Below are 114659 nucleotides of genomic sequence, written 5' to 3' on the forward strand. Positions count from 1 at the left end.
GTCTCCAGCAGCATGATGTCCATACTATTATCGACCCCTGTAATGACAGTAGGCTCGTAATACAGACCCGGAAGATCGGGATTACGGCGCCCCCCCATCAGAATATTGGCACCTTTCGTTCGGGCGTCTTCCACATGGGCTTCGATGATGGTCATCTGTCTGTCCCAGAATACGGCGCCGATATCTTCATCCCAGCCGTGTTGTGCACCCTGGCGCAGGCCCTTACCTTTTTCGAGTACCAGACGCATGAATTCGTCGTAGACATCCTTCACCACGTAGATGCGCTCTGTGCCGCAGCAGTAATGGCCAGTGTTCATGCACGAGCCTACCCAAGCGCCATCTGCGGCACGGTCTAAGTCGGCATCAGCGCATACGATCATAGCGTCGTTGCCGCCCAGTTCCAGTGTGCAAGGGATCAATTGACTGGCGGAGGCTTCGGCGACCTTGCGGCCGGTGGCGACTGAGCCAGTAAAGGACACTTTGTCTACGCCACCACGCACGATGGCGGCACCGGTTTCGCCATCACCCAGGAGCACTTGTAGCACGCCTTCAGGCAGACCCGCTTGGAGAAAAATTTCCTCTGCCAATTTTGCCGAATAAGGGGTGACCTCAGAGCCTTTTGCAACCACGGCATTACCCGCCAGTATGGCCTGAGCTACCTGGTTCATGACCAGTACAAAAGGGCCATTCCAGGGTGTAATGAGTCCCACGACACCCAGCGGCTTATAAAGAATGCGTAGTTGTTTCATCAAGCCCAAAATGCCGTGTACCTTACGCTTGCGCGGCTTGAGGAACTTCTCGGCATTTTTAGCGTAGTAGCAGAGCTGATCTGCGACCGAAAAGACCTCCATGCTCATGGCATCAGTGCGGGCTTTACCTGTTTCCTTGACCACGACGTCGATGATGTCGTCTTGGCGTTCGAGCACAATTTTCAATGCACGTTCGACCACGGCGGCGCGCTCTTTCATGCTAGTGGCAGCCCAAGCGGGCTGTGCCGCTCTGGCTTTAGCAATGGCATTAGCGACATCCTCTGCATTGGCGCAAATCATTTCACCTGTGAGTTCCATCGTGGCGGGACTGCGCAGCTGTAGATGACGTCGAGAATCTGTGGATTCGATGGGTTCGTAGATAGACATGGTGGCCTCCTCCTTTGGATTGGATAAACTAATGGTCATTAGTTTGGGTGTCAATGTCTTTTGCGCGCACGCTGACTGACCAATAAAGTCAGTCGTCGGACCGGTGGGTTCTGACCTATCAATCCGGAACATACTGGTATGGCACTTACAAGTGGTGTCGAATGTGGAATAATGCGCGACTTCTCACTAAACCTCTTACAGCGAGTCTGCCGGTGTCCCCAACTCAGTTACTCATCGTCTATTGCCTGGGCATCGCCGGATTTTCTTTGATAGGCGGCCTGTTGCCCGGCTGGATCAAAATGACTCACACTCGCACCCAGCTGGTGATGAGTCTGGTCTCAGGTTTGATGCTTGGTGTGGCGTTTTACCATCTGTTACCCCATAGCGCGGCAATGGTCGGAGGCTCGCATGGTATTGATACAGCGGTCTGGTGGTTAATGGTTGGCCTTGTCGTTATGCTGCTGCTGCTGCGCGTATTTCATTTTCACCAACACGACTTCACCGATGAAGATCTAGCGCAGCATGATCGCCATCAGCACGGTGAGCATGAGAGCCCCGTCCACGGTTTAAGCTGGGTCGGTCTTGGTCTTGGACTGGCAGTGCACACCCTTATCGATGGTGTGGCACTCGGCGCGGTGATGCTTGCTAGCAGCTCGGCAGGTGGATTAATCGGGATTGGTGTCTTTCTCGCCATACTGCTGCATAAGCCTCTCGATGCTATGTCTATTGTCACGATGATGGCAGCGGGAGGGTGGAGCCGCAAAGCACAAACCAGCGCGAATCTGGTGTTTGCCCTTATGTGCCCGTTGGGAGCGCTGCTGTTTTTCTTCGGCGTGAATGTTGTGGCGGATAGCCGCAATTATTTAGTGGCGGCAGCGCTGGCGTTTTCCGCCGGTGCGTTCATTTGCATTGCGTTGAGTGACTTATTGCCTGAGGTGCACTTTCACAGTCACGACAGGGCCAAGCTGACGTTGGCTTTTCTTTTAGGGCTGGCCCTTGCGTATGCGATTGGCAGCGTGGAGCCTGCCGGCATTCACATCTCCACGCATTAATCTTGAGGAAGATCGATATGGTCAAACGGACTATTTATCCGCCGGTTTGGTTGCTTTTGGGACTTACGACGATCTTTGCTTGTAATGAATATTTTGCGGGGCCACGCTTCACGAGTATTGCAGGGCAGGTGTTGGGCGGAGTATTCCTTATTATTGGGCTGTGGTTGTTGGTGACCGCGGGAGGTTTGTTTAGCCGCGCCAAAACAGGTGTCATACCCTTTCGTAATGTGTCTACACTAGTGACTGGAGGAATTTATCGTTACACGCGCAATCCCATGTATCTGGGTATGTCTTTAGTCTTATTGGGGTGCGCAGTTACGGTCGGCGCCAGCGTGGCTTTGTTGGTGCCCCCGGTGTTCGCTGTGATCATCGAGCTGCGTTTTATTCGGCAGGAAGAGGCGATGCTGCGGGACATTTTCCCCGAACAGTTTGCCGCTTATTGTGGGCGCGTCAGGCGCTGGATTTAGTCAGCAACGTTTTTTGCTATAGTGTACTCATGTCCCCATTGTGGAGAAAAATATGACCTTTAAATGTATATCGATCGACGAAGCCAAGGCGCTGATAGACAAGGGCGGTATCACTATTGCGGATGTAAGAGATGCGGACACCTATCTTGCGAGCAATATTGAAAACGCGATCAATATCCAGCAAGAGAGTATGGATACGTTTTTAGCAGCAGCGGATAGAGACCAGCCGCTGTTAGTCTATTGTTACCATGGAAACTCTAGCCAAGGCGCGGCGGATTATTTTTTTAATCAGGGCTTTGAGGACGTTTACAGTATGGACGGTGGCTATGAAGCCTGGCGGTTAAAGTATTAAAGCCCTATTTTTATGAGTGCTTTCAGAATGCGCCGAGGTTGTAAGGCGTAATCGAAATCAGCCCAGCGAAGCGGTGTGTCACCTATGCCCAAATCAATGGCGCAGTAGCGCATGCACTTAGTGGCTCACTCTACTACTATTGAAGCGTCTAAAATCTTAATTCATTGCGAGTGCAACTTATGTCACTAGACTTCGATGGTGCCCGTCTGCCGAATCCTAACCTGCGCGAAGAACACCATGAGTGGCGCAGACAACTGCGCAAGTTTATCGATAGTGAGATTATGCCTTATGCCGAGGATTGGGACGAGGCCTCTCATATCCCTATTGAGCTCTGGCCGAAGGCGGCGGCTGTGGGCCTCCTCGGTTTGGGGTATCCGGAAGAGTTTGGCGGCGTCAAGGAAGGTATTGACTCATGGCATCTGTGGATTGCCAATGAGGAGTTGGCACGTATTGGGGTTGGCGGTATTCCCGCTAGTTTGATGGTGCACGGTATTGGTCTGCCTCCCGTCATCAATTGGGGTTCACAAGCATTGAAGGAGATGGTCGCCCCCCCAGTGCTGGCGGGTGAGAAGCATATTGCCTTAGGCATCACTGAGCCCGGCGGCGGCTCCGATGTGGCGCAGTTAGCAACGACTGCTGTGCGTGACGGGGACCACTACATCGTGAATGGTTCCAAGACCTATATCACCGGCGGCATGCGCGCAAATTGGGTATCCACTGCGGTGCGCACGGGTGGAGAGGGATCAAGGGGTGTCTCGATGTTGTTGATACCGACCGATGCGGAAGGTTTCAGTCGCACGCAGCTCGATAAAAAGCAGGGGTGGTGGGCATCTGATACCGCCACGCTTTACTTTGATAACGTGCGTGTGCCGGTAGAGAATCTTATTGGCGAGGAAAATCAGGGCTTTCTTGTCATCATGACCAATTTTAATGGCGAACGCATGGCGATGGCGGCTGCGATGGAAGCGTTTGGCCGCGTGTGTCTTGAAGAAGCCGCAGAGTGGGCGCGCGAGCGTAAGACTTTCGGTAAGCGACTGGCGGATCATCAGGTGATTCGGCATAAAATCGTTCAGATGAAACAAAAACTGAACGCAACTCAGGCCTATATCCGGATATGCTTCGAGTCGCTCGAGGCGGGCAACGCGAACCCTGGTGATATTGCGTTGCTTAAGGTGCAGGCCAGTGAAACTATGGAGTTCTGTGCCCGCGAAGCGATGCAGATTCTGGGGGGTATTGGGTATATGCGTGGCAGTCGAGTGGAGCGCATTTACCGCGAGGTTCGGGTTAACGCCATCGGCGGTGGTTCCGAGGAAATCATGCGCGATTTGGCCGCGCGCCAATACGGGTTATAGAGATGAAATTATGGCATTGCAGCGGTGCGCGCTCACTACGTCCTTTGTGGGCATTGGAGGAGATGGCGCTGGAGTATGAGGTGGAAATACTGCCTTTTCCTCCGCGCATGTTCGAGCGGGAATATCTGAAGGTCAATAGCCTTGGGACAGTACCTTACTTCGTAGACGGTGACACCGAGATGACCGAATCCACCGGTATTTGCCAGTATCTGGTGGATCGTTATCAGCGCTATGATTTTGGGCTGCAGCCCTCTCACCCTGAATATGGCGCTTACTTGAATTGGCTGCATCATTCTGACGCCACCCTGACGTTTCCCCAGACGATTGCTATGCGTTACTATTTCTTGGAGCCTACGCCTGAGAAGCAGGCAGTGGCTGATGATTACAGCAAGTGGTATATCTCGCGGCTGCGGCGTCTGGATCGTCACCTTGAGTCCCATGAATATTTGGTGGACAACCGCTTTACCATCGCCGATATAGCGATTGGATATGCCCTGTATCTTGGTCGGGCGCTGAAGCTTGATGGACAATACAAGCCGCAGACGGCTGCCTACCTGCAACGACTAATGGATCGCCCGGGCTTTAAGCGGGCTGATGAACAGGGTGAGCCTTTATCGCTGCCCGGTGCGGAGTAAAAATAAATGAGCGCTAGTGAGCAGGAACTGAAGGAGTTTCGGGTTGAAGTGGCAGCCTGGATGAAAGACAACAAGCCCGCTGACCCCGGCTTTCTGTTGCCCCAGACCTTTATGGAGGTGGGGGACGAGAGACAACTGGAATTTCTGCGGAACTGGCAGCATAAGATTTGGTCTGCGGGTTATCTCGGCATGGCTTGGCCTAAAGAATACGGTGGTTGCGGCGTGGACGCCATTTACCAGAGCATTGCTGACAAGGAAATGCGGCGTCTTGCCGTTCCGATTTGTTTTAATGTGATCGGGTTGGGGTGGGCCGGGCCTCTCATCAATCACATCGGTAGCGAGCAGCAAAAATCGAAGTATTTAAAAGGCATTCTCAATGCGGAAGATGTCTGGTGCCAGGGTTTTTCTGAGCCTGATCACGGGTCAGATCTTGGTAACGCTCAGACCCGCGCTGTGCGCGATGGTGATGAGTATATCCTCAATGGCCAAAAGATCTGGACCACCATGGGTAACTTCGCCAAGTATATGATTTTGCTGGCGCGCACCAACCCAGATGCACCCCGTAAATATGACGGGCTGTCCTTCTTCCTCTCGCCCATGCATGTGTCGGGCATTGACACGCGTCCCATCCGCAAGCTCACCGGTGAGTTTGGCTTCACAGAAACCTTTTTTACGGATGCGCGCATTCCCGCCGAAAGCATAATGGGTGAGGAGGGGCAGGGCTGGAAGATTGCGATGCAGACGTTGCAGTATGAACGCGGGGCTGAGGCCGGTGCCGCTGGTGGGCAGTCTATGGTGCGGATTACGGTCGATGACATGATTAGCCAGCTGGACGGTGTCAGACGAGACGGAGCACCGGTACTCGAAGATCCCGTGGTGCGTGATCAGGTAGTACAAGCCATTATGGAGGAAAAGGCGCTGTTTTTAGGGGATCGACGTTCTCATATCGGACACTTGACGACCGATTATCCGGGCTCGTTACCACTGTCGCACAAATTACGGGGTACCGAAATGACTCGGCGCATGCGCCAACTGGCGATCAACTTGCAGGGCGCTGAGGGCGCTCTGTATGTTGGCGATGATGATGCACGTCAGGGAGGATTTTGGCAGCGTGCCTATTTGAACAGCTTCTCTGCCACCATTGGTGGCGGTACCAGCCAGGTGCAGGCGAATATTATTGCGGAACATGTACTCGGCTTGCCGAAGTAGGGAATGACTATGTCGCTTATTGGAAATACGACCCTGAGCTTCACTGAAGAGCAGGCTATGTTGTTGGATGTGGCAAGAGAATTTTGTCGCGATAAATCGCCTATTACGGCGGTGCGAGCCCAGTTGGACTCTGATTGCGGTTTTGACCAGGCACTCTGGGATGAAATGGTGTCGCTGGGCTGGGCTGGGATTGCTTTGCCTCAATCCTGCGGTGGCTCCGGATTGGGCGTGGGTGCTTTGGTTCCGGTGGTCGAGGCTATGGGGCGTGCGATGTTGGGTACTCCTTTGATCAGTAGCGCATTAGCCGGACAGTTGTTGCTGCGCGCTGGTAATGCGCAGCAGACTGAACGGCTGTTACCCAATATTGCTAGCGGTGTCTCGGCAACGTTGGCGCTGTTGGATAATGGTGACTGGGGTGACGATGGCATAGGACTGATACTGGATGATGAGCGTGTACTGCGTGGTATGAAAAAATGTGTGCCAGACGCGTCCGTTGCCAGCATTTTTGTTGTGTCAGTGTCCTTTAAGGGCAGTGCGGCCTTGGCGATTGTGCGCGCGGATCAACTGGTTGCAGCGTCACTCAGCGCCAATACACTGATCGATCAGACTAAGCGTGCGGCCAATGTCGATTTCAGTGGTATAACCGTCGATGAGAACAATATTATTGTGGGCCCTGCCGTCGCTGCTGCGCTGCGAGATGTCCGCCTGTTGGGTGCTCTATTGGTCGCAGCCGAAGCGACCGGCAGTGCAGCCGCTTGTCTGGACACCACGGTGGACTATCTTAAGACGCGCAAACAGTTTGGCAAGCTGATTGGTTCTTATCAGGCGTTGAAGCATCCGACTGTGGACATACTCACTCAGGTCGACTCAGCACGCTCATTTATTTACCATGCCGCCACGCTGGTCAGTGATGACGCCATTGATGCCGATGCAGAAATTGCCTGTCGCATGGCGAAGGCTCAAGCCTGCCAGACGCTCCTATACGCGGGAGACCGAGCTGTACAGTTTCACGGCGGCATGGGTTTCACTTACGAGTGCGACGCCCAACTCTATATTCGCCGCGCCCAGTGGAGTCAGCAGCAGTTCGGAGATGTTCAGCATCATCGTAAGCATCTTGCTACGCTTTTGTTGGGTTAATATCGCGGCGCTTACGGCTTTGAATAATGACTGTTCTCGCTGCTGTAGGGTCGTACAATCGTATATACTTGTGCATCCCACCGACATTTTGACTTAGTTTCTCTTATGGTAAAAAAGCAGCGCGGCTTTAAGGCCACTATTTTGCCTCGCACCCTGTCTGCGTCATTCGCAGGAATTAGGGCGGGCAGCGCACTGGCCGCAGACAGTGTTGTGCAGCGGGTGCTGGGTCGCGGTCCAGACGATGCTGATTCCGAGTTTGCCCGCCGCGAGGCGCACAAGTTTGTGCGCGACTTAGGTAAACTCAAGGGCACCTATATAAAAATTGGTCAGATGCTGGCGCTGTTCGGAGAGCAGTTTCTTCCCAGGGTGCTGGTGAACGCGCTGCGTGATCTTTCTGACCAGACTGAGCCTCTGCATTGGGATGCACTTGAGTCATCCGTACGAGACAGTCTGGGTGAGCGCTACCAGGAATTAGATATTGATCCTGAGGCGATTGCAGCGGCCTCATTGGCACAGGTGCATTTGGCAAGAGTGCGTTCTAGTGGTGACTGGATTTGCCTGAAATTACAGTATCCTGGACTGGCACAGGTGATCGATGCTGACTTCGACGTGGTCGTGCGTATGTTGCTACTGGCCCGTTGGGTGAAATCGGGCCGCGAGTTGGATGACTGGCTCGAATCCATGCGCGAACACCTACACAGTGAGATTGATTACCGCCGTGAGGCCGCCTCAACAATAAAAATGAGCGAGTTAGTTGCAAGCGTGCGCGGTTCTAATGTCAGTTACCACGTGCCTCAGCTCCATCCTAATTACTGCACTGATGCGGTGCTGGCCATGGAGTATATCGAGGGTGTCTCGGTAGTTGATCCCGATGTGGCTGGGCTGTCGCTTCCGCGGCGTAATGCATTGGCCAAGGGGATGCTCGAACTGTTTTTTTACGAGCTCTACGAGTGGGGGATGCTGCAAACAGACCCCAATTTTGGTAACTATCTCCTGCGACTGGATGATCGCCGTAAGAAGATAGCGGACGATGAGCTGGTGCTGCTCGATTTTGGTTCTGTTCTGCATTGCTCTGAACATTTTCTGCGCAACCTTCGCCAGACGATTGAAGCCGGTCAGCAGCAAGACGTCCCTCGCTTAGTTGAAGGGCTGATTGGCTTAGGTTGTTTACAGAAAGAGACGACTGAGGATGGGTGCAAAATTTTTGCCGATTTCTGCATGCACTTACTAGAGCCGTTGCGCCCGCCGGAGCAATTGCCCGCTGAGTATCTTAATGCCAACGGAGAGTATTGTTGGGGGAAATCTCAATTGATGCGTCGAGCCGCCAAAAAAGCTGCCATGGCGACGACCAGTCGCCAGTTCGTCACGCCTTCGCGAGATTTTGCTTTGATCGCGCGCAAATTGACTGGATTATTTAATTTCATTGCGGCACTGGATGCCGAGTTTAACGCTCACGAGATGGTGCAATTACACATTCATCGTTGGCAGATAAAGGAGAAAAATGCCGCAAAAAAAGAAAGGTAAGGACGACAACTCGCGGGCTATACCCACGTCAAGAGTCAGCCGCTTTACGCGCATGGCCCGCATGGTAGGCGGCGTTGCTGGGGGAATGTTAGCCGAGGGCGGCCGCCAGTTGAGTGCCGGCAAGCGACCGAAAGCCAAAGATATGTTGCTGACACCGGCCAATGCACGCCGTGTTGCAGACCAGCTGTCTACCATGCGCGGTGCTGCGATGAAGGTAGGGCAAATCCTGTCTATGGATACGGGTGAGTTCCTACCGCGGGAACTCGCTGATATTCTGGCACGTCTGCGTGATGATGCACGACACATGCCACCGCAGCAGTTGCAGCGCGCGATGTGTGATGCCTATGGGCCCGATTGGGAATTGCTGTTCTATGGTTTTGAAATGAAGCCGCTGGCAGCGGCCTCGATTGGGCAGGTGCATAGAACCCTTTCTCCAGAAGGTCGAGACATCGTATTGAAAGTGCAGTATCCGGGCGTTGCAGATAGTATCGACAGTGACGTTGATAACATCGCCAGCCTGTTAAAGCTGTCGGGCCTGTTGCCTGCTGATATCGACATACAGCCTCTTTTAGACGACGCCAAGGTGCAACTCAAGGACGAGACAGATTATCTCAAGGAAGCTGAGTTCCTCGCGGCCTTTGGTCAATTGCTGCAGGCAGATGAGCGTTTTTTGGTGCCTGAGGTGTTGCCGGAGTTGACGCACCGTAATGTGTTGGCCATGACCTATGTGAGCGGCAGTCCGATCGAGAGTGTTATCGACCTGCCGCAGGCGGAGCGCGACCGAGTAATGACTGCCCTGATCGAGTTAATGTTGCTGGAGTTTTTTGAATTGAGGATGGTACAGACTGACCCCAATTTTTCCAATTACCAGTATAAACCGGATACGGGTGAAATCGTGTTGCTTGATTTCGGTGCGACTCGACGCTTCAAAGCGAGCTTCGTCAAGGACTATAAGAGGCTGGCACGTGCTGCCATAGCAGGTGATAAAGTCAAATTAGTGGCTGCGTCTGAACGCCTTGGATATTCGATGGGAGAAGAAGGTAGTGACTATCAGAATATGGTTTTGCAGTTTCTTACGCTGGCCTTGGAGCCTTTGCGGCTCGATATAGATTACGATTTTGCTCACTCTGATATGGCGAACAATATATCAAAATTGGGGGGGGAGGTCGCTAGCTTTAAAGATTCATGGCAGGTTCCGCCCTCCGCTGCGGTTTATTTTCATCGTAAAGTCGGTGGTATGTTTATGCTGGCCAGCCGGTTAAAAGCCCGAGTCAACGTGTACCAGCTGATGCAGCGTTGGCTTGTCTGAGATTTACACGCATATTATTTTCCAGTAGATTTCTTGCGTTTCGTTTTACTTTGAAGTGCGCTTTTGCGTAAATCCTCGAACGAGGATTTCAAGCAGCTCGCGTAAAAAGCCGGATCCGGCAACATGTCGCGACACGCGGTGAACGAGATACTGATGATTCCCTTTTTGTCCTGCACGGAACTGTAAACGATGTGAAACAGGCCTACGTTGGGCAGCAGAGGGCCCAAGCTGATTGAATCGATCAGCGCCGCACCACACATGTAGAGCTGCAGTGGTGGTCCTGGCACGTTGGTTACGATGGTATTGAACACAGTGCTGGCCTCGGCCAAACCGGTTGCACTGGCGGTGCGGATGGCCAGCGACAGTACATTCCCAGGCATGACGTCCGTCAGATCGACAGCGAAGCGTGGCCCAAGTGCTTCGGCATAGGCCTTCGCAGATAGCGCCTCATCGTGCACTGCAGCTAGTCGAGCGATGGGATCGACAATGTCCGTGCGCAGAGCTACATTCATAAACCCCACCATGTTGCCGCCGGCAGCGCGCTCCTCTGCAGAGCGTACATCGATCGGACAGCCTGTAACCAGGGTTTGTGTGGGCAGTTCGTCCTTACTCTCGAGATATTGACGCATGCCGCCGGCGACGATCGTTAACATGACGTCATTAATGGTGGCGCCCGGGTGCGTATTCTTGATGGCGCGCACCACTTCGAAATCAAACTTGCTTGCCCCTACCACGCGGTGTCGCGAAATCCTGCCTTGGAAACGGGTCTTTGGCTTGTCCTCAAGATTGTGAAAATGTTTCTCTTGTCTGCCCACACGCAAACGTCGCATCGTGGGTACAGTCTCTTTTAGCATGTCCAACACCTGGCCGGGCTTGCGCCAAGCGTCCATGTAAGCGCGCCCTAGCATTTTTGGAGTGGGGAGTCTTTCCACAATCCATGGAGGCGCTTCACCCACGTCTCTGGTCTCAGGTGTAATATCGTGCACAATATTCATAAACTGGGTGCCAGTGGCGCCATCCATAGCACAGTGATGCACTTTCATCAGGAGCGCAAAACACCCCGGAGGATAGCCCTTGATGTTATTGAGCCCCTCGATGACATAGATTTCCCACATGGGTTTGTCGCGCCGCAGAGGCTGGGAGTGGATGCGGGCAGTCAATATACACAGCTGGCGCCAGTCTCCCGGTTTAGGTAACGCGATATGGCGCACATGGTATTCCATGTCAAAGTCTGGGTCTTCTACCCAGTAAGGCCTGCCAAGGTTATACGGCACAAAGGCCAGTTTACGACGAAAAATAGGCGATAGATGCGCACGGCCTTCTAGCATATTCAATATCTGTTTAAATCGAACTTTGCTACTAGGCGCTGTGGATTGGTCGTAGATATTGACTAAGCCAATATGTTGCGGAAGACCGTCCAGTTCGGCGTGCAGGAACATGGCGTCCTGTCCGGATAACTGCTGCATTTTCTAACCTCTTTAGATTCGTGGAGCCAATGTGCAGCATACTGGCATTACAACTTCCGTCAATACGGGCTGATGCGTATCAGAAATAAAGCTGCTGCAATAATAAGGCGTGAAAAGGGCAGGTGGTTGCGCGCTGCTCGCAACGGCATCCTGCTGGCTAATCGCTCGCCGGGTGTTGCGCTAAGCTGACCACGCGCGATGGCCAATAATGTGAGTGGAGCGCTGTAGTTAATGATACCCATAGGCGGGCTTCATACCTTTACCGCTACTAATTGCTTGCCAATGTTGCCGCCGCTAAACAGGTTTATCAATGCCTGCGGCAACTGTTCAAAGCCCTGTAGGACAGTCTCCCGATGGCGCAATTCACCGCTGTCAAGATGCTGGAGTAGTACCTCGATAGCCTCGGGGAACCGCTTCGCATAGTCCAGTACAATAAACCCTTCCATGCGGGCGCGGCGATACACTAGGTTAAAATAATTCACCGGCCCGGCAACAGGTCCTGTGACATTGTAGCGAGAGATGCCGCCACACAGCACCACGCGGGCGCTTTCCGCAAGATTGTTGAGCGCGATATCGAGAATGTCGCCGCCCACATTATCAAAGTAAACATCCAGCCCATTGGGACATAACTCGGACACTCTCTGCGCTGTATCTTCAGATTTGTAGTCGATCGCGGCATCAAAGCCTAGGTCAGAAACCAGCCAGTCGCATTTTTCTCTGCCTCCAGCGATCCCTACGACGCGTGCGCCGGCAATTCTAGCCAGTTGCCCGGCAATTGAACCGGTTGCGCCGCCAGCGCCTGACACCAGTACCGTGTTACCTGCTTGCGGCTTGCCGATATCCAGCATGCCAAAATATGCGGTTAGGCCAGTGATGCCGAGTACGTTCAGTGCTGCCGGAAGAGATACAGTCTGGGGTATTGCTCGCAGAGGTGTTGAGCGGCCATCACTGGCAAGGTAGCGCCGCCAGCCTAGAGGCCCGGACACCCTTGTTCCTATAGGGAACTTAGGGTTGTCCGATTGCAGAACAACACCCGCACCCTGACCACGCATCACATCGCCGATCTGCAACGGCGCGATGTAGTCTGCCCTCGCCTCCATCCAGCCCTTCATCGCGGGTTCTACCGCAAGATAGTGGACTTCCACCAACACGTCGCCGGCATTTAGGGTTGGCATGGGCAGATCTACCAGGTCAAAATTTGCTGGCTCGATGTCACCCTGGGGGCGTGCCGAAAATAGAATATGTTGGTTATGGCGCTCGGTACTCATGCAGTTCCTTTTTAGTGAGTTACAGGGGGGGCACCAGCAATTCATAGCCCCAGGCCTTCAGTGTTTCCGGATGTTGCGAGAAAACGTCGTTCATTGATGCGATGGTGGCAGCGGATAAGGACGCTGTTTTCACTGTGTTCAGGTCTGTAATCGGACGGCTGAGGGTGCCATCGATGGAGTGGATTTCAAAGCTGGCTTCAGTATCCATATCACTCAATTCCGGCATAAATTGGGCGATTTTCTGGCATGCCTTCGTTGGGTTCAGAACCAGAGATTCGTAGGTCAGCGCCAGTGCGCCATTCAGTTCGCGGGTGTTCTCGAGTTGAGTGCGCAGGCACATAATGGAAAAGTTCGCTGCACGCTTCACGCTCCAGTTGTTGCGCCGCATCAATCCCTCGCTGTGTGCATAGGGGTTCCTCACCATAATAATGAATTTTACCGGCTTAAAGTTCGCCAGAATTGCTTGTGTGCGGATAATGTTGGGTGGACTTTTTTCCAACAGAACAGGCTTTTTTGTGTCCCAATAGGTCTCCCAAACGGCCTTAATCTGAGGCCAGGGCAAAACGTGATCGCGATTCCACGGTTTTTCGCGCATCACAGTTACTAGCTCGGGCAGGGATTGCCCTTCGAGCGGCAGTGAAGATACGTTAATGGAAGTAGAGATTAGCTTCCACAGTAGTGTCGAGCCAGAATAGGGGGGGCAGAGAACAAAAAGGTAGCAGGGCATGAAGGGTTCGCGGCGTCACCGATGATGTGTCAACAGGTCGTTATTACATTAACACTAGCAGAGCAGGCGAGGTTGATCTATATTTGATACGATAAAATACTGGCATCTGTTAACCCATGTGAATCGCAGGGATTACATCATGACAAGTTTGTTATTTTCTCTATTTTTGATCGCCATGATATCCACTATTGTCAACAAACGGATATTTTCACTGGCTACTTTTAGTGTCGCGTTGATTTTGACGATCTATTGGTTCAATTATCAACTGACTAATACTTTGGATATATTGCTCTAGCTGAGGCGATCTTTATGCATATTGATAATTTCCGGCTACTCAACGCCATCGGGCTCATCCTCGTCAGTGCGGTATTGTGTAACGCTTTTTATGGGCAATTCGTCGACGGTGACCTCCCGTGCCCACTTTGCCTGCTGCAGCGGGTCGCGTTTGTCGCTGTGCTGTATGGTTTGTTACTCAATGTTGTTTATGGGGCAAAGCCGCTCCACTATTCCATTATTCTCATTAGCGCTTTTCTGGGCGCTGCCATTGCTATGCGGCAAGTATTGCTGCATATCATTCCTGGCACCCCGCCGTATGGCCCCCCCTTTCTGGGTTATCACTACTACACATGGGCATTTCTTGTCTTTTCGTTGGTGATATTCGGTACGGCCGTTATCAGCGCGTTTAGTGTCCAGTACTCAAAGGGCTCGTATGTGTCCTTCAAGCATCAACAGTGGTTCTGCAAGTTAGCGATTGGCATCACGCTTCTGATGACCTTGGGTAATGCCATCTCTGCATTGATAGAATGTGGTCCTGGTCAGTGCCCCGAAAATCCGACTTCTTACAAGTTGCTAAATGGGCAGCAATGACAATGCGCTTTAGTCAATAAGGCTATCAGTTGCGGCATTGTATTCGAGCTGTTTCCCAGTGCTGATTTAGCACTCGTCAGAGCATGCCCCTATAACTGGCGGAAGAGCCAACGATAAACACTAGAAGGGCGGTTTGCGTGAAGCTTGTGTACACTCATCCCAATATTGCGGTTCTCGTGCAGGCCCATAGTCTTATAGAGCAGGCCGAGATTGAGTGCGTATTGCGTAACGAATATGCCTCTGGCGCTATGGGTGAATTAGCGCCTATCAATGCTTGGCCGGAGGTCTGGGTTGTAGATGATAAAGACTTCGAGAGGGCGTCCTCAATCGTTGAGGCGTCACAGCGAGCCATTGAAGGCCCAGACTGGCAGTGTGCTCAATGCCCCAATTACAGTCCGGCAACGTTTGATACGTGCTGGCAATGCGGAGGCGAAAGGCCTTAGAGGGTACTGACAAGTAAACTCGCCAAAACTGCTAGACTCGGTAGATGAATACATACAAGCGCCACCGTTTTCCTCCGGACATCATTTCCTATGCGGTCTGGCTCTACTTCAGATTCAACCTCAGCCATCGAGATATAGAAGACCTGCTCGCCGAACGGGGCATCACCGTATCCAGAGAAGCAATCCGCCTCTGGTGCATCAAGTTTGGAACCATTTACACCCGGCGATTGAAACGAAAACACCGAGGCTATGGCGACGCCTTCTACATCGATGAAGTCTTCGTCAAGATAAATGGTAAACAGCATTATCTGTGGAGAGCCGTCGATCAGGATGGTGAAGTGGTCGATGTTTATCTTCAGGGCAAGCGGGATGGCGCTGCAGCTAAGCGCTTCTTCAAAAGGTTATTGTGGAGCCATGGCGCCGAGCCTAGGAAGATCGTGACTGACAAGCTGCGCAGCTATGGTGTTGCACATCGTGAATTGATTCCCGAGACGATCCACAGCACTGAGCAGTATGAGAATAATCGGGCAGAGCAATCCCATGAGGCGACGAGGGTGCGAGAGCGAGGGATGAGGAAGTTTAAGTCAGTTAGACAGGCGCAGCGGTTTTTGGGTGCGCATGCTGCGGTTCAGAATCTATTCAACCTGGGCCGGCATCTGGTTAGAGCTAAACATTATCGAGATCTGAGGATAAGTGCGTTCGCTGAATGGAGTAGGGTAGTTACTTGAATCTAGAGATCAGGTTTTCAAGGTCTGGATAAGTTAAGTTGCCAATACCGGTTTGTATGTTAGGGTTTGCGTTTTCAACAAGCTTCTAAAGTGGTTCCAGGCTATAAATGTAATGATGTTGAATATGAATGTAGGTATAGGCAGTCGGAGTTTTTGGCTTTTCCCACTGCTAGTGGCAGCTGTACTACTTATCTATTTTGCAAGCCGCCCTTGGCCTGATTCGAGTATCGTCGCCGGCGTAACGAACGCTGACAAACCTCCTAATATTTTGTTCATTATTATTGATGATATGGGTTACAACGATCTGGGTGCTAACGGAAATGCTTCGGTGAGAACGCCCAACCTGAATCAGCTGGCTTCAGAGGGTGTAAGGTTTACCCGTAACTACGTTAACTCATCCTGTACGGTAACGCGGGCGGGTATATTGCTGGGAGTACAGCCAGAATCTCACGGATTCCGACCGGATGCGATCGGGATTTCTCCTGAGGCCATCACGTTACCGGAAACGTTGAGAGAAGCAGGATATAGCACCCACCTTATTGGTAAATGGCATGTTGGCTTCCTGTCAAAGTTGGCCTGGCCAACCCGGCAGGGATTTGATACTTTTTTTGGTTTTTTGGCGCAGAACCTGTTGCGGGGAACTCGGGACGGAAAATGGTTGATCCGTCATCCCACCTACCGTGATCCCTGGCTTCAGCACAATGAAGATGAGCCCAGCAAGCACCCGGGTCATTTGTCAGATATACTAACGGAACGCGCCGTTAGCACCATTCAAACATTGGCGAAGGAAGAGCAACCATGGTTCCTCAGTTTGTGGACATATGCTCCTCATGCTCCTATCGATCCTGCAGAGCGATTTTCCAAAACATACCCGGACACGCCAGCAGGGAAATATCTAGCGCTTGTCGAACAGGTCGATCATTCAGTCGGTAGAGTTCTCGATACTTTACGTCAATCCGGCCTAGATGATAATACCGTCGTTATGGTGGTTAGTGATAACGGTGGCACCAATAAGGAAGTAGATAATAACCTGCCTTTTTGGGGTTCAAAGGCCACTTTTTATGAAGGGGGTATACGCACCCCACTCATTATTCGCTGGCCGGGAAAAGTTCAGCCGGGAGCGGTTGCAGATGAAGTTGTAACTTATTTGGACTATTTTCCTACCTTTGCCGATATTGCACAGATCGAACCACCAGCGGATGTGCGCGGAATTAGTATTTTTGATATTTTGAACAAAACAGTAGAAAGGTCCAGTAACGTCTACTGGGAAGCCAGCAATTCCATTCATCATTCGTGGTCAATTCTGTCCAGTGATGGACAGTGGCGCCTGGGTCAATACTTCATAGGAGAACCACAACTCAATGACCTGTTCGAGCATCCTAATGGAGATACGGATGTGGTTGAGCGCTACCCGTTGATTACTAACGGCCTTAGAGAGGATTTCATGCAATGGCGTATCAAAGCACGACAGGTTGATTTTACGTATCACCAATTGACAAGCACGGGTGCAGCGAAGATAGGGGGGCATTCACTGCAGCGTGCACCGGGTTACGGTGGGCATACGTTTGCTATTGCTCTGGTGCCGGAAACTCCAGCAGCGAAAGGTGTTTCGGTATCTGGGGTAGGTCGACAGTTCATAGCGTTTCAGCGTGATATGTGGGAGTTGAGTTTGTATGATTCGAAATTGCACCTCGACATAAATGGTATCCGGTTAGAGGCGCCTGGGCCGCCTTCTGGGATTTGTACTTCAGTCATCGTCACATCACAATTCAATCCAGGGCATGTCATGCCGAAGACAAAGTCCTCCCTGGTAGAGCTTTATGTGAATGGCGAGAAGGCCGCTGAATTCTCCGCCAAGTCGTTTAAGGACCCTGTAGACGCCCATATCAATTCGACTTTTGTAGGTCAGAGTGATGAGGGTGCTGGTCGTTATGTAGGAACTCTTGGTAAGCCGCTAATTATCAATGAAAGATTGGTTGCGGACGAGCAAGACGATTTAAAAAGTGACAACTCGATCTCCTCCATCGAAAAAACATTATGCGCGCAGTTGGAGGCGGTTGAAACCTAAGAGATTGCAACGAGCGCCAGCGCAGAAAAGGGTACTGAAAAATTAACTTCTGTGAAATCAGGAATGTCGGCATTTTCATTTAGGCAACTGCCCTGCTCCATTCTGCGAACGCACTGTCCCTGACATTCCGATAGGTATCGCCAAGTTAACCGGCCGAATTCGCTAGAATCAGGCCATGAATACATATAAACGCCACCGATTCCCACCGGACATTATCAGCTACGCAGTCTGGCTCTACTATCGCTGTAATCTCAGCCATCGCGATATCGAAGACCTTCTCGCCGAACGAGGCACTATCGTCACACGGGAATCAATCCGTCTCTGGTGCATCAAGTTCGGCGCTCTATATGCCAGACGGTTGAAGCGGAAACATCGTGGCTATGGAGACACCTTCTACATCGACGAGGTCTTCATCAAGATCAACGGCAAGCAACATTATCTCTGGAGGGCAGTCGACCAGGATGGCGAGGTAGTGGATGTTTATCTCCAGGCCAGGCGTGATGGCGCAGCAGCCAAGCGTTTCTTCAAACGGTTGTTACGAAACAATGGCAGCGAGCCCAGAAAGATCGTTACGGATAAACTGCGAAGCTATGGTGTGGCTCACCGGGAATTGATCTCAGAGACGATCCACAGCACTGGGCAGTATGAAAATAATCGCGCTGAGCAATCGCATGAGGCGACCAGGGTGAGAGAGCGAGGGATGAGGAAGTTCAAGTCGGTCCGGCAGGCACAGAGATTCTTGGGTGTTCATACTGCCGTATCTAATCTTTTCAACTTGGGTAGGCACCTCGTTCGCGCTCAAAATTACCGTGATCTCAGGGTAAGTGCGTTTTCAGAATGGGGAAGGGCGGTTGCCTGAAGGGTCGATGTTAGGTTTCTGCGGTCTGGATGATTTAACTTGTCAGTACCTCCACCACACATCAGTCCAACCCCGCAGCCCCGCGCTAGCCGTCTAGTTGAACAGCAGCAAATGGTCTATGCTAGCCGAATGACAAGTATATCTATGAAGATCATTTTGCTGCTCGCTGTATTGGCTGGGGGCGTTAGTGCATCTGATTTGCCAGACTGTGTTGGGGATTACGACGTTAGCTGGAACAATTGCTTTGGCACCTACACCGACTCAAATGGCAACAAGTACGTTGGTGAGTGGAAGGATGGCAACAGCAGCGGACAAGGCACCGTCACATGGGCAAATGGCAACAAGTACGTTGGTGAGTGGAAGGATAATAGTAGGAACGGACAAGGCACCTTAACTTACGCAGATGGCCGCGAGTACGTTGGTGAGTTTAAGGATGGTGACTTCAATGGAAAAGGCACCTACACGTCAAAAGACCGAACGATAAGGGAAGGCATCTGGGAGGACGATGAATTTCTCGGAACAGTAGCCGAAGTTGAAAGAGCAGAGCGGACGCGTATTGCCGCAGAGGAAAAGGCCGAAAGAATCTACAACGCTTGTCTGCTAGACAAAGGCGCTGATGTAGACATGAGTGTGAGCAGTTTAGAAAAGGCTTTGAAGGCAACTTGCGCTTCCATCGCAGAAGCCCCGTCGTTCCTAGAAGGTCTCAGATACGACTAAGACCTGAACTGTTGCATCGCTCATCCTTGCAACGACGGATCAAATGCTGTCTAAGGTTGCCCCATGGTTGCCCAAATTAGTTTATGAAGTATTTCAGGTGGCAGGGGGTGCGCTAAGTTATTGATCTATATGGTAGCTACGGGTGGACTTGAATAAAGGCTGTAAGCCCTTGTTTACAAAGCCTTCATCCTGCTTGTAGAGCTTGTTGTACCGTCAAAAATACCGTCAAAAATTGTCAATTACCAACTAGATCGCACCAATCTTTAGCCTAATTGTTGGCTAACCAATGTTCAAGGGCAATGACAGCATTTCAGTGTGCTTTTTCAAACATCTGCAAGGATGTTCCCGAAGTAATTTGGTCACATATATTCTAAAATGTAAGGGGCGCTGTATCGCGATGATTGATGTTTCGCAGAGACTCGGTGTACAAAGACTTTCATCCGTTAACCTGTATTATTGTGACTGGATCTAACCGCTTCTAGGAACACAATGTCTGACTGTCTTTTCTGCCATATCGAACAATCGAGGGTTATAGCCACCAACGATCTTGCGTATGCTATCCGTGATGGTTTCCCTGTCACTGCGGGACATATGCTGATTATCCCCAATCGCCATGTTGAGGACTACTTCGGCCTGTCGCAAGATGAATTGCTGGCTTGTGATGCGCTGCTGAAGTCACTAAAAGAACAAATCCAACGTGATGACTCTAGTGTCACTGGGTTCAATATAGGGATGAATGCTGGTGAAGCTGCAGGGCAGACGATCTTCCACTGCCATATCCACCTTATTCCCCGGCGTATTGGGGACGTGGAGGTGCCCAGAGGCGGTGTTCGCCACGTAATTCCAGGAAAGGGTAGTTACTAGTTTATGGATCCCTTTGATGGAATCCGCGCGCCCACCATCGAGGATAACTGGCGGGGTATCGTTCTTTATGGACGCAATGTTCAGAGTTACAAGTTCGCACTAGCGAAATCTCTTCTGGAATTAGAGCCTGCTGAAGGTGACTTGATCCTACTGGAAGAGCTTGCCCCAGTTTACGCCAAGCACCTTACTGACCACTTGAAATTAGCAGACAAGCAAGGAACGTCGGGCAGCAGCAAGTTCCTCGATGCTTGTCGTGGATTCAATCTTGGCACTGTATCTCAGGCCGAGTTAGTTGATGCTGCGGTGAGTAAGGGCTTCGCCAACGTCATCGATGCCTTTCATAGGGTTCACCATAAAGATGTGCCGGCAAGGTTCTTCCTCGATGAGCGTAAGACCAATGGCGGTATACGAGTGACGAATAACTTCTCTATATTGGCTGAACAGCCACAGTTTGCAGATTTATCACGTGAGGCTGAAGCGAGGTGGCGTCTGGTAGAGACAGCTTGGGAGTTGAAGGTATCCCGTGCTCTAGTAGCGGTCGATCATGACCCGGATACCGAACTGCTGTTCACTGTGGACAATAAGCGGCGACGGAAAAATGTTACCAGTAGTCGGGACGCACTAAATGGCTATCAGTTAGGGTACTGCTTTTACTGCTTCGATAATATTCATCTGGATCGTGGCAATGAATCGTTTCCAGAAGTCGATCACTTTTTCCCTCATTCTCTCAAGCAACAAGGTTTCGGTCCGAGTATTGATGGAGTGTGGAACCTCGTGCTGGCTTGCAAAGAGTGCAATCGGGGAGAAGGTGGTAAGTTTGCTTCCGTACCGACAGATAAGCTATTGCGTCGACTGTGGACCCGAAATGAATTCTTGATTGGCAGTAATCACCCCCTGAAAGAGACTCTGGTCAGGCAGACAGGAAGCCAGAGAGAAGAGAGATGGTCGTTTCTCCGTGACTTCTGTAGTAGGGCATGGGCCAGCTTGCTGCATCGATGGGAACCGAAAGAAAAGGCAGAGCCTAAGTTCTAGTGATCGTTTGGCCGTGATAGCTACTGGCAATATATAGAAGCGAATCTACTCACTGACGACTATAAATCGCAGTGCGAGTTACGCAGCGAGTGCGGGTGCAGACAGCACCCGTAAACAGCTAAGCAGATTTACACATAAAATAGATTATGCGGCGACAGCGCACAGTACGTGTACTGCGCATAATCCCATTTTATGTTCAGTCTGCGACCTCATCAGTTGCATTCGTCTTAATAAAAAAAAGAAGCACCGATGTCGGTGCTAAGCCATTACAGTAAGCCAGACTCTGCCATGGAGCTGGTGCCGTCTGTTCCTGCAATGATGTGATCTAGAACCCTAACGTCAATGAGGCCCAGTGCATCCTTCAATCGCTTCGTGATATTGATGTCAGCCGCACTGGGTTCTGGTACGCCAGATGGATGGTTGTGGGTGAAGATCACCGCCGCAGCATTGAGCTCCAGGGCCCTTCTGACAACCACCCTAGGATAGACGCTCGCTCCATCGATAGTGCCCCTGAAGAGCCTCTCAAAGGCTATCAGGCGGTGCTGGCTGTCCAGGAACATAGAGCAGAAGTATTCATCTTTTTCCTGTGCGATCTGCAGCTGACAGAATTGCTTCACATCGGAGGGGCTGGTGAAAGCTTTGGTGGTTCGTAGTCTGGTTTCAAGGATGCCTATGGCCTCCCTGATGGTAGCCTGCTGTGCGTCAACCGTCCCTGAGGGTGAAGGCAAGCCAGGAGGTGCAACTCGTTTCCAGGCAGGCTCTGAGCGGACGTCATAGCCCTTCCTCTCAAAGTGCTGGGTCATTGGCCGAATCTCGGTCTCCTCGATGACATCGCTGGAGATGAGTTCGCCCTGGTCATAAATCTGAACATTCCACAGTGACATGATGAGCTCCTTTTATGGCGGTATGCCAATACAACCGCGTAGCGGTGACGTCTCGAAAAGAGCGAAGCCTGATGGCGCTTAGTGATCTTTCTAGTGACTATCTGACCGTATAGTTGTGTGAGAGCTAAGTGTGTAAGGGGAATAGAAAAAGAGATGGACACCCGTGACAGGGTGTCCAGTGGCACTAGGGCTTGTTAGCTGTATTGATACGAGCTTTAATCGCCTCAATCTTGCGTGTGATGTTGTCTTCCACCTGAAGCGTCTCGATAGTCTCAAAGCCTCTGGCATGGATGCCGCCAACGTCGAGCATAGGCTCGACCACATCGAGGGTCTTGCCATAGAGCCCTAAGGTGCGGACAAATTGTAGCCATACTGCATTCCATGTATCCATCATAAATATATATCTCCGCAGATATACGGTAGACACGGTGTGCCTATACCGTCACAACGGCGTAGCCGATGTACGGGGGGGGGTAGGTTGGTTGTGGCTGTGAGAGACTGGCAGTCCTGGAGTCGCAGGCAGATGGGCAACATTTCAAAAACCTGCGAGCCAAATATACCATTCAAACTTCCCGTCTCATGGGAGTGACAAGGCTGCGGGCGCCAGCCAAAGCAGCCGAAGGCACGACCAAGGTTAAGTCATATTATTATTTTCTTATTGGCTTACTAGGCATCGGCTACGGCCTTAGGCTGCGCCCGTCCTTGCCTCGCCTGGAAGGAATTCAGTGGGTTCAGTGTCTTAGTATTATGAGAAATAACGGCCCCCGAAGGAGCCGCTGTGTATCGCATTGGCCGGAGTGGATCTACTCAGGACGCAGGCTTCCTGACAGTCACTAGCGACAGCAAGATAGCCATGATGCCCAGTGACGCCAGTTGGCTTACAGTAACTGGTGTGGCTGTCGCTGGAGGAGCTGCTGCTTCCGCGGTGACACTTCCTGTTGGGCCAGTGCTAGGCGTAAAGGTTACGTCATTCCGTCCCGCAGCGCCTTGAGCATAGGTGATGCTCGCTAGCTTGGGAGTGACGGTAAACGTTGCGGGGCTGAATATTCCGAAATCTCTCAAAGACACGGGGCTGGTGAGGACGCTGTTGTCGAAGAAAGCAGCATTCTCAATGAGCGTCATGCTGTCTGGAAAGGTCTCGCTGGGGTGGTCTAGTGCCTGCCTCTTGGCATAGAGGTAGGCATCGTCAGGGCTGCTTACGGTGCCAAAAACATAGGCATCACCCGAGTAGCCCCTGTGCGCATGCAGATCGCCGAAGTAACCATTATGGTCGGGGTTGACGTAATAGGTGATGCCACGGAAATCAAATGTTTCCGCCAATGCCTGAGCCGACAGCATCGAAATGAGCAAGAGTGCGAATGATGCGAGCACGCCACGCTGTGGTGCTGTTGTAGTTCGGGTCATTGGGAAGGTCATCCTTGATCGATAGATATGTATAAATAGAATGCAGCTTTCTGCAAGAGTAGAGTTGGTTACAGCCTCATCGAACTGATCTGAGTCGATGCGAAACTGATAATAAATCTCCTCGTCCCAGAAAGTCAACAGATTTTGTTATTAGTAAAAATTGTTGCAAAGTTAAAGTTGTTGGTCAGTTAAATCTGCAACATGGACTGTCATCAAAAAAATCGCATAAAAACGATACAAAATCGCATAAAAACGACTAGAAACTATAAAAAACAGGTCGACGTGGTTCAAAGAGTGCCGATCAATGTTTTTATCCATCGACCAAACAGCTATTCGCCGTGAAAATAGAATGGTCATTACCTGGTGGGTGGTATGTTGGGCGTCACGACTGTGTTGCTGCGTTTTGGGACACGCACTGCCGCGGAGGTTGCCGCAGCGAACAACCGTGGTTATCAAAAATTACCGACTAAGATTTGGGCCAATATGGCTGACAGAAAAAATCTATTAACGCCCGAAGAGCTCAATGCATTAAGCTAAACCGACTCTTGCTCTTACTAGTGATGACTGAATCCCACCGTTCTAAAGTCTGTCTGAAGCTAGGTCCATTCAATCTTGTAAAGTTATGATTGAATCGATAAAAACAATGGCCACGTTTGACTATGCTGCCCGAGAGAGGAATGCCCATGAGAGCAGTAGCACCTGAAACTACCGTGTCACCCAATTTCACCACCCGAGCTCTGTAAAATAGTGCGCTTAAAACTGATGCCGGAACTTATGGCAACTTGTTTTGAGATAGGGTTTCATTACAATACTAGGAGTAAGCGAGCTATAACTCAGACCCCATATATTAGAGTCATTTACGCCTTTAAAACAATGAATGGATCGGCTGAGTTTACATAGTTGTATTCAGTATTACAGACTCTCGCATATTACACTTAGGAACCTGCTTCGAATTTTTAATGCGAAATTTTCAAACTTATTCCAATGACGTCTCAAGTATTAGCTTGCATAACCGTCTGCTGTATAGCTCGGGCATTGTCAGTCACGCACTCAAAGAGGCGGCAATGGGGGTCTTTGTCCTGCTTTACTACAAGCAGGTGCTGGGCCTGTCGGGGACGCTGACCGGTCTTGCCATCGGCATTTCAATTATCTGGGATGGTATCAGCGACCCACTGATTGGCGCCTGGTCAGACCGTTTGCGCTCGCGCATTGGCCGCCGCCACCCGTTAATGATTGCCGCTGTTATTCCAATGGCTGCGGGTTTTGTCATGCTGTACGGGCCACCCGGCAGTGTGCTGAGCGACCAAGGCCAGCTGTTTACCTGGCTGCTGATCAGCATACTGCTGGTACGCACAGCTCTGACCTTTTTTATGGTGCCCTACCTAGCCCTGGGTGCAGAGATTTCCGAGGACTATCACGAACGCACACAGCTGGCTGCGGTGCGCACCAATATGGCCTGGTTTATCGGCACTCTTGTCTCGGCCACCGCCATGATTTTTTTATTTAAGGAAGAAAATGGCCTCGACGGCCGCTTCCTCATCGACAATTACCATTTTTTTGGCTGGGTCAACGGCCTACTCGTCATACTGTTTAGCGTCATCTGCATTGCCGGCACTTGGCAATACATTCCCAAACTCGCCAGCGGCACAGGGGATGCCGACAGCAATATGCTGCGCGATATATTCATCACATTTCGCAACAAGAACTTTTTATACATGGTGATGTTGGATATGGCCGTGGGCGGTATCGGCAGCATTACCGCTACATTGCTGATGGTGACTTACATCTATTTCTGGCAACTGGATGCGATCCAGACGTCCTTACTGTTTGCCGGTCCCATTATTCTCGCGGTACTGTTGTCGGCCGTGTTTTCCAAATCACTGAATCGGCTGTTTGAAAAACAACAGATACTGCGCCTGACCTGTGCCCTGACCAGCATTAACCTGCTCTGGCTGACGCCGTTGAAATTGTTTGACCTACTGCCAGATAACAGCACGGTGGTATTCGCCTTGATCTACTTCAACTGGGCAATACATATGACCATGAATATTCTGCGCGTGATCACCGTTCACTCGATGCTGGCTGATATCGTGGATGAGCAAGAGTTGGCCACTGGCAAACGAAAGGCGGGCGTTGTTTTTGCTGCGGCTTTCTTTTCCTCCAAATTCGTGGGCGCCTTTGGCTACCTGATAGCCGGCCCGTTTCTGGACGTGATAGGCCTGCAGGCTGGAGCGCAACCAGGCGAAGTATCCAGCACGGTAACGTGGGGTCTGGGCCTGATTATGGGCCCGGGGCTGGCGATTATTATGCTGTTACCGGTGTGGATGTCATTCAAAGTGAATATGAGTCACGCCAGTCAGTTGGAAGTTCGCCAGGCCCTGTCACAGCGACAACAGGCAGCCGGAAGAGGCGACAGCGCCTCCGTCAGCACACCAAGATCACACTGAGAGTCGAGTTTACCGAGTTCAATCAGCAAAGATGCCACTGAAACACCGTCTGGCAGGAGTGTTTAGGCACCTCAGTGCGGGAATGACCGGAATAGATCTACGATGGGAGCGATACGAGCATAATGTCCGGTGGAAATTGGTGGAGTTTGTAGGTATGCATCGCCTGATGTTACCCATTATGGCGACTTAATTTGGCAACACCGGCGAGCTTTTCACTTAGCCCTCATTGCAACGCCACAGACTAATGGCTAATAACTAACTTGATAGTGCCATAAACTAGAGGCTGATAAGTCCATTGATTTCTTCACTCAGCCTAACATGAAGCTCGGGGCTGGCATCGGACGCGTACACCAAAAGTATGCCCTCTAAAACCTGATGGCGAAATTGATTCAAATCAATGTAGCCACTAACCCAGTCAATTCGCCCAAGCCGGTTGCTATTGTGAACTCTTTTCATAATCGTGCTGGGTTCGATATTTCCTAAAAACAACCCACTCTCATACCACTCTTTTCTCGGTGCTGCCAGTTGCTGTGCCCGCTGGAAAAGTCCATCTGGAATTCTAGGATCAAACAATTTTACTTGCTCTGCCGACATAAATGCGGCGCGATAAAAATCCGTATCCTGCTCAAATAGAGCAACCACGTTATCGACGAAAAACTTTGCATTTTCAATAGGGTCGATAGGCGGGTTGAGGACATTACCCTGCATTTGTTCAATTAAATTCGAAACCAACTCTCTAATGATGTCACTTTTTTTCCCGAATAGGTTGTGAATCGTTGGCGTAGTAACCCCAGCCTCATCGGCAAGTTCACTTATAGTAAATTCTTCTAAACCTTTTGCAGCTATTAGACGCTTTGCTATATTAAATATGCGTTCACGCCGCAATTTTTTATTTGCCTGACGAGTTACATTTCCTAATGCTTCTCCGGATTCTTTCATACTAGGTAGATTAACACGTGATAGATGATCTAACTAGCACTTTTTCCTGTGAGTGAAATCTGTAGTCCCAAGCGGTCTAGTTTTTTTAAGGAGGGTATATACATATTGGAAAGAGACTGTGTCGGAAGAAGAGTCATTGTTAAGCGTAAAAGTACTTTGCGCCAAACGGGGTTGTACCCATTATTGTGCCTATACGGCTATACATATAACGGCCATAAAAAACCTGTAAAAACAGAGGTTTAATTAATATCTAGCCGTGAGATAGACTCATAAACTATGCAGCTAAACTATACTCTGAAATACTATAATAACCGCCGCAGATACCTTAAAACCTAACAATTACCCCTCCGACCAATAGAGGTGGCGGTTGCGATGCCGGCTCCAGGCAACAAAAAAAAGGCCACAAGGAGTATAGGAAGGATTAATACCCCCTGATTTTGCTCAATCTACTACAAGGTCCCGACTGCCGGCAATCGACAGGCTGTTATTAGGCCCTCAACTATGCATAATCGGGATCTCAGGATGAGTGCGTTTGGAGAGTGGAGTAGGGCAGTAGCCTGATCGCCAGAAGCTGAATATTTGTGGGTCCAGCGACTTAACTTGTCAGAACCCTCTGATACTATTGATGAATTACGAATTCGCCATGCACAGGTTGGTCTAAAAGTTAGTGTTAATCCCGCCTATACTCCAAGGTTTTTCTCAAGCCGACACTTTCGCTAGTCTAAAATAGAGAGTGGTGCTGACCACCGTCGATCACAATATTTTGACCCACGATAAAACGCGACAATGGGCTGCACAGTAATGCCGCCATAGGAGCCATGTCATCGGCAACGGCTTGAAAGCCCGCCGGAATTTTATTGTGCTCCATGAAGTGAGCGATTATCACTTCCTCACTCTTTTCCAAACCGAAGGCTTCCGCGTAAGTCTCCATGAGTTCTTCGGCCCCCTCCGTGGCAAACATGCCGGGAAGTATATTATTGATATTGACACCGTGTTGAGCAATTTCACGAGACACACTAGCCGTATAATTGATCAGCGCAGACCGTGCAGGCCCTGACATCAGACGCCAGATCATCGGGTTTTTAGCTGAAAAAGTGGCAATGTTGACTATGCGACCCCAGCCTTTTTTCTTCATGACAGGGATATAGTTACGCATTATTTCAATAGGACCAATGAGCGCTGTATCAATTGAGTCACGCCACATCTCGGGTGTCACTTCTAAAAAATCACCATTTGGCGCAGGCGGCTTGATGGTGATCGCTAGGATATCCGGGTCTGGGCAAGCGGAAAAAAGGGCTTTACGACCTTCTTCAGTGGATGAGTCCGCTACGATTGGCGTTACCGTCGTGCCGTATTTGTCCGACATCTCCTTCGCGGCATTGCGTAAGCGCTCCTCTCGCCTGGCGCTGATGTAGAGCTCCACTCCCGCTTCAGCCAGTCGCTCAGCCGTTGCCCTACCCATGCCTGCGCTACCGCCTGCCATGAGTGCTTTTTTGCCGCGAATCTGAAGATCCATTTCCTTTTTCCTGTATTGAGTATGGTCACCGAACGCCTACTAAGTGCCCACAACTGTTGTAGTAGATTCAGTCGACCCTATCTACGACATAAGCATTAGTCAACGCCGCCCCGTCTCGCAGTGTTAAGGATAAGTGGAGTGAATGTCTCGAAAAGTTAGTGTTAATATCGCCTATACTTAAGAATTTTTATCCTCTTATGACTAAGTAGGTTTCTATGAAAAATTCCAAAAAAGAGATAATGAAAAGTTTGTTCAACACCTATCCAGCATGGACGGTTGAACCTTATGTGCACTGGGCTGTAAACGTCTCTCTATATAGCGCCAAAACACGTTCGTATATGATCAAAAAGGGTATCCACTTTACGGAAGCGTCTCCTGCGGCAGGGGTGGCCGGAGCAAAAGACCGGTGGGCAGAGGTTATTGTGCCGGCGTTGGGTTATTCGACATTTCCGGTATTGGATTTACCCGATGGCACATTTATTTCAGATACAACAGCAATTATCCGATATTTGGAAGAACAGCACCCCGAACCACCCATGCTGCCTTCAGACCCCATGATGAGGGCGCTTGCTTGGCTGATATTCAATTACGGAACAGAAGGGCTGCTCCTCAATGCGCAGCACTATCGCTGGAGTTTTAGCGAAAGCGCCGATTTCGCAGCGGCCGATATTGGACGCGCCATAGCGGGGCCAACGAATTTTGAGGTCATCAAAATGATTGGGGAGAACTTTCAGGCCATGAAACTGGAGAGGTTTCCTACTGAAGTTGGCATTACAGCGGAGACAATTCCGGCAATCGAAAAATCGAATCAGCTATTATTCGATACTCTTGACGCGCATTTCCGGCATTATCCTTACATTCTTGGTGGTCGACCTTCTATCGCCGATGCTGCGATGATGGAGACACTGCACGCGCATTTGGGGCGCGATATCTACCCCGCAAACATCATGAAGAAAACGGCTCCGGCTCTTTTCCGATGGACCGAAACCATGAACCGGCCCGGTATCGTGGACGCGGAATTCAGTCAGGTCCCGCAGGAATATCTGGACTCCGATAATCTCCCCGGCACCTTGTTGGATTTCCTCAAGCTGGTGAGCGATGATTTTGGGCCCCAGCTTGAAGCATCGGTAAATGTCTATGAAAACTGGCTGGCGACGGACCCGGAGCGCCCCGAAGGTGCGATTATTACGATTGATGGCACGGCCATGAACCGCCAGAAGATAGGGGAAATGGCATACAGTCACCAGAGCATAACGATCAAAAGAGATGCCTGGCCGGATATTCCCAATATGCATCAGTATGTTTTGGAAGTTGTTGACATGATGGATGCCAAGGAGAAATCCGATTGGTCTCAACTGATGCAATCTGTCGGCGGAGAGATTTTTGTGACCACGCGACTGTCGCGTCCGATTAATATCCATAAGCATCAGCCACCCTATGCCTATGTTCTCGGCGCAAAGTCTGTTTAGCCCGCCCAGAGCAGTCGAAGTATAAGCAATTTATCAGCGTCCTGTTTGATGTGATTGGCACCGACGGGCTGTTGCGACCAGCCACCACCAATAGAGTCCTCGGTGATTTTATTGCTTCTTTTCCTCAATACGTTGCCTCATATGTAAACAATATTACCGTATATAAAAACTATTGCGCCTCCATCTGTTTAAAATTGCCTCCGAATTGTGCATCGGGTGGATCCCGCGAACAGCTTCTGAAAGAACGCAATCAATAAACGGAAGGGAAGTCACAATGAATAAAATACTCAGTGTGCTGGTGTGCGTCGTCAGACCATTTGGGACCAATCAGCCCGTTTTCTAAGAGACACTTTTCTGCCAGTGACTTCTCCAGTCTAGCCTGCTAATCGCAGGTTGTGTACTTTTCGCTTCGTCATCGTCCTGGCCTTCACCACAGCGCGTTGATCTAGGATCTCGTTTCTCCGTCCGTCATAAACATCTGCGGGCGTCACGTTGTCCAACGACTCATGGTATCGCTCGTGGTTGTAATGTTCGACCCACTCAGCAATAGCCTTTTCCAGTTCCCACGGATAGTAGTAATGTTCCAGCTTGACCACGTTCTTCATTGAACGGTGATAGCGTTCAATCTTGCCCTGGGTCTGCGGGTGATACGGCGCACCACGCGTATGCTCCATGTCCTGCTTTTCTTAGCCAATCCTTGAGCTCACCACTGATGTAACAGGGGCCGTTATCCGACAGTAGTCTTGGCTTGTGTTTTACTCGGGCCTCGGACAAACCAGTCGCCTTCAGTGCATCTTCTAGGGTGCCAGTGACATCAGCAGCGGCCATGGTTGTTGTCAAGCGCCAGGTGATGATGTAGCGAGAGTAATCATCCAGGATCGTCGACAAGAAGTACCAACCCCAGCCAATCACCCTGAAATAGGTGAAGTCCGTTTGCCATAGCTCATGCACCCGACCGGTCGGGTGCTGGAACTTGTCTGATGCACGCATCACCGTGAACTGTGGGCTGGTGATCAGGTCGTGGGCCTTCAGGATGCGATAGACGCTGGATTCTGAGACAAAGTAGTCGTGGGTATCGGTAATGTGCCACGCCAGTTCTCTGGGTGTCAGATCGGGCCGTTCCAGCGCTACTTCCACGATCATGCTGCGAACCGAGCCTGGTATCTGGTTCCAGTGACGCCTCGAGGCTCGGCCCTGATTCGCAAGGCCATCCAGCCCGTCTTGCTCGTAGGCACTGTACCAACGATAGAAGCTGGTGCGACTGATCTTGATCTCATCCAGAGTCCGGCGCACAGACAGCTCGGATTCCTCGACCAGACAGATGATGGCCAGCTTTTCCGATGCGGTGCGCATCATTCGTCGTCCAAGATCACACCCTGCCCAGTCAGACTTTTTTTAAGCCAGTCATTACGTAGGTACAGTTCGGCCACGGCCTGCTTCAGATCGCCATTCTCGCGCTTGAGGCCCGTTACTTCATCCGTATTGGCGTCTCGCACGGTATCGCCTGACAGCCGCTTCCTGCCGGCTTCCAGGAAGTCTTTGCTCCATCGGTAATACTAATTGGGATTGATTCCCTCGCGACGACAGAGTTCGGCAACTGAACTCTCTCCCTTGAGGCCATCCAGCACAATACGGATCTTCTCCTCGGTGGAGAACTTGCGTCGAGTGTTGCGACGGATATCCTTAACTTTCTTTTCGGTGTTTGACATGCTCATAGTAATACTCCTTTGCTTCCGTTTAAAAGTAGCAGAAGTATCTCTTAGTGAATCAGGTCATTTGGTACCATGGTGGCTGACGCCACACACTCGGGACCAATGTCGCCTGCTTCCACGACCATCGCCGGAACCGTTTCCGACACCGATTTGCTCCACGAGGCGCCGCCCGAAGCCCCTGCTTGCGGGCCTGTTCCGGAGACGGTCTATATGCGTTGATTTATATATATTTTTTTAAATATGGGTAATAGTTTGGTAGCAAGTCGAGCGGAAAGTGGCTCTGTGCAATAGGGCTAATAAACAACAAAAAACCCGCACTAGGCGGGCTTGAGAAGGCTCAGGGTTTGCGTAGCTTCCTGACCGCCACTAGCGACAACAAGCCTGCCATGATGCCCAGTAGCCACAGTGGGCTGGTTGGAACGGGTGGGTTCACTGGCATCGCAGCGGATTGCGAGGTTTGATTGATCAACGCAACCGCTTTCAACGGTTTTGGCTGTACGTCATAAACACACTCAACATAACGGATAATAAAGCCCGCCCACTATAAGAGCGGACGTGAGTCTTTTTTCAAGTGCTAGCTTGAGGTTAAGGTGCGCCTGATTCCGCGGGGTTAAACCTAACAACACGTCGCGACTCATACACTGGCGATCCAAATCGCACCGCAAGCGAAAGCACCGACCAGTAATATCCAGTTGATATCAACGAGGGCAACCCAAAATCGCCGACTGAAGCTAGAACGTACCAATTACTATCTAGTCCCAATGTTTCAATCACCTCGTTAAAGTCCTCGACACTAGAGACGGTCTTACACACTGCAGTCGCAGAGCACACTTGGACGCCCGATGCTGCAGCACCACCACCTGAATCCACAAAGAGCGATACGGACGACATCTGTGCATCAGGCATTTGCCCAGCTTCAAGTGTTACTTCATATACAAGAGATTCCTGCGCGCCATCAGCATAGGCTGTGGCATTTTTGATAATCACCTCAGCTTCACGCTGCTCTTCACCCACTAGCCATGTCAAAACGGCATTGGGTGCGTCTGCAGAGAAACTATTGGCCCCTTCCGCAGTCCAGAGTGACGCAAACTCAAAGGCCGTGAGGTAAGCCTGCTTCCGGTCAGGTCTGTCGGTGAAGCCGAAGACATCTCGAGTGAACGGGATCTCTAATACGGTATCGGACGTCATTTTTGCTGTTGCTGCCGTTTGAACATACAGCCATCCTGGCTGGCCAGCATTGGCAGGCTGGATTGGGGTGGGCTCTGGCACAGCGGGTAATAGACCAAATCCATCGTCATTATTACTGTCGCTGCAGCCGTAGGCGAATACTAGAAAAAAGCAGATGATGACCTTGCGATACATCATGATGGGGTTCCTTTTCATTATGTGGAGGTGTTGCATTTAGGTCCGCTAACCTACTCAGTAGAAGCTGACATGCATCGGTTGTTTATTACCGTTTCGTATCTTCCTACCGATACAGGATATATCCGGCTTTGTCAAAAGACTCAACCGCTACCATTCGCTCTTGAGACACAGGCTCTGGCGCAAAGTTCCACAGCGTATTGCCTTCGTCGTCAACGGGTGTTGAGCGGCCTGGCTAGGTGTGTCATGACGGTTTTGACAAATTAACTTCTTGGGGTCACAGAAATCTGGCCTCTGCCATCAAGCAACCGCTCTACTCCAATCAGCGAACGCACTTTCCCTAAGATTCCGATAATGCTCCGCACGTACTAAGTGTCTACCCAGGTTGAATAGCTTACTTATCGCAGCATGGGCCCCCAGACATCGCTGAGCCTGGCTTGTCGATTTGAACCGCCTCATACCTCTTTCTCTCACCCGAGTCACCTCATGCGATTGCTCAGCGCGATTATTCTCATACTGCCTAGTGCTGTGGATCGTCTCTGGGATCAATTCGCGCTGAGCAACGCCATGGCTGCGCAGTTTGTCGGTAACGATCTTTCTAGGCTCGCCGCCATGGCTTCGCAATAACCTTTTGAAGAAACGTTTCGCCGCGGCTCCATCCCGCTTGGCCTGTAGGTAAACATCAACCACTTCACCGTCTTGATCTACAGCACGCCACAGGTAATGCTGCTTACCGTTGATCTTGATGGAAACTTCATCGATGTAGAACGTGTCGCCGTAGCCTCGGTGTTTTCGTTTCAGTCTTCGAGTGTATATAGCGCCGAATTTTATACACCACAGTCGGATCGATTCATGGCTGACGGTTATGCCTCGTTCGGCAAGTAGATCTTCGATGTCTCTGTGGCTGAGATTGAAGCGATAGTAGAGCCAGACGGCGTAAGAAATAATTTCTGGAGGGAAGCGATGGCGTTTATATGTATTCATTGGTCGATTCTACCAATTTCAGCAAGTTAAGTTGTCAGTACCTTCACCTCCACTCGGAGGGGCCTCCTTCCGGCGATTCGCAGCCCCTTACTGATTTGGGTTGCGCAAGGAGAACCTCGCCTTGGAGACCTGGTTGGAGATTCCTGCCTCGGCAAATAAATCGGCCATACCGGAAGGTCCGGCAATAGACACCCTCAGTTTGTGTCGCCACCCGCTGGCCGTAGCGCACTCTCCCCTTGATTTTGAGTTTGCCGCGCCAATTGACCCGGCCCGTCTTGATCACCTTCGGTTCGGGCTAAGGTGAGGAAACAACAATGTCAACAATCGGATTGGGGTTCCTGCGTCCGATAAAGACCGTGTTGTGTGTTGTGATGAATTGATCCATAGGTAGTTCGATCGCAGGGGTATAAGGGCCGACGACTGATGAAAACGAAAGAGATGAACCAGGGAATGCATATCTTCCGTCATGATCAATCGTGACCAGGATTTCTTCTGTTTGCAGGGAAAGAGTCCAGCTCTCGAGTGTATAGGTGCGGTTTTGATCAGGGTTCATGACCTCTAATTGCCACAATCCATTGGCGGGCAGGCCCTTAAATACATCCAGATTACCGAGGGCTTTTCTTTCATCCATTGTGGCGCCCATTGAGACTGTGCGGGTATACGTTTCCGTGTCGGGAAGCGAGTTGCCGCTTGAATTCGAAATGCTTACTGGGTCTTCAAACGACCCTCCGCTGAGCACAGTTCCAACAATTGGCACGCGAATTCCAAGTGGACTGACTAGGGTCAAAAAGAAAGGATGCCCTGATTCTGAACTTGAGTTCGCCCGTATTTCGTAGGTCAATTCAAGGTCAGTGATGGTTCCCGGCATTTCAGAAACTTGGATGGGCGAAAGTGCCTTTTGGGGCCAAGCCAGCGCAGAGTCACCGAAGTACTCTCCTGCATTTTGAGGGGATTCGGCAGGCCATACGTTTGGGTTTGGTACCACTTCTCCTGAATCGACCTCTATGGGACCCAACGCTTGAAAAGAAATCAATTCAGCACTCGACCCAGCGGGTGGAGCGACGTCACGTCGTCCGTTTCGATTGCTATCCAGAAAGACTCCATAACCCGGGAGCGGCCGATCGCCGTGACTTTGAAACCGGTTTTGCGCAAAGTCCTGAAAGACGATTCCTTGTATGGATAGATCGGCTACTTGGGCCAGTGCATGATCAGCCCGAATCAGCCCAGCACCTGTCGCGTAATTCAACTGATCATTCAAGGAATAGGGCGGATTGTATTGTGGCGCCGGCACCTGAACGGCCGTGTCGGCGAGGATTTGATAAATCTCGGAAGGTTCAAGAGTTGGATCAAGCTCTAGCATCAGCGCAGCGACAGCGGCCGAATTGGGTGCAGCGGCAGAGGTCCCCTGAAAATTCTTCAAGAGATCATTCTCAGGATCGCCACGGGAAAAGAAGCTTGTATTGCCTTCTTGTGGCGCGGTGAACCGTGGCTGCTGTCGCAGATCTGGTTCAGGTAGCCTGTTCCCTGCGGCATCAAAGAAGATCGGCGTTCCGCCCCATGAGCTGAATGCGGTCAATAGGGGGTCTTGGCGGTTGTACGCCGGAGTATTCCAATACGCGGCAGCCGCGACGGCCGCTCCGAGTCGAGAATTGTTATGGCCCCACGTTGTGCTGGCCCCCTGAAAACCAGAGGGCGGATCCACGATCACATTTTGAGGAGTTCCGCTGATTGTACCTTGCCCATTGAGGACCGCGATCCATTTGAAGAAACCAGGTACTTCTCTACCGTCAACGCCGTCAAAGCCATTGGCGTTATGGGTGAATGCAACGTAGAAAGAGCCGCCCAGGGCCGGTAAGGCAGGAAAGCTAGGTTGTGCAGGTAAGCCAAAAAAAGTGGTGAATGCGGCTGGGTATGCCTTAAATCCTCCCGCTTTTCCGATAGGCGTTTTGTTTTTATCGAAAAACCAGACATTCACAGCACTGTCATTGGCCCCCCACGGTTGATCCCATTGGATCGCAAAAGAAGACGTCGGGTCAAAGCTTGGAATTTGAACACTCTGCAGAACGATGGTCTCGTCCCCCTGAGCAAAATTATGAAACGATAGATCAGGGTTACTGAGCGCCTCTGCCAATTCAGGAGAGGTGCCGCTACTTGGATCATTCCAATAATCGATGAGGCTGCTTGGCGCCTCAGTGAGGGAAACATTCGATTGATAACTCACATTGCTGTTGTTGCTTGCAGCGCTGAAATAAGCGACGCCACTTTGAACAGCCGCATCAACGGCAAGGCTGATTGGACCGTCTTGAAACCATGGTTCCGCAGGGACGTAGATGTCGTCAACGATTATGTCGCAACCCAATTCAACGAGCTCTCGGATTCTTTCTGCAAATATTTCTTGAATCGCCAGCGTCTTTTCCAACGATATTTTGGAAGGGTCGCCGTAAGGCATCGAGCTGGAGAAGTAAAGCTTCGCTCCGGGTGCAACAGCGTGAACCAGTTGCGCCATAGCGCGCCCCTCGTCAACGCCGTTGCCGTCATCGTGTACGATGGAAACGTCGTAAGGGAGTACGCCGCGATCGACGTCATACGCTTCGCCTCCGAGATAGTTGAAGCTGTCGGAAATGACTCCGACTTTGAGGCCCGAGCCATCGACGTCATAGCGAGCTCTAGCCACATCAGCGAGCAGGGCGATATCGGCCTGATTAATATTGCCGGGACGATAAACGCTCTGGGGCTCAGGCGGGGTAACGTCACCGCCGCTGTCAAAACTGCTGCTCGCGGTGCCACCGTCACTACAAGCGCAGATGAAAAAAGACAGCACGCTCAATATTAGAAGACGCTTAAGCATTTGTAACTCCATACCATGTATTAGATTTTATAGCCTACGAGCGGCGTACATTTCCCTACCTGTAGGAGCAGTTTTGGCTGCTAGTTAATGCGCTATTAACGTGACGGCACGGGAGCCGTTTCTGACTCAAATATTGAGGCGGATAAACTGCAGGAGGAAAGCAAGCTCTCTCGCGAAAGCCCCCTTCCTTCAGCCAGAGAAAGAAGTGTAAGTAGATGGTAAGCGGGCACCGTTAAAATTTCCACTGCTCTGCTTTCCTAACTCTCTAATTACTATTCAGCATACAATACTACTAGAACAACGTCTGTGCACGGCGAATTTTTATTTCGGCAATAGAGTTAGGCGTTTTTTTACCAGGTACGTCTCTGGGGGGTACTGACAAATTAACTTCTGTGAAATCAGAAATGTCGGCATCTTCATTTAAGCCACTACCCTACTCCACTCTCCAAACGCACTCATCCTGAGATCCCGATAAGGCTCAGCGCGAACAAGATGTCTACCTAGGTTGAACAAATTGGAGACTGCAGCATGAGTACCCAGAAATCTCTGTGCCTGACCTACTGACTTGAACTTCCTCATCCCTCGCTCCCTTACTCTGGTCGCCTCATGGGATTGCTCTGCCCGGTTATTCTCATACTGATTGGCGCTGTGGATCACATCGGGCATTAACTCCCGGCGAGCAACTCTATAACTGCGCAGCTTATCGGTCACGATTTTTCTGGGTTCACCACCATGCGATCGCAATAGCCGCATGAAAAATCGCTTTGCTGCTGCGCCATCACGTCTTGCCTGTAGATACACATCAACTACTTCACCATCCTGGTCCACGGCTCGCCATAGATAATGCTGCTGGAAGTATAGGACAAATAAACGGCCTATTGAGATTAAATTTCCTGACTGATCCTGCTAACTGAACTAGAGAAATTCGCGACATACCCGCCTACCGCACTGAAAAGCTGTTCGATGAGGTGATCGCATAATGCATATTATGATGACAGGGTGATTCGTTCAGGCCCCCCTTAAAGTAACCACGTAGCGATCACCTGGCGCAGGCGCAGCTGGAGCCCAGAATCACTAATAGGCAAAAGTATGACTCAACTGTGGTGGCGCTTTTTCCTCACAGTGTTGACTGTGCGTTAAGGTATCGGCTGCGTATAGCCAATTTGTTGGTTTTGGAGATATTAGGATATCGGAAGGATATCGGTAATGACATTTAGTACACCGGGTATGTATCGGTATTTAGGATAGGGGCGTTGGTTTATCGCTTGCGCGGGATCTTCTACTTTAAATAAACCGCTACACTGCTACATTCCCTTTAAATCAATGGGTTAGAGGCGGAGCATCTGCAACACAAGTGCAACATTGCGCGAGAAGTGCGACGACTGTAGCAGTCTTGTAGCACTTAGCACCTCGCCGCAGGCCAGTGCGGGCGTGGTTTGTAGCGGTGTAGCACTTTGTTTGACCATCTAGGCTATGTACCTTTCGAAGGCGTCGATGAAGTCAGTGCGGTCGTACCCGCGAATCACTGATTCGCCGAACCTCATGGAGCGAGTTGAAATACCATAGTTTCTTAGTATGCGTGCAACTTGATTCTGCGTAATACGTCTACCATTGTAGTATTCCTGCCAAGGGCTGGTTGCGTCTTTGCAGAGTTCTGCAACAAGATCTGATGAACTTATCCGTGTATTGCCAGTCGATGAAAAGTAACTCGATATGCTCGCCAGCAGTAAGGTTGGCAACTCTGGTTCAGATTGAGTGGTGAGTGCCCTATAGGCAGCCTCACATCTTTCTAACCAGCCATTACCGATAGCTTCAGCAATGCTATAAAGAGGGAACCAATTGTCCTGTGCGCGATCATTTCCAAGGTTTGGGACAGTCACATTGGAGTTCTTGATCGCGGCTTCATTTGAGCTGCGCCAGGCGGCTAGAGCATCCCTAACGGCCGCCTGTTGATCTTCAAGATCAACGGGAACTCTAACTACCTGCTCTTTAAGCTTCTTCCTGCGCAGATTGATCACAATACTCCTGTCCATGACTGTATCAGACAAAGCACCGATTGACGCGAGCACCATTGGCATCCATGTGTTGAATGTTTTCGCCTCATGATTGTCGCCGACACACCTAATGACAGTAGATCCTTTTTTACTGTGGCTAGAGTTAATGATGCCTATCAGACCTGGCGAACCATCTTTCACAAAAGTATCAGCTTCATCAATCAGCAGCGTTGGTTGACCTTGCTGAGTCACGCGATAGATAGCTGCAGAAGAAATACTTGACAGCTGCACACCATCTTTCGCAACCGACTGAATTACCTCCATCGTTGTTGATTTTCCGCATCTTTTCTCTGGGCTAATTAATGTAAGCTTTGGAAACACCCTAAACGAGTTGATCAGGTAGCTTGCTATAATCCACAAGGCAATAGCATCGACTTCGTTAGGAGTAAGAACGCAGTGTTTTTTTATCAAATCGACAACATCATCCACTAGTGATTGCGTAATAGAAGTACTATTAATCATTGTTAAGCCCTCCGTCTCTTTCGGCAACACGGCCTTCCAGCCATTCGATGATTTCGTCATGCAGCCAGGCCACAGAGGTGCCGCCGGGAACCAATGATACGCGCTTGGGGAACTTTCCTTGAGCTGCGAGGTAGTAGATATGACTCTTCGAGAGTCCTACCAAATTCATCACCTCCCTGATTCTGATCAGCCGCGTTGTTGGTATTTTTTGTAGTGTTTCGTTTACATTACTTCTCATTACAAGTTCCTCAAAAATATAAGTAATACCCAACCGTCTTCGTGGGACTGTAAGCAGAATATTTTTTTGGCAAAAACTTTTCTGAGATATTTTCGATTTACGTGAAATTAAATATGTGAAAACAAAAAGACTTTATGATACGCGGAGAACGACATGTGCCTAATAGGCTTAGTGTAGGTCAGGCGGCGGCAGATAGTGGTCGGTTTGAGTCGTCCTCCAGTCTGAGCATATCCAGGTAGTCAGACCAATCCTGCATCATCTTGGCTCGGCCTTCTAAGTGTGCTGTCCTGTTGTAAGCACGGCCATTAGGGTCTTTAACAGCGTGTGCCAACTGATGCTCAATCCAGTCAACTCGGTAACCCAGAGCTTCGTCTAGCAGTGTGCGAGCCATGGCTCGAAATCCATGTGGTGTCATGTCGCTGTTCTTGTAGCCTAATGTTCTAAGAGCTGAGCGAACTCCATTGTCTGACAGGCATCTTGATCCTCCTCTCGCACTAGGAAAAACATATCTACCTTGACCCGTATAGGAAAACAGTTCTTGAAGTATTTCTATGGCCTGGCTACTGAGCGGGACCATATGGGGTTGGCGCATTTTCATCTTCTCTGACGGTATCTCCCACTGCTTTTGGGACCAGTTGATTTCTGTCCACTCCATTGCCCTTATTTCGCCCGGGCGCTGGAAGAGAAGGGGAGAAAGCCTTAGCGCCGCCTGGACTACTTCAGATCCTCTGTAGTTGTCCATTGCTATAAGCAGTTGACCCACTTTTTTTGGATCTGTAATGGCTGCTCGGTGTGTCTTTTTAGGGTTTTTCAGCGCGCCGCCTAAGTCGCGCGAAGGGTCCATTTCTGCTCTGCCTGTTGCTATTGCATATTTGAATACCTGCCCTGCTGTCTGTTTGGCCCTGCGAGCGGTTTCAATGGCTCCTCGACTTTCAATTTTGCGCAGGGCGGCTAGTAGTTCCGGTGGAGAAATCTGGATAATTGGAGTGCCACCTATGGCGGGGAAAATATCACGTTCTAGTGCTCTTAGAGTTCGTTTCTTGTGGCCATCCGATTTGTCTGCGACCGCTATCTGAAACCATTCTCGGGCGATCGCTTCAAAACTGTTGGAAACGTTAATGTGCCGAGTGAGCTTCTGAATCTTTTTGTGCTCGGCTGGATCTATTCCATTGCTTTGTTGTTCTCGGGCTTCTAGGTGCTCCTGCCTTGCCCTCTTAAGAGTTATTTCCGGGTATATTCCAAGAGAAAGTGTCTTCCGTTTACTGGTGAATCGGTAGTCGTAGCGCCAGTAACGAGTCCCCGTAGGATTGATTAGCAGATATAGGCCTCCACCATCGGCTAGCTTCCAGGGCTTACTTCTGGGCTTGGATTGACTAATTTCTTTTGCTGTAAGTATATGCATGATGCTCCTGGCCTAGTTGACGGTATCAACGACCCAGCGCATATAAATACCGACATATGTACCGCCAGTTATGGCGGTACCTGGTAAGACACGCTGGACACGATAGGAGCGATGTTGGAGGAAAATATTATTTAATTCAGAGGTTTATTAACGCTCTGGACAGTATCGGACGGCAATGTGGTAGCTACGGGTGGACTTGAACCACCGACCCCAGCATTATGAATGCTGTGCTCTAACCAGCTGAGCTACGTAGCCATAAACGTTTACAGGAACCAAGGATTCCGAAGAGGCGCGCATTTTCCCGATTTTCACAGGGCAAGTCAAGGCAGAGTAAGGCCTGCAGGCTTTTATGCGCCGCTGCTGGATTTGACTGTGGTGCCGGTGTGTTTTCAACAGCCAGCAATTTACCTCGCTAACTAGACGTTGAAGCGGAAGTGGACGACGTCGCCGTCCTGCACGACGTACTCCTTGCCTTCTAGACGCCAGCGCCCGGCGTCTTTGGCACCTTGCTCGCCGTCATGCTTGATAAAGTCGTCATAACCGATGACTTCAGCGCGTATAAACCCTTTTTGGAAATCAGTGTGTATGACTCCGGCGGCCTCAGGAGCGGTCGCTCCTACTTTTACAGTCCATGCACGCACTTCCTTTTCGCCCGCTGTGAAGTAGGTTTGCAACTCTAATAGTTCATAGCCAGCGCGAATCACACGGTTCAGTCCTGGTTCGTTCATGCCTAGTTCCTGCAGGAACTCTAGACGCTCCTCATCAGCAAGTTCTGCAATTTCCGATTCCAATTTGTTGCAGATAGGCACAACAATGGCATTTTCCTGGGCCGCGATTTCGTTGACAACATCGAGATAAGGGTTGCCTTCAAAACCGCTTTCATCGACGTTGGCGATGTACATGGTGGGCTTGGCGGTCAGTAGAAATAATTGTCTGACGAGTGCAGCTTCAGTGTCATCGAAGGCGAGCGAACGAGCGGGAAGCGCTTCATTCAGGTGAGGCAGCAGCTTATCCTCCAGCAGCGCCTTCATGGCAATCGATTCTTTGTCGCCACCTTTGGCCGTTCGGATGATCTTCTGTAGTTGCTTTTCGCAGCTATCGAGATCTGCCAGAGCCAATTCCGTGTTGATGGTTTCAATGTCGGCTCTGGGGTCGATTTGATTAGACACGTGGATGACATTGTCATCTTCAAAGCAGCGAACGACATGGGCGATCGCATGAGTTTCACGAATATTGGCCAGAAACTGGTTGCCGAGGCCCTCACCCTGAGATGCACCCGCCACCAGACCTGCGATATCGACGAATTCCATGGTGGTTGAGATTTCGCGTTGAGGCTTGATGATATCTGCAATTTTACTCTGCCGCGGATCGGGCACGGGTACGATGCCAGCGTTAGGCTCGATGGTGCAGAAGGGGAAGTTTTCTGCTCCGATCCCAGCATTGGTGAGGGCATTAAACAGGGTGGACTTACCGACATTCGGCAATCCGACGATTCCACAATTAAAACCCATAGCCTATTCCTGTTCCTTTATGTCGGGGCAGCTTAGGCTGCGCTAAAACTGTGTAATCGGGTCATCGCTTTGGTGCCGTCTCCATCGAGCAAGAGAGGCAGGGTGGCGATGGCCTCATCAATACAGGCGTTAATGCATTCGCGCTCCGCTTGTGAGGGCGCGCTTAAAACATGCGCCGTCACTCTTGACGCGTGACCCGGATGGCCAATACCGATGCGTAAACGATGAAAATCTTTATTGTTTCCCAGTGCCGGAACGATATCCCGTAATCCGTTGTGGCCCCCGTGACCGCCGCCTTGCTTAAAACGTGCACTGCCGGGAGGGATGTCCAGTTCATCGTGAGCAATAAGGATTTGCTCAGGTGTGATCTTGAAAAAACCCGCCATTGCGGCCACTGCCTTACCGCTGAGATTCATGAAGGTGGTAGGAATCAGCAGGCGCAGGTCATGGCCAGACAGAGTGACCCGGCTGGCCAGACCAAAAAACCTAGATTCCGCCTGCATCGGCATGCCACACGCTTTAGCGAGTTCTTCAACGAAATCGGCACCGGCATTGTGGCGAGTGCCCCGGTATTCGCTACCGGGGTTGCCAAGTCCCACAATGAGCTTTATGTCAGGCAATGTGCATGCGAGGGGCTCCGCGAGGAGACTATTCCTCGCTATCGCCTGCTTCTGCTTCGCCGTCTGCAGCGTCTTCTGCCGCAGGCGCATCATCCAGATCATCAGCCTCGTCACCGCCTTTAGGAGCAATGACGGACGCGACCGCTAAGTCGTGGTCTTCACCCAGTGCCAAGGCGACGGAGGTCACCCCTGTAGGCAATGTAATGTCAGACAGGTGAATAATTTGGCCGGTTTCCACATCCATCATATCCACTGCGATGAAAGTCGGAATATCTGCAGGCAGACACAGGACTTCTATGTCTGTCGCCTGGTGCTGAATCATTCCACCCTGTGTTTTCACGCCGTAGCAGGCTGTTTCGTTGAGGAAGTGAATTGGCACATGAAGTTTAAGGGCAACTTTATCGTCGACGCGTAAGAAGTCGATATGTGTGATGTTGTTCTTTGCAGGGTGACGCTGCATATCCTTGATGATGGCCTTTTCCTTTGCCTTGCCGATATTGACGGTCAGGACATGAGAGTAAAGCGCCTCATTCTCCAGCGCTTTTTCCACATCCTTACGGATCAGACTGAGCGGTTGAGGATCTTTAGCTCCGCCGTAAATGATAGCCGGGATCAGGTCAGCTAAACGACGTAGGCGGCGGCTCGCACCTTTCCCTAAGTCAATTCGTGCTTCTGCATGTAATTCAAATTGGTCAGACATTGTCGTGACTCCTTCGATAAGTCATTGCAGCACCTGCGACCAGTGCGGCAATGCGTTGGTGTATACGCTACCTCTACTGAAATAGCGCGCTGATTGATTCCTCATTGGAGACCCTACGCATGGACTCGGCCAGCAGGTCGGCAATCGTGAGTTGGCGAATTTTTTTGATAGTTTTCGCTTCGGCATTTAATGGAATCGTGTCTGTTACTACCAGCTCATCAAGCTGGGAGCCTTTAATATTTTCCAGAGCTTTGCCCGATAGTACCGCGTGTGTGCAGTAGGCAACGACCTTGGATGCGCCTCGTTCTTTCAGCGCATCTGCGGCCTTACACAGTGTGCCTGCGGTATCGACCATGTCATCTACTAGCAGACAGGTACGCTCATTCACCTCTCCAATGAGGTTCATCACCTGCGCCTCGTTGGCCTTGGGGCGCCGCTTGTCGATGATGGCCAGGTCGGCTTCATTCAATTGTTTCGCAATGGCTCGGGCTCTAACGACACCGCCTATGTCCGGAGAGACAACAATCAGGTTGTCGTAATTGCTCGCTCGTATGTCTTCGATCAGTACCGGCGACCCATAAATATTATCCACTGGGCATTTAAAAAAGCCCTGAATCTGTTCCGCATGCAAATCTACGGTTAATACACGGTCCACGCCTACCGTGACCATCATGTCGGCCACTACTTTAGCAGAGATGGGTACGCGGGCTGAACGTACTCGCCTGTCCTGGCGAGCGTAACCGAAGTAAGGCACGACCGCAGTGATGCGTGAAGCTGACGCTCTCCGCAGGGCATCGATCATGACAACAAGCTCCATCAGGTTGTCATTGGTGGGGGCACAGGTTGATTGCAGGACAAAAACATCCTTGCCGCGCACGTTTTCATTCAGCTCAACTGTTGTTTCGCCATCGCTGAACTTGCCAACATCCGCTTTTCCAAGTGCCAGGTACAGACGGCTCGCCACTTTTTGAGCCAGCTCTGGATTGGCGTTACCTGTAAAAACCATCATTTTTGAGGACACTGTGCTCTACCTTCGGGTTTCTCTCGAAAAACTATGGTAAGTAACAACGCCATGTCCCTGTTGGGCCCATGGCGCCGCCTGTATGGCTGGGGTGGGAGGATTCGAACCTCCGAATGCCAGGATCAAAACCTGGTGCCTTGCCGCTTGGCGACACCCCAAACAATCTGTTGAATTATAATAACTCAGTTGGCAAAGGCGATGTGTTTACGCCCCGAGCGAGAATACTCGTCATCTCTTCTGGCAACTGCTCTTTGGCCTCTCTGGCCTGAGTTGCATTGTCGAAGCTGGTGAACACACAAGCCCCGGTGCCAGTCAATTTTGCCTCTCCAAAATCACCCAGAACTTCCAATGCATTATCGACCTTTGGGTAGAGTCGCCTGACAAGTTGTTGGAAATCGTTCCGAGAGTCCCTCTCAAAAAAGGCCGCCATTTTGATGGGGATAGTGTTGCGTGTCAATTGATCGTGGGAAAATATTTCAGCGGTTGATACGTGGCAATCTGGCACCACAATGAGGTACCAGCGCTCGGGAAGCTCAATCGGGGTGAGAATTTCCCCAATACCTTCGGCCCAGGCGGTGTGGGCGCCGACAAAAATTGGGACATCGGCACCCAGTTGGAGGCCCAATGCCTGTAACTGCCGTTGTGACAACCGCAGGTCCCAGAGGCGGTTGAGTGCAACGAGTGTGGTGGCTCCATTGGAACTGCCCCCTCCCAGGCCTGCCCCGGTGGGTATGCACTTGTGCAGCGTAATATGAGCGCCCAGTGTCCCGCATTGTAATAACGCAGCGGCGCGCATAATGAGGTTCTCCTCTGGTGGAATTCCCACATCGTTACTCTCGAGGGTAATTTCACCGCTTTGGTTGGGCGTGAGGACCATTTGGTCTCCCCAGTCCAGTAATTGAAATAGCGTTTGCAGTTCGTGGTAGCCATCGCTTCGACGCCCTGTGATATGCAGGAACAGATTGAGTTTGGCTGGCGATAGGACGGAGAGTGCGCCGGACCTCATTTTGGCGACGTCTGCCAGTCTGAGATGATAATTTTAGCACGCGTCTCACCGCGTTGGACTTGCAGCCGCGCGGGCAGTGTAAACCCCTGAAACTGCTTATACCGCTGGTAGTTAACCTCCCAGTCATCTTGCCAAAGACTTTTCAGAAGCTTTGTCTGGGGGTCGGGTTCGAGTCGTTGTACTTTCGAGGCGGGAGCAGGAATACCCTTTAACCAATAGCTCAGTGCCTGCAGGGGCAGGTCCCAGCCTGTGTTTAAGATAATGGCATCAGGGTTGGAGATATCGATCGTCCTATGCTCATCGCCCTGATGAATCTCCAGTGTCTGGCCGTCACTGTGAATTGTGGTAGCGCCCATACCAAGAGGGCCGCTCAATTGCACGTAGGTATTGTGATTATCCTGTTGCCATATAAAGGAAACCGATTCAGATGTGTTTTCCGTGCGTACGGCCATTTTGCCGTTTGCAGTCCATTGCTGCAGCAGTTTCATGTGCTCGCTGTGCGTCTGCCAGCTAATGGACGCGGGTTCGCGCTGATCCAAACCGGAACAGCCTGCCAGGAGCAGTATAATGAGCAAAAGTTTCAGGTGTTTGCTGGCGATCATATCAAGGTAAAGTCTCCACCGGATAAGCTTGCGGTGGTAGGCCGGCCGGTAGGTCTATTCCCAGACGATCCAGCGTGTCTAGCAAGACCGGGTGGTCTGGCTCGCGCAGAAGAGCGCCTTGCCAGATTGCCATGGCCGCGTCTGTCTTGCCTTGAGCCCAAAGCGCCTCACCGAGGTGAGATGCCACTTCAGCATCGGGGAAGCCGATGTAGGCACGTGTTAGATAATTCACTGATGCGGCGTATTGTTCGGTGCGAAACATGACCCAGCCCATACTATCTAGGATGGCGGGTTCGTCAGGTTCCAGCACCAGTGCGCGCGAAATCAGATGAAGTGCCTCGTCATAGCGGGTTGTGCGGTTAGCTAGCGTATATCCCAAGGCGTTAAGGGCCGCTGTGTTATCCGGGTCGGCAGCGATAATCGTGCGTAAATCCTGCTCCATCGACGCCAGGTTGTTCAGCTGTTCATTAAGCATGGCGCGCTCATAACGCAGAGAAATACTGCTTGGCGTTTCTAGCAATGCTTGATTGAGTACCTGCAGAGCTGCTGTCTTAGCGTCGGCCTCGATGAGAATAGCGGCTTCTAGGGTGTAGAGTTCATCTCGCAAGGGAGGATGCTCTTGTCGCTGCTCAACGAACCGAGCGTGGTAGCGTTTCAGCTGATCGCCCTCGATCAGAATATGGCCGATACGGTTATTCGCTGCAAGATATTCTGGTCCAAATCCTATCTGCATGTACCATGAAAGTGCTTCTTCAGTGTTGTTGTCTTCCTCGGCCATACGACCCAGATAATAATAGGCTTCATCGACGCGCTGGCCCAGCGCGATGGTTTGGAGCAGATACGCTCGCGCGGCTTCGGGGTCGGCAATTTCGTGGTTGATTAGGGCGAGAGAAAATAATAGATCGCCGTCGTCCGGATGTTGCTCCGAAAGAATCTCAAATTGCTCGCGTGCTGCGGGCATATCAGTGGCGGTCAGGAGGCGAGCAAATTGTAGCCTTAGCAGATTTTCGTCAGGGTTGTTCTGCAGCATCTGTTGCAATCGGGCATAGGGTTTCGCCGTATTTTGATCGGCCAGAATCTTGGCTTCTAACAGTATGGCCGTCGTTTGTTCCGGCTCTAGATTGAGCAGCGTATCCAGTTTATCCAGTGCCGAATCCAACTGTCCGGTCTCGGCCTGAATCAGGGCCTGAGTCAATAGTAAGTTGGTATTCTGGGGAAACTCTGCGGCTAATGTCTTAGTCTCGCGGACTAATTCTGCTCGCTGAGCAGCGTCCAATTCTTTAAAGCCATTAAGCAACACAGGGAAGTTAGCGTCACCCGTTTCGCGTTGCACCACTATGAGGTAGGGCAGGGCCTCCAATGCGCGCCCCTGGCGGGCAAGGAGTTGTGCCAGTGTATTATTTGCTTCAGTGTTTTTGGGGTCCAGCTCTACCCACAGTGCGGCCGCCTTCAGTGCTTCCTCTTCGCGCTTCAGGAACTGCGCCAGATGCGTGGTGTGTTCACTGACGCCGCTATCGCGCAACTCACCAGCCTGACCAATATACTGCTCTAGTGCTACATCGTATGCTTGCCGCCGCAGGGCAAACTCAGCGACCAGCAGGGGGTAGAGGCTGTCATTCGGGAATGGCCTCTCACGAACAGTGATAGCGGATTCAGCTTCAGTCGGGGCGTCATGCTCCGAGACGGCTACTTGGGCAGCACACCCGACGAGCAGCGCAGAAGTGATGGCGAGGACAAAAAGTCGAAACATGGTGGCTTAAAGCGAGGTGATCCATCGATGAGACAAGTGATATAATGACACAGAAGGGCCGTGAAACACACTGGGCGGCATGCAAGAAGGTTAACGCAATAAATAGGCGTGTTACCTGACCCCTGCCATTTATAGCCTAACCTGTTAAAATCTGGAGAGTTTTTTGCAAATTGTGCTAAGGTGCGCCCGATTCTGGGAAGAGTCTGGCCAGTTGGCAAGTCCCTCATCCAGAATGCCGTGGAGCCAGTGTCAGTCGCCATGAATTTGATCGCTTTGGGAATCAGTCATAACTCAGCCGGAGTCGAAGTGCGCGAGCGGGTTGCTTTTGCGCCCGAGCAGGTCGGTGAAGCGCTGATAGATGCGTGTGATGTGGGGGGCGTAGAAGAAGTCGTCATTCTCTCAACCTGTAATCGCACAGAGCTCTATGCCATGGTATCCGATGGCGCAAACCTTGGCGACAAGGCGCGGGAGCTGATTGATTGGGTCGCGAATTACCACCATCTATCGGCACAGGAATTACATCAGTGCTCATACTGCCACGAGGGGCATCAAGCCCTGCGGCATTTGGTGCAGGTCGCCAGTGGTCTAGATTCTATGGTACTGGGAGAGCCGCAAATTTTTGGGCAGCTGAAGTCTGCGTATGCCGTGGCGACAGACGCTGGTACTGCGGGTGCTGAGTTTGGCCGCCTATTTCCACGCATTTTCTCTATTGCCAAGCGGGTCCGTACCGATACCGCTATCGGTGAAAATCCTGTTTCAGTGGCTTATGCCGCGGTGAATTTGGCGGGTCATATTTTTTCCGATTTGGGTCAGTGTAATGCCTTGTTGGTGGGAGCGGGGGAAACTATTGAACTGGTGGCTCGCCATCTTGTCGGAGCGGGAGTGCGAAAAATCGTGATTGCCAATCGCACCCTTGGCCGAGCGAGGGAGCTGGCGCAGAAATTCGGTGCGGAAGCGGTTTTGCTTGCTGAGATACCCGCGCAGTTGTCGAATGCGGATATCATTATTACCTCCACCGCCAGCCAGCTGCCTATCCTCGGTAAAGGCGCCGTGGAGCAAGCCCTTAAAGTGCGTAAGCATCGCCCCTTTTTGATGGTCGATATTGCCGTGCCGAGGGATATTGAATCCCAGGTCGGTGAATTGCCTGATGTTTATCTCTACAGCGTCGATGATTTGCGCGAGATTGTGGAGGCGAACATGCGCAGTCGCAGCAGCGAAGCGGGTAAGGCTGACTTTATTATTGATGAGGGTGTTCGCCTGTATATGGAGGAGGGGCTGAGCCTTGAAGCGGTGGACACAGTCAAAGAGTATCGGGCGATGGCAGAGCAACTGCGTGATCACGAACTCCAGCGTGCCCAGCGTGCCCTCGATCGCGGTGACGATCCACGCCAAATAGTGGCCCAGTTGTCTCGCACCATCACCAACAAATTGATTCATGCACCGACCGCAGGCCTTAAACAGGCCAGCGTGGATGGTCGACAGGATTTGATCAATAACGCTCGTAAATTATTGGGACTCGAGGGCAGTTCACCTCAGCCACAGCCAGATGAAGACGGTGAGCAGGCTGAGCCTGAGCTGCCCTCTTCAGCGCTGGAAAATACTCGGCGCACACTTCAATGAAATCATCACTGCTTACCAAGCTAGAAATGCTCACGGACCGACATGAAGAGGTATCGGCGTTGCTCAGCGATAGTCAGACTATTGCCGACCAGAATAAATTCCGTGAGTTGTCACGCGAATATTCTGAACTGGGGCCGGTAGTTACCTGCTATGCCCAGTACAGCCAGGTTCAGGCGGATATCGAGGAGGCGCGGCAGATGTTAAATGATGCGGATTCAGATGTGCGTGATATGGCCCGGGATGAATTGGAGAGCGGCGGCGAGAGTCTGGAGGCGATGGAGTCGCAGATCCAGACGCTGTTACTGCCGCGGGATCCAAACGATTCCCACAATGTGTTTTTAGAGATTCGCGCGGGTACTGGCGGTGACGAAGCAGCAATTTTTTCTGGCGATTTGTTCCGTATGTATTCCCGTTATGCGGAGAACCAGGGCTGGAAGATGGAAGTCTTGTCGGAGCGCTCGGGTGATCACGGTGGATATAAAGAAATTATCACCCGCGTTGAAGGGCGGAATGTTTACGCTCAACTTAAGTTTGAATCGGGAGCCCACCGCGTGCAGCGTGTGCCTGACACTGAGTCTCAGGGTCGAATTCATACGTCTGCCTGCACTGTGGCTGTGATGCCGGAGGCTGAGGAGGTTGATCAGGTAGAAATCAACAAGTCTGATTTGCGTGTCGATACTTACCGCGCCTCCGGTGCGGGCGGACAGCATGTGAACAAGACCGATTCAGCTGTGCGCATTACCCACATTCCTAGCGGTGTCGTGGTGGAGTGTCAGGACGAGCGCTCGCAGCATAAGAATCGAGCTCGGGCGATGTCTCTGCTGCAGGCCAAGTTACTGACAAGTGCGCAGGATAAACAGGCCAGTGAAACCGCTGAGACACGGCGCAACCTGGTCGGTACTGGAGACCGTTCCGATCGCATCCGTACCTATAACTTTCCGCAGGGCCGCATGACCGACCATCGTATCAATCTGACACTGTATAAACTCGACGAGGTGATGGAAGGTGAGCTCAGTGCGATCATCGGCCCGCTGCGACAGGAGTATCAGGCAGATCAGTTGGCGGCGTTGGCCGACCATTAGTGGTGACGGTGCAGGAACTGTTGCGTTCGGGTAGTGATCTGCCAACCGACAGTGCTCGGCGCGATACCGAAATTCTGCTGTGCCACTGCTTGGGCAAACCCCGCGCATGGTTATATACCTGGCCCGAGAAAGAGGTCGCCCGAGACTGCGCTAGAGATTTCGAAAAATTATTGGCGCAGCGAAGAGAAGGCGTGCCAGTTGCCTATCTTACTGGTGAGCGAGAGTTCTGGTCTCTGCAGCTGGCGGTGAGCGATGCCACATTGATCCCCCGCCCCGAAACGGAAACGCTGGTTTCCTGGGCCTTGGAACTTGCGTTGCCGAATGCGGCGAGTGTGCTTGATCTGGGCACCGGTTCTGGTGCGATTGCGTTGGCGCTAGCGAGTGAAAGACCACACTGGCATGTGGCAGCGTTGGACGTCAGCGAGGAGGCGTTGCAGGTTGCGCGGGGCAATGCTGTCAGGACCAGGCTGACGTCGGTGCACTTTGTGCAATCGGATTGGTATCAAGCTGTCACAGGTCAGCGTTTCAACGCACTACTGGCAAACCCTCCCTATATTGATGGGGATGATCCTCATCTGGCACTTGGCGATGTGCGCTTTGAACCGCGATCAGCACTGGTGTCTTCCGACAGCGGTCTTGAGGATTTGGGTCTTCTCGTGACAGGCGCGCCAGATCAGCTACTCGACGGTGGTTGGCTCTTACTGGAACATGGATTTGAACAGGCCAATGCCGTGCGTGTGATGTTGCATGACGCGGGTTTTAGCCAAGTGAGTACGCGTCGGGACATGTCGGGACAGCAGCGAATTACCGGAGGTTGTTGGCATGCTGACTGACGAGCAACTCATGCGCTATAACCGGCAAATTCTGCTGAATGATTTCGATGTTGCAGGGCAGGAGCGACTGCAACAATCTCGGGTGTTGGTGGTGGGGTTGGGTGGGCTGGGGTGTCCCGCCGCACTCTACCTTGCCGCTGCCGGTGTCGGTGAGCTGGTGCTGGTTGATGGAGACGCAGTGGAGCTCAGTAATCTCCAGCGTCAGATCGCACATTCTGAAGTTGATATTGGCGCTAATAAAGCCCGTTCGGCTGCCGCCTCGATCGCTGCACTCAATCCACAGGTAAAACTGGAAATTCTCGAGCAGCGGCTGATTGAGAGCGCTATGCCAGCATTAATGTCTCGCGTCGATCTGGTATTAGACGCCACGGACAACTATCCGGTGCGGTTTGCCTTGAACCGAGCCTGCATCGCCGCTGGCGTACCACTGGTATCGGCGGCGGCGGTGCGCAGCGAGGGGCAGTTGGCCGTATTTGATCCAGCGCGCGGTGGGCCTTGTTATCGTTGTCTGTATGTAGAGGGAGAGGAACAGACAGCGCTTAGTTGCAGCGAAAGTGGTGTTTTGGCTCCGCTGGTTGGCGTCGTCGGTTCATTGCAAGCGATGGAGGCATTGAAGGTTTTGTCGGGCTATGGTGAATCGCTGCTGGGTAAACTGTTAGTGCTAGACTTACGCAGCATGGAGTTTCGCCAGTTGGTATTGTCTGCGCGGGCAGACTGCCCGGCCTGCTCCCATCTGCACTGTTGAAACTGTGAGGCTTACCTTTACGGCCTCACTATGGCTTGCTACATTGAAAAGCCGTTGAATCTGCCGGGTGGTGCGCTAGACCAAAGCTCCAGTGCGGATTTTGGTGGCAGTAACAGTGAATTGACGAGTTAACGTGATGAGCATGAAACCTTTCCATGCATTCTGTTGTCGTAGACGCTAAACCCCCTAAAGAGAGACTGTTCATGAATGTATTAGCGCAGTGGTATTACAGTATACATAACGTCTTTTTTTCGTGCTCTAAGTACCTAAGTGGACTGGCGCCGCTGGCCCTACGCCTCTATCTTGTTCCGGTTTTTTGGATGGCGGGCACCCAGAAAATAGCGGGGATGGAAAGCACTATCCAGTGGTTCGGAAATCCCGACTGGGGTTTGGGGCTCCCTTATCCAAGCTTGATGGCCCACCTTGCCGCATACACAGAAGCGATAGGCGCGTTGATGTTGCTAATAGGGTTGGCGACTCGCTGGATTTCGATACCCCTGATGGTCACCATGTTGGTTGCAATATTTGCGGTACATTGGGATCACGGCTGGGCGGCCATCGCCGATTCCAGCGCGGAGGACGTCGCAGTGCGCCTCGGGGCAGCTAAAGATATTCTACGTGAGCACGGAAACTACGCCTGGCTGACAGAAAAAGGCAATTTTGTCATTCTCAATAACGGTATTGAATTCGGCGTGACCTATTTATTGATGCTATTCAGTCTGTTGTTTACTGGCGGCGGACGTTTTACCAGCGTGGATTATTTTCTCTCAAGGCTATGGCCGAAAAAATCATAATGTTGGGTGCTGAAGTGTAATATTCATAGTCCCCACCTATTCTGCGGGGGAAATGGTAGACTAGCGTGTTTTTTGAGCAGTCAAAGGTAAACAGAGTTGATCAAGAATTTAGTGAATCGTATGGCGAACAATAGCGATGCTGCCCGGACTCAGAATCCGGCCTCCTCTGGTCATGGGCAGCCGCCCCGTCAGGAGCCTTCCCACAAAGCTTCTAAGCCAGATATTCAGCGTGAGAATAACCGGTCGGAGTCCGTCAAAGGTAGCAAGCGCGGTTCACGCAAGCCCGATCTCGCTGTTTCATCCTGGTCATTGGATGATTTTGCTGTTGAGCCAAAGGAAGGTGAGAGCCGTTTTCACGATCTAGGTTTACGTGATGAATTGATGCATGGGATTGCCGATCTGGGCTTTCATTACTGCTCCCCTATACAGGGGGCAATTCTGCCCCACACCCTGCAAGGCAATGATGCTATCGGCAAGGCCCAGACGGGCACCGGCAAGACGGCAGCCTTCCTGATTACTATCTTTAACGATCAGCTTTGTAATCCACCAGAGGCAGAACGCTTTGTGGGCGAGCCACGCGCTTTGGTCATTGCGCCTACTCGAGAGCTGGTGATGCAGATCGCCGCGGATGCTGAGGAGCTGGGGAAGCATACTGGACTGCAGGTCGCGACGTTGATTGGCGGTATGGACTACCAGAAACAGCTTAACCGCCTGACCAATAGTGTCGTGGATCTGGTCGTGGCGACACCGGGCCGTCTGCTGGACTTCATGGGCCGGCGTGATCTATACCTGGACCATGTTGAGATACTAGTGCTGGATGAGGCAGATCGTATGCTGGATATGGGTTTTATCCCGCAGGTTAAGCGTATTGTCCGTGCAACACCTGCAAAGGAGAGCCGACAAACACTGCTATTTTCTGCCACGTTTACCCAGGATATTCTCAATCTTTCGGAGCAATGGACGTATCAGCCGATTTCTGTTGATATTGAACCTGAAAATGTTGCAACGGATTCAGTAGACCAGAAAGTGTATCTTGTCAGTAGTCAGCAGCGTTACCAAGTACTTAATAATTTGCTCCGCAGTGAAGGCTGTACCAGTGTGATTATTTTTGCCAATCGACGAGACCAGGTTCGCCGTTTGCATGAGCGCCTGTGCAAGTCAGGAGTAACCGCAGGTATTCTGTCTGGGGAAATACCTCAGGCAAAACGTACCCGTACGCTTGAACAGTTCAAGCAGGGTGAGATAAAAGTATTGGTGGCAACGGACGTTGCCGGCCGTGGCATTCACGTAAGCGGTGTCAGTCATGTGGTGAATTACAACTTGCCTGAGGATCCGGAAGACTATGTACACCGTATAGGTCGTACCGGGCGCGCCGGAGCAACCGGAACTTCCATCAGTTTTGCCAGCGAAGACGATGCGTTTTTATTGCCAGATCTGGAAGCGTTATTGGGCACGAAGCTGGAATGTACACATCCCCCCAAAGAGCTACTGATCTAACTCTTCGCACCATAGCAAAGTGGCGCCCACAACTGCAGCTGGCACCACAAAAAAATTCACCAACGGTATGCTGGCGCACAAGGCAACGACGCCGCCAAACCCCATGCTGGTGAGTCTTCGAGACCGCACCGCGTCCTTTACCTGTGTGAAACTCAACTGGTGGTTGTCCATAGGATAGTCCACGAATTGTATGCTCATCATCCAGGCGCCCAAAAGAAGCCATGCCACCGCGCCTACGCCGGGAACGAATGAGATCACCAGAACCAAAAGCGCCATCGGAACGTAGTACAGAAGCTTTAGCAGTTCCCGCACAATACTTCTTGGCACTGCCAGAAACGCCGCACCCAGACCCTCAAGTGAGGCCACTGTCTGACCGGTGATCAGCTCTTCTGCCTTTTCAGCCAACAAGGCGTTAAAGGGCGATGCGATGATCAGCGCGACCGAGGTAAATACGTAGCCGCTTATCAGACTCACGGTAATGCCAATGATGGGCCACAAAATCCATCTGATAAAGTTCAGCCAATCGGGAATACGGGACAGCATCGCGTCCATTAGGTCACTGATATAGCTAAAACTAATAGTAATTAGAGAGCCAAAGATCAGGATATTGATCACCAGGGGAATGATCACGAAATGCCGTAAAGAAGGATGGCCTAATAGCCGTGCGCCCCGTGTCAAATAGTTGGCGCCGCGCGCAATATTACCTCGCATCTGGCTTGTCTCCCGTGGGCAGGCCGCAAGAGGGGCAGAGGCAGCGTTCGCCGGCAGAGTCTTTTGCTTTCTCCCTTGCCTGGCCACTGATACTGACACTCTGACACCAGCAACTTTCTGGTGGCAGACCTGCGGCAACCGCGCATTGGTTGTCGCCTCCGCACAGAGGGCATAACATTGCTATTTGCTTAGATTGACTCATTAGCGTGTCATTTTACCTCGGGCCTCGCGCTATAATACCGGACTGGACAGGGAGTGGGTAATGATGAGTGGTGACAACGATAAGGTTTTTTCCGATGCGATGTCCGATGTGGTGCCCTTAAAATACGAGCCTAGGGTCGATCTTAGTCGAAAATCTGCGCTCGATAAAGACTCTTCCCTCGAGCACCGTCGGCGGGCAGCTGCAGAGATGCCAGAGACCGACCTTAACGTGTTATCGAATACTGGGATAGTGCCGCTGGATGCCTGGTTGGTGCTCTCCTTCAAGCGCACCGGCGTACAAAACGGTGTGTTCCGTAAATTAAAGCAGGGCCGTTATGAAGCGGAGGCCACGCTTGATTTGCACTGCATGAATACAGAGGTTGCGCGTCGTGAGGTCTTTGAGTTTATTGAAGAGGTCTACCAATTGGGTCTGCGCAGCGTATTGTTGATTCATGGCAAGGGCGGAAGTAAATTGGAAAAAGAGCGCAGCTCGATTCTTAAGGGCTGTGTTGACCATTGGCTGCGGCAGTTGGAGATCGTTCAGGCATTTCACAGTGCACAACCGCGGCATGGCGGCACTGGGGCGGTGTATGTGTTGTTGCGCAAGAGCGAGGAAAAGAAGCGGGAAAATCGCGAGAAATTTTCCAAGGGGCGAGTGTCTGTCGATCCTCTCTAGTAGGTGTAGTGCATCGGCGCCCTATTAATCTAAGCTAGTGTGCTGCGCCCGCCTTTAAAATCTCAGCGTACTGAGCCCCGTGGCGATGGGTCGATATGATGTCCAGCACAGTGCGCCCATCCTTGCTGGTCGTATTCAGGTCCCGACCATCGTTACAGAAAAAAGACACAAACAGTTCGAAATCTGAAGCGCGCATGCTCTGGTAAGCTTTGAGTAGCATATGGAAGTCTTCGTCGGAGCCATCATGTGGCTTCACGTTCAGGAAGCTTTTTACGTGTTCTTCGGTCCAGACCTCGTCCACAACCTTTTCTTTGTCTTTTCGCATTGTTCTTGTTTCCTTTATATCAGCTTTTTAGCCAGTAACGCATTCACCATTTGAGGGTTTGCCTGACCTTTGGACAGCTTCATCACTTGGCCAATAAAAAACCCTACCAGTTTTTTTCGCTTGGCTTCGTCTGCATCGAGGTACTGCTGCACCTGCGCCGCGTTGGCGCTGAGGACGTCATTCACAATCGCGTCAATGGCACCCGTATCGCTGACCTGCAATAAGCCGCGTGCCTCGATTATCTCGTCAGCGTCGCCTTCGCCTTTCCACATCGACTCAAAGACTTGTTTGGCCATCTTTCCAGAAATAGTATTATCGAGAATTCGACTGATAAGTTGTCCCAGCGCAGTGGCAGACACTGGGCACTTTTCAATGGCGTCTCCAGCGCGATTCAACTGGCCCAATAACTCCACCTGAACCCAGTTTGCTGCGATTTTAGCATCGCCACATTCTCCAGCAACGGCCTCGAAGTAATCTGCCAGAGGTCGGCTGTCGGACAGCACATTAGCGTCGTAGGTGCCCAGTCCGTATTGTGCAGTAAAACGCGACCGTTTGTCGGCGGGTAACTCCGGCAGGGATTCGCGAATTGACTCGATATAAATGTCGTCTATGACAACTGGCAGCAGGTCTGGCTCTGGAAAATAGCGATAGTCATTGGCCACTTCTTTGCTGCGCATCGAACGTGTTTCGTCCCGGTCCGCATCGTAAAGGCGCGTTTCCTGTGTAATTTTGCCGCCCTCTTCTAGAATATCCGCCTGCCGTTGAAACTCGTGATGAATGGCTTTTTCTACAAAGCGAAAGGAATTGACGTTCTTGATTTCTGCGCGCGTGCCCAAGGTCGTAGAGCCGATCGGACGCAGTGAAATATTGACATCACAGCGCATGGAACCTTCGGCCATGTTGCCGTCAGAAATACCGAGATAGGTCACGAGACTATGCAGCGCCTTGAGGTAGGCTACGGCTTCGGCTGCATTTCGAATGTCCGGTTCCGATACGATCTCCAGCAGCGGTGTGCCGGCTCGATTGAGGTCGATGCCGGTATGGTTGTTGAAGTCTTCATGCAATGATTTTCCTGCATCCTCTTCGAGGTGAGCCCGGGTAATGCCAATGGTACGGGAGCTGCCGTCTTCCATTAGTATCTCGAAACTGCCCTTGCCGACGATAGGCGCTTCAAATTGGCTGATCTGGTAGCCTTTGGGCAGGTCTGGATAGAAGTAGTTTTTTCGATCGAAGACAGAGCGTTTGCTTATCTGAGCGCCGATGCCAAGACCAAATTTGACGGCGTAGTGCACAGCCTGTTCGTTCAGTACCGGCAACATGCCGGGCATCGCGAGATCAACGGCACTGGCCTGGGTGTTGGGTTCGGCGCCGAAGGTGGTGGGAGAGCCGGAAAATATTTTCGATTCGGTGGCCAGTTGCAGGTGTACTTCGAGACCGATAACGGTTTCCCATTGCATCAAAGTGTTCCCCCTTTTGCTGAGTCCGGGGTGCGCAAATGCCAGTCAGTCGCCTGCTGAAAACGATGGGCAACGTTGAGCAACCGTGCTTCGCTGAAGTGTCGGCCAATCAACTGCAGCCCCACCGGCTTTCCCTCAACAAAACCTGCAGGGAGCGACATGCCCGGCAGGCCTGCCAGATTGACCGCAAGGGTATACACATCCTCTAGATACATGGAGATAGGGTCGTTCGACTTGGCACCCAAAGCAAAGGCTGGGCCCGGGGTAGTCGGGCCGGCGATGACATCTACTTGTTCAAAACAATGCATGAAGTCCTGCGTGATTAGGCGCCGAATCTGTTGGGCTTTCTTGTAATAGGCGTCGTAGTAGCCGGCAGATAATGCATAAGTACCCACCAGAATGCGCCGTTTGACTTCTTCACCAAAACCTTCTTGGCGAGTTCGGCTGTAGAGGTCGTGAAGATCCACAGGATTTTCACAGCGATAGCCATAGCGCACGCCGTCAAAGCGGGCCAAGTTGGTTGACGCCTCAGCCGGGGCAATGATGTAGTAAGTCGGAATGGTTAGTGCGCTATGGGGAAGTGACATCTCTACCAGCGTTGCACCCTGTGCTTCGAGTTCTTTTAGAGCATTGTTGATGCACCCGCCCGTGGCGGCATCCAGTCCTTCGCCGAAGTACTCCGTGGGCAGTCCTATACGCAGGCCCTCTAGGCTGTCGCCAAGTGTTGCGCAGTAGTCTTCTGTGGCTGTAGTGGATGAGGTGGAGTCCAGCGGGTCGTGTCCGGCCATAGTGTTCAATAGGAAGGCGCAGTCCTCGGCGCTGTGCGCCATGGGACCCGCCTGATCTAGGCTGGAGGCAAAGGCCACAATCCCCAGGCGAGAAACACGCCCATAAGTGGGCTTGAGGCCAGTGATACCGCAGAAGGCAGCGGGTTGTCGGATCGAGCCTCCGGTGTCAGTCCCGGTGGCAGCAGGGGCCAATAGGCCGGCCACCGCAGCGGCGGAACCCCCAGATGAACCACCTGGCACCAAATCTGTGTTCCATGGATTACGTGCCGGGCCATAGAAGCTGCTCTCGTTGGAGGAGCCCATGGCAAACTCATCCATATTGGTCTTGCCTAGTAATACTGCCCCTGCCGATTTAAACCGCTGTATGACGGTGGCATCGTAAGGTGGGACGAAGTTGTCCAGCATGCGTGAACCGCAACTGGTGCGCACGCCGTCTGTGCAAAAAATATCTTTGTGCGCGATTGGAATGCCGGTTAGTGCATTGGCAGTTCCGCTAGCCAGCCGTTCGTCAGCTCCTCCGGCAGCAGCGAGCGCTGCAGCTTCATCGACAGTGATAAAGCTGTTGTACTGGCTATCCAGCGCGTCGATACGGTCCAGATACGCACGGGTGACCTCTACGCTGGAAAACTGACGTTCGCGCAGCCCTTTAACGAGTTGGGCAACAGATTTAGTGTGCATTACAACAATCCTGATGCGGCATAAGCCGCTTATTCGATAACTTTGGGAACCAGGTAGAGACCATTTTCTACGGCTGGGGCAATGGCCTGGAAGGCATCGCGGCGGTTACTCTGAGTCACTTCATCCGGGCGCAAGCGTTGGGTGGCGTCCAGGGGGTTGGCCATAGGCTCCACATCATGGGTATCCACTGCCTGTAATTGATCCACCATTTGCAGGATTTCCGTAATGCGCTGGGTCACCTGACCAATTTCTTCGTCAGATATGCGAATACGGGAAAGCTCCGCAATCTTTTCAATTTCGCCTTGCTCAATTGCCATTATCGTAAAACCATAAAAAACCGCCTTCAAAGGCGCAGGGAGCGTAAACTTATCACATTTGCGTCTTGCCCAAAATCCCTGTGATTGGTAGAGTTACACAAATTAGTCAACTCCCCCAAAAATCGGCTCTGCAGTGTGTTTTTAGCCGTGTTCGACGGTAACTAAAGATACAAAAAGAACGCCGGCGCGGAGTTCCCCGTTGTATTCACAGGGTGCAAGAATTCATGTTTAAAAAGCTACGTGGAGTGTTCTCTAACGATCTCTCTATAGATTTAGGCACCGCCAACACACTGATCTACGTTCGAGATAAAGGGATTGTGCTGAACGAGCCCTCCGTGGTGGCCATTCGAATTCACAATGGCCAGAAAACTATCGAGGCGGTCGGTACTGAGGCCAAGCGAATGCTGGGTCGAACACCAGGCAATATTACCGCTATTCGCCCTCTGAAAGATGGTGTGATAGCCGACTTTTTGGTGACAGAGAAGATGCTGCAGCACTTCATTGCCAAAGTCCATGAGAGTAAGTTTATTCGGCCAAGCCCGCGCGTGTTGATCTGCGTACCTTGTATGTCGACACAGGTTGAGCGCCGGGCAATTCGTGAGTCGGCGCTTAGCGCTGGTGCCCGCGATGTACGACTTATTGAGGAGCCAATGGCGGCAGCTATCGGTGCCGGGCTGAGCGTGGATGAGGCCACGGGTTGTATGGTGGTTGATGTCGGTGGCGGGACTACAGAGGTTGCTATCATCTCTCTCAATGGTGTGGTCTACCGTGATTCTGTGCGTGTGGGCGGAGACCGTTTTGATGAGGCTATCGTATCGCATGTGCGGCGCCGCTACGGCAGCCTTATCGGTGATGCGACTGCCGAGCGGATCAAGTTGGAAGTGGGTTGTGCTTTTCCGGGTAGTGAAATGCGCGAGATTGATGTGCGCGGTCGTAATCTAGCCGAAGGTGTGCCGCGCAGCTTTACACTAAATAGTGACGAGATACTGGAGTCCCTGAAGGACCCCCTGGAATCTATTGTGCAGGCAGTGAAATCCGCTCTTGAACAGTCGCCGCCTGAGTTGGCAGCTGATATTGCCGAGAGCGGCATTGTGTTGACTGGCGGAGGAGCTTTATTGCGTGATCTGGATCGACTCATCTCCGAAGAGACAGGCTTGCCAGTGATCGTTGCCGATGATCCTCTGACGTGCGTTGCTCGTGGCGGTGGCATTGCGATGGAAAGAATGGATCGGCGTACGATAGATTTACTGTCTACTGAGTAGCGAGATCTGATGGAGCGCCAGTTCTATACTGCGCTAGATAGGGTGTGCTTTACCGCGACGCATGCCGATCACGGCAATTGAGGAGCCGACATCAAGCCATTATTTGTTAAGAAATCTTCCCTGACGCTGCGGGTGTTAGGTCCCACCCTCGTGGTCCTAGGTTTGCTGACGGCAGGCCTGTATTTTAATAAACTCCATTCCACTCGAGCAGTGCTCGACTCTCTAGCGACGCCTATTTTTTGGGTTGCAAACCTGCCGACGCGTGTTGGTGAATGGACAACGACTCATGTCCGGTCCCGCAGTGACTTGCTGGAGGACAACGAGCGTTTGCGACGGGAAAATCTGGTATTGCAGGGACGGTCGCAGAAGATGGCCTCGCTGCAAGCAGAAAATGTGCGATTGCGAGCTTTGCTGAATTCTAGCGCCTTGGTGCGTGACGATGTATTGGTGGCTGAACTGATTGGCGTCTCGCCGGACCCAGAGCGGCTCCAGCTGGTGCTGAACAAGGGCGAGGGCGACGGCGTGTTTTTGGGACAACCCCTGATCGATGCCGATGGATTGATGGGGCAGGTTGTAGAAGTCAGTAGCGGCACATCGCGAGCGCTATTGATAACCGATATAACGCATGCAGTCCCAGTGCAGGTTAATCGCAATGGAGTAAGGGCAATTGCCGAGGGTACCGGCGCTTTAGAATCACTGGAAATTCGACATATTTCTGCGACTACCGATATTCGCAAGGACGACCTATTAGTAACGTCCGGTCTCGGGGGGCGATTTCCGGAAGGGTATCCGGTGGCTGTAGTGACGCATGTCGAGCGGGACCCCGGTGAAGTTTTTGTGCGAGTACTGGCTGCCCCTACTGCGGCGTTAGACCGCACGCGGCATGTGTTGCTGGTGTTTACTGCGCAACAAAGCCAGGAGGATTGACCTGTGGCTGATAGGGAAGGGCATGGCTATGCGGTCATTTTCCTGACCTTTGTGGTTGCCTATATTTTAGCCGTGGTGCCGCTTCCTCTTTGGTTGCAGTGGGGGCGGCCGGAGTGGTTGGCGTTGACGCTAATTTACTGGTGTATCGCCCTCCCGGAGCGGGTCGGGATTGCTACCGGGCTGGTGGTGGGTGTAGGGCTTGATGTCTTGGAGGGCGCTGCCCTCGGGCAGAATGCCTTTGCCCTGATGGTAGTGGCGCTGTTAGCACTCATCCTTTACCAGCGACTGCGCGTGTCCAGGTTGTGGCAGCAGGCGGCCGTCGTCTTTATTCTGGTTGGTATCAACCAGCTGATTTGCCAGTGGGTACAAAACCTTGAAGGGGTGAGTGTTCTGCCGGTGTTATTTTTGCTGCCGGCGCTCTCCAGTGCTCTATTGTGGCCGGTGGTCCTGCACAGTTTGCGTGGCGTGCGGCGCTATTACCGAGTCACCTGATATGAGCCAGGCCTGTTTGATCTTGGCGTCGGCCTCACCGCGCCGTAAAGCGTTATTGGATCAGTTGGGGGTGAGTTGTACCTGTGCGCCTGCTGATATTGACGAATCGCACTGGATTGATGAGAGACCCTCGGACTACGTACAACGTATGGCACAAGAAAAGGCGCAAGCTATTGCTTTGCTCTACCCTCCTGTGGGCTGCGCAGTACTGGCGGCTGATACCATAGTGGTCATTGCTGGCACAATACTGGGCAAGCCCATAGACCATGCCGATGCTCTCCTCATGCTCACGAGTTTAAGTGGTCGAAGACATTCGGTTTTGACAGCAGTGTGTCTTCTGACTGTCGAGGGCATAGTATGCGAGTTAGTAGAAACCCAAGTGGAGTTTCTGCCTTTGAGTCATGAGGTATGCGAAGCCTATCTGGCCACGGATGAACCTTGGGACAAGGCAGGGGCATATGGTATTCAAGGGTTGGCGGGTGCCTTCGTGCGCTCTATTGAGGGCAGTTATACTAATGTGGTGGGTCTGCCTCTGTGTGAAACCTGGCAGCTATTGAGCGCAAATGGAATATCAACCGCGCTGAATGCCGCGCCGTTAGACTGATTCACGAGGTAGGCCCGTGAGTGCAAAAATGCTAGTTAATTTTACCCCGATGGAAACACGGGTGGCCTTGCTGGAAAATGGCGTCACCCAGGATGTTTATATCGAACGTGCGATTAGCCGCAGTATCGTTGGCAACATTTACGCCGGGAAAGTGGTGAGAATAGTGCCCGGCATGCAGGCAGCCTTTGTGGATATAGGGCTTGAGCGCACCAGCTTCATACACGTCTCAGATGTGATTGCCGGCAGCAGCGGTCATGGCCGGCAAGACAAAAGTATTCCCCCGATGAAGATTGCTGACTACCTTCACGACGGTAAGAAGATCATTGTTCAGGTCACTAGAGATCCTCTGGGCACCAAGGGTGCGCGCGTGACTATGCAGTTGTCAGTAGCAACACGATATCTCGTGTTGCAGCCTCACAATAAGCATACAGGTGTCTCGCAACGCATTGATAAGCCTCTGGAGAAGACACGTCTGAAGCAAGTGCTGGCGCAAGCTCGGGCGAGCCAAAGCATGGATGACTCCACTGGGTTTGTTTTGCGTACCGCTGCCGAAGGGATAGGGTTCGAGCAGGTGTCGGCTGACATGCGCTTTCTCTATAGTGTGTGGGCAAGTATCTCTCGCCGTGCCAAGGCTGCTACTACAGCCGAGCTGCTTTATGAAAATTTACCTCTGCATTTGCGCGCAGTGAGGGATCTTGTTCGTCCGTCGGTAGAACACATTCTCATCGATAACAGCGAGTGTTTGGTGGCGCTGCAGGGTTTTTGTGCTGATCATGTGCCGGAAGTGTGCCGTTTGCTAGAGCATTACACGGGCGAGCAGCCGTTATTCGAACTGCATGGCGTGGAGGATGGAATCCGGGGCGCACTCGATCGCACAGTGGAGCTGCACTGTGGCGGCTATCTGATTTTCGATCAAACAGAGGCCATGACAGTTATTGACGTGAACACCGGATCATTTGTTGGCAAGCGGAATCAGGATGACGCTCTGCTAAAGACCAATCTAGAAGCGGCTGAGGTCTTAGCCCGGCAAGTACGTTTGCGTAACCTGGGCGGCATTATCATCGTTGATTTTATCAACATGGAAAAATCTGACCATCGGCGACAGGTGCATGATGCCCTCAAGAAATTCATGCAGCAGGATACGGCGCTCAGCGAGATAGCGGCGTTTTCGAAGCTGGGGCTCATTGAAATGTCGCGCAAGCGCACGGGTGACAGCCTTGAGGGTTTACTGTGTGAAGGTTGTTCCGTTTGTCATGGGCGCGGTGTAATTAAAACGGCGGAGACCGTTTGCTATGAAATTTTTCGAAAGGTTATGAGCGATGCGCGGACCGGCAAAAATGACAAACTGATATTGCGTGTGGCTGATTCTGTTGCAAATCGATTACTGAACGAAGAAGCCACGCAATTTTTCGATCTACAGCAATCTGTTGGCAAGACAATTAGCGTGCAGGTAGAGTCGAGCTACAGTCAGGAACATTTCGATCTCATGCCGTGTTGATCGGCTTTGGATGACAGATGGCGACACATTCAAGTAGTGTTATTGCCTTTGTAATTGATTATCGCGGGGCTTTTTCAGCACTGGCTGCCGGGATTTTTCCCGTGCCGTTGCGGTGTCTGAAGGCGCGATGAAATTCGTTGAGACGGCGCGGAGCCCGACGATATAAACCCTTCCGTTCAGTCGGACTCGCCATAGGATTGCTGTAGCTCTTTTAGATAGCGGAATAACTTTCGGCTGGCCGATGGCGGTTTATGACCTTGTACTTCCCTGTGATGTTGTAAAATGACCTGCCGTAACTGCTGACGGTCAGCTTCAGGGAAGCGCGTCATGGCCAGCTCTGCCCCCTCAGCCCCCGCTGCAAGTATATCTTCACGTAATTGCTCCAGTTGATGGAACGCTGTAGTACTTTCTTGTTTTGTGTTGTGCAGGGCCGCCAGCGCTTGCTCAATCGGGGCGGGGTCTATGTTGCGCATAATCTTGCCGATGAGCTGTAGGTGTCGTTTACGGGCGCTATTGCTACGAATTTGCCGACACTCGCGGATGGCCGACAACAGCCGTTCATCATCAATAGGAATTTTAGAAAGTTGATTGTCATTTAACGACAGCAAGGATTCTCCTACTGCTTGCAGACCGAGCATCTGCCGTTTGCGTGCGCTTTTACTGGGAGGATCTTGCGGCTCGATGGCGTCGTCTTCTCGTCGATCAGGCATACAACAGTGTCGCTAGTCCGAGGAATGAGACAAAGCCCACGACGTCGGTAATGGTGGTAAGTACGACGCCGCCTGCCAATGCCGGATCAATCTTTGCCCTGGCCATCAATAGCGGAAGTACGGCGCCAGCCAGTGCGGCAGTCACTAGGTTGATGACCATAGCCGCGGCAATGATCAGGCCGATTTTCCATTGCTGGAACCAGATCGACGCAGCGATAGCCACGACCACAGCCCAGAGGATGCCGTTCATGAGCCCGATCACCAGTTCGCGGTTAATCAGCCAGGCCTGGTTGTTTTTAACCACCTGTCCCAAGGCGATCCCACGTACCATCAGCGTCAGCGTCTGGGTGCCCGCAATGCCACCCATGGAGGCTACTATAGGCATTAACACGGCGAGAAATACAAATTCTTTAATGGTTCCTTGAAAGAGATTAATCACCGAAGCGGCAATGAAAGCAGTAACCAGATTGATTCCCAGCCAGATGGCGCGACGTGGTGCGGCATGCATAAGAGGGGCGAAGGTATCAGCGTCCTCGTCCAGGCCCGCCATTGACATCAGGGAGCGATCAGTGTCCTCGCGAATCACGTCCACTACGTCGTCAATAGTGATGCGGCCTAACAGTGTGCCATTATCATCTACCACAGGGGCCGATACCCAGTCATTGCTCTCAAAGAGACGCGCCACTTCCTTGTCAGTCATATTGACCGGAATAGGTTCCACATCGGTGAGCATCATTTCCCGCACAGAGGCGGCGGGGTCTGATACAAGTAACGTTCGTAGAGACAGCAAACCGATGAATTGATCGGAACGATTGACCACAATCAGGTTGTCAGTCATCTCTGGGATTTCAGTATGCCGGCGTAAATAGCGAAGGACCACGTCCAAGGTTAATCTGGCTCGGATGGTTATAGTATCCGTATTCATCAGGCCCCCGGCTAAATCCTCGGGGTAGTGCATGACTCTTTCAAGGCGCGCCCGGTCCTGCTGATCCATGACGGTGAGGACTTCCCGGGTGACGTGACCGGGTAGTTGCTGAAGGATGTCGGCGATGTCGTCATCTGCCAAGCCTTCGGTTAGCTGAGCAACTTCCGTCGCATCCATTTGGCCGAGAAACTGTGCCCGCAGGTCGTCGCCCATTTCACTCAGTATTTCACCTTCACGGTCAACCTCCACCATTTGCCACAGAATATGTCGGAACTTGGGTGGGGAAGATTCGAGAAGGTGTGCGACGTCGGCCGGAAGCAGTCCATTCAGCATTCTTTGCACATCGACAAAGGTTCCGCTGTTCAGCGCAGCGGACAGTTTGTCGAGGGTTTTTTGGGCTGCTACTTGACCTTGAATCATTTCACCTCCCAGATAAACCCTTTATGCCAGCGTGACTGTGCAGTGGATTATCCGGAAAAGTTACCCGCGCAACAACGTGATTAGTTACGGATTGATAGTTTACTCGGCTTCGTCAAAGCAATTTTCGATGAGAGTCTGCAGGGCAGCGAGAGCGTTTTCTTCATCACTGCCTTCAATCTCAATATCCAATACAGTACCTTTGCCTGCAGCGAGCATCATGACAGACATGATACTCTTGCCATCGATCAATTGACCGTCCTTCCCCGTCTGTATACGACTGGAAAACGATGTAGTGCATGCCACGAATTTTGCTGCCGCCCTTGCGTGCAAACCGAGTTTGTTAGTAATTGTCAGTTGGGTTTGTATCACAATTTATTCTGCCTACTGTAGTTCTCGGTGTCTTATATTTATTGCCGGCAACTGCCCTTTGTAGTGTTGGAATAGTCGCTCGGCCAAATATACTGAGCGATGTTGCCCGCCGGTACAACCAAAGGTGATATTCATATAGCTACGATTACCTTCACGATAACGCGGCAGCCAGTTGTCCAGATAGTGGCAAATATCCTGAAACAGCTCCTCTGTCATAGGCAGGCTTTCGAGAAACGATTGCACTTCGGAGTCTAGCCCACTCTTGAGTCGCAACTCTTTTACCCAGTGGGGATTGGGTAACATTCTTACATCGAACACGAGGTCTGCGTCGGCAGGTACTCCGCGCTTGAAGCCAAAAGACTGTAACAGTATCGCCATGCTCCCAACACTGCTCCCCAGCAGCCGTTGCTTGATAGCATCACGCAGGTCATAAACGGTCATGTGGCTGGTGTCCAACACCAGGGATGCGCAGTCGTAAATGGGCTCGAGGAGTTCTCGTTCTTTATCGATCGCCTCTGCCAGCGGAATAAATTCCGTGCTAAGCGGGTGTCGGCGTCGCGTTTCACTAAAACGCTGGAGCAGGTTAATTTCCTGAGCGTCCAGAAACAGCACTTGGGTTTCCACCGATAGTGGAAGTGAGTGAATAATCGCTTTGAATTTCCGCAGATCTTTCCACTCATTACGAGCATCAATACAGACCGCTATACCCTGAAAAAAGCTGAACTCGTCACCGCCGATTTTCTCAATCAGCGCGGGCAGAAGCGATATCGGGAGGTTGTCAATACAGTAGAAACCCTCGTCCTCTAACTGGTTCAATGCAGTACTCTTTCCCGAGCCGGAGCGTCCACTGATGATAATTAATTGCATAGGATACTGTTGCTCAATCCGCGCCGCTGCAGGCGACCTCATAGAGGGTGCTGCTATCTCTGGCGGCGCGCAACCGTCCACAGAATTGCTGCTGATTAAATAAGCGTGCGATATTTGCGAGTATATCTAGATGCTGCTGACGAGCTTCTTCTGGCACGAGCAGCACGAATAGCAGGTCTACTGGCTGATCATCCGGCGCATCAAAGGGGATCGGTTTTTCCAGTGAGAGCAGGGCGCCTAATGGCTGAGTACAATTACCGACACGGCAATGCGGTATTGCGATGCCCTGACCCAAGCCCGTGCTGCCCAGTTTTTCCCGCGTGATAAGATGGTTTAGGATGTTGTCGTAGTGCAGCAAAGGTTCATTTGCACACACTAATTCCGCTATCGTTTCAAACAGTCTTTTCTTGCTGGGTCCATGTGCGTGACAGACGGTGCGCTCTGGCGTTAGTATTTGGCTTAAAAGGTGCATAGCTTCGTCTTTAGTGTCCTCGGTGTTTTTGCTTGTGTTTGATCAATTGACGATCCAGCTTGTCAGCTAGAGCATCGATGGCGGCATACATGTCATCCGAATCCGCATGAGCGAACAGGTCGCCACCCGCTATGTGTATAGTGGCCTCAGCTTTTTGCACCATTTTCTCGATAGTGAGAATGACATGGGTCTTCGTGGTCTGGTCAAAATGACGCTGCAGGCGCTCGAATTTGTTCTCCACGTACTCCCTCAGAGGGGTGGTTATTTCGAGATGATGACCAGTGATTGTCAGTTGCATATAGTGCTGCTCCGCTTTGTGGGGTTGACATTGGCGACGCAACTAAGCGTTGCCAGATAAGAATACTTTCAGTCTAGACTAACCGTTTACGCTCGTTGGATGGAGCGATAAACAGTTTTTCTCGGTACTTGGTGATAGTTCGACGAGCAACTTCAATGCCCTGTGCATGCATCAATAGCGTAATTTTGTTATCGCTCAGCGGTTTACGTGGATTTTCTGCCGCGACTAGTTTTTTCATTAGAGCCTGAATGGCTGTTGATGAACATTCGCCACCTGAAGACGTCGCCACATGGCTGGAGAAGAAATATTTCAGCTCAAAAATACCCCGTGGGGTATGCATGTACTTGTTGGTGGTAGCTCTAGAGATAGTAGACTCGTGCATTTCGATGGCCTCGGCTATATCGTGCAGCACCAAGGGCTTCATGGCCTCCGTGCCATACTCAAGAAAATTTCGCTGGCGTTCAACAATTTTGCTAGCAACCTTAATGAGTGTTTCATTGCGGCTTTGCAGGCTTTTAAGGAACCAACGTGCTTCTTGCAGATTATCCCGTAAATAGGTGTTGTCTACACTGGTATCACCCCGCGTCACTAAATTAGCGTAGTGGGTATTGATGCGCAGCTTGGGGATGATGTCCGGGTTGAGTCCGACCAGCCAGCGGCCATTCTTTTTGCTGACATAGACATCTGGCACAACGTACTCAATATCCTTTGGCACTGCTGTGTGCCCGGGGTTGGGGTCCAGCGATTGAATGAGAGCGAGCACCGCTTTGAGTTCTTGCTCCTCGAGTCGCATGCGCCGCTGAATCTGTTCGTAGTCTGTGGCGGCTAGTTGGTCCAGATAGCGATTCACTATCTGTTTGGCCTGTGGCAACCAGGCAGTGGCAGGCGGCAACTGGTTTAGCTGAATTTGCAGGCACTCCTGAAGGCCGCTAGCGCATATGCCGGAAGGTTCAAATTGTTGCAGGCGGTGAAGGACGGCAACCACCTCTTCAATGTCGATATCCAGATCGTGAGTCAAGGAATCGTAGATGTCTTCCACGCTCAATGTGAGGCGCCCATTGTCATCCGTAGCGTCAATAATGCACAGGGCAATTAGGCGGTCAGTGTCAGATAGTCTCGTGAGGCTAAGTTGCCACAGTAGTTGTTCGCGCAGTGATTCACTGGCGACTTTGCGTCCGGCTATGTCGTCATCGAAACCCTCATCGTCTTGTGGCGACTGAGCGGGAGCCGAAGAAGACGGCAGCAGGTCCTCCCATTGCACGTCAACGGGCAGCTCATCAGGCATGGTCGTTAGTTCATGTGTCTCCCAGTCCGACCTCTCGTTCTGATTGTCGTTGGCTGTGTGCTCCAGGTTCTGCAGGGGGCCGTCACTTCCTTCGGCGCTCGATTCCTGTGGTTGATCATCCTCGAGATCAAACAGATCATCCTCAGACTCAGACTCCTCTAAAAGTGGGTTGCTATCCAGAGCCTGCTGTATCTCTTGCTGCAGATCCAGGGTAGACAGCTGCAATAAGCGGATGGCTTGCTGCAGCTGCGGAGTTATCCTCAGCTGTTGGCTCAGTTTTAGTTGTAGTGACTGCTTCATTAGAAGGTCTCTAGCACCCTTATTTTGCGGGCCTATCAGTCTGTATGGTAAAGGCTAAGGCTCCCAGTGTAGCGCTGGCCGCCGTTGCGTGGCAACTAGTTGGCCCGATAATTGCTTGTTTTTTGATTCATGGAGCACGATTTTTGGGCGCAGTGGCCGCAGTCTGGTTCTACGACAAGACGTTATGGGAACTGTGAGTCGGTGTTGGAGTTCCGCAGCGGCTACATGCGGAACTGTTCTCCCAGATAGACTTTGCGGACGTGTTCATTGTTTAGCACGTCTTCAGGCGTCCCAGAGGCGATGATGCAACCCTCGCCAACGATATAAGCTTTTTCACAGATATCCAGCGTGTCACGCACGTTGTGGTCGGTGATAAGGACACCGATACCTCTGTCACGCAGGTGATTAATAATCTCTTTGATATCGATGACTGAGATAGGGTCTACACCTGCGAAAGGCTCATCAAGCATAATAAAATCGGGCTCTGTGGCCAGCGCACGGGCAATTTCAATGCGTCGCCGCTCGCCACCTGACAGGGATTGACCGAGACTTTCGCGCAGATGTTGGACATGAAATTCCTCCAGCAATTCATCCCTTCGAGCCAAGCGTTGCTTTTTGTCGAGATCCGAACGCGTTTCCAGTATAGCCAAAATGTTGTCGCCTACAGTGAGTCGTCTGAATATCGAGGCCTCCTGCGGCAGATAGCCGATGCCGCGACGTGCCCGCTCATGCATGGTGAGTGAGGTGATATCCATGCCATCTATACTAATATCGCCTCGGTCAGCAGAGATGATTCCGATGATCATGTAAAAGCAAGTGGTTTTACCCGCACCGTTCGGTCCTAGAAGGCCTACGATCTGTCCACTGTCTAACGATAGTGAGACATCGTGTATCACTTCCCTTCCGCGGTAAGCCTTGGCCAGGTTATTCGCTCGTAGTTCTGCCACTGCCGCTCTCTTCTAATTGCTCTGTTGCCGGTGGAGCGGACATTTCCGCTGATGGCTGTTCCTCTGGCGTTTTTTTGTCTTCCGTGGTTTGCACGCTGGGCGGAATGACGACCACAACCTTGTTACCTGTGCGCGTTTGATCGGACTGCGCAGTGATTAATTGCTTCTTCATTAAGTAATCAATGGAATCCCCGTCCACAACAGATCCGTCCTGTTCGATATGGGCGTTTGTTTGCAGGTGCACCCGGTCCTCGTTTTTGAAATACTTGATCACATCAGCATGAGCGTGAACCACCCCCTTGCCCAACTCTGGCAGTTGACGCATTTTGGCGGGATTTCCTTCGGCCACTATCTCGCTGGGATCGTCGGATGTGTGATAAATGGTCAGTGTGTCGGCCTCTAGCTCCATGCTGCCCTGCTTCATTTGCACATTGCCGGTATAGATCGTCACCCCCTTTTTGTCATCACGCAGGGCCTTGTCTGCAGTGAGGTGAATGGGTTGGTCACCATCACTCGGTAGGGCATGGGTGACGACTGTCTGAAAGCTCGCGAGCAGTACGAGAAGCCAGATGCCCGATTTCAACGTTCGAGCGTATTTGTCAGGGCCGCGGTGAGGCATAGAGAGTCTCCAGAGTGAGTCTGGGGTGGGTTGATTGAAGCGATCAGGCATTAAACGATCCCTGCATGCAGCAGATCTTTGAGGTGAACGACGCCGGCGAGGGCGCCCGCGTCATTGAGCACAACAAGGGAACTGATCTCATTTTCTTCCATGATATGCAAGGCTGCGGCAGCCAACATGCCGGGGTCTATCGTCTTGGCGTTGGAACCTATTAACTGCCCGATTCGAGTCTCGTTGATATCCAAGCGTGCGTCCAGAGTACGACGTAAATCACCATCGGTAAACACGCCGACCAGTTTACCCACTTTATCGATCACCGTCGTCATGCCCATGCCTTTATCGCTGATTTCTAATAACGCCTCGGCCAGTTTGACATTTTCAGTCACCCGGGGAATATCATCGCCAGATTTCATGATGTCTTGCACTTTGAGTAGGAGTTGTTTGCCCAAGGTCCCTCCCGGATGCGAGAAAGCAAAGTCGTCCGCGGTAAAACCGCGGGCCTCTAGTAAAGCGATGGCCAGTGCATCTCCCATTACCAGTGCTGTCGTGGTGCTGGATGTTGGTGCTAGATCAAGGGGGCAGGCCTCGATTTCTACGCCTGTATTGAGGTGGACATCAGAGGATTTCCCCAGTGCAGACTGCGCGTTACCGGTCATACTCACAAGAGGAATGCCCAGTCTCTTGAGGTGAGGAAGCAGGGTGAGAACTTCGGGTACCGCGCCGCTGTTGGATAGAGCGATAACGGCGTCCTCTGAGGTGATCATGCCCATGTCGCCATGACTCGCCTCTCCGGGATGGACAAAAAAAGCGGGGGATCCAGTGCTGGCCAGTGTTGCCGCTATCTTGCGAGCAATGTGGCCTGATTTCCCCATGCCAGTGACAATGATTCGACCCCGAACCTGCAGCAAGAGTGCACACGCTGCATTGAATTCAGCCCCGATACGCTCCTCCAGAGAGGCGACTGCAGCGGCCTCCATGCGGATGGTGCGGCGCGCGGATGTGGAGTGACTAATGGAGCTTTGCTCCGGCATAGAATTTGCCTCAGTTGACTAGGTTGAAAGCAGAAAATAATAATACAGTGCGTAGGAAGAGACTAACACTGTGCCCATGATTCGTCCGATATAAGCGCGTTTGGGCGCTGATTTACCGCGTTTGGCGCTGACAAAAATCGCCAAAGCAAGGAAAAAGGTCAGCGCTGCCATGCTGGCATAGTCTCTTGAAATAGCCTCTGGGTCGAGCACTTGGCCTCCCACAATCCCCGGGATAGCCATTACTGCCAGCAAATTAAATAAATTGGAGCCAATGATGTTGCCAAAGGCAATCTCAGCGTGGCCCCGCAGGGCGCTCGCGATGGAGGCTGCGAGTTCCGGCAGACTGGTGCCAACAGCGACAACGGTCAGCCCTATGATGAGCTCGGATATACCCAATTCCTCTGCAACGATGACGGCACCCCACACAAGAAGCTTGGAGCTGAGGATCAATATCAAAAGGCCGAATAGGAATGTGGACCAAGCGCGCAGAGGCGGCAATTCGGGCATCGGCTCATCACTGGACTCGGCAGCTTGTTCTGCGCTGCCGAGTTGGCTAAACGCTAAAAACGCAATGATGAGGGTCGCGGCCGCAAGCATCAGGCACCCATCTTGTACGGAGAGCACGTCATCGAGTATCAGCACCCCGACGCCGACAGTGGCCAGTAGCAGAACGGGAATCTCTCTTTTCAGGCATTGTTCGTCAATCATCAGTGGAGCCACTAGCGCAGTCACTCCAAGTACAAGCGCAATATTGGCGATATTTGAGCCGATAGCATTGCCGATAGCCAGTGGCCCCGCATTTGAAAGCGAGGCTGTGAGTGATACTAGGATCTCCGGTGCCGACGTTCCCAAAGAGACAATCGTCAGGCCGATAATAAGGGGCGAAACGCCGAGATTCCTGGCGATTGACGCGGCTCCAGCTACAAGCATGTTTGCGCTCCAAATGAGAGCGACAAAGCCAAAAAGAATGGATGCGGCGGCTAGCAGCATAAGCGTGAATTTCCTGTTAAAGTACGCCCCGCCCTCTGCACTGGAACTGGTAGAGCATATCTGTTGTCAGAAGCGGATAGTGACATTGAATGGTGCGATAATAGACATCGTGTGTGTGCGGGGATAATTATACAGGGCATTAGAGGCCAGGCTAGTAACAAAATTCAGTATTGGAGTACAGGAATGTCATTTCGTGGAAATACAGTGGGGGCGATCGCTCTGTTGCTGGGCTGGCTGGCAAGTTCTCAGGTCTTATCTCAGGATCAGGTCGCCTATGATCTGGTGCAGGATACTACCGTGCGAGTGATGGAAGTGGTGGTAGCCGCTGATGATTACGTCGATTCTGACCCAGAGCGTTACTATGGCCAAATACAGGACCTGCTTGATCCATTAATCGATTTTCGAGGTTTTGCACGCTCAGTCATGGGCCCCTATGCAAGTTCCGAGCGTTACCGTTCTCTGGATGAGGCTGGGAGAAAGCAGTTGGCAGCGGAGCTAGACCGCTTCACTGCGGTAATGCGTGCGTCTCTAGTGCGCACCTATAGCAAGGGCTTGCTGGCATTCGGGGGGTCGCGGATCGAGCTTGTATTGCCAGAGACGGAGGATAATGGCGACGCTGATAGTTCAAGGTTATCGGTGCGCCAATTGATATACGCTGATAAGCCACAGCCTTATGTCGTGATGTACCAGATGGGCCGCAATAAATCCGGTGATTGGAAGTTGCGCAACGTGATTATAGAAAGCGTCAATCTGGGCGCGATCTACAAAGATCAGTTTCTGGCGTCAGCGCGAGAACAAGCCGGTAATATTGACGCTGTGATCGACAGCTGGACCACTGTCGTTGTCGATGTGGAGAGCTGATTTCGCCGAGGCGCAGCATTCGCTATCCGCCTGGTTTTCTCATAAAATGCAGTTCGTTTTAGAACAGGCTCTGGGACAGGCTAAATGTCCGGGACAATTGGTGCCACTGTACGCGGCAGCAACAAAAAACAAGGGGGTTTAAATGGACGCGGCTGCAGTCAAGGTGCTGTTACAGAATCACATGCATGAGTGTGAATTTCATGTTCAGGGTGAGGGTAGCCACTATGATATTGTGGCCATCGGCGCAGTATTTGAGGGTTTGCGGCCGGTAAAAAAGCAGCAATTGGTCTACGCTGCCCTGACAAGCCACATAGCGGATGGCAGTGTTCATGCCGTGAACATACGGACTTTTACGCCGCAGGAGTGGCAAGCTAGAGAGCAAGCATGAAGGTGATCGTGCTGTCTGCGATGCATTTTTTGAGGGAACAAAACAGGTGTCGAGGCCCGCTGCGGCCGCCGACAGTGTTGATCGGTTGAAACTATGAATGAGAAACTGACCATAGCCCTAACCAAGGGGCGCATTCTGAAGGAAACGCTTCCGCTGCTCGCGCGCGCGGGTATTGAGTCGCTGGAAGATATTAGTAGCAGCCGTAAACTGGTGTTTGAAACTAACCGTCACGACGTGCAGCTGGTTATCCTGCGAGGCACTGACGTCCCCACTTACGTGAGTCATGGCGCTGCCGATATGGGTGTGGTCGGCAAAGACGTGCTAATGGAGCAGGGCGCTGAAGGCCTTTATGAGCCGCTGGACTTGGGTATCGCCCGCTGCTCTTTGATGACCGCGGGGCCGGTGGGCTGGCAAAGCAACGGTGCACGCATCAGGGTTGCGACCAAGTTTGTCAACATCGCCCGAGAATATTTTGCCAGTCAGGGCGTGCACGTTGATCTGATCAAACTTTACGGCGCTTTGGAGCTGGCACCCATCATGAATCTGGCCGACTTGATCGTTGATATTGTGGATACCGGTAATACCCTGCGCGCGAATGGCATGGAGCCACTTCAGAGCATCGCCACCATTAGCTCACGCCTGGTGGTGAATAAGGCGGCCATGCGTTCCCGTTACGCCGTTATCACACAGATTATCGACGAGCTCACGGCAGTCTTGCAGGAGGGAGGGGATGCGGCGACTTGACACCACCCACACGGATTTCGACAGTGCACTGGCTCAGTTAACGGCCGTTGATACTGAGTCAGATTCCGTTATTAGCCAGACGGTAGCGCAGATAATTGCAGACATAGCAGCGCGTGGGGATGAAGCGCTACTAGAATATACTGCGCGATTTGATCAGCGGAAAGTCGCCTCGGTAGGGCAATTGGAAATATCCAAAGAGCGCCAGATCACGGCTCTGAATAGTGTTGATTCTGCACAACGCGAGGCGCTGGAATATGCTGCGCATCGTGTGCAAAGTTTCCATCAGCACCAGCTGCAGCAGAGTTGGCAGTATTACGACGATTTAGGCAATCTTTTGGGACAGAAGGTCACCCCCCTTGAGCGGGTTGGCGTTTATGTTCCCGGTGGTAAGGCGAGTTACCCCTCTTCTGTGTTGATGAATACCATCCCTGCCAAAGTGGCGGGCGTGCCCGAAATCGTCATGGCGGTGCCGGCGCCCGGTGGAGCATTAAATGATCTAGTGCTGGCGGCAGCCTGCATAGCCGGAGTGGATCGACTGTTTACGATCGGGGGCGCTCAGGCGATAGCGGCTCTAGCGTATGGCACGCACACCGTGCCTGCGGTTGATAAAATTGTCGGTCCGGGAAATATTTATGTGGCGACCGCCAAGCGTCAGGTGTTTGGTCGAGTGGGCATCGATATGGTGGCCGGCCCATCGGAAATTCTGATCATTTGTGATGGTGGCACTGACCCGGATTGGGTGGCGATGGACCTGTTTTCCCAGGCCGAGCATGATGAGCTCGCTCAGTGCCTGTTACTGTGCCCGGACGGCGCCTATCTTGAAGCCGTGCAAGCCAGTATTGACCGCCTGCTGCCGGGCATGGAGAGAGCGGACATTATTCGCATATCCCTCGCCACTCGCGGGGCTATGATCCTCACCCGTGACCTTCATGAGGCGGTGACAGTGAGTAATCGTATTGCTCCGGAACACCTTGAGATATCAGTGGAAGATCCCGAAAGCCTGTTGCCGCTAGTGCAGCATGCGGGCGCTATTTTTATGGGAAGGTTTACCTCGGAAGCATTGGGCGACTACTGTGCAGGCCCCAACCATGTGTTACCGACTTCGCGCAGCGCACGTTTCTCTTCCCCGTTAGGGGTCTACGATTTCCAAAAGCGCAGTTCCATTATTATGGGCAGCGAGCAGGGTGCGCAGGAGTTGGGTGCTGTGGCTTCAGTGTTAGCGAGGGGTGAGTCGTTGACGGCTCATGCGCGCAGTGCGGAAATGCGCTTTCTAGATAAGCCGTGCGCTAACGACTAGCCTTCACTCATTGTGGATCTTTCAATATTCCGACGACGGCGCTGAGTTCAAGACGCTGCTGGTTGCGCTGCAACGAAATAGCAATTTTATCTCCAGGCTTTAGCATCGCGATTCGGTGCATCGTCAGTCTGCCATCCTTTGCTTCATCTCCGTCAATATGAGTGATGATATCCCCCACTTGTACCCCTGCTTTTTGTGCAGGACTACCCCATGCTACGGAGGCCACAGCCAGCGCCAGAGTTTTGTTTCCCGGTGCAGATGTTGTGCCGACGGGTTTCACGCTGACGCCCAGCCATCCCCGGATAACCTCGCCGTAGGTGATCAGACCCTGCATCACAAAGACCGCGAGATTCACCGGTATCGCTAGGCTGATACCGATCCCGGTGTTGGCACGTTGTGTCTCGTTGTTGGTCCCGTAGATTAGGGTATTGATCCCCAGAAGGCGACCGCTGGTGTCGATGAGTGCGCCGCCAGAGTTGCCCAGGTGAATAATCGCATCGGTCTGGATATAGTCCTCATAGGTGTCCAATTGCAGACCGAAGCGACCCAGAGCAGAAACAATACCTTGTGTTACTGAATGTCCGAATCCTAGTGGGTTACCAATGGCCAGTACGACATCTCCCACCCTAGCGGCATCGGAGTCTCCAAGCGTTATGGGCTGCAGGTCTGTCAGTGCTACCTGCAATACCGCAAGATCAGTGGCCGAATCGGAGCCGATGACCACGGCATTGGAGGAGCGACCATCGTTAAGCATCACCTGGATCGCGTCAGCCTCTGAGATGACGTGGTTGTTGGTCAGTATATGGCCCTGTTTAGTCATAATGACGCCAGAGCCAAGAGAGCGCTCGATGCGCTGACGTTGAGGCCGCGGTTCACCTGAGCGTCGAAAAGTGAGGTCTTTCAACAGTGGATTGGGACCCTCTTGTACCAGTTTAGCGGTATAGATACTGACCACAGATGGCGTAGCCTCATGTACCGCTATGGCATAACTGACCCGTCCTCGGGCCGCATCTGCAGGCGAACTCAGTGGTAATATCCAGAGGTCGAGAATCAGCAGGGCAGCAAGCAACCCTGTTATCGCGGGCCAAATAATGAAGGTCAATTTTTTTTTCATGCGCAATCGTATATGTGGTTAGTCGATGTATTGTATATGATGCCTGTCCAGGCGTGGCAGGTTGCTAGTGCCGTGACTGAAAGCGACAGGTGATAATGATATGAGTGTAGCCCTTACTGAGCTCGGCATATACCTCGATCAGTGTTTGCGAACTGATCAGTTTCAGGACTACTGCCCTAATGGACTGCAGGTTGAAGGGAAGCCCCAGGTTGTCAGGCTCGCGACAGGCGTTACTGCCTGCCAGAGTTTTTTGGACGCAGCGATCGACTGGGGGGCTGATGCTGTGCTCGTGCATCACGGTTATTTCTGGCGCGGGGAAGCGCAGCAGGTGGTGGGAATAAAACGTCGACGGCTTGCGACTTTGTTGGTCAATGAAGTCAGCTTGTTAGCTTACCACTTACCGCTTGACGCCCACCCGCAGCTGGGGAATAACGCCCGTCTCGGCTGTTTGATGGGCATAGACCTAGCGTTTCAGGAGCCGCTGCAGCCTAACGTTAGTGGTGGTCTGGGAAATATAGGCAGCTTGCCTGAAGCTATTTCAGCTGCTGAATTCGTTGTCAAACTTGAGGGGATAACAGGGCGTAGGGCATTGCATGTGGGTCATTCAGAGCTGCCAGTGCGTCGCATTGCTTGGTGCACGGGTGCCGCCCAAGACTATATCGATGCGGCGGTGAAAGCGGGCGCTGACCTGTTCGTAACGGGTGAGGCCTCAGAGCAGACTGTGCATACCGCCAGAGAGGAGGCTATCCACTTCGTCGCCGCAGGCCATCACGCTACGGAGCGCTATGGGGTGCAAGCGTTGGGCGACCATTTGGCGGGGCAGTTCTGCCTCGAGCACCGCTTTATCGATATTGACAACCCGGTCTAACGCGCGAGGAAATCAGGCGTCGGCCCATTTTTTCTCGGAGGCTACACCCTGTGGCTTGCGCTCTAGGCCAAACTCCTCGTTGAGCATGCCTTTTTCCTCTGGTGAGCTTTTTGGAGCATAATCGAGAGGGGGTTGGATATGGGCCAGATGGGCCGGAATTTCGGTTTGATCGGGTTTGTCCTCAGTACGCTCTAAGGAGATTGGACCTTCACCTTGGCATAGTGTAGCGGCACCGGTAGCCAATTGGTTGTGGACCTCCCGGTAGCTGTCGGTCAGATTGTTGAGCAGCTTTGCCGTTTCCGTAAAGTGTTCGACTACCTCGTTCTCATAGGTTTTCTTGTCTTGCATCACCTGATCCAGTTTTCGCGACACATCCTGGTATTTTTTCGCCGTTCCTGATGTACGACGACCCACAAGCCAGCCTAGCCACAAACCCACTATGGCAATTACGGCGCCCATCGCCCACAGGATTTCCACGCTATATACAGGTGATTCCACAAAAAAGTCCTCATTCTCAAAAATTGACAAGCCAGTATACCCCGAATGTTTAATAGGCAGTAGTTTCTGTCTTAAACGGGAGGTGTCGTTGCCAAGTGCGGAGGCTCTGGTTACAGTGTGCCGCTTTTAAGCCATTCGGGATTAGGCAGCCCCAGACATGACGACACCTTGGCAACGCTATCAAACTGACCTGCAACGTGAGGATTTTTCCCATGACGCCGCACAAGAGCAGGCTGTGCTCTTATTGCAAGATCTATACGAGCGTTTGGTGGCAGCTCATCATGGGTATGGTAGTGATTTGAAAGTCTGGGTGCACAAACTTCGCCGGCGTGAAGTAGAGCCCCAGGTCGGTCTCTACTTTTGGGGAGGTGTGGGTCGGGGTAAGACCTACCTTATGGATACTTTTTTTGAGTGCTTGCCCTTCAGTCGTAAGTCGCGCGTACATTTCCACCGTTTTATGCAGCGGGTTCATAAGGAGTTGGCGACTCTTGAGGGAGAAAAGAACCCGTTGGAGCTTGTAGCAGATAAGCTTGCTAAAGAAGCCCGCATTCTTTGTTTTGACGAATTTTTTGTCACCGACATTGGGGACGCAATGATTCTTGGAGGGCTGATGAAGGCGCTGTTCACTCGTGGAGTGACCTTAGTGGCGACCTCCAATATTGAGCCCCAAAAGCTTTATGAGAACGGTTTGCAGCGCCAGCGTTTTCTACCTGTGATAAACCTGATAGAGAAATATACGCACGTTCTCAATGTCGATGCGGGCGTGGATTACCGCTTGCGTACGTTACAGCAGGCAACGTTGTACCACTTTCCGTTGAATGAAGAGGCCGACAGGAGCTTGGAGGACAGTTTTTCACGTCTCGCGGGGGAACCGGGCAAGCACTGGGAGCGTCTTGTGATTAACAATCGTTACCTGACGTGCCGCTGCGTGGCAAATGGTGTGGCCTGGTTTGATTTCGCTGAGCTGTGTGATGGCCCGCGTTCCCAGAATGATTATATTGAACTCGCGCGTGTATTCCACTCCGTACTTATTTCTGGGGTGCCAGTATTTGACCCTGACAAAAACGATCAGGCGCGCCGATTCGTTAATTTGGTGGACGAGTTCTATGACCGCAACGTCAAGCTCGTGCTGACGGCGGCCAAACCACTGCTGGAACTCTATGCAGGCGGGAAGCTGGCGTTTGAATTTCAGCGAACCGTCTCTAGGCTGCTGGAGATGCAGTCTTACGAGTACCTCGCTCGCGAGCATCGACATTAGACTGTCTGACATAAGCCTGTGCAAGCCGGTGAACGGGCTTTTTGAGCAAGTCGGGCTGTTTTCGGGCTCCAATGCGGGGATGACTTGTCTCGGATTCGATCTGTGTCATGCTCCGTAGGTTGCTGGGTGATAAAATTTGTTGAATTCGTAGCTTGAAAATGCTCGTTCCATTGGGTAGTATTCGCGCTCTCGAAATTAGACTCCTCTAACAGGCAGTTATTGATGAAAACTTACAGTGCCAAAGCGGAAAATGTTGCACGAGACTGGTTCGTGGTGGACGCCGCAGACAAGACCCTAGGGCGCTTGGCAAGCGAAATTGCGCACCGTTTGCGCGGTAAGCACAAGGCCGAATACACGCCCCACGTGGATACTGGGGACTACATTGTGGTTGTCAACGCAGAAAAAGTACGGGTCACCGGCGCCAAAGCAACCGACAAGATGTATCATCACCACACAGGTTACCCTGGCGGCTTGAAATCAATTTCCTTTGAGAAATTGATAGCCAAGGCGCCTGAACGAATCATTCAGGGCGCAGTGAAAGGCATGTTGCCTCGTAATACTCTGGGTCGGGCCATGTTTAAAAAACTGAAAGTGTATGCCGGTAGTGAGCATCCCCATACAGCCCAGCAGCCCCAAGCTCTGAACATCTAACGGATAAATTCTATGTCAGCTACCCAATACTATGGAACGGGTCGTCGCAAGACGTCCACCGCTCGTGTTTTTCTAAAAAGCGGCGCCGGCACCATTGTCGTTAATAAGCGTCCTCTGGACGAGTATTTTGGACGTGAAGTGGCGCGTATGATTGTGCGACAGCCACTGGAGCTCGTTGATTTAACGGGAAAATTTGATATTAATGTGACCGTGGCCGGCGGTGGAAGTTTTGGCCAGGCTGGCGCGATTCGCCACGGCATCACGCGTGCTCTGATGGAATATGACGAGTCCTTGCGGCCGAGTTTGCGGAGTGCCGGATATGTCACGCGGGATTCGCGTGAAGTGGAGCGTAAGAAAGTCGGTCTGCGCAAAGCGCGTAAGCGTCCTCAGTTTTCCAAACGTTAAGCGGATGGTTTGTATCCTCGGTGTTGGCGGGGATATGGATAAAACGAACAAGGCCCGGCTGCTGTGCATCCCGGGCGTTTTTTTGGGCTGGTCAAAGGCGTCAGGCCTGTCTCTTGAGTAAGCTCAACCTGTTGTAGAAAATGCCTTCAAATCAAGGTGTTTTCCTTGTAACAGCAGCGCAAAATCATTACCATCTGCATCTTTTTAGCACTGCGCTTTAGGCGATAACCTACTGGGCGTAAGTTGGCCTGTAATATTGGGAGAAAAGCATGACTAGCGATGGCGTGAACTCGGGAAGAAGGACATTCCTGACAGCTGCCACGAGCGCAGTTGCTGCCGTTGGGGCTGTTGGTATATTAACGCCATTTGTGGGGTCCTGGAACCCGTCAGCAAAGGCCAAGGCAGCAGGAGCACCGGTTAAGGCGGATGTTGGTCTGTTAGAGCCCGGCCAAATGGTTGTTGTTGAGTGGCGTGGACAGCCGGTCTATGTCGTCAACCGTACCGCCAGTCAACTTGAGGCGCTTGCGGGCCTTAACGGACAATTGAGAGACCCCGAGTCTGAAAACACAGCCCAGCAGCCGCCCTACATCACTGGCATTGAGCGGTCTAGTATCCCGAACCTATTGGTGGTCGTTGGTCTTTGCACGCACCTTGGTTGTGCGCCCAAGTATGTTCCGGAAGTGGGTGCGGCAGATATGGGTGGGGCAGAGTGGGTAGGCGGATTCTTTTGTCCTTGTCATGGTTCCAAGTTTGATTTATCTGGTCGCGTCTATGCTGGTGTTCCAGCTCCCGCTAACTTGTTAGTGCCCCCTTATTCTTTTGAGGGCGACAATGTCTTGGTGGTCGGCGTGAATCCGGAGAATGTGTGATGAGTAATATGCTGATTGGATTACGAGACTGGGTTGACGCGCGTCTGCCTATTATGAAGGCGTGGAACACGCATATGGCGCAGTATTATGCGCCGAAAAACTTCAATTTCTGGTATTTCTTCGGGGTGCTGTCCCTGTTGGTGCTGGTCAACCAGTTGCTTACTGGGATCTGGCTTACTATGAGTTACACCCCCTCCCAAGAGGGTGCCTTCGCTTCCGTTGAATACATCATGCGAGACGTCGACTACGGTTGGATACTGCGCTATATGCACTCCACGGGTGCGTCGGCGTTCTTCGTGGTGGTGTATTTGCATATGTTTCGAGCCATGCTATATGGCTCTTACAAAAAACCTCGAGAGCTGATCTGGATTTTCGGCATGCTGATCTTCGTCGTCCTGATGGCCGAGGCCTTCGTTGGCTATGTGTTGCCATGGGGCCAGATGTCCTACTGGGGTGCACAGGTCATTATCTCTCTATTCGGCGCCATTCCCTACTTTGGCGAGGATATTGTGACATGGATCCGCGGCGACTATTTGCTCTCCGGCATCACGCTGAACCGTTTTTTCGCGCTGCATGTGGTGGCTTTGCCTATTATTTTGCTGGCGTTGGTTGTGTTACACCTACTGGCACTGCACGAAGTTGGCTCAAACAACCCCGATGGCGTCGATATCAAGAAGCACAAAGATAAAGATGGCATACCGCTGGACGGCGTAGCATTCCATCCCTATTACACGGTACACGACCTGCAGGCGATCGGCGTATTTCTGTTTATATTTTGTGGGATCATGTTCTTTATGCCGGAAATGGGTGGCTTCTTTCTGGAGTATCCTAATTTTGAACAGGCGAATAACCTGAAGACGCCTGAGCACATCGCACCCACCTGGTATTTCACGCCCTTCTATTCTGTGCTGCGTGCGGTTCCGGACAAGCTCTGGGGCTTCATTGCGTTTGCTGCCGCGGTCGCCATACCGTTTATGTTGCCCTGGCTGGATCGCAGCCCGGTTAGGTCTTGGCGCTATCGCGGTAATATCAACAAGGTAATGCTGGTGGCTTTCGTGTCCTCATTCCTGATTCTGGGTGTGTTGGGTGCCTGGGCACCTACCGAGGCCCGGACGACACTGGCTCGAATTTGCACTGTCATCTACTTCAGCTTTTTCCTACTGATGCCAATATGGTCGTCCATTGACAAAACCAAGCCGGTGCCAGAACGCATCACTATGGATGGTGGTATTGGTTTCTGGGGCAGCATCGGTGGTTTACTACTGATTTTGGTATTGACGATTTTGCCTCTGCAAGCAGTGGCATCATCATCATCATATGACTGTGGGACTATTGAGTGCGACGAATTTGTAGCTGATCCCCGCGACAAGGTCTCGTTGCAGCGCGGTGTTAAAACCTATATGAATTACTGCATGGGTTGCCACTCTCTGCAGTACCAGCGCTATAACCGGGTAGCTGAGGATCTTGGTATCCCGGAAGACCTGTTTCATGTCAATTTGATGTTTGATCCGGCCGTTAAGATGGGCGCTTTGATGGAAAACGCCATGGATAAGGACGAAGCCAAAAAATGGTTTGGGGCTGCGCCGCCTGACCTAACACTGGTCTCCCGAGCGCGCCAACCGCAGTGGCTGTATACCTATTTGCGCACTTTTTATCAGGACAGTAGCCGCCCGTACGGCGTTAACAACAAGGTATTCAAGGATGTAGGTATGCCTCATGTGCTGCTGGAATTGCAAGGTATGCAGGAGTGCGCCCCCGGGCCGGTTACGGGCGATAATGGTGGTGTAAAACGTGATCCTCTGACCGGCGAAGATATACTGGAGGATCCTTGTGGCCAGCTTGTCATTCCAGTGGCTGGAGAGATGACTTCCCAAGAGTTCGATGAGACGGTGTATGATCTGGTAAACTTTCTCGCCTATTCGGCTGAGCCGATGGTCACTGACCGTCACCGAATAGGCATGTTTACATTGCTTTTCATTGCCTTGTTTACGGTTTTTGCATGGTTACTCAATAGAGAGTACTGGAAAGACGTACACTGATCGCGCGCAATTGATGGTGGTGACGTTGAGACTGACTCAGCGCCGCTTCGTGTTCTATACGAAAAACTGAGGAATCCCTAATGGGTGTTGTGGCAAAGCGGTCTTCGATGACATTTTTTTCTGATAGCTCCAGTCACTATAGCCATAGGGTGCGTATTGTCCTAGCTGAGAAGGGTGTCACAGTCGACTTGGTCGAATCCGATGCAGCGCATCCTCCCGCCGAGCTGGCTGACCTCAATCCATACAATAGTTTGCCGACGCTGGTGGATCGTGATCTTGTGCTATACGAGTCTAAGGTTATGATGGAATATCTGGATGAGCGTTTTCCGCATCCACCGCTATTGCCTGTATATCCGGTGGCCCGCGCAGAAAGCCGACTCTTTATTCACCGCATTGAGAAGGATTGGAGCGCACTGGTTGATACCATTCAGCACACACGCAGTGACAATGTTATCAAGAAATCGATCAAGGAGTTGCGTGAAAGTATTGTGGGTGTTGCTCCCATTTTTGCTGAAAAGCCATTTTTTATGAGCGATGAATTCACTCTGGTGGACTGCTGCATTGCGCCTATTCTGTGGCGTCTTCCTTTTTTGGGTGTGGAAATTCGGCCGAGTAAGCAGACAAAGCCTCTGCAAACCTATATGGACAACCTATTTAACCGGGAGTCCTTCCAGGAGAGTCTGACCGAGCAAGAACGAGAAATGCGGCTGTAAGGCAGCCTTTCCTAACGACATAGTGGCAGAGTTGATGATGAATTCTAGTCGTCCTTACATCATGCGTGCACTCTATGAGTGGATTGTAGAAAATGATTTAACGCCCTATGTGCTGGTAGAGGCATCGATGTCCGGCGTTGTCGTTCCTCAACAATTTGTTAAGGACAACCAGATTGTCCTTAATATCTCCCCCGACGCCGTAGTTGATTTAAACATATCCAATGAGGCCGTTGTGTTTAATGGTCGGTTCGGTGGGGTCGCGACCGATATCTTTGTGCCTATTTCTGCCGTTGTCGGTATCTACGCTAGAGAAAACGGCCAGGGTATGGTGTTTGACCCCGAAGAGACGGTTAGATCGCCGGACGATACACCGCCGGAGCCGGCGGAGAAGCGGCCTTCTCTCAAAATCGTCAAATAGAGCCGGTTTTAGGCGTCACCCCGCACGCCGCTAGCGCAGTAACACTAATCTATTATCTCAAACAGTGGCACTACCCGGCTGACCCCGGAAACGTCCGCCGCCTGTTCTGAAACACGCTTTGCTTCTTTTTGTGTTACAAGACCCATCAGATAGACCACACTATTTTCAGTCACCACCTTGACCTGTGAACTCTCAATGTCGTCACTGGTCAGCAGCACAGATTTTATCATGGAGGTGATCCATGAGTCCTTGCCGCGGGTCAGGCCGGAGCTGGGTGGCCCGATTTCAAGCTCGTTGTATATCCTGCGCACACCCTGAATTTTTCGCACCACCGCAGTCGCCCTCGATTTTAGCGCTTTGTCACCGACTTGCCCGGCCAGAAGGAGATAGCCGTTATAACTGACCAGTACGAGGTGCGCGCTGTCGTAGGCATCATTCGAGGCATGAATGTTTACCTCAGCCTTGGTTTCGATATTGTCGTCTTCAATGATTCGTCCGAGCGTGCGCTGGTTAGGCGGGTCGTCTATCGAGCCTGTATTCATACTTGAGAGGAGACTCCCGCAGCCCGATAGGATGAGTACGAAACAGGCCAGCAGTGGCGCAAAAATGATTCTCATGTTCTAGTCTCGGTTATGGGTGCCAAAAAGGGTGTGATCTATGAGTTCGCAAAAATGGTGAATCACCATGGTGTGTATCTCTACAATACGCGCTGGTTGCGTGGCATCCACGCGCAGCTCCACGTCTTCTGGGCGCATAAGACTGCCGATCTCCCTGTCCCCCGTATTCGACATCATAACGATCCCCATGTTCCGTTCCTGGGCTGCCTGTAACGCCCGTAACAGGTTGTCTGTGCCTGTTGAGCTGTTTATGCAGAGCAAAACATCCCCCGCTTGGCCCAGAGCACGCAGCTGGCGTGAAAAAATTTCACTGATACCAATGGATTGGGCGATGGCGGTGACACTGGCGCTGTCCGCACCGAGCGTGAGCGCAGGCAGGGCAGGTCTGTCGTCGTCAAAGCGATTGAGCAAATTGCACGTAAACAGCTGGGCTAGTGCAGCATCCACACCGTTGCCACATACGATGATTTTGCGATCTGCCAGCAGGGCCTCTGCCATGAGCTGGCCGCCACGCTCTATGACCTCCGCCAGAGGGTCCACGGACATGACGATAGTATCGATGGTGCGCTGGAAATTATCGGCAATGATTCGGTAGTAGTCCATGCAGGTCCTTCCAGAAAACGAATGTCAGGCAGTGAATGCGCCGCGAATCCAGCGAATACGCGTGTTGGTTCCTGATTGTGGGGGTTCGAAGGCAATCACGTCAAATCGACAGGGCATATTGATCAAATTTGGCCTATGTTGCAAAAAAAGTTGTGCCGTCTGCACAATACGCTGTTGCTTGCGGGCATTTACAGAACCTGCGGCACTGTCAAATCGGTGGTTACTGCGCGCTCTGACTTCTATAAAGACCAGCTGAGCTCCCTCTCTAACGATGAGGTCGATCTCGCCGGTTTTTCCTCTGAAGTTACGTTCCAGAAGTAGGAGTCCCGCCTCCGTTATGAGGGACAGTGCCTGCTCTTCGTAATAGTCTCCCAGTGACTTCATGAGCGCATTGCGATGTTATGGTCGATTGCATTGGGGGAGACTAGTTTATCTACTGGGCCTTCAGTACGCCCGCATCAAATGTGGCCGGAGACAGTTGCCGCTTGATGCTCAGGGTCGGGTCCATGCTCAGCAGGCCGGTATTCCCGCGCATCAGGGCATCGGCACCGCTCTGCAGACGCAGAAAATTGGATTGAACAAGATACGCATCTGCTCCAAGGGCATTGAGGCGCGTATAGTTGCCGCTCTTGACGCCGCCGGTGGCAAGTGCCGCCAGCAGGTCTGGATTAGCGCCCAATAACCAGGGTGTCTCAACGAGTTGGATGCCATTTAAATCCTGATTACGCTCGTCTGGAATGCCGTTGTAAATATTGGAGATAGCGTAAACAGGGAGATCGCCCGCATAGTGAAATGCCAGTAGCGGCTTGATCGAGCGGGCCTCCGCGCCATTATGACTAAGGAGGAAGATGGCATCAGCGTCTTGTCTGCGGCGGGGTGTAAATTCGATGTTGATGCCTATTGTTGCTCGAAGGTCGCTTGCCCGTTGCTCGCTGACATCCAGCGAAAGTGCCGATGTGACGCTGCTGGAGTAATCGTCGTAGGTGCTATAGGTCGTATTGCTGGCGATTGTACCTCCAAGGGAAGCCCAGCGCTCACGCAGTGCAGTCTCCACCTTGTTTCCCCAATCCCCTGCTGGCGTAATGATTATCGCTCGGCGAGCCCCTCTGCCAAAAGCGAGCTCAGCAACACTGATGGCCTCGTCTTCCGGTGCCAGCGACAGTTGTACCAGAGCACTGCCCTGCGCAGGCAATATTGGGTGAATACGATTGAGGGCCAGTATGGGTATAGGTCGCTCCGGGCGCGTTGCTAGGTCAGCCAGAGCTTCTTTACTTAAGGGACCAACGACGATGCTGGCTCCTTCGCGCAGCGCCTCGCCATAGGCATTGCTGGCAGAGGGAAATTCCCCCACGTCAATGACAAGAATTTCATTTGTGGCCTGCCCTGCTGAGCTGTCGGCGTAATGGGCAGCCAGAAAGCCATCCAATACCGCTTTGCCAGCTTGCGCCAGTTGCCCACTGAGCGGCAGTATGAGTGCCACTTTGCCGCTCTGGCTCGAAGATGCCAACAGGTAGTCGAGTCCACCGGGCAGCGGGTTAGCGGCAGGGTGACCTGGATTTTCCGTGCGCCACTGAACCAATTCACGCTGCATCTCGGAATCGGTCTGACGGTTGATCAGTGCAAGTGCAAGCCACCCGCGCCATTGGGGATCGGCGGCGTTAGGGAAGGCTGTCAGCAGTTGCTGCTTATTCGTTCTTTCCAGATTTTGCCATACGCTGCGTTTCCATGCGGCAGCGGTATCCGCTTGGGTTCCTCGCAGAATTTGATCGGCCAGTTGGGCACTCGCTAGCGAGTCGCCCTGCGTTTCCAGTATATAATGTTTGAAGCTGAGGATGCGGTAGTGCAATGCCGGATTTATGCCGGGATAATTCAGCTGCTCTAATTGCTCCAGTGCCTGTAACTGATCGCCGCGAATATAGGCAATGCGTGCCTGCAGATAACCTACATAGGTGTCGTCATTCGATGACAGTCCGTCCACGGGCATTTCTTGCAATGCAACGCTGGCCTGCATCCAGTCAAATTCTGCAAGCGACTGCTCAGCGCTGTTTAGCACGGCACTGAACTGGCTGTGCGGCAGTGCCAGAGAAATTTCCGATTGCTGTATGGGCTGTTGCTTCTCGGGCGCAGAGGTCTTTGGCTGCGGCTCCTTTTTCTGCGGGTTACCACTGCAGCCCCACAGTAATAACGTCAGTAGAAGAAGTGTTAGCACGCTTACCTGGCTGCGCTGACTGGAATGTCTCTCTGTCATGTTATGCTTCACCCACAAGTTAATCGATCCTGTTTGTTCGGGATTTACAATGTACGGACATTATAAGGGGAATTTGTGGATTCCGGGCTCTATGTTGTGGCAACGCCCATAGGTAACTTCGGTGATATGTCACAGCGCGCGGTCGAGGTTCTGAAAAATGCAGACCTTATTGCGGTGGAAGACACCCGACACAGTCAGCGTCTACTGCAGTTTTTCTCGATTGACACACCCGTTATGGCCTACCATGACCATAGCGATGAGCGTGCACTGCATCGCATTGGCAGCTGTTTGTCTGATGGGGGTAGCGTAGCGCTGGTGTCTGATGCCGGTACGCCTCTGATCTCTGACCCTGGTTATCGTCTGGTGCGCCATGTGCAGGACAGGGGCTTTGCGGTGCGCCCGGTCCCCGGTGCCTGCGCCGCGATCGCCGCATTAAGCGTATCAGGTGTGCCGACTGATCGATTTCTGTTCGAGGGCTTTCTTCCTGCTCGGGACGGGGCGAGGTTAAATCGCCTGAATGCGCTGGCGTCTGAGCCAGTAACGCTCATTTTTTATGAGGCACCCCACCGTATTGATGCCTCATTGCAGTCCATGATTAAGGCATTCGGTGAGACGAGAGAAGCGGTGTTGGCACGTGAAATCACTAAGCTCTTTGAGACAATCAAGCGAGGCTCATTGGCAGAGCTTTCGCAATTTGTAAGCGATGACAGTAATCAGCAAAGGGGCGAAATCGTTGTGATCGTTGCTGGGAAGCCAAAGGGAGAGCAGGAGTTGGACGCTGATGTCTCGGCGCTGCTGCTCCGCTTATCGCAGGAATTGCCCGCTAAACGGGCCGCGGCGGTGGTGGCAGACTGCACCGGCTTGCGTAAGAAGCAGCTGTATGACTACCTGCTGGCGATGAAACAGGATCGTGGCGGATAGGGCGATAGAGAGAGTGGGTCATGCATTGCTTGCTCTGGACAGCGCCAGAGCGTAGTCTTGCCCGCGAGTCGGTTAGGCGATCGCTTCTCAATCGTGTTTACGCGTTTGGGGGGAGGAAAGTCCGGGCTCCATAGGGCAGAGTGCCAGGTAACGCCTGGGGGGCGAGAGCCTACGGAAAGTGCAACAGAAAGGATACCGCCTGGTTCGCCAGGTAAGGGTGAAAAGGTGCGGTAAGAGCGCACCGCGCGGCTGGCAACAGGCGTGGCGATGGTAAACCCCACTCGGAGCAAGACCAAATAGGAATCCGTTAGCTGTGGCCCGCAGTGGATTCGGGTAGGTCGCTACAGGCAGGTGGTGACACCTGTCGCAGATGAATGATCGTCCACGACAGAACCCGGCTTACCGACCGACTCTTTTAATTCTTGAAAACGGCCTGTCCGGCGCGAGTCGGACGGGCGATTTCACTCCTCTCGCCTCAGGCGATCTTCAGGTTTCTGTGCGTAGTTGCCAGTATTCGGCGGTAACGGTCAGTCAATCGGCCTTTTTTTATAATTTTTTATTATAAAAATTTATTCTTTTATAAAAAAAAAGACTTTAACTTAATGTAAATCATTAGGAAGTTAATTTATCGAGCTGTTTTAAACCGTTATTTTGTTCTTAAATCCCCCTTCGACTTGCCTCATAACACCTAAAAGTTGCTCTAATTACCTGAAATCACAACGTTTTTTCTAGATGCCTCGCTTGACAGTGTCTCGTTTACAGACCTATAGTGTTGATAAGTGGGAATAAGTGGAACTTTTTGGTTTTTTGTGGGTTTAAAAGCCAAAATTGAGTGGAGAGACTGCCGTGTTTCGCGGAGTACAACATATCAATATGGACGCAAAAGGACGTTTGGCGATGCCAGCGCGCCAGCGCGAGCCATTGCATTCGCAATCTGACGGGCAAGTTGTCATTACCATCGATACACAGGCCGCCTGCTTGGTGATCTATCCACTTCCTGAGTGGGAACGCATAGAAAAAGACATCCAGAACTTGCCTGCACTTAAGCCTGCGGTAAAACGCTTCCAGCGTTTGGTGTTGGGTTATGCCACTGACCTGGAACTGGATGGTAATGGACGCCTGCTACTGCCCCAACCCCTGCGAGATTATGCGCAACTGGACAAGAAATTGGTGCTGGTAGGGCAGGGCAACAAATTGGAATTATGGTCTGAGGCGTTGTGGTTCTCTCAACGCGATCAAGCGTTGCTGGATTCTGGCCCAGAGGCCGAATTGCCCGCCGAACTCATGTCGCTAACGCTTTAGGTGACGGCTATACATCAAACAGTTTTGTTGCATGAGGCTGTTGATGCTGTAGTGACTTTACCCGATGGTTTTTATGTGGATGGCACCTTTGGTCGTGGCGGACACAGCCGCTACCTGCTGCAAAGCCTCAATAGTAGTGGCCACGTGCTAGGGGTTGATAAGGATCGTGAGGCGCAGGCGGCGGCTCATGAGCTGGCAGAGAGTGAGCCTCGGTTTCAGTTTTTTCATGGCTCGTTCGCTGAACTTCCTCAGCAACTGCATGAGATGGGAGTCGACGCCGTCGACGGCATTTTGCTGGATCTTGGGGTTTCCAGCCCACAGTTAGATGACGGAGACAGGGGGTTCAGCTTTATGCGTGATGGTCCTCTGGATATGCGCATGGATACTAGTCGTGGAGAAACAGCTGCCCAGTGGCTGTCGCGGGCTGATCTGCAGGATATTGCCGCAGTATTGAAAGAGTATGGGGAAGAGCGTTTCGCTCGTCGCATTGCCTCCGCAATAGTGGCCGCAAGAGCCGTGTCCCCGATTGAGACCACAAGTCAGTTGGCGCGGTTGGTTAGCGAGGCTCATCCTCGGTGGGAAAAACACAAGCATCCCGCTACCCGTTCCTTTCAGGCAATTCGTATCAAGGTCAATCGCGAGCTCGAAGATCTGCAGGCGTTTTTATCTGTGGCGCTGGACATGTTGCGCGTCGGGGGTCGTCTGGTGGTGATCAGCTTTCACTCTCTGGAAGATCGCTTAGTAAAGCGCTATATGCGTGATATGGCCAGAGGGGATTCACTGCCTCGGGGTGTACCGGTGACCGATAGTCAACTCAATCGTCGTATGCGTCTGGTGGGCCGGTCGGTCAAGGCCAGTGCCGAAGAGGTGGCAAGTAATGTGCGTGCGCGCAGTGCGGTGATGCGTATCGCGGAAAAAATCAATTGAACCAAGATTTGAATAATAAATAGTGTGGCAAAAGTTGGAATGATGAGTGCAGCGTCGATACAGAAAAACCAATCCGACAGCCGGGAGCTGCGTTACCTTAATGCTGCCGCGCTGCTACTGATTATGGTGTCCGCTTTTGCCACCATTTATTCGACGCACGCTTGTCGTGCCCTGTACGCGCAACTTCAGGTGCTGGAATCCGCGCAGTGGTTTTTGCAGGAGGATTATGGGCGCCTCATGCTGGAGCAGAGTATTTGGGCGTCCCATCGACGAGTCGAGAACGTTGCTCGTGAGGAGTTGGGTATGGGCGCGCCGGATCTTGCCGCTTACAAGGTGATAGCGCAATGAGGCAGCAGCAAAAACAGCCGCTATCGCTGTTGCGTTTTTATCTGGTAGTGGGAGTGCTGTGTGTCCTGCTGGCACTTCTGGTGTGGCGAATACTGTCTCTACAAATACTTGATTTGGAGCGCGGTTATACATTCCTGCAGAACCAGGGTGAAATGCGCTCGGTCCGCACGGCGGAAATTCCAGCTTACCGGGGAGTGATTTTGGATCGCCGCGGTGAACCGCTGGCCTTAAGTACTCCAGTAGTGTCGATCTATGCGAACCCTCAGTTACTTAAGAATTCCGATCGTCTGGGAGAGTTGGCAGAGGCATTGGGCATGGAGCTGACCCTGCTACAGGACAAGCTGGCTCGCTACGACAACAAGCAGTTTATGTATCTCTTGCGCCATCAGGTGCCAGACCATGCTCGAGAGATTCTGGATAAACGAATAAAAGGCGTTTTCGGTGAGCGCGAATACCGTCGCTTCTATCCTGCAGGTGAGGTTGCGGCGCAGCTGGTGGGGTTCACCAACGTTGATGGTCAGGGTATTGCGGGTCTGGAGCTGACGTATAACGAGTGGTTAAAGGGCACGCCGGGCAAGAAAAAATATATCAAGGATCTGCACGGTGAAGTGGTGCGCGATATCGGTGTGCTGGAGCCAGCAAGGCCGGGCAAGGACCTCGTGCTGAGTATCGATCTGCGTCTGCAGTATCTGCAGCACCGCGAGCTACAGCGTGCGGTCTCCGCGTTGGGTGCGGCTTCCGGCACGGTTGTGACACTGGATAGTCATACCGGTGAGGTGCTGGCGATGGTGAATTATCCGGTCTACAACCCGAATGGATCTAAGTCGGGCAGCCCGGGCAGCAGGCGCAATCGGGCTATGACCGATGTTTATGAGCCCGGCTCCACGATGAAATCTCTTACCATGGTGGCTGCGCTCGAAAGTGGTCGATATACGCCCGACACAATGATTGACACATCGCCAGGACGCATTCGGGTGGGGCCTAAGGTATACCCTGATCCGCGCAATTACGGTTTGATTAGCATGACGCGGGTGTTACAAAAATCGAGTCAGGTAGGTGTTACCAAAATAGCACTGGACCTCGGCCATGAGCCTATTTGGGATGTATTTAACCGGTTTGGCATTGGTCAGTCTCCGGGTACCGGTTTTCCGGGAGAAAGTGCCGGGAAGCTGCCAAATCGCCCGCGGTGGTATGCAACGGAGAAGGTCTCTTTGGCTTTTGGCTATGGGATTTCTGCCACGCCGCTGCAGCTCGCCAGTGCCTACTCGGTATTTGCCAATGAGGGTAAGCAGCTACCGATATCACTGTTGGCATTGGAAGGCGAAACACCTGAGGGCAAGCAGATCATTTCTCGGGAAACGGCGGCGCAGCTTCTCGGTATGCTGCATGCGGTGACGGGTGAACAAGGGACTGCACGTAAAGCGCGTGTGTCGGGTTATCAAGTGGGTGGAAAAACGGGCACCGTGCACAAGGTTGGGCCTGGAGGCTACGAGAAGCATAAGTACGTGGCACTGTTTGCTGGGATCGCTCCCATTGATAACCCGCGTATTGTGACTGTCGTCGTGATAAACGATCCAAAGGGTAAGCTCTATGGTGGTGGCGCGGTAGCGGCCCCCGTTTTTTCCCAAATAACCAGTGGCACCTTACGTATTCTAGGCGTGCCACCGTCTGAAATTGGCACCCTCAGTGAAGCGGGTAAATCCGCTCCGGGGGGCGCTACCTGATGCTGGCATCCCATGCTCTAGAGGCACGGCCTATGTCACTGCCCCAACTGCTTGGCAGGGAGGGCGAAGCGTTTGCGGATACCATGATAAAGGGTATGCAGCTAGACAGCCGCAGAGTGCGACCAGGGGACTTATTCCTAGCGCTGCCGGGAGAGCAGCATGATGGCCGTCAGTTTATCGAGCAGGCAGTGGCTAATGGTGCCGCAGCCGTGGTAGCAGAGGCGCCTGTAGCAGGCTTTTTGGAGACGATCGCGGTGCCGTTGATCGAACTCCCTGAGCTGCGTTTTGAAGCGGGTTTGCTGGCAGCTCGGTTTTACGGCAATCCCAGTCACTCGATGCATGTGCTAGGGATCACAGGAACCAATGGCAAGACAACGACCAGCCGTATTGTCGCGCAACTCACTCGCACTCTGGGCAAGCCCTGCGGTGTAATCGGTACTCTAGGTGCCACGCTGGAAGATGGCGTAACGATGGCCAGTAATACCACGCCTGATGCGTTATCGGTCCAGCGACAGCTGGCAGAGTGGTTCCAGCAGGATGTACTTGCAGTCAGTATGGAAGTCTCCTCCCATGCATTGGAGCAGGGTAGAGTTAACGGCGTCGCGTTCGAAACCGCGATCTATACCAATCTGTCCCACGATCACCTCGACTACCACGGCAGTATGGCGGCTTATGGTCGCGCCAAACAGCGGCTGTTTTCTGTTGAGGGGTTACGTCATGCCGTCATCAATATGGATGACCCATTTGGCACGTCGATAAAAGCCGCTGTGGCAGGGAATGTCCAAGTGCTGACCTATTCTGCTAGTGGTGCGCGCGCCGATGTGCGTGTTGAAAATGCTCAATTTCACCGCGATGGCGTGCGTGGTGAATTGCATACCCCTTGGGGCGACGCGACGTTCTTTAGCCCGCTTCCGGGCGACTTTAATTTGGCAAATCTTGCCGCCTCGGTCACTGCACTGGTGTTGGGGGGAGAAGATCTGCAGTCCGTATTGGGAGCGACGGCAAGTTTGCAGCCTGTTCCCGGTCGCATGCAGGTCATACCGAATACGTTGGATATACAAGTGATTGTCGATTACGCCCATACCCCGCACGCATTGGAGCAGGTGTTGAAGGCTTTGAGGCCTCATGTCGAGGGCTCTCTGGTGACGGTGTTTGGTTGCGGTGGGGATCGCGACAGGGAGAAGCGGCAGCAGATGGGTCGTATTGCCTGCGCATTGTCTGACTGTGTGGTGGTGACCAGTGACAATCCCAGAACTGAAGAACCACTGGGCATTATGCGCGATATCGAATCGGGGTGCAGTGGACACTATTTTTTACAGGCTGAGCGTGCAGACGCAATCTCGGTGGCAGTGGCACAAGCGCAAGCGGGTGACTGTGTGTTGATCGCAGGCAAGGGCCATGAGTGCTACCAGCTGGTGGATGGACAGCGTTTACATTTCAGTGACGAGGCGCACGCGCACGATGCTCTGGCGCGGAGGGCGGGATCATGATGCGCCCGCTGAGCCTGTCAGAGCTGCGACTACCATTGGAAGGCCAATTACACGGCGCTGACTGTGACATTCTGGGTGTGTCCACCGACAGCCGTACTTTGCACGATGGTGATTTATTCGTGGCACTGCGCGGCGAGCATTTTGATGGCCAGGAATATGTTGCGCAGGCGAACAGTGTGGGAGCAACTGCCGCGCTAGTGCGCCAAGTCGTTGCCAGTTCAATGCCGCAGCTACAGGTGGCCGATACCCAGCGAGCTTTGGGTTTATTGGGCGCTTATAACCGACAACAGTACAAGGGACCTCTGATTGGTATCACCGGTAGTAGTGGCAAAACCACGGTCAAGAATATGGTGCACTCCGTGCTTTCCCGGCGCGGTGAAACCTTGGCTACCGAAGGAAACTTCAATAACGAAATTGGTGTGCCACTGACATTGCTGCGTCTGCGGCCGGGGGTCGAGTTTGCAGTTGTAGAGATGGGTGCCGCCAAAGCGGGGGATATCGCTTGGTTATGCGAGTTGGCATGTCCGACGATTGCATTGTTGCTCAATGCGATGCCTGCTCATCTGGAAGGGTTCACCAGTGTTGAAGGTGTGGCAGCTGCCAAAGGAGAGATTTTTGATCGGTTGGTAAAAACCGATGTCGCCGTTATTAATGCAGACCAGTCCTGGGCCCGGCAATGGCGCAAACGCGCATCTGCGGCCACTGTAATGGATTTTGGCCTAGAGCAACCCGCATCCATCAGTGCGCGCAATATTCAAGGCATGGGTGTCAGGGGTGTGAGCTTTACCGCGTCCACTCCCGTAGGCGACATGTCAATACGCCTGAATCTACCGGGCGTACACAACGTCGCCAACGCCCTCGCGGCCGTGGCAGTGGGCTTGGCCTGTGAGCTTTCCTTGACGGATGTTCGCGATGGATTGGAATCGCTACAGCCATCAGATGGTCGGCTGCGATCAATGGTCTCGCCATTGGGAGCCTCAATAATCGACGACTGTTACAACGCTAATCCTGGCTCAGTGCGCGCGGCGATCGATATGCTGGCAGCGTGCTCTGGACGCCGCACGTTGTTACTGGGTGCGATGCGAGAGTTGGGGCGCGGCAGCAGCGAGCTGCACCGAGAAGTGGGTGAATATGCGCGGGCAGCAGGTATCGATCAGTTGTGGGGGGTCGGTCCGGAGCTTGAAATTTGTGTAGACGCCTTTGGCGCTGGTGGTCGATATTTTGAGGATCGCGCCGCTGCTCTGGTGGATATTGAGAGACAGTTTGGTGAGGGCGACACCGTTCTGATCAAAGGCTCGCGCAGCGCTGGTATGGAGCAGGTCTTGCATGCCTTGCTGCCGAATATAAAGGCACAGGAGCACTGAGTTATGTTATTGCTGCTGGCGAAATACCTCACCCAATACGAAAGCGCTTTTGGCGTGTTTCAGTATCTGACCCTGCGTGGAATTCTGGCCGCAGGTACAGCGCTTGCCATCTCTCTGGCGGCTGGGCCTCTGATGATTCGTCGTTTGCAGCGTTATCAAGTCGGGCAGTCTGTGCGCAGTGATGGGCCCCAAAGCCATCTCAGTAAGGCTGGCACGCCAACCATGGGCGGTGGATTACTCCTGTTGTCTATTGCCGTATCCACTCTATTGTGGGGCGACTTGAGTAACCGCTATCTCTGGCTGACACTGTTGGTGACATTGGCCTTCGGCGCAGTGGGTTGGATAGATGATTATCGTAAAGTGGTTGAGCGCGACGCTCGCGGACTGCCGGCGCGCTGGAAATATTTGTGGCAATCGTTGGCAGGGCTGGCTGCCGCGCTCTATCTCTATCTAGCCTTTGATTCGCCCGTCACTACAGAGCTGTATGTTCCCTTCTTCAAGGATTTCGTCTGGAGCATGGGGCCATTCTTTATTGTACTGAGCTATTTTGTGATCGTCGGGGCGAGCAACGCGGTGAACTTGACCGACGGACTGGATGGGCTGGCGATACTTCCGACTGTGCTCGTAGGGACTGCGCTGGGTATCATTGCCTATCTCACTGGTCGCATAGATTTCGCTGAATACCTGCACATTCCCTATGTCGCGGGCAGTGGTGAATTGGCGGTATTCTGCGGCAGTATCGCCGGTGCTGGACTGGGTTTTCTGTGGTTTAACACGTACCCGGCTCAGGTATTTATGGGCGATGTCGGTTCGCTGGCACTGGGTGCCGCATTGGGAACAGTGGCGGTCATTACTCGTCACGAAATCGTATTTTTTATTATGGGTGGAATTTTCGTACTGGAGACCGTGTCGGTGATTATCCAGGTCGCGTCTTTTAAATTGACGGGCAAGCGGGTTTTCCGTATGGCGCCCATTCACCATCACTATGAACTTCAAGGTTGGCCAGAGCCGCGCATCATCGTGCGTTTCTGGATTATAACAGTAATGCTGGTTCTGTTTGGACTGGCGACGCTAAAGTTGCGTTAGGTGAGAATAAAAGTGGCTTCAAAATTGGTAGAGAGTTGCGAAAAGCGGGTAGTGGTAGGCCTTGGCGCCACCGGTCTGTCCTGCGCGCGCTATCTCTATCAGCGAGGGCTACCGTTTACAGTAGTCGACACGCGTGCGCAGCCGCCGGGACTGGATGAACTGCGTTGTGAAATGCCGGACATCGAATTTTTTGCGGGTGATTACCCAGCGGAGATTGTCACCAGTGCCACTGAGTTGATTGTCAGTCCAGGCATTTCGATGGATGTTCCCATCGTTCTTCAGGCGCAGGCCGCGGGGGCTGATGTGGTCGGGGATATCGATCTGTTTATGCGCGAGGCGGCGGCTCCGGTCATTGGTATTACCGGCTCAAACGCCAAATCGACGGTGACGGAATTACTCGGTCAGATGGCGCGGGACGCCCAGTTGAACGTTGGTGTTGGGGGTAACCTAGGTACGCCAGCACTGGATTTGTTGTCGCCCGAGCGTGACCTGTATGTGCTGGAGCTGTCCAGTTTTCAGTTAGAACGTGCCGGTCGACTGGGTCTGGCGGTGGCTGCTGTGTTAAATGTCAGTGCTGACCACATGGACCGCCACCGCACCATGGCAGCCTATCAACAGGCCAAGCAGCGCATTTTTCGCGGTTGTAAAAAAGTGGTCATCAATCGCGATGAGCCTCTGACAATTCCTCTTCTGAGTACGGCTGTCGAGGTGGTTAGTTGGTCTATGCAAGAGCCTGAGCCGGGTGGTTTTGGTCTGCGCCACAAAGCAGGTGTGGAATACCTGTGTCTCGGTCTGGAAGTGCTACTTCCTGTGTCGGAGCTGAACCTTTTTGGCCGTCACAATATTGCCAATGCTCTAGCAGCACTCGCACTGGGTTACAGCGCAGGTCTGTCTCTGTTCAATATGCAAGCCTCCTTGCGGACCTTTAGAGGGCTGCCGCATCGCTGTGAGCTAATAGCCGAGATAGACGGCGTGCGCTTCGTTAACGATTCGAAAGGAACCAATATTGGTGCGACTGAAGCGGCTCTGTCTGGCGTGGGTGGAGAGCATGACATCCTGCTCATTGCCGGTGGCCAGGGTAAGGGTGCGGACTTTTCTCAGCTGCAGGAGGCAGTGTCGCGTCACTGTAAGTTGCTAATACTGATGGGTGAGGACGCTCCTTTGTTGCAGGAGGCACTGTCGTCCTGTGTCGCCGTGCTTCGCGTGTCTTCGCTGGACGAAGCCATCAACGTTGCAGCGATGAAGGCGGAGGCCGGGGATGTTGTGTTGCTATCACCCGCCTGTGCCAGCTTCGATATGTTTAGTGGCTATGTGCAGCGTGGCGAAGCGTTTTGTGCGCGGGTTAATGCGCTGGCCGGGGGACTGACGTGAGCAGGGCAGCCACTCACAGTACAGCGTTATCTGCGCCCGACATGACGTTAATCATGCTGACGCTGGCCTTGTTGTTGATAGGGCTTGTTGCAAGTACTTCCGCTTCGATCGAGTACGCCGAGTGGCATTTCCAGAATCCCTGGTTTCACAGCCGCCGGCATTTTATTTATCTGGTGATAGGTATTGGTGCGGCCGTCGCGAGCTACTGTGTCAAGCCGCAGTTTTGGTTTTCAACGGGGTGGTGGTGGTTACTCGGCGCGTTGGCGCTGCTGATATTGGTGTTGATCCCAGGTGTCGGGCGTGTGGTAAATGGCGCCCAGCGCTGGTTGCCCTTGGGTCCATTCACGCTGCAGCCCTCTGAGTTTGCCAAGCTCGCAGTGGTCGTTTATCTGGCCGGTTATATGGTGCGACGTGAGCATGAAGTGCGCAACCAGTGGCAGGGGTTTCTTAAGCCCATGGCGGTACTCGTCGCGACGACTTTGTTATTGATGCTCGAGCCAGATTTTGGTGCCACGGTCATTATCTCCGCCACTGCATTTGGGATGTTATTTCTAGCGGGAGTCAGGGTGGGGCACTTTATGGTGGTGGTGCTTTTAGCACTGGCGGCCTTGTCAGTACTGATCATCAGTGAGCCCTATCGGGTCAAGCGATTGACCGCCTATACCGACCCATGGGCAGACCCTTTCGGTACTGGCTTCCAACTCGTCCAGTCTCTGATCGCTTTCGGTCGTGGGGAGTGGTTCGGCGTCGGTCTCGGTAACAGTGTGCAGAAGTTGTTCTATTTACCTGAGGCACACACTGACTTTGTCTTTTCTATCTGGGCCGAGGAGACCGGGTTTATCGGGGCTATCGCGGTTATTGGATTATTCGTGGCTTTGATCGGTCGAATACTGTGGGTGGGGCGTAGGGCGTTTGTGAATGAAAATCCCTTCGGCGCTTACATATGCTACGGCGTTGCACTGATATTTTCTGGCCAGGCGTTTGTCAATATGGGCGCCAGTTCGGGGCTATTGCCTACCAAGGGTTTGACGTTACCTTTCGTCAGCTATGGAGGCACTAGCTTGGTAGTGTGCTGTGTCATGTTGGGTTTGGTAGTGCGCATTGATCGTGATGCACGGTTGGTTCCTCAGCGCAGGAGGTCCGTGTGATGGCTGCGGAGAAACCGTTGATTATGATGATGGCGGGCGGCACCGGTGGTCATGTGTATCCTGCACTCGCCGTTGCCGCGGAGTTACTGTCACGCGGATATCGAGTGGAGTGGATCGGCACCGCACGCGGTCTTGAGCATCGTGTGGTTCCCGCGGCAGGCATCACGTTGCACTGCCTGTCCGTGCGCGGCGTGCGGGGTAAGAGCGCGCTCGACAAAATCCTTGCATTGCTGTTCTTGATCATCGCTTTGCTACAGGCTCTGTGGTTAGTTTTACGCCGCGGGCCTCGTTGCGTGGTGGGTATGGGGGGTTACGTCTCAGGCCCAGCGGGAGTGGCTGCCTGGATGTTGCGCAAGCCATTGGTGATCCATGAGCAGAATGCCGTCGCCGGCACCACTAATCGACTGTTGGCTCCACTGGCGAGCTGTGTTTTTGCCGGCTTTCCAGGTGCTTTCGATCACAACATTCATTACACCGTGCTGGGTAATCCCGTTCGTCGAGAACTGCTGGAGGCAAGCGCCGATCGCCTCTATGACTATGCCGGACAAAGACCTTTGCGCCTGTTGGTGGTGGGTGGCAGTCTAGGTGCTCGCCCTATAAATGATGTCATACCGGGCGCCATAAAACGTCTGATCGAGGGTGGGAATACATCAATCGAAGTCTGGCACCAGACCGGTGAAGGGCATGACGACGTTGTGCGTCAAGCCTACGGAGCGTTGCTGGATCGCGGTATACGCGTAGCACCTTATATAGAGGATATGGCAGAGGCCTATTCCTGGGCGGACTTGGTACTGTGTCGTTGCGGTGCATTGACGATCACCGAGTTGTGCATTATGGGTCGTCCGGCGATTTTGGTGCCACTGCCACATGCAATCGATGATCACCAAACAGCAAATGCTCGTGTCTTGACAGACTGTGGCGGCGCCACGCAGCTATGCCAGCGCGATATGGATGAGCATTCAGTATTGAGCCTATTGCAGGATTTTCTGGGCAATCCACAGCGCTTATCTACGATGGCTGCAGCCGCCTTCGCAGCAGTAATCCCAGATGCTGCCGAGCATGTCAGCAACTGCTGTGAGGAGCTGATGTATGCCTGATAACACCAGCGTTTACAGCCTGCCAGAGATGCGCCGCATTCGTCGTATACATATGATCGGTGTCGGTGGCTCTGGCATGAGTGGTATCGCCGAGGTGCTGGTGAATCTGGGTTATGAGGTCGCAGGCTCTGATCTGCGCGCCAGCGCGGTTACTGAGCGGCTGGTCCGACAAGGCGTCGAAGTCTTTATCGGCCATACGGCTGACAATATTGTCGGTGCTGATGTGGTCGTCAGTTCCAGTGCAGTCGATGAGGAAAATCCAGAGGTCATTGCCGCCCGAGCCACGAGAATTCCGGTGGTGCCAAGGGCAGAGATGTTGGCAGAACTGATGCGATATCGACACGGTATTGCAGTGGCGGGTACGCATGGTAAGACGACAACGACCAGTCTGATTGCAGCCGTTTTCGCAGAGGCGGGTCTGGATCCCACTTTTGTCATTGGTGGTTTGGTCAATAGTGTTGGCAGTAATGCGCAACTCGGCGCCGGTCGAATTCTGATCGCTGAGGCCGATGAGAGTGATGCGTCTTTTCTGCACCTGCAGCCAGTGGTCACAGTGGTGACCAATATCGAAGCGGATCATATGGAAACTTACGGCGGCGACTTGGCTGTTCTGCGGCGTACATTCCTTGAGTTTCTACACAACTTGCCCTTCTACGGTGTTGCTGTGTTGTGTATCGATGACCTGATGGTGCGCGACATGTTGCCAGAAATATCGCGGCGGGTAATTACCTACGGTTTTTCGGAAGACGCGGATTATCGAATATATGATATGCATCGAAAGGGTCTTATGACGGACTTCCTCGTCCAAAGGCCCGGTGAAGCGATGCCGCTCCTGATCAACCTGAACATGCCCGGAACACACAACGTGCTGAACGCAACGGGAGCTGTTGTTGTCGCTTGCGACGAGGGCTTGTCTGACGCCGACATTCAGCAGGGGCTTGCAGGATTTACGGGTGTTGGTAGACGTTTTACCCATCTCGGTGAACTTGTATTTCCTGGTGGCACTGCCGAGCTGGTGGACGATTACGGCCATCATCCTACCGAAGTGAGAGCCACTCTGGAGTCTGTGCATCAGGCATGGCCGGGGCGCAGGGTAGTAATGGTTTATCAGCCACACCGCTATACCCGTACCCGCGATTTGTATGAGGACTTCGTTGCGGCATTGTCTGGCTGTGATGTGCTGGTGTTGCTGGATGTTTACTCCGCAGGGGAGGAGGCTATTTCTGGTGTGGACAGCCGCAGTCTGGCACGGAGCATTCGCCAGCGCGGTCAGGTGGAACCGATATTTGTAGAATCCATCCTCGAAGTCCCTGAGCTATTAAGGACCTTAGTCGTCGATGGCGATGTAGTCGTCACACAGGGCGCCGGCACTATCGCGCATCTGGCACAGGATCTGAGCGCCCTGGTCGTCAAGCAGGGGACCCTTATATGAAGCCTGATCAATTGCGCCAGAGCAAAATTGTCGTGTTACTAGGTGGTCAATCTGCGGAGCGGGATATTTCACTGCAGAGCGGCCAGACCGTAGTGAGCGCATTGCAGTCGCTAGGGTTTGATGTCCTGGCGGTGGATACGGCGCAGTCAGACTGGGCGCAAAAATTGCAAGGTGCGAGCCTTGCATTTATTGCCCTGCACGGGCCGGGCGGGGAAGACGGCAGCGTGCAAGGTGCACTGCAGACATTGGGCATTCCCTACACGGGCTCAGGTGTCTTGGGTTCAGCGCTGGCCATGGATAAAAAGCGCTGTAAACAGCTGTGGCAGGGTATTGGAGTGGCGACACCGGGGTTCACCACACTTACCTCTAGTACCGATTGGCAGGGGGTTATTGATCGCATTGGCAAAGTATTTGTCAAACCCGCGTGCGAGGGTTCCAGCCTTGGCATGAGCACTGCAGACACTGCAATTGCATTACAGCAGGCCTATGAACTGGCCAGCCAGTATTCAGGAGAGGTAATTGCAGAACAGTTTATCGATGGCCCGGAGTACACCGTAGCGATATTGGGTGACAGCGCCTTGCCGTCAATACGACTCGAGACCGCAAACGAATTTTATGATTACGAGGCCAAGTATCTTTCTGAGGAAACACTGTACCAGTGTCCCAGTGGACTTGATGCTCGTGAAGAGGCGGACATTGCAGCACTGTCGTTGCGCGCTTTTCGTTCATTGGATTGTGCCGTCTGGGGCCGCGTCGATTTAATGCGAGATGCCTCGGGGCGCTTCTTTGTATTGGAAGTGAATACGGTGCCCGGTATGACGTCCCATAGTCTAGTGCCAATGGCTGCAGCTGCGGCGGGCATAGATATCGCAGCTCTGGTGCTGCGTATTGCGGAATTAAGTCTTTCGGAGGCCCAGTAGTATGGTCTCAAAAATAAAAAATTCTGAGACAGGTCCGCAGAAGGAAACGGCTCGCTCTGGCGAAGCGCGAGCGCGCAGGCTGCCTAGCGCCAAGCGCAGGCCCGCTTCCGGTGCAACACGCAATACGGCTGTGGTCAAAGAGCGCTCGGGTCGTTCATTTTTTTGGCTCAATCGGCTGCTGATTGTGCTCGCCACAGCGATAGTGCTGACGGCAGCAACCAAGGGCTTTTTAATGGTACAGAGCTTGCCCGTGCAGCGTATCAGTGTAACCGGTGAGTTGGAGCATACGCAGGCTCAGGTGGTACAGGATATCGTGCAGCAAAGCCTGGCTGGCGGCTTTCTTAAGGCCGATCTGCAGCAGATACAGCGTCAACTGGAGAGTCTGCCGTGGATTTATGAGGCTACCGTGCGACGCAGGTGGCCGGCCGCGCTGGAGATACACATTCTGGAGGAGTTACCCATAGCGCGCTGGGGTCAGGACGGCTTTCTGAATCACGAAGGTGAAGTTTTTCACACGGATAAACGTGGTGACTGGAACTCATTGCCACTACTGAAGGGCCCTGAGGGTTCAGCCCAGTCACTGATGGCAAAGTACCAGCGGCTGGTCGAATTTCTAAGGCCTCTGGGTCTCCATGTGGATCAGCTTTTAGTGGATGAGCGCGGTCAACTGGATGCGGTTATGGCTGGAGGCATGCAGTTGACTTTGGGTGCTGAAGATTTTCTAGGCCGCATGCACCGCTTCGAAGAAGTGTATCGCAGTGAACTAATCGTGCGGCGAGCAGAAGTTGAAAAGGTTGATTTACGTTACAAAAACGGCGTCGCGGTCACTTTCAGCGAATCGTCTCAGGTGGCGGAATTATAACAATGCGTCGCGACAGAAAGGGGAGGCACTGCCATGGGCAGCGTGCAAGATAAAAAACTAATAGTGGGTCTCGACATCGGCACATCGAAAGTGGTGGCGATAGTGGGCGAGATTAGTCTGGATGGCGACATTGAAATTGTCGGTATCGGCTCCAGCCCGTCTAAAGGTATGAAGAAGGGCGTGGTGGTCAATATTGAATCGACTGTGCAATCTATTCAGCGAGCAGCGGAAGAGGCTGAGTTGATGGCAGGCTGCCAGATACACTCAGTCTACGTTGGTATAGCGGGCAGTCATATTCGCAGCCTCAACTCGCACGGCATCGTTGCCATTAAGGATAAGGAAGTGTATCGCGCGGATCTGGAGCGGGTCATCGATGCGGCTCAGGCGGTTGCGATTCCTGCTGATCAGAAAATTCTGCACATCCTCCCACAGGAGTATGTCATTGATGATCAGGAGGGCATCAAGGAGCCATTAGGCATGTCTGGCGTGCGCCTCGAAGCGAAGGTTCATCTTGTCACTTGCGCAGTAAACGCAGCACAGAATATTGAAAAATGTATCCGCCGCTGTGGCCTGGAGGTTGAAGAAATCATTCTCGAGCAGCTCGCATCCAGTTATTCAGTTCTCACCGACGACGAGCGTGAGCTAGGTGTCTGCATGGTCGACATAGGTGGCGGCACCACCGATATCGCAATTTTTACTGAAGGCTCTATTCGCCATACCGGTGTGATACCTATCGCCGGAGATCAGGTGACCAATGACATTGCTATGGCGCTGCGGACGCCTACTCAGCACGCGGAAGAAATCAAAATAAAATACGCCTGTGCGCTAACGCAGCTGGCTGGCCCCGATGAAACGATCAAAGTGCCCAGTGTTGGCGACCGTCCACCCAGAGACCTGTCTCGACAGTCGCTGGCCGAGGTGGTGGAGCCGCGCTATGACGAGTTGTTCACTCTGGTACAGGCAGAGTTGAGACGCAGCGGATATGAAGACATGGTGCCTGCGGGTGTTGTTCTGACCGGTGGAACTTCCAAGATGGAAGGGGTAGTGGAGCTGGCGGAAGAAATTTTTCACATGCCTGTGCGAGTGGGTTATCCGCAAACGGTCCGTGGCTTGAACGATATTGTGCGCAACCCAATCTATGCAACCAGTGTGGGGTTGTTGCAGTACGGGATGGAGCATCGCAATGACGGCGGAAAGACGTCATCTGCTAAGTCCAGTGGTACGAGCGAAAGTTTCTGGAGTCGGGTCAAGGCCTGGCTGCAAAGCAATTTTTAAAGGTGTTTTAGTTGCAGTTGTAGTTGTAGTTGTAGTGTGGATGAAGAGCGTGGCGCGCGAGCGTGACAAATTAAAAAAAGGGGAGTAAGACCATGTTTGAACTAATCGATAGTATTCCATCAAACGCAGTGATTAAAGTGATAGGGGTGGGCGGCGGTGGCGGAAATGCTGTCAAACACATGATCGAAAATAATGTGGAGGGGGTAGATTTTATCTGTGCCAATACCGATGCGCAGGCACTGTCAGATATTGTCGCTAAGACAGCACTGCAACTGGGTGGAGACATCACTAAAGGGCTGGGAGCCGGAGCCAATCCGGAAATCGGTCGTGCGGCGGCAATGGAAGACCGCGAGCGTATTGCTGATGCACTGCGCGGCGCCGATATGGTGTTTATAACAGCTGGCATGGGCGGTGGCACAGGTACCGGTGGCGCGCCGGTGGTGGCTGAAGTGGCAAGGGAATTGGGTATATTGACTGTTGCGGTAGTCACCCGACCCTTCGTTTTCGAGGGCAAGAAGCGATTAAATATTGCGCTTGAGGGATTGGCTGAGCTGGAGCAGCATGTGGACTCCTTGATTACTATCCCCAATGAAAAATTACTGGAGGTGCTGGGGAAAAACACTAGCCTGCTGGATGCATTTCGCGAAGCCAATGATGTGCTATTGGGCGCTGTGCAGGGTATCGCAGACCTCATTATTCGCCCCGGTATGATTAACGTCGATTTCGCTGATGTCCGCACTGTCATGTCCGAGATGGGCATGGCAATGATGGGCACAGGTTATGCTAAAGGTGAAAATCGTGCGCGCATGGCGGCAGAAAAGGCGATCAGTAGCCCGCTGTTAGACGACATTAATCTGGCTGGAGCGCGGGGTATTCTGGTTAATATCACTGCCGGCTTTGACCTCTCGCTGGGTGAATTTTCCGAGGTCGGTGAGACCATTGAGGAGTTTGCCTCTGAAGAAGCCACGGTGGTCGTCGGCACGGTGATCGATCCGAGTATGAAGGAAGAGATAAAGGTGACCGTCGTCGCTACGGGTCTGGGCGGTGCAGCTGTTCGAGTGCCGCTGCAGGTTGTAGAGGGTCATTCCAGGCCTGCTGTCAGCGAATCGCAGGCGGAGCCTGATTATAAGGAGTTTGACCGTCCTCCAAGCATGCGCAGTTCCCGGAAGTCTACTGGTGGGCAAGTTGCAGAGGCAGCAGAGGGCGCCAGCGAGGACTATTTCGATATTCCTGCCTTTTTACGTCGCCAGGCTGACTAGCTGCTCGTCGCCGGAGTTGTTGTCGAGCTGATCCTCAACCCCGAGTCAGCCGGTGATAGCGCGCCATTCCCCGGGTTGATCTCAATCCGGAGAATGGAGTAACGGTTTTTTTTACAGTCCCGGTGTTGTTCGCAGCTCTGCAAATAACACCGTTGACTTGGCGTTTTAGCGCCGTCTATGGCATAATTTTGTGCATATTTAACATTCTCTATGCCTGTTAACCAATACATGAAAATAATTCTGATTAGTTCAAGACATAAGCGTTCGCGCTCTATAGAGCTGAGCCGCTGGTCTCGCGCACTATTATCACTTTGTTGTCTCGGTTTGCCGCTGAGTCTTGCTGCCTCTGGATACCTTGTGGGACAGCAGAATGGGCCGCGCTTGAGTGAGGAGGCGCCCGATACATCGCGCGATGGGTCACAACAGTCTGTCTCATTAGGCGGGCTGTCTGAGCCACAGCTGCGGGCCATGACAGGCAACCTGGCGGAGTTAGAGGCCAGAATGACGCGGCTGGATGCGCTGGGACAGCATCTCACTGCGATTGCAGACCTGCAGGAGGGAGAATTCGACTTTAGTGAGCCACCTGCTCTTGGTGGCCCCATGGTGAGTGAGTGTAATACCGATGCCCCCATCACCGATCTTGACGGTGAACTGTCTCGACTTGCGGCGCACATCGGCGACCGCGAACAGCAGTTGGACATGCTGGAATCGCTGCTGAGCAACCGCAAGCTGGAAGAGCAGGGATTGGTCTCGGGTAGTCCGGTGAAAAAGGGCTACATGTCATCCCGTTATGGGTGGCGGGCAGACCCCATTACAGGAAAACGTTCAATGCATACCGGTCTCGATTTTGCCGGAAAGACGGGCTCTGACGTTGTGGCCGTGGCCTCCGGCGTGGTGAGCTGGACGGGTAGGAATGCAGGTTACGGGAATGTTGTAGAGATCTCCCATGGCGATGACCTCGTCACACGCTACGCGCACAATAAAGAAAATTTGGTCGTCTCCGGTGACGTTGTGCGCAAGGGTGATACGATTGCACTGATGGGTTCCAGCGGCCGCGTCACCGGTCCGCATGTACATTTTGAAGTGTACAAAAATGGACGTGCAGTTGACCCCTCAAGTTATGTGGCTCGTACGCAACCCTGATCCAGTCCTGTTTCGCTCTTCGCTCGCTCCGAGCCATTATGGTCCGGCCCACTTTATTGAAAATACGATGAAATGTAATGATAAGCCAAACTCTGAAAAACCTTTTCGGTACGCGTAATAGCCGTGAGCTAAAGCGCATGGGCAAGATCGTTAAACAGATCAATGCCTTTGCGGGTGACATAAAGGCGCTGGACGATAAGCAACTGGCCGCTAAAACACCTGAGTTCAAACAGCGCTTGGCCGACGGGGATACACTGGACGATATTCTTCCTGAGGTCTTTGCGGTAGTGCGTGAAGCGGGAGACAGGGCGCTCGGCCTGCGGCATTTCGATATGCAGCTGGTCGGTGGTATGGCCCTGCACGAGGGCAAGATTGCCGAAATGCGCACAGGCGAAGGAAAAACGCTGGTGGCGACTTTGCCGGCGTATCTAAACGCACTAACGGGTAACAGCGTGCACCTGATCACGGTGAATGATTATCTGGCCAATCGTGATGCACATTGGATGGGGCCGCTTTATAACTTTTTGGGTGTGTCATTTGGGGTGATTCGGTCTGGCCTGGCAACGCCGGAAAAAATCGCAGCCTATAGCGCGGACATCGTCTATGGCACCAATAATGAGTTCGGCTTTGATTATTTGCGCGACAATATGGCCTTTTCCCTGGAAGAGCGTATGCAACGGGGTTTAAGTTTCGCCATTGTCGATGAGGTGGACTCCATCCTCATTGACGAGGCGCGTACGCCGTTGATTATTTCCGGGGCGTCGGATGACAGCTCGGAACTCTATAGGCGGATTAATAAAATGATACCGTCTCTAAGGCTCGATACCGAGGAAGAGCCCGGGCATTACACGATCGACGAAAAGCAGCGTCAGGTGGAGTTGACCGAATCCGGACACGAGTTTATTGAGGAGTCGATGATCAGCGGGGGCTTGCTAGAGGAAGGTGATAATCTCTACGGCGCCACCAACCTCAATTTGTTGCATCACGTTTATTCCGGTATGCGCGCACACGTGTTGTATCACCGCGACGTGGAGTACATTTTACAGGATGGGCAGGTGGTGCTGATTGACGAGCACACCGGTCGCACCATGGCAGGAAGACGCTTGTCGGAAGGGCTGCATCAGGCGATCGAGGCTAAAGAGGGGGTCTCTATTCAGAGTGAAAGCCAGACGTTAGCGTCCACTACCTTCCAGAACTACTTTCGTATGTATGACAAGCTTGCGGGCATGACAGGTACCGCCGATACCGAAGCTTTTGAATTTCGTCAGATCTATGGCCTGGACGTGCTGGTTATTCCCACCAATGTCGAACAACAACGGGACGATCTTAATGACCTGATCTACCTCAGCACAGAGGAAAAGTTCGATGCGATTGTGGCCGACGTCAAGGAGTGTATGGAAAAGCGCGCGCCCGTATTAGTGGGTACCGCGTCGGTTGAAACATCCGAAGCCATGTCCGAGCGCTTCCGCAAGGCCAAGATCGACCACAAGGTGCTGAATGCAAAGTATCACGAGCAGGAGGCTGAAATCATTGCTCAGGCCGGTCGGCCGGGCGTAGTGACTATTGCAACCAACATGGCAGGTCGCGGTACTGATATCGTGTTAGGCGGCAATCTAGAGGCAGAACTTAGTGCGCGCGGTAGTGCTGATGAGAAGCAGGTGCGCGAAGACTGGCAGGAACGACATGATCAGGTGTTGGCGGCAGGCGGATTGCATATTCTGGGCACCGAACGACATGAATCGCGTCGCATTGACAACCAATTGCGCGGTCGTGCGGGACGTCAGGGAGACCCGGGTGTGTCGCGTTTTTATCTATCTATGGAAGATAGCCTGATGCGAATCTTTGCCTCTGAACGTGTTAAGGGGTTTATGCAGAAACTGGGTATGGAGAAGGGCGAAGCGATAGAGCATCAAATGGTCAGCAACGCTATTGAAAAGGCCCAGCGCAAGGTAGAGGGCCGCAACTTCGATATCCGTAAACAGTTATTGGAATACGATGACGTTTCCAACGATCAGCGTCAGATAATCTATCAGCAGCGTGATGACCTGCTGACCGAAGCAGATATCTCCGAGACGATTACCGCTATTCGCCTCGATGTGGTAGCTGATGCGGTGGAGACCTACATTCCCTCGATGAGTGTAGAGGAGCAGTGGGATATCCCAGGGCTTGAAAAACAACTGGAGTCCGAGTTCTCTGTCTCGTTGCCGTTGCAGCAGTGGTTGGATGAAGATGACACGCTTCACGAGGAGGTGTTGCGCGAGAAAATTTCTGACGCCGTTCAGTCTGCCTATGACGCCAAGGGTGACGATGTCGGTTCGGATATGCGTAGAATCGAAAAGCAGATTATGCTGCAGGTGCTTGACACGTTGTGGAAAGAACATCTGTCCACTATGGATCATTTGCGTCAGGGTATTCATTTGCGGGCCTATGCCCAGAAGAATCCTAAGCAGGAATTCAAGCGAGAGTCTTTCGAGTTGTTCCAGCAGTTACTGGTGAATCTCAAATATGAAGTGGTGAAGTTCCTTAGTCATGTGCAGATACAGCGTCAAGACGAAGCCGAGGCAATCGAGGAGAAGCGTCGGCAAGCGGCTGCGGGGGAGAAGCTTGCATTTCAGCACGCGCAGGCCCCTGCTATGACGGGGGGTGAGGCTGAAGCCGCGTCAGCTGAACCGGCAACACCTCAGACTTATGTTCGAGAGCAGCCCAAGGTCGGGCGCAATGAGCCCTGCCATTGTGGTAGTGGTAAGAAGTTCAAACAGTGCCACGGCAAGCTGTGAAGCCTATGCGGTTTGTCGGTGAGCGCAGTGTGTAATTGAGATGGCAGTCGGGGATGACAGCTATGGACCATTACACAGCGTGTCAGGTGTTCGCCTAGGTACTATTTCTGCTGGAATAAAAACAGCGGGTCGCAAGGATCTAGTGCTTATCGAGGTCGCGGAAAACACGCAATGTGCTGCGGTATTTACCCGCAACGCATTTTGCGCGGCACCGGTCACGGTCGCCCGAGAAAATTTACACAGCTGTGCCCACCAACCTCGCTATCTGTTGATCAACACTGGGAATGCCAACGCGGGAACCGGCAGTGCTGGTATTGAGGCCGCGCGCACGAGTGTGCAGACGGTGGCTTCGGCGGCGGGCGTTGATGTGTCCACTGTACTGCCTTTTTCGACGGGTGTTATCGGCGAGCCACTGCCAGTGGAGCGTCTGACACAGGCAGTGCCCGCTGCATTTAACGCACTGTCTGCTGAAGGCTGGGCCGCTGCAGCGGAGGGAATACTCACCACAGATACCCGCCCGAAGGCGCATTCCGTGCGGTTCAGTTGTGACAACCAGAACTACGTGGTGACCGGAATTGCAAAAGGCTCCGGTATGATACGTCCGAATATGGCCACTATGCTCGCCTTTATCGCTACCGATATGGCTGTTGAGAAAACACTGTTGCAGGCACTACTGCCACAGCTGACAGATCGTTCGTTTAACCGTATTACCGTAGATGGTGACACCTCTACCAATGATGCCTGCGTGTTGCTGGCGACCGGGGAGGCCGGCAATACACCGGTCAATGATGTTCACTGTGACCTGTACCATGCACTGCACGATGCGGTGGAAGAGGTTTGCATCAGTCTTGCCCACAGCATCGTGCGGGATGGGGAGGGCGCAAGCAAATTTGTGACGGTTCAGATCAACGGTGGTCGCAGCGAAGCAGAGTGTCTGGAGGTCGCGTTTACTATCGCTCATTCGCCGTTGGTGAAGACGGCACTGTTTGCCAGTGATCCTAATTGGGGTCGCTTGCTCATGGCTATAGGCCGGGCTGACATACCCAAGCTAGACGTCGAAAGCGTTAGGCTGTATCTCAATGAGGTGTTGATTGCCGAGGATGGTTGTCGTGCCACCAGTTACACAGAAGAGCAGGGCGTTGTTGCCATGGCCCCAGAGGAAATTGTTATCCGCGTTGAACTTGGCAGGGGTGCTGCCACTGCCACCGTGTGGACTACTGACTTCTCCTACGACTATGTGCGCATTAACGCCGAATACCGCTCCTGAATGTCCGTCGTTCACGTGGCAGTCGGAGTCATCGTTGATAGTGCCAACAATGTACTGATTACCCGACGCTCACAGAGCGCTCATCAGGGCGGGTTGTGGGAGTTCCCCGGAGGAAAGGTCGAGGCGGGCGAATCGCTCGTGGCGGCTCTGACGAGAGAATTACAGGAAGAATTGGGTATCTCTATTGGTCGCACCAGCGCGCTATTAGACATTCATCACGATTATGGCGATAAGCAGGTGCTGCTTGATGTGCACATGGTGTGGGACTACACCGGTGAAGCACGCTCTTTGGAAAACCAACCTATGGCTTGGGTGTCGCCACAGGCATTAACGCAATACGCTTTTCCTGCTGCTAATGTAGCCATTGTGACTGCGCTTGAAAAACTCTTTCGCGTCTGACCGCGTCCATTAGGACACAGTGTCAGCGCGTAGTAAAAAGGTGTTGTGTAATGTCTCTACTTTATTGTCCAGCGCTTCCAGAGAGCCGGTATTCTCAATGACAATGTCAGCGAGTGCCAGTCTGTCTTGTCGTCCCATTTGCGCGGCCATGATGCGTTTAACCTGCGCTTCATCGTTGTTGTCTCGCTGCACCGTGCGCTGCAGCTGCAGTTCTTCGGGCACGTCTATCACCACCACACAATCGACCAGTGCCTTTTGAGTGGTATCGAGCAGTAGCGGTGAACTGAGTATCGTGTAAGGACTGCGCGAGGCGCTGATCTGATCGAGTATTTCCTGCCCAATGAGAGGGTGCGTAAGACGCTCCAGCCAGTGCCGCTCTGTCTCATCGGCGAAAACCCGGGCCCGCAGAGCGGCTCTGTCTAGCGTGCCATCTGTCTGGATGATGTCAGTGCCAAAGTGCTCTACGATGGCGGCCAGGGCAGGCCTGCCTGGCTGCACGACGATTCTTGAGACCAAGTCGGCATCAACCACGGTAACCCCGAGGTGTTCAAAGCAGCGGGTGACGGCGGTCTTGCCACTGCCAATGCCACCGGTGACGCCTACAACTAGCGCCATATCAGTCTATTCCCAGCGCGCTTGAATAGCGCGACATAAGGGTGTCGCCCCAGAGCAATACGAGCCAGCCCGCCATGGCCAGGTAAGGCCCAAAGGGAATCGGGATATCTTTGCCGCGACGCTTGATAACCATCAGTGCAATACCGCAGACAGCACCGACCAAAGAGGACAGCAAAATAATCATCGGAAGCGCCTGCCAGCCCATCCACGCGCCCAATGCGGCGAGCAACTTGAAATCGCCGTAACCCATTCCCTCTTTACCGGTGATCAACTTGAATATCCAATAAATACTCCACAGCGAGAGGTAGCCCATGATGGCCCCGATCACAGCGTCCGGCAGGCTGACGTAAGTTGCACTGAGGTTGAACAGCAAGCCTAGCCACAGCAGCGGCAGGGTGATGTCGTCGGGTAGCAACTGGTGGTCCATGTCGATCATGGTCAGAGCAATCAACGACCAC

115 protein-coding genes, 2 tRNA genes, 1 other RNA gene and 1 pseudogene (2 of these 119 only partly in view) are annotated in these 114659 nt (G+C 52.4%); 66 read left to right on the plus strand and 53 right to left on the minus strand.

All coding sequences use genetic code 11. The features are described from left to right. Positions 1 to 1136: the 5' portion of an aldehyde dehydrogenase family protein gene (locus ABXT62_RS03470; RefSeq protein WP_415357152.1), read on the minus strand. Its footprint begins 406 nt before the window's first position; the window shows 1136 of its 1542 coding nt (coding positions 1-1136); its start codon is at positions 1134 to 1136; the stop codon falls past the left edge of the window. Positions 1137 to 1348: 212 nt separating this feature from the next. Here ABXT62_RS03470 and ABXT62_RS03475 point away from each other — a divergent pair, with 212 nt between their 5' ends. The 9 genes from ABXT62_RS03475 (at position 1349) to ABXT62_RS03515 (ending at position 10173) form a co-directional block, all read left to right on the plus strand. After that, positions 1349 to 2188, plus strand: a complete 840-nt coding sequence (locus tag ABXT62_RS03475; protein ID WP_415357153.1) for a ZIP family metal transporter — start codon at positions 1349 to 1351, stop codon at positions 2186 to 2188. Positions 2189 to 2205: 17 nt separating this feature from the next. Continuing rightward, positions 2206 to 2655 carry a methyltransferase family protein gene (locus ABXT62_RS03480; protein ID WP_415357154.1) on the plus strand — a complete coding sequence of 150 codons (450 nt, stop codon included), beginning with the start codon at positions 2206 to 2208 and terminating at the stop codon, positions 2653 to 2655. 52 nt (positions 2656 to 2707) lie between these two features. Next, positions 2708 to 3007 carry a thiosulfate sulfurtransferase GlpE gene (glpE, locus tag ABXT62_RS03485; protein ID WP_415357155.1) on the plus strand — a complete coding sequence of 100 codons (300 nt, stop codon included), beginning with the start codon at positions 2708 to 2710 and terminating at the stop codon, positions 3005 to 3007. A gap of 179 nt (positions 3008 to 3186) precedes the next feature. Continuing rightward, a complete protein-coding gene (locus ABXT62_RS03490) occupies positions 3187 to 4359 on the plus strand; it encodes an acyl-CoA dehydrogenase family protein (RefSeq protein ID WP_415357156.1) in 1173 nt (390 codons plus the stop codon). Between the two features lie 2 nt (positions 4360 to 4361). Beyond that, the gene (locus ABXT62_RS03495; protein WP_415357157.1) at positions 4362 to 4994 is read left to right on the plus strand and encodes a glutathione S-transferase family protein; all 633 of its coding nucleotides are present in this window, start codon (positions 4362 to 4364) and stop codon (positions 4992 to 4994) included. Positions 4995 to 5000: 6 nt separating this feature from the next. Then, the gene (locus ABXT62_RS03500; RefSeq protein WP_415357158.1) at positions 5001 to 6203 is read left to right on the plus strand and encodes an acyl-CoA dehydrogenase family protein; all 1203 of its coding nucleotides are present in this window, start codon (positions 5001 to 5003) and stop codon (positions 6201 to 6203) included. A 9-nt stretch (positions 6204 to 6212) separates the two neighbouring features. Beyond that, entirely contained in the window at positions 6213 to 7340 is a 1128-nt protein-coding gene (locus ABXT62_RS03505) for an acyl-CoA dehydrogenase family protein (RefSeq protein WP_415357159.1), read from the plus strand. A gap of 105 nt (positions 7341 to 7445) precedes the next feature. After that, on the plus strand, positions 7446 to 8864 hold the full coding sequence (locus ABXT62_RS03510) for an ABC1 kinase family protein (RefSeq protein WP_415357160.1): 1419 nt from the start codon (positions 7446 to 7448) through the stop codon (positions 8862 to 8864). Further along, complete coding sequence (locus tag ABXT62_RS03515) at positions 8842 to 10173, plus strand: ABC1 kinase family protein (RefSeq protein WP_415357161.1); 1332 nt, start codon at positions 8842 to 8844, stop codon at positions 10171 to 10173. Before ABXT62_RS03510 ends, ABXT62_RS03515 begins: the two co-directional genes overlap by 23 nt. A 14-nt stretch (positions 10174 to 10187) precedes the next feature. Here the strand turns inward: ABXT62_RS03515 and ABXT62_RS03520 are convergent, their stop codons facing one another. The 4 genes from ABXT62_RS03520 to ABXT62_RS03535 are packed head-to-tail and all read right to left on the minus strand — an operon-like array spanning position 10188 to position 13634. Beyond that, positions 10188 to 11639 carry a WS/DGAT/MGAT family O-acyltransferase gene (locus ABXT62_RS03520; protein ID WP_415357162.1) on the minus strand — a complete coding sequence of 484 codons (1452 nt, stop codon included), beginning with the start codon at positions 11637 to 11639 and terminating at the stop codon, positions 10188 to 10190. A 59-nt stretch (positions 11640 to 11698) separates the two neighbouring features. Beyond that, the gene (locus ABXT62_RS03525) at positions 11699 to 11881 is read right to left on the minus strand and encodes a hypothetical protein (RefSeq protein ID WP_415357163.1); all 183 of its coding nucleotides are present in this window, start codon (positions 11879 to 11881) and stop codon (positions 11699 to 11701) included. Between the two features lie 9 nt (positions 11882 to 11890). After that, positions 11891 to 12907, minus strand: a complete 1017-nt coding sequence (locus tag ABXT62_RS03530) for an NADP-dependent oxidoreductase (RefSeq protein WP_415357164.1) — start codon at positions 12905 to 12907, stop codon at positions 11891 to 11893. A gap of 19 nt (positions 12908 to 12926) precedes the next feature. Next, positions 12927 to 13634 carry a sulfotransferase gene (locus ABXT62_RS03535; protein WP_415357165.1) on the minus strand — a complete coding sequence of 236 codons (708 nt, stop codon included), beginning with the start codon at positions 13632 to 13634 and terminating at the stop codon, positions 12927 to 12929. A 139-nt stretch (positions 13635 to 13773) separates the two neighbouring features. On the opposite strand from ABXT62_RS03535, the gene ABXT62_RS03540 reads away from it, so the two are divergent. The 9 genes from ABXT62_RS03540 (at position 13774) to ABXT62_RS03580 (ending at position 21212) form a co-directional block, all read left to right on the plus strand. Beyond that, positions 13774 to 13929 (plus strand): DUF5993 family protein, encoded by a 156-nt coding sequence (locus tag ABXT62_RS03540; protein WP_415357166.1) that lies wholly within the window; start codon positions 13774 to 13776, stop codon positions 13927 to 13929. A 14-nt stretch (positions 13930 to 13943) separates the two neighbouring features. Next, the gene (locus ABXT62_RS03545; protein WP_415357167.1) at positions 13944 to 14501 is read left to right on the plus strand and encodes a disulfide bond formation protein B; all 558 of its coding nucleotides are present in this window, start codon (positions 13944 to 13946) and stop codon (positions 14499 to 14501) included. A gap of 137 nt (positions 14502 to 14638) precedes the next feature. Further along, positions 14639 to 14944, plus strand: coding sequence for a DUF2007 domain-containing protein (locus tag ABXT62_RS03550; RefSeq protein WP_415357168.1), 306 nt, complete (start codon positions 14639 to 14641; stop codon positions 14942 to 14944). A 44-nt stretch (positions 14945 to 14988) separates the two neighbouring features. After that, entirely contained in the window at positions 14989 to 15672 is a 684-nt protein-coding gene (locus ABXT62_RS03555; protein ID WP_415357169.1) for an IS6 family transposase, read from the plus strand. 124 nt (positions 15673 to 15796) lie between these two features. Continuing rightward, a complete protein-coding gene (locus tag ABXT62_RS03560; protein ID WP_415357170.1) occupies positions 15797 to 17740 on the plus strand; it encodes a sulfatase in 1944 nt (647 codons plus the stop codon). Positions 17741 to 17915: 175 nt separating this feature from the next. Next, entirely contained in the window at positions 17916 to 18599 is a 684-nt protein-coding gene (locus ABXT62_RS03565; protein WP_415357171.1) for an IS6 family transposase, read from the plus strand. A gap of 144 nt (positions 18600 to 18743) precedes the next feature. Further along, positions 18744 to 19316: an MORN repeat-containing protein gene (locus tag ABXT62_RS03570; protein WP_415357172.1), complete on the plus strand. Its 573-nt coding sequence runs from the start codon at positions 18744 to 18746 to the stop codon at positions 19314 to 19316. Positions 19317 to 19805: 489 nt separating this feature from the next. Further along, the gene (locus ABXT62_RS03575; protein ID WP_415357173.1) at positions 19806 to 20180 is read left to right on the plus strand and encodes an HIT family protein; all 375 of its coding nucleotides are present in this window, start codon (positions 19806 to 19808) and stop codon (positions 20178 to 20180) included. A gap of 3 nt (positions 20181 to 20183) precedes the next feature. Next, the gene (locus tag ABXT62_RS03580) at positions 20184 to 21212 is read left to right on the plus strand and encodes an HNH endonuclease (protein ID WP_415357174.1); all 1029 of its coding nucleotides are present in this window, start codon (positions 20184 to 20186) and stop codon (positions 21210 to 21212) included. A 266-nt stretch (positions 21213 to 21478) separates the two neighbouring features. Here the strand turns inward: ABXT62_RS03580 and radC are convergent, their stop codons facing one another. From radC to ABXT62_RS03595, 3 genes are all read right to left on the minus strand, one after another. Then, complete coding sequence (gene radC, locus ABXT62_RS03585) at positions 21479 to 22096, minus strand: RadC family protein (protein WP_415357175.1); 618 nt, start codon at positions 22094 to 22096, stop codon at positions 21479 to 21481. Between the two features lie 184 nt (positions 22097 to 22280). Further along, positions 22281 to 22490, minus strand: coding sequence for a hypothetical protein (locus ABXT62_RS03590; RefSeq protein WP_415357176.1), 210 nt, complete (start codon positions 22488 to 22490; stop codon positions 22281 to 22283). A 413-nt stretch (positions 22491 to 22903) separates the two neighbouring features. Beyond that, positions 22904 to 23500 (minus strand): DUF3604 domain-containing protein, encoded by a 597-nt coding sequence (locus tag ABXT62_RS03595; RefSeq protein WP_415357177.1) that lies wholly within the window; start codon positions 23498 to 23500, stop codon positions 22904 to 22906. Positions 23501 to 23872: 372 nt separating this feature from the next. On the opposite strand from ABXT62_RS03595, the gene ABXT62_RS03600 reads away from it, so the two are divergent. Both ABXT62_RS03600 and ABXT62_RS03605 read left to right on the plus strand, forming a co-directional pair. Then, on the plus strand, positions 23873 to 24037 hold the full coding sequence (locus ABXT62_RS03600) for a hypothetical protein (protein ID WP_415357178.1): 165 nt from the start codon (positions 23873 to 23875) through the stop codon (positions 24035 to 24037). A 422-nt stretch (positions 24038 to 24459) separates the two neighbouring features. After that, positions 24460 to 25947: an MFS transporter gene (locus tag ABXT62_RS03605; protein ID WP_415357179.1), complete on the plus strand. Its 1488-nt coding sequence runs from the start codon at positions 24460 to 24462 to the stop codon at positions 25945 to 25947. A 276-nt stretch (positions 25948 to 26223) separates the two neighbouring features. On the opposite strand, the gene ABXT62_RS03610 is transcribed toward ABXT62_RS03605, so the two are convergent. Then, on the minus strand, positions 26224 to 26886 hold the full coding sequence (locus ABXT62_RS03610; protein ID WP_415357180.1) for a TetR/AcrR family transcriptional regulator: 663 nt from the start codon (positions 26884 to 26886) through the stop codon (positions 26224 to 26226). A 721-nt stretch (positions 26887 to 27607) separates the two neighbouring features. Beyond that, a complete protein-coding gene (locus ABXT62_RS03615) occupies positions 27608 to 28402 on the minus strand; it encodes an SDR family oxidoreductase (protein WP_415357181.1) in 795 nt (264 codons plus the stop codon). 215 nt (positions 28403 to 28617) lie between these two features. Between ABXT62_RS03615 and ABXT62_RS03620 the strand changes: the two genes are divergently transcribed. Beyond that, positions 28618 to 29871, plus strand: coding sequence for a glutathione S-transferase (locus ABXT62_RS03620; RefSeq protein WP_415357182.1), 1254 nt, complete (start codon positions 28618 to 28620; stop codon positions 29869 to 29871). A gap of 374 nt (positions 29872 to 30245) precedes the next feature. On the opposite strand, the pseudogene ABXT62_RS03625 reads toward ABXT62_RS03620, so the two are convergent. The 18 genes and pseudogenes from ABXT62_RS03625 to ABXT62_RS03710 all read right to left on the minus strand — a co-directional run bounded on the left by ABXT62_RS03625 (position 30246) and on the right by ABXT62_RS03710 (position 48143). Beyond that, a pseudogene (locus ABXT62_RS03625) lies at positions 30246 to 31586 on the minus strand (IS3 family transposase). Positions 31587 to 31920: 334 nt separating this feature from the next. Then, positions 31921 to 32052 (minus strand): hypothetical protein, encoded by a 132-nt coding sequence (locus ABXT62_RS03630; protein WP_415357183.1) that lies wholly within the window; start codon positions 32050 to 32052, stop codon positions 31921 to 31923. A gap of 116 nt (positions 32053 to 32168) precedes the next feature. Next, positions 32169 to 32948 carry a hypothetical protein gene (locus ABXT62_RS03635; protein WP_415357184.1) on the minus strand — a complete coding sequence of 260 codons (780 nt, stop codon included), beginning with the start codon at positions 32946 to 32948 and terminating at the stop codon, positions 32169 to 32171. A 297-nt stretch (positions 32949 to 33245) separates the two neighbouring features. After that, the gene (locus ABXT62_RS03640) at positions 33246 to 33929 is read right to left on the minus strand and encodes an IS6 family transposase (protein WP_415357185.1); all 684 of its coding nucleotides are present in this window, start codon (positions 33927 to 33929) and stop codon (positions 33246 to 33248) included. Positions 33930 to 34224: 295 nt separating this feature from the next. After that, positions 34225 to 36777, minus strand: coding sequence for a S8 family serine peptidase (locus tag ABXT62_RS03645; RefSeq protein WP_415357186.1), 2553 nt, complete (start codon positions 36775 to 36777; stop codon positions 34225 to 34227). 420 nt (positions 36778 to 37197) lie between these two features. Continuing rightward, positions 37198 to 37662 carry an IS6 family transposase gene (locus tag ABXT62_RS03650; protein WP_415358258.1) on the minus strand — a complete coding sequence of 155 codons (465 nt, stop codon included), beginning with the start codon at positions 37660 to 37662 and terminating at the stop codon, positions 37198 to 37200. A gap of 581 nt (positions 37663 to 38243) precedes the next feature. Beyond that, positions 38244 to 39293, minus strand: a complete 1050-nt coding sequence (locus ABXT62_RS03655) for a DUF3631 domain-containing protein (protein WP_415357187.1) — start codon at positions 39291 to 39293, stop codon at positions 38244 to 38246. Beyond that, complete coding sequence (locus ABXT62_RS03660; RefSeq protein WP_415357188.1) at positions 39286 to 39531, minus strand: helix-turn-helix transcriptional regulator; 246 nt, start codon at positions 39529 to 39531, stop codon at positions 39286 to 39288. The genes ABXT62_RS03655 and ABXT62_RS03660 overlap by 8 nt, the downstream gene beginning before the upstream one ends. A 178-nt stretch (positions 39532 to 39709) precedes the next feature. Further along, positions 39710 to 40933: a tyrosine-type recombinase/integrase gene (locus tag ABXT62_RS03665; RefSeq protein ID WP_415357189.1), complete on the minus strand. Its 1224-nt coding sequence runs from the start codon at positions 40931 to 40933 to the stop codon at positions 39710 to 39712. Between the two features lie 178 nt (positions 40934 to 41111). Beyond that, positions 41112 to 41188: transfer RNA gene (locus ABXT62_RS03670), tRNA-Met, on the minus strand. A gap of 161 nt (positions 41189 to 41349) precedes the next feature. Then, positions 41350 to 42444 (minus strand): redox-regulated ATPase YchF, encoded by a 1095-nt coding sequence (gene ychF / locus ABXT62_RS03675; RefSeq protein ID WP_415357190.1) that lies wholly within the window; start codon positions 42442 to 42444, stop codon positions 41350 to 41352. 32 nt (positions 42445 to 42476) lie between these two features. Beyond that, a complete protein-coding gene (pth, locus tag ABXT62_RS03680) occupies positions 42477 to 43064 on the minus strand; it encodes an aminoacyl-tRNA hydrolase (protein ID WP_415358259.1) in 588 nt (195 codons plus the stop codon). 28 nt (positions 43065 to 43092) lie between these two features. Next, entirely contained in the window at positions 43093 to 43764 is a 672-nt protein-coding gene (locus ABXT62_RS03685; protein ID WP_415357191.1) for a 50S ribosomal protein L25/general stress protein Ctc, read from the minus strand. Positions 43765 to 43837: 73 nt separating this feature from the next. Continuing rightward, positions 43838 to 44773 (minus strand): ribose-phosphate pyrophosphokinase, encoded by a 936-nt coding sequence (locus ABXT62_RS03690; RefSeq protein WP_415357192.1) that lies wholly within the window; start codon positions 44771 to 44773, stop codon positions 43838 to 43840. A gap of 95 nt (positions 44774 to 44868) precedes the next feature. Then, a tRNA-Gln gene (locus ABXT62_RS03695) sits at positions 44869 to 44943 on the minus strand. A 14-nt stretch (positions 44944 to 44957) separates the two neighbouring features. After that, positions 44958 to 45791, minus strand: a complete 834-nt coding sequence (gene ispE / locus ABXT62_RS03700; protein WP_415357193.1) for a 4-(cytidine 5'-diphospho)-2-C-methyl-D-erythritol kinase — start codon at positions 45789 to 45791, stop codon at positions 44958 to 44960. Then, positions 45788 to 46393, minus strand: a complete 606-nt coding sequence (gene lolB / locus ABXT62_RS03705) for a lipoprotein insertase outer membrane protein LolB (RefSeq protein ID WP_415357194.1) — start codon at positions 46391 to 46393, stop codon at positions 45788 to 45790. Before lolB ends, ispE begins: the two co-directional genes overlap by 4 nt. A gap of 1 nt (position 46394) precedes the next feature. Then, positions 46395 to 48143, minus strand: a complete 1749-nt coding sequence (locus ABXT62_RS03710; RefSeq protein ID WP_415357195.1) for a tetratricopeptide repeat protein — start codon at positions 48141 to 48143, stop codon at positions 46395 to 46397. A 258-nt stretch (positions 48144 to 48401) separates the two neighbouring features. Here ABXT62_RS03710 and hemA point away from each other — a divergent pair, with 258 nt between their 5' ends. The 6 genes from hemA (at position 48402) to rhlB (ending at position 54714) form a co-directional block, all read left to right on the plus strand. Next, positions 48402 to 49763, plus strand: a complete 1362-nt coding sequence (hemA, locus tag ABXT62_RS03715) for a glutamyl-tRNA reductase (RefSeq protein WP_415357196.1) — start codon at positions 48402 to 48404, stop codon at positions 49761 to 49763. Beyond that, a complete protein-coding gene (prfA, locus tag ABXT62_RS03720; RefSeq protein WP_415357197.1) occupies positions 49760 to 50845 on the plus strand; it encodes a peptide chain release factor 1 in 1086 nt (361 codons plus the stop codon). The genes hemA and prfA overlap by 4 nt, the downstream gene beginning before the upstream one ends. An 8-nt stretch (positions 50846 to 50853) precedes the next feature. Next, on the plus strand, positions 50854 to 51678 hold the full coding sequence (gene prmC, locus ABXT62_RS03725) for a peptide chain release factor N(5)-glutamine methyltransferase (protein ID WP_415357198.1): 825 nt from the start codon (positions 50854 to 50856) through the stop codon (positions 51676 to 51678). Then, the gene (moeB, locus tag ABXT62_RS03730) at positions 51668 to 52423 is read left to right on the plus strand and encodes a molybdopterin-synthase adenylyltransferase MoeB (protein WP_415357199.1); all 756 of its coding nucleotides are present in this window, start codon (positions 51668 to 51670) and stop codon (positions 52421 to 52423) included. The genes prmC and moeB overlap by 11 nt, the downstream gene beginning before the upstream one ends. Positions 52424 to 52626: 203 nt before the next feature. Further along, positions 52627 to 53217 (plus strand): DoxX family protein, encoded by a 591-nt coding sequence (locus tag ABXT62_RS03735; RefSeq protein ID WP_415357200.1) that lies wholly within the window; start codon positions 52627 to 52629, stop codon positions 53215 to 53217. A 96-nt stretch (positions 53218 to 53313) separates the two neighbouring features. Next, entirely contained in the window at positions 53314 to 54714 is a 1401-nt protein-coding gene (gene rhlB / locus ABXT62_RS03740; protein ID WP_415357201.1) for an ATP-dependent RNA helicase RhlB, read from the plus strand. On the opposite strand, the gene cysZ is transcribed toward rhlB, so the two are convergent. Both cysZ and ABXT62_RS03750 read right to left on the minus strand, forming a co-directional pair. Beyond that, on the minus strand, positions 54703 to 55425 hold the full coding sequence (gene cysZ / locus ABXT62_RS03745; RefSeq protein WP_415357202.1) for a sulfate transporter CysZ: 723 nt from the start codon (positions 55423 to 55425) through the stop codon (positions 54703 to 54705). The two genes, rhlB and cysZ, sit on opposite strands and share 12 nt — an antisense overlap. After that, positions 55415 to 55627, minus strand: coding sequence for a cysteine-rich CWC family protein (locus ABXT62_RS03750; protein WP_415357203.1), 213 nt, complete (start codon positions 55625 to 55627; stop codon positions 55415 to 55417). The genes cysZ and ABXT62_RS03750 overlap by 11 nt, the downstream gene beginning before the upstream one ends. A gap of 60 nt (positions 55628 to 55687) precedes the next feature. Between ABXT62_RS03750 and smrA the strand changes: the two genes are divergently transcribed. Then, a complete protein-coding gene (gene smrA / locus ABXT62_RS03755) occupies positions 55688 to 56302 on the plus strand; it encodes a DNA endonuclease SmrA (RefSeq protein WP_415357204.1) in 615 nt (204 codons plus the stop codon). Between the two features lie 34 nt (positions 56303 to 56336). On the opposite strand, the gene ABXT62_RS03760 is transcribed toward smrA, so the two are convergent. Genes ABXT62_RS03760 through gatC form a run of 4 tightly spaced genes read right to left on the minus strand, consistent with a single transcriptional unit; the run spans position 56337 to position 59867 of the window. Continuing rightward, on the minus strand, positions 56337 to 56627 hold the full coding sequence (locus tag ABXT62_RS03760) for a PA4642 family protein (RefSeq protein WP_415357205.1): 291 nt from the start codon (positions 56625 to 56627) through the stop codon (positions 56337 to 56339). A 14-nt stretch (positions 56628 to 56641) separates the two neighbouring features. Then, positions 56642 to 58084 (minus strand): Asp-tRNA(Asn)/Glu-tRNA(Gln) amidotransferase subunit GatB, encoded by a 1443-nt coding sequence (gatB, locus tag ABXT62_RS03765; RefSeq protein WP_415357206.1) that lies wholly within the window; start codon positions 58082 to 58084, stop codon positions 56642 to 56644. Continuing rightward, positions 58084 to 59550, minus strand: a complete 1467-nt coding sequence (gatA, locus tag ABXT62_RS03770; protein ID WP_415357207.1) for an Asp-tRNA(Asn)/Glu-tRNA(Gln) amidotransferase subunit GatA — start codon at positions 59548 to 59550, stop codon at positions 58084 to 58086. Before gatA ends, gatB begins: the two co-directional genes overlap by 1 nt. 29 nt (positions 59551 to 59579) lie before the next feature. Next, the gene (gene gatC, locus ABXT62_RS03775) at positions 59580 to 59867 is read right to left on the minus strand and encodes an Asp-tRNA(Asn)/Glu-tRNA(Gln) amidotransferase subunit GatC (RefSeq protein ID WP_415357208.1); all 288 of its coding nucleotides are present in this window, start codon (positions 59865 to 59867) and stop codon (positions 59580 to 59582) included. Between the two features lie 224 nt (positions 59868 to 60091). On the opposite strand from gatC, the gene ABXT62_RS03780 reads away from it, so the two are divergent. The 5 genes from ABXT62_RS03780 (at position 60092) to ABXT62_RS03800 (ending at position 64650) form a co-directional block, all read left to right on the plus strand. Further along, positions 60092 to 61129 (plus strand): rod shape-determining protein, encoded by a 1038-nt coding sequence (locus ABXT62_RS03780; protein ID WP_415357209.1) that lies wholly within the window; start codon positions 60092 to 60094, stop codon positions 61127 to 61129. 90 nt (positions 61130 to 61219) lie between these two features. After that, complete coding sequence (gene mreC / locus ABXT62_RS03785) at positions 61220 to 62056, plus strand: rod shape-determining protein MreC (protein WP_415358260.1); 837 nt, start codon at positions 61220 to 61222, stop codon at positions 62054 to 62056. Between the two features lie 3 nt (positions 62057 to 62059). Beyond that, on the plus strand, positions 62060 to 62548 hold the full coding sequence (gene mreD / locus ABXT62_RS03790) for a rod shape-determining protein MreD (protein ID WP_415357210.1): 489 nt from the start codon (positions 62060 to 62062) through the stop codon (positions 62546 to 62548). A gap of 1 nt (position 62549) precedes the next feature. Beyond that, positions 62550 to 63152: a Maf family protein gene (locus tag ABXT62_RS03795; protein WP_415357211.1), complete on the plus strand. Its 603-nt coding sequence runs from the start codon at positions 62550 to 62552 to the stop codon at positions 63150 to 63152. A gap of 16 nt (positions 63153 to 63168) precedes the next feature. Beyond that, entirely contained in the window at positions 63169 to 64650 is a 1482-nt protein-coding gene (locus ABXT62_RS03800; protein WP_415357212.1) for an Rne/Rng family ribonuclease, read from the plus strand. Positions 64651 to 64826: 176 nt separating this feature from the next. On the opposite strand, the gene yjgA is transcribed toward ABXT62_RS03800, so the two are convergent. The 11 genes from yjgA to ABXT62_RS03855 form a co-directional block, all read right to left on the minus strand. Continuing rightward, a complete protein-coding gene (gene yjgA, locus ABXT62_RS03805; RefSeq protein ID WP_415357213.1) occupies positions 64827 to 65360 on the minus strand; it encodes a ribosome biogenesis factor YjgA in 534 nt (177 codons plus the stop codon). Continuing rightward, positions 65353 to 66705 carry a magnesium transporter gene (gene mgtE / locus ABXT62_RS03810; RefSeq protein WP_415357214.1) on the minus strand — a complete coding sequence of 451 codons (1353 nt, stop codon included), beginning with the start codon at positions 66703 to 66705 and terminating at the stop codon, positions 65353 to 65355. The genes yjgA and mgtE overlap by 8 nt, the downstream gene beginning before the upstream one ends. A gap of 99 nt (positions 66706 to 66804) precedes the next feature. Continuing rightward, on the minus strand, positions 66805 to 67074 hold the full coding sequence (locus tag ABXT62_RS03815; RefSeq protein ID WP_415357215.1) for an HPr family phosphocarrier protein: 270 nt from the start codon (positions 67072 to 67074) through the stop codon (positions 66805 to 66807). Between the two features lie 12 nt (positions 67075 to 67086). Beyond that, positions 67087 to 67941, minus strand: coding sequence for an RNase adapter RapZ (gene rapZ, locus ABXT62_RS03820; RefSeq protein ID WP_415357216.1), 855 nt, complete (start codon positions 67939 to 67941; stop codon positions 67087 to 67089). Between the two features lie 13 nt (positions 67942 to 67954). Next, complete coding sequence (gene ptsN, locus ABXT62_RS03825) at positions 67955 to 68413, minus strand: PTS IIA-like nitrogen regulatory protein PtsN (protein ID WP_415357217.1); 459 nt, start codon at positions 68411 to 68413, stop codon at positions 67955 to 67957. A 10-nt stretch (positions 68414 to 68423) separates the two neighbouring features. Further along, positions 68424 to 68711 (minus strand): ribosome hibernation-promoting factor, HPF/YfiA family, encoded by a 288-nt coding sequence (gene hpf, locus ABXT62_RS03830; protein WP_415357218.1) that lies wholly within the window; start codon positions 68709 to 68711, stop codon positions 68424 to 68426. Positions 68712 to 68784: 73 nt separating this feature from the next. Beyond that, a complete protein-coding gene (locus tag ABXT62_RS03835; RefSeq protein WP_415357219.1) occupies positions 68785 to 70296 on the minus strand; it encodes an RNA polymerase factor sigma-54 in 1512 nt (503 codons plus the stop codon). Positions 70297 to 70517: 221 nt separating this feature from the next. After that, the gene (lptB, locus tag ABXT62_RS03840; RefSeq protein ID WP_415357220.1) at positions 70518 to 71243 is read right to left on the minus strand and encodes an LPS export ABC transporter ATP-binding protein; all 726 of its coding nucleotides are present in this window, start codon (positions 71241 to 71243) and stop codon (positions 70518 to 70520) included. After that, positions 71221 to 71862: a lipopolysaccharide transport periplasmic protein LptA gene (lptA, locus tag ABXT62_RS03845; RefSeq protein WP_415357221.1), complete on the minus strand. Its 642-nt coding sequence runs from the start codon at positions 71860 to 71862 to the stop codon at positions 71221 to 71223. Before lptA ends, lptB begins: the two co-directional genes overlap by 23 nt. A 50-nt stretch (positions 71863 to 71912) precedes the next feature. Continuing rightward, positions 71913 to 72893 carry a KpsF/GutQ family sugar-phosphate isomerase gene (locus ABXT62_RS03850; protein ID WP_415357222.1) on the minus strand — a complete coding sequence of 327 codons (981 nt, stop codon included), beginning with the start codon at positions 72891 to 72893 and terminating at the stop codon, positions 71913 to 71915. 18 nt (positions 72894 to 72911) lie between these two features. Further along, complete coding sequence (locus tag ABXT62_RS03855) at positions 72912 to 73883, minus strand: calcium/sodium antiporter (RefSeq protein ID WP_415357223.1); 972 nt, start codon at positions 73881 to 73883, stop codon at positions 72912 to 72914. Positions 73884 to 74066: 183 nt separating this feature from the next. Between ABXT62_RS03855 and ABXT62_RS03860 the strand changes: the two genes are divergently transcribed. From ABXT62_RS03860 to hisD, 4 genes are all read left to right on the plus strand, one after another. Then, entirely contained in the window at positions 74067 to 74744 is a 678-nt protein-coding gene (locus ABXT62_RS03860) for an MlaC/ttg2D family ABC transporter substrate-binding protein (RefSeq protein ID WP_415357224.1), read from the plus strand. 142 nt (positions 74745 to 74886) lie between these two features. Further along, positions 74887 to 75132, plus strand: a complete 246-nt coding sequence (locus tag ABXT62_RS03865) for a BolA family protein (protein WP_415357225.1) — start codon at positions 74887 to 74889, stop codon at positions 75130 to 75132. A 93-nt stretch (positions 75133 to 75225) separates the two neighbouring features. Next, positions 75226 to 75876, plus strand: coding sequence for an ATP phosphoribosyltransferase (gene hisG, locus ABXT62_RS03870; protein ID WP_415357226.1), 651 nt, complete (start codon positions 75226 to 75228; stop codon positions 75874 to 75876). Next, a complete protein-coding gene (gene hisD / locus ABXT62_RS03875) occupies positions 75863 to 77173 on the plus strand; it encodes a histidinol dehydrogenase (protein WP_415357227.1) in 1311 nt (436 codons plus the stop codon). Before hisG ends, hisD begins: the two co-directional genes overlap by 14 nt. A 7-nt stretch (positions 77174 to 77180) precedes the next feature. On the opposite strand, the gene ABXT62_RS03880 is transcribed toward hisD, so the two are convergent. Further along, positions 77181 to 78287 carry a S1C family serine protease gene (locus tag ABXT62_RS03880; protein WP_415357228.1) on the minus strand — a complete coding sequence of 369 codons (1107 nt, stop codon included), beginning with the start codon at positions 78285 to 78287 and terminating at the stop codon, positions 77181 to 77183. 100 nt (positions 78288 to 78387) lie between these two features. Between ABXT62_RS03880 and ABXT62_RS03885 the strand changes: the two genes are divergently transcribed. After that, positions 78388 to 79155 carry a Nif3-like dinuclear metal center hexameric protein gene (locus ABXT62_RS03885; RefSeq protein WP_415357229.1) on the plus strand — a complete coding sequence of 256 codons (768 nt, stop codon included), beginning with the start codon at positions 78388 to 78390 and terminating at the stop codon, positions 79153 to 79155. A 12-nt stretch (positions 79156 to 79167) separates the two neighbouring features. Here the strand turns inward: ABXT62_RS03885 and ABXT62_RS03890 are convergent, their stop codons facing one another. Then, the gene (locus tag ABXT62_RS03890) at positions 79168 to 79653 is read right to left on the minus strand and encodes a YhcB family protein (RefSeq protein ID WP_415357230.1); all 486 of its coding nucleotides are present in this window, start codon (positions 79651 to 79653) and stop codon (positions 79168 to 79170) included. Positions 79654 to 79810: 157 nt separating this feature from the next. On the opposite strand from ABXT62_RS03890, the gene zapE reads away from it, so the two are divergent. The 7 genes from zapE (at position 79811) to ABXT62_RS03925 (ending at position 86006) form a co-directional block, all read left to right on the plus strand. Further along, the gene (gene zapE, locus ABXT62_RS03895) at positions 79811 to 80911 is read left to right on the plus strand and encodes a cell division protein ZapE (protein WP_415357232.1); all 1101 of its coding nucleotides are present in this window, start codon (positions 79811 to 79813) and stop codon (positions 80909 to 80911) included. A 222-nt stretch (positions 80912 to 81133) separates the two neighbouring features. Further along, on the plus strand, positions 81134 to 81562 hold the full coding sequence (rplM, locus tag ABXT62_RS03900; RefSeq protein ID WP_415357233.1) for a 50S ribosomal protein L13: 429 nt from the start codon (positions 81134 to 81136) through the stop codon (positions 81560 to 81562). Between the two features lie 12 nt (positions 81563 to 81574). Then, complete coding sequence (gene rpsI, locus ABXT62_RS03905; protein ID WP_415357234.1) at positions 81575 to 81967, plus strand: 30S ribosomal protein S9; 393 nt, start codon at positions 81575 to 81577, stop codon at positions 81965 to 81967. A gap of 269 nt (positions 81968 to 82236) precedes the next feature. Next, a complete protein-coding gene (petA, locus tag ABXT62_RS03910; RefSeq protein ID WP_415357235.1) occupies positions 82237 to 82836 on the plus strand; it encodes a ubiquinol-cytochrome c reductase iron-sulfur subunit in 600 nt (199 codons plus the stop codon). Beyond that, positions 82836 to 84875: a ubiquinol-cytochrome c reductase gene (locus ABXT62_RS03915; protein ID WP_415357236.1), complete on the plus strand. Its 2040-nt coding sequence runs from the start codon at positions 82836 to 82838 to the stop codon at positions 84873 to 84875. Before petA ends, ABXT62_RS03915 begins: the two co-directional genes overlap by 1 nt. Before the next feature lie 80 nt (positions 84876 to 84955). Next, positions 84956 to 85588: a glutathione S-transferase N-terminal domain-containing protein gene (locus tag ABXT62_RS03920; protein WP_415357237.1), complete on the plus strand. Its 633-nt coding sequence runs from the start codon at positions 84956 to 84958 to the stop codon at positions 85586 to 85588. 37 nt (positions 85589 to 85625) lie between these two features. Beyond that, the gene (locus tag ABXT62_RS03925; protein WP_415358261.1) at positions 85626 to 86006 is read left to right on the plus strand and encodes a ClpXP protease specificity-enhancing factor; all 381 of its coding nucleotides are present in this window, start codon (positions 85626 to 85628) and stop codon (positions 86004 to 86006) included. 44 nt (positions 86007 to 86050) lie between these two features. Here ABXT62_RS03925 and ABXT62_RS03930 read toward each other — a convergent pair whose 3' ends face one another. The 4 genes from ABXT62_RS03930 to ABXT62_RS03945 are packed head-to-tail and all read right to left on the minus strand — an operon-like array spanning position 86051 to position 89474. After that, the gene (locus tag ABXT62_RS03930) at positions 86051 to 86623 is read right to left on the minus strand and encodes a BON domain-containing protein (RefSeq protein WP_415357238.1); all 573 of its coding nucleotides are present in this window, start codon (positions 86621 to 86623) and stop codon (positions 86051 to 86053) included. Positions 86624 to 86626: 3 nt separating this feature from the next. Then, positions 86627 to 87226, minus strand: a complete 600-nt coding sequence (locus ABXT62_RS03935) for an SIS domain-containing protein (protein WP_415357239.1) — start codon at positions 87224 to 87226, stop codon at positions 86627 to 86629. A gap of 24 nt (positions 87227 to 87250) precedes the next feature. Further along, positions 87251 to 87610, minus strand: a complete 360-nt coding sequence (locus ABXT62_RS03940) for a YraN family protein (RefSeq protein ID WP_415357240.1) — start codon at positions 87608 to 87610, stop codon at positions 87251 to 87253. Between the two features lie 49 nt (positions 87611 to 87659). Continuing rightward, positions 87660 to 89474, minus strand: a complete 1815-nt coding sequence (locus ABXT62_RS03945) for a penicillin-binding protein activator (RefSeq protein WP_415357241.1) — start codon at positions 89472 to 89474, stop codon at positions 87660 to 87662. A gap of 75 nt (positions 89475 to 89549) precedes the next feature. On the opposite strand from ABXT62_RS03945, the gene rsmI reads away from it, so the two are divergent. The 21 genes from rsmI (at position 89550) to mutT (ending at position 113586) form a co-directional block, all read left to right on the plus strand. Continuing rightward, a complete protein-coding gene (rsmI, locus tag ABXT62_RS03950; RefSeq protein WP_415357242.1) occupies positions 89550 to 90395 on the plus strand; it encodes a 16S rRNA (cytidine(1402)-2'-O)-methyltransferase in 846 nt (281 codons plus the stop codon). 64 nt (positions 90396 to 90459) lie between these two features. Next, an RNA gene (gene rnpB / locus ABXT62_RS03955) (RNase P RNA component class A) lies at positions 90460 to 90813 on the plus strand. A 428-nt stretch (positions 90814 to 91241) separates the two neighbouring features. Beyond that, the gene (mraZ, locus tag ABXT62_RS03960) at positions 91242 to 91697 is read left to right on the plus strand and encodes a division/cell wall cluster transcriptional repressor MraZ (protein WP_415357243.1); all 456 of its coding nucleotides are present in this window, start codon (positions 91242 to 91244) and stop codon (positions 91695 to 91697) included. Beyond that, positions 91698 to 92624: a 16S rRNA (cytosine(1402)-N(4))-methyltransferase RsmH gene (gene rsmH, locus ABXT62_RS03965; protein ID WP_415357244.1), complete on the plus strand. Its 927-nt coding sequence runs from the start codon at positions 91698 to 91700 to the stop codon at positions 92622 to 92624. It abuts the gene before it with no gap. Between the two features lie 39 nt (positions 92625 to 92663). Further along, the gene (gene ftsL / locus ABXT62_RS03970) at positions 92664 to 92972 is read left to right on the plus strand and encodes a cell division protein FtsL (protein WP_415357245.1); all 309 of its coding nucleotides are present in this window, start codon (positions 92664 to 92666) and stop codon (positions 92970 to 92972) included. Then, complete coding sequence (locus ABXT62_RS03975; RefSeq protein WP_415357246.1) at positions 92969 to 94696, plus strand: peptidoglycan D,D-transpeptidase FtsI family protein; 1728 nt, start codon at positions 92969 to 92971, stop codon at positions 94694 to 94696. Before ftsL ends, ABXT62_RS03975 begins: the two co-directional genes overlap by 4 nt. Before the next feature lie 32 nt (positions 94697 to 94728). Beyond that, entirely contained in the window at positions 94729 to 96186 is a 1458-nt protein-coding gene (locus ABXT62_RS03980; protein WP_415357247.1) for a UDP-N-acetylmuramoyl-L-alanyl-D-glutamate--2,6-diaminopimelate ligase, read from the plus strand. Beyond that, positions 96183 to 97550, plus strand: coding sequence for a UDP-N-acetylmuramoyl-tripeptide--D-alanyl-D-alanine ligase (locus ABXT62_RS03985; protein WP_415357248.1), 1368 nt, complete (start codon positions 96183 to 96185; stop codon positions 97548 to 97550). The genes ABXT62_RS03980 and ABXT62_RS03985 overlap by 4 nt, the downstream gene beginning before the upstream one ends. Before the next feature lie 3 nt (positions 97551 to 97553). After that, positions 97554 to 98636 (plus strand): phospho-N-acetylmuramoyl-pentapeptide-transferase, encoded by a 1083-nt coding sequence (mraY, locus tag ABXT62_RS03990; protein WP_415357250.1) that lies wholly within the window; start codon positions 97554 to 97556, stop codon positions 98634 to 98636. 12 nt (positions 98637 to 98648) lie between these two features. Further along, positions 98649 to 100007, plus strand: coding sequence for a UDP-N-acetylmuramoyl-L-alanine--D-glutamate ligase (murD, locus tag ABXT62_RS03995; RefSeq protein WP_415357251.1), 1359 nt, complete (start codon positions 98649 to 98651; stop codon positions 100005 to 100007). Between the two features lie 41 nt (positions 100008 to 100048). Continuing rightward, entirely contained in the window at positions 100049 to 101155 is a 1107-nt protein-coding gene (ftsW, locus tag ABXT62_RS04000) for a putative lipid II flippase FtsW (RefSeq protein ID WP_415358160.1), read from the plus strand. Continuing rightward, positions 101155 to 102252 carry an undecaprenyldiphospho-muramoylpentapeptide beta-N-acetylglucosaminyltransferase gene (gene murG / locus ABXT62_RS04005; RefSeq protein ID WP_415357252.1) on the plus strand — a complete coding sequence of 366 codons (1098 nt, stop codon included), beginning with the start codon at positions 101155 to 101157 and terminating at the stop codon, positions 102250 to 102252. Before ftsW ends, murG begins: the two co-directional genes overlap by 1 nt. Beyond that, on the plus strand, positions 102245 to 103684 hold the full coding sequence (murC, locus tag ABXT62_RS04010) for a UDP-N-acetylmuramate--L-alanine ligase (RefSeq protein WP_415357253.1): 1440 nt from the start codon (positions 102245 to 102247) through the stop codon (positions 103682 to 103684). Before murG ends, murC begins: the two co-directional genes overlap by 8 nt. Further along, entirely contained in the window at positions 103681 to 104604 is a 924-nt protein-coding gene (locus tag ABXT62_RS04015; protein ID WP_415357254.1) for a D-alanine--D-alanine ligase, read from the plus strand. Before murC ends, ABXT62_RS04015 begins: the two co-directional genes overlap by 4 nt. 1 nt (position 104605) lies before the next feature. Beyond that, positions 104606 to 105466: a cell division protein FtsQ/DivIB gene (locus ABXT62_RS04020; RefSeq protein ID WP_415357255.1), complete on the plus strand. Its 861-nt coding sequence runs from the start codon at positions 104606 to 104608 to the stop codon at positions 105464 to 105466. Positions 105467 to 105499: 33 nt separating this feature from the next. Further along, entirely contained in the window at positions 105500 to 106741 is a 1242-nt protein-coding gene (ftsA, locus tag ABXT62_RS04025) for a cell division protein FtsA (RefSeq protein ID WP_415357256.1), read from the plus strand. A 92-nt stretch (positions 106742 to 106833) separates the two neighbouring features. Continuing rightward, positions 106834 to 108000, plus strand: coding sequence for a cell division protein FtsZ (ftsZ, locus tag ABXT62_RS04030; RefSeq protein WP_415357257.1), 1167 nt, complete (start codon positions 106834 to 106836; stop codon positions 107998 to 108000). A gap of 228 nt (positions 108001 to 108228) precedes the next feature. Beyond that, positions 108229 to 109143 carry a M23 family metallopeptidase gene (locus ABXT62_RS04035; protein ID WP_415357259.1) on the plus strand — a complete coding sequence of 305 codons (915 nt, stop codon included), beginning with the start codon at positions 108229 to 108231 and terminating at the stop codon, positions 109141 to 109143. Positions 109144 to 109220: 77 nt separating this feature from the next. Beyond that, entirely contained in the window at positions 109221 to 111920 is a 2700-nt protein-coding gene (gene secA, locus ABXT62_RS04040; RefSeq protein WP_415357260.1) for a preprotein translocase subunit SecA, read from the plus strand. A gap of 40 nt (positions 111921 to 111960) precedes the next feature. Further along, on the plus strand, positions 111961 to 113187 hold the full coding sequence (gene argJ, locus ABXT62_RS04045) for a bifunctional glutamate N-acetyltransferase/amino-acid acetyltransferase ArgJ (RefSeq protein ID WP_415357261.1): 1227 nt from the start codon (positions 111961 to 111963) through the stop codon (positions 113185 to 113187). Then, positions 113188 to 113586, plus strand: a complete 399-nt coding sequence (gene mutT / locus ABXT62_RS04050; protein ID WP_415357262.1) for an 8-oxo-dGTP diphosphatase MutT — start codon at positions 113188 to 113190, stop codon at positions 113584 to 113586. 9 nt (positions 113587 to 113595) lie between these two features. Here mutT and coaE read toward each other — a convergent pair whose 3' ends face one another. Then, positions 113596 to 114201, minus strand: coding sequence for a dephospho-CoA kinase (gene coaE / locus ABXT62_RS04055; protein ID WP_415357263.1), 606 nt, complete (start codon positions 114199 to 114201; stop codon positions 113596 to 113598). A gap of 1 nt (position 114202) precedes the next feature. Then, on the minus strand, positions 114203 to 114659 hold the 3' portion of the coding sequence (locus ABXT62_RS04060) for a prepilin peptidase (RefSeq protein WP_415357264.1). Its footprint extends 407 nt past the window's final position; 457 of the gene's 864 nt are visible here — the last part of the coding sequence; its start codon lies off the right edge, out of view — the gene reads right to left on this strand; the stop codon is at positions 114203 to 114205.

Source organism: Halioglobus sp. Uisw_031 (assembly GCF_047729875.1).
Taxonomy (GTDB): Bacteria; Pseudomonadota; Gammaproteobacteria; order Pseudomonadales; family Halieaceae; genus Marimicrobium.

Coding starts and splice junctions, on each gene's coding strand:
- ABXT62_RS03480 (WP_415357154.1), top strand. CDS start 2,206: ATGGTCAAACGGACTATTTATCCGCCGGTTTGGTTGCTTTTGGGACTT.
- glpE (WP_415357155.1), top strand. CDS start 2,708: ATGACCTTTAAATGTATATCGATCGACGAAGCCAAGGCGCTGATAGAC.
- ABXT62_RS03490 (WP_415357156.1), top strand. CDS start 3,187: ATGTCACTAGACTTCGATGGTGCCCGTCTGCCGAATCCTAACCTGCGC.
- ABXT62_RS03495 (WP_415357157.1), top strand. CDS start 4,362: ATGAAATTATGGCATTGCAGCGGTGCGCGCTCACTACGTCCTTTGTGG.
- ABXT62_RS03500 (WP_415357158.1), top strand. CDS start 5,001: ATGAGCGCTAGTGAGCAGGAACTGAAGGAGTTTCGGGTTGAAGTGGCA.
- ABXT62_RS03505 (WP_415357159.1), top strand. CDS start 6,213: ATGTCGCTTATTGGAAATACGACCCTGAGCTTCACTGAAGAGCAGGCT.
- ABXT62_RS03510 (WP_415357160.1), top strand. CDS start 7,446: ATGGTAAAAAAGCAGCGCGGCTTTAAGGCCACTATTTTGCCTCGCACC.
- ABXT62_RS03515 (WP_415357161.1), top strand. CDS start 8,842: ATGCCGCAAAAAAAGAAAGGTAAGGACGACAACTCGCGGGCTATACCC.
- ABXT62_RS03520 (WP_415357162.1), bottom strand. CDS start 11,639: ATGCAGCAGTTATCCGGACAGGACGCCATGTTCCTGCACGCCGAACTG.
- ABXT62_RS03525 (WP_415357163.1), bottom strand. CDS start 11,881: ATGGGTATCATTAACTACAGCGCTCCACTCACATTATTGGCCATCGCG.
- ABXT62_RS03530 (WP_415357164.1), bottom strand. CDS start 12,907: ATGAGTACCGAGCGCCATAACCAACATATTCTATTTTCGGCACGCCCC.
- ABXT62_RS03535 (WP_415357165.1), bottom strand. CDS start 13,634: ATGCCCTGCTACCTTTTTGTTCTCTGCCCCCCCTATTCTGGCTCGACA.
- ABXT62_RS03540 (WP_415357166.1), top strand. CDS start 13,774: ATGACAAGTTTGTTATTTTCTCTATTTTTGATCGCCATGATATCCACT.
- ABXT62_RS03545 (WP_415357167.1), top strand. CDS start 13,944: ATGCATATTGATAATTTCCGGCTACTCAACGCCATCGGGCTCATCCTC.
- ABXT62_RS03555 (WP_415357169.1), top strand. CDS start 14,989: ATGAATACATACAAGCGCCACCGTTTTCCTCCGGACATCATTTCCTAT.
- ABXT62_RS03560 (WP_415357170.1), top strand. CDS start 15,797: ATGAATGTAGGTATAGGCAGTCGGAGTTTTTGGCTTTTCCCACTGCTA.
- ABXT62_RS03565 (WP_415357171.1), top strand. CDS start 17,916: ATGAATACATATAAACGCCACCGATTCCCACCGGACATTATCAGCTAC.
- ABXT62_RS03570 (WP_415357172.1), top strand. CDS start 18,744: ATGAAGATCATTTTGCTGCTCGCTGTATTGGCTGGGGGCGTTAGTGCA.
- ABXT62_RS03575 (WP_415357173.1), top strand. CDS start 19,806: ATGTCTGACTGTCTTTTCTGCCATATCGAACAATCGAGGGTTATAGCC.
- ABXT62_RS03580 (WP_415357174.1), top strand. CDS start 20,184: ATGGATCCCTTTGATGGAATCCGCGCGCCCACCATCGAGGATAACTGG.
- radC (WP_415357175.1), bottom strand. CDS start 22,096: ATGTCACTGTGGAATGTTCAGATTTATGACCAGGGCGAACTCATCTCC.
- ABXT62_RS03590 (WP_415357176.1), bottom strand. CDS start 22,490: ATGATGGATACATGGAATGCAGTATGGCTACAATTTGTCCGCACCTTA.
- ABXT62_RS03595 (WP_415357177.1), bottom strand. CDS start 23,500: ATGACCCGAACTACAACAGCACCACAGCGTGGCGTGCTCGCATCATTC.
- ABXT62_RS03600 (WP_415357178.1), top strand. CDS start 23,873: ATGTTGGGCGTCACGACTGTGTTGCTGCGTTTTGGGACACGCACTGCC.
- ABXT62_RS03605 (WP_415357179.1), top strand. CDS start 24,460: ATGCGAAATTTTCAAACTTATTCCAATGACGTCTCAAGTATTAGCTTG.
- ABXT62_RS03610 (WP_415357180.1), bottom strand. CDS start 26,886: ATGAAAGAATCCGGAGAAGCATTAGGAAATGTAACTCGTCAGGCAAAT.
- ABXT62_RS03615 (WP_415357181.1), bottom strand. CDS start 28,402: ATGGATCTTCAGATTCGCGGCAAAAAAGCACTCATGGCAGGCGGTAGC.
- ABXT62_RS03620 (WP_415357182.1), top strand. CDS start 28,618: ATGAAAAATTCCAAAAAAGAGATAATGAAAAGTTTGTTCAACACCTAT.
- ABXT62_RS03635 (WP_415357184.1), bottom strand. CDS start 32,948: ATGATGTATCGCAAGGTCATCATCTGCTTTTTTCTAGTATTCGCCTAC.
- ABXT62_RS03640 (WP_415357185.1), bottom strand. CDS start 33,929: ATGAATACATATAAACGCCATCGCTTCCCTCCAGAAATTATTTCTTAC.
- ABXT62_RS03645 (WP_415357186.1), bottom strand. CDS start 36,777: ATGCTTAAGCGTCTTCTAATATTGAGCGTGCTGTCTTTTTTCATCTGC.
- ABXT62_RS03655 (WP_415357187.1), bottom strand. CDS start 39,293: ATGATTAATAGTACTTCTATTACGCAATCACTAGTGGATGATGTTGTC.
- ABXT62_RS03660 (WP_415357188.1), bottom strand. CDS start 39,531: ATGAGAAGTAATGTAAACGAAACACTACAAAAAATACCAACAACGCGG.
- ABXT62_RS03665 (WP_415357189.1), bottom strand. CDS start 40,933: ATGCATATACTTACAGCAAAAGAAATTAGTCAATCCAAGCCCAGAAGT.
- ychF (WP_415357190.1), bottom strand. CDS start 42,444: ATGGGTTTTAATTGTGGAATCGTCGGATTGCCGAATGTCGGTAAGTCC.
- ABXT62_RS03685 (WP_415357191.1), bottom strand. CDS start 43,764: ATGTCTGACCAATTTGAATTACATGCAGAAGCACGAATTGACTTAGGG.
- ABXT62_RS03690 (WP_415357192.1), bottom strand. CDS start 44,773: ATGATGGTTTTTACAGGTAACGCCAATCCAGAGCTGGCTCAAAAAGTG.
- ispE (WP_415357193.1), bottom strand. CDS start 45,791: ATGAGGTCCGGCGCACTCTCCGTCCTATCGCCAGCCAAACTCAATCTG.
- lolB (WP_415357194.1), bottom strand. CDS start 46,393: ATGATCGCCAGCAAACACCTGAAACTTTTGCTCATTATACTGCTCCTG.
- ABXT62_RS03710 (WP_415357195.1), bottom strand. CDS start 48,143: ATGTTTCGACTTTTTGTCCTCGCCATCACTTCTGCGCTGCTCGTCGGG.
- hemA (WP_415357196.1), top strand. CDS start 48,402: ATGAATTTGATCGCTTTGGGAATCAGTCATAACTCAGCCGGAGTCGAA.
- prfA (WP_415357197.1), top strand. CDS start 49,760: ATGAAATCATCACTGCTTACCAAGCTAGAAATGCTCACGGACCGACAT.
- moeB (WP_415357199.1), top strand. CDS start 51,668: ATGCTGACTGACGAGCAACTCATGCGCTATAACCGGCAAATTCTGCTG.
- ABXT62_RS03735 (WP_415357200.1), top strand. CDS start 52,627: ATGAATGTATTAGCGCAGTGGTATTACAGTATACATAACGTCTTTTTT.
- cysZ (WP_415357202.1), bottom strand. CDS start 55,425: ATGCGAGGTAATATTGCGCGCGGCGCCAACTATTTGACACGGGGCGCA.
- ABXT62_RS03750 (WP_415357203.1), bottom strand. CDS start 55,627: ATGAGTCAATCTAAGCAAATAGCAATGTTATGCCCTCTGTGCGGAGGC.
- smrA (WP_415357204.1), top strand. CDS start 55,688: ATGATGAGTGGTGACAACGATAAGGTTTTTTCCGATGCGATGTCCGAT.
- ABXT62_RS03760 (WP_415357205.1), bottom strand. CDS start 56,627: ATGCGAAAAGACAAAGAAAAGGTTGTGGACGAGGTCTGGACCGAAGAA.
- gatB (WP_415357206.1), bottom strand. CDS start 58,084: ATGCAATGGGAAACCGTTATCGGTCTCGAAGTACACCTGCAACTGGCC.
- gatA (WP_415357207.1), bottom strand. CDS start 59,550: ATGCACACTAAATCTGTTGCCCAACTCGTTAAAGGGCTGCGCGAACGT.
- gatC (WP_415357208.1), bottom strand. CDS start 59,867: ATGGCAATTGAGCAAGGCGAAATTGAAAAGATTGCGGAGCTTTCCCGT.
- ABXT62_RS03780 (WP_415357209.1), top strand. CDS start 60,092: ATGTTTAAAAAGCTACGTGGAGTGTTCTCTAACGATCTCTCTATAGAT.
- ABXT62_RS03795 (WP_415357211.1), top strand. CDS start 62,550: ATGAGCCAGGCCTGTTTGATCTTGGCGTCGGCCTCACCGCGCCGTAAA.
- yjgA (WP_415357213.1), bottom strand. CDS start 65,360: ATGCCTGATCGACGAGAAGACGACGCCATCGAGCCGCAAGATCCTCCC.
- mgtE (WP_415357214.1), bottom strand. CDS start 66,705: ATGATTCAAGGTCAAGTAGCAGCCCAAAAAACCCTCGACAAACTGTCC.
- rapZ (WP_415357216.1), bottom strand. CDS start 67,941: ATGCAATTAATTATCATCAGTGGACGCTCCGGCTCGGGAAAGAGTACT.
- ptsN (WP_415357217.1), bottom strand. CDS start 68,413: ATGCACCTTTTAAGCCAAATACTAACGCCAGAGCGCACCGTCTGTCAC.
- hpf (WP_415357218.1), bottom strand. CDS start 68,711: ATGCAACTGACAATCACTGGTCATCATCTCGAAATAACCACCCCTCTG.
- ABXT62_RS03835 (WP_415357219.1), bottom strand. CDS start 70,296: ATGAAGCAGTCACTACAACTAAAACTGAGCCAACAGCTGAGGATAACT.
- lptA (WP_415357221.1), bottom strand. CDS start 71,862: ATGCCTCACCGCGGCCCTGACAAATACGCTCGAACGTTGAAATCGGGC.
- ABXT62_RS03850 (WP_415357222.1), bottom strand. CDS start 72,893: ATGCCGGAGCAAAGCTCCATTAGTCACTCCACATCCGCGCGCCGCACC.
- ABXT62_RS03855 (WP_415357223.1), bottom strand. CDS start 73,883: ATGCTGCTAGCCGCCGCATCCATTCTTTTTGGCTTTGTCGCTCTCATT.
- ABXT62_RS03860 (WP_415357224.1), top strand. CDS start 74,067: ATGTCATTTCGTGGAAATACAGTGGGGGCGATCGCTCTGTTGCTGGGC.
- ABXT62_RS03865 (WP_415357225.1), top strand. CDS start 74,887: ATGGACGCGGCTGCAGTCAAGGTGCTGTTACAGAATCACATGCATGAG.
- hisG (WP_415357226.1), top strand. CDS start 75,226: ATGAATGAGAAACTGACCATAGCCCTAACCAAGGGGCGCATTCTGAAG.
- hisD (WP_415357227.1), top strand. CDS start 75,863: ATGCGGCGACTTGACACCACCCACACGGATTTCGACAGTGCACTGGCT.
- ABXT62_RS03880 (WP_415357228.1), bottom strand. CDS start 78,287: ATGAAAAAAAAATTGACCTTCATTATTTGGCCCGCGATAACAGGGTTG.
- ABXT62_RS03885 (WP_415357229.1), top strand. CDS start 78,388: ATGAGTGTAGCCCTTACTGAGCTCGGCATATACCTCGATCAGTGTTTG.
- zapE (WP_415357232.1), top strand. CDS start 79,811: ATGACGACACCTTGGCAACGCTATCAAACTGACCTGCAACGTGAGGAT.
- rplM (WP_415357233.1), top strand. CDS start 81,134: ATGAAAACTTACAGTGCCAAAGCGGAAAATGTTGCACGAGACTGGTTC.
- rpsI (WP_415357234.1), top strand. CDS start 81,575: ATGTCAGCTACCCAATACTATGGAACGGGTCGTCGCAAGACGTCCACC.
- petA (WP_415357235.1), top strand. CDS start 82,237: ATGACTAGCGATGGCGTGAACTCGGGAAGAAGGACATTCCTGACAGCT.
- ABXT62_RS03915 (WP_415357236.1), top strand. CDS start 82,836: ATGAGTAATATGCTGATTGGATTACGAGACTGGGTTGACGCGCGTCTG.
- ABXT62_RS03920 (WP_415357237.1), top strand. CDS start 84,956: ATGGGTGTTGTGGCAAAGCGGTCTTCGATGACATTTTTTTCTGATAGC.
- ABXT62_RS03925 (WP_415358261.1), top strand. CDS start 85,626: ATGAATTCTAGTCGTCCTTACATCATGCGTGCACTCTATGAGTGGATT.
- ABXT62_RS03930 (WP_415357238.1), bottom strand. CDS start 86,623: ATGAGAATCATTTTTGCGCCACTGCTGGCCTGTTTCGTACTCATCCTA.
- ABXT62_RS03935 (WP_415357239.1), bottom strand. CDS start 87,226: ATGGACTACTACCGAATCATTGCCGATAATTTCCAGCGCACCATCGAT.
- ABXT62_RS03940 (WP_415357240.1), bottom strand. CDS start 87,610: ATGAAGTCACTGGGAGACTATTACGAAGAGCAGGCACTGTCCCTCATA.
- ABXT62_RS03945 (WP_415357241.1), bottom strand. CDS start 89,474: ATGACAGAGAGACATTCCAGTCAGCGCAGCCAGGTAAGCGTGCTAACA.
- ftsL (WP_415357245.1), top strand. CDS start 92,664: ATGATGAGTGCAGCGTCGATACAGAAAAACCAATCCGACAGCCGGGAG.
- ABXT62_RS03975 (WP_415357246.1), top strand. CDS start 92,969: ATGAGGCAGCAGCAAAAACAGCCGCTATCGCTGTTGCGTTTTTATCTG.
- ABXT62_RS03980 (WP_415357247.1), top strand. CDS start 94,729: ATGTCACTGCCCCAACTGCTTGGCAGGGAGGGCGAAGCGTTTGCGGAT.
- ABXT62_RS03985 (WP_415357248.1), top strand. CDS start 96,183: ATGATGCGCCCGCTGAGCCTGTCAGAGCTGCGACTACCATTGGAAGGC.
- mraY (WP_415357250.1), top strand. CDS start 97,554: ATGTTATTGCTGCTGGCGAAATACCTCACCCAATACGAAAGCGCTTTT.
- ftsW (WP_415358160.1), top strand. CDS start 100,049: ATGACGTTAATCATGCTGACGCTGGCCTTGTTGTTGATAGGGCTTGTT.
- murG (WP_415357252.1), top strand. CDS start 101,155: ATGGCTGCGGAGAAACCGTTGATTATGATGATGGCGGGCGGCACCGGT.
- murC (WP_415357253.1), top strand. CDS start 102,245: ATGCCTGATAACACCAGCGTTTACAGCCTGCCAGAGATGCGCCGCATT.
- ABXT62_RS04015 (WP_415357254.1), top strand. CDS start 103,681: ATGAAGCCTGATCAATTGCGCCAGAGCAAAATTGTCGTGTTACTAGGT.
- ABXT62_RS04020 (WP_415357255.1), top strand. CDS start 104,606: ATGGTCTCAAAAATAAAAAATTCTGAGACAGGTCCGCAGAAGGAAACG.
- ftsA (WP_415357256.1), top strand. CDS start 105,500: ATGGGCAGCGTGCAAGATAAAAAACTAATAGTGGGTCTCGACATCGGC.
- ftsZ (WP_415357257.1), top strand. CDS start 106,834: ATGTTTGAACTAATCGATAGTATTCCATCAAACGCAGTGATTAAAGTG.
- ABXT62_RS04035 (WP_415357259.1), top strand. CDS start 108,229: ATGAAAATAATTCTGATTAGTTCAAGACATAAGCGTTCGCGCTCTATA.
- secA (WP_415357260.1), top strand. CDS start 109,221: ATGATAAGCCAAACTCTGAAAAACCTTTTCGGTACGCGTAATAGCCGT.
- argJ (WP_415357261.1), top strand. CDS start 111,961: ATGGCAGTCGGGGATGACAGCTATGGACCATTACACAGCGTGTCAGGT.
- mutT (WP_415357262.1), top strand. CDS start 113,188: ATGTCCGTCGTTCACGTGGCAGTCGGAGTCATCGTTGATAGTGCCAAC.
- coaE (WP_415357263.1), bottom strand. CDS start 114,201: ATGGCGCTAGTTGTAGGCGTCACCGGTGGCATTGGCAGTGGCAAGACC.